115 protein-coding genes, 8 tRNA genes, 3 rRNA genes and 2 pseudogenes (1 of these 128 running past the window's edge) are annotated in these 115343 nt (G+C 46.2%); 93 read left to right on the forward strand and 35 right to left on the reverse strand.

Translation table 11 applies throughout. The annotated features are described in order from the left end of the window. Nucleotides 1-608 precede the first annotated feature (608 nt). The 3 genes from ICN21_RS00005 to ICN21_RS00015 are packed head-to-tail and all read right to left on the reverse strand — an operon-like array spanning nt 609 to nt 3127. A complete protein-coding gene (locus tag ICN21_RS00005; protein WP_216175902.1) occupies nt 609-1868 on the reverse strand; it encodes a hypothetical protein in 1260 nt (419 codons plus the stop codon). A gap of 34 nt (nt 1869-1902) precedes the next feature. After that, nucleotides 1903-2511: an HXXEE domain-containing protein gene (locus ICN21_RS00010; RefSeq protein WP_216175905.1), complete on the reverse strand. Its 609-nt coding sequence runs from the start codon at nt 2509-2511 to the stop codon at nt 1903-1905. Between the two features lie 55 nt (nt 2512-2566). Further along, nucleotides 2567-3127, reverse strand: coding sequence for a hypothetical protein (locus tag ICN21_RS00015; RefSeq protein WP_216175907.1), 561 nt, complete (start codon nt 3125-3127; stop codon nt 2567-2569). A 225-nt stretch (nt 3128-3352) separates the two neighbouring features. Here ICN21_RS00015 and ICN21_RS00020 point away from each other — a divergent pair, with 225 nt between their 5' ends. Then, nucleotides 3353-4048: a TetR/AcrR family transcriptional regulator gene (locus ICN21_RS00020; protein WP_216175909.1), complete on the forward strand. Its 696-nt coding sequence runs from the start codon at nt 3353-3355 to the stop codon at nt 4046-4048. Nucleotides 4049-4274: 226 nt separating this feature from the next. Here ICN21_RS00020 and ICN21_RS00025 read toward each other — a convergent pair. From ICN21_RS00025 to def, 8 genes are all read right to left on the reverse strand, one after another. Beyond that, a tRNA-Phe gene (locus ICN21_RS00025) sits at nt 4275-4350 on the reverse strand. A 57-nt stretch (nt 4351-4407) separates the two neighbouring features. Continuing rightward, nucleotides 4408-6612, reverse strand: coding sequence for an OsmC domain/YcaO domain-containing protein (locus tag ICN21_RS00030; protein WP_216175911.1), 2205 nt, complete (start codon nt 6610-6612; stop codon nt 4408-4410). 109 nt (nt 6613-6721) lie between these two features. Next, nucleotides 6722-7405 (reverse strand): response regulator, encoded by a 684-nt coding sequence (locus tag ICN21_RS00035; RefSeq protein WP_216175913.1) that lies wholly within the window; start codon nt 7403-7405, stop codon nt 6722-6724. A 2-nt stretch (nt 7406-7407) separates the two neighbouring features. Further along, the gene (locus tag ICN21_RS00040) at nt 7408-9720 is read right to left on the reverse strand and encodes an ATP-binding protein (protein WP_216175915.1); all 2313 of its coding nucleotides are present in this window, start codon (nt 9718-9720) and stop codon (nt 7408-7410) included. Beyond that, entirely contained in the window at nt 9717-10298 is a 582-nt protein-coding gene (locus ICN21_RS00045; RefSeq protein ID WP_216175916.1) for a DUF4390 domain-containing protein, read from the reverse strand. Before ICN21_RS00045 ends, ICN21_RS00040 begins: the two co-directional genes overlap by 4 nt. Next, the gene (gene rsmB, locus ICN21_RS00050) at nt 10295-11611 is read right to left on the reverse strand and encodes a 16S rRNA (cytosine(967)-C(5))-methyltransferase RsmB (protein WP_255534136.1); all 1317 of its coding nucleotides are present in this window, start codon (nt 11609-11611) and stop codon (nt 10295-10297) included. Before rsmB ends, ICN21_RS00045 begins: the two co-directional genes overlap by 4 nt. Before the next feature lie 16 nt (nt 11612-11627). Next, entirely contained in the window at nt 11628-12632 is a 1005-nt protein-coding gene (gene fmt, locus ICN21_RS00055) for a methionyl-tRNA formyltransferase (RefSeq protein ID WP_216175918.1), read from the reverse strand. A gap of 9 nt (nt 12633-12641) precedes the next feature. After that, a complete protein-coding gene (gene def, locus ICN21_RS00060; RefSeq protein WP_216175920.1) occupies nt 12642-13157 on the reverse strand; it encodes a peptide deformylase in 516 nt (171 codons plus the stop codon). Nucleotides 13158-13233: 76 nt separating this feature from the next. Here def and dprA point away from each other — a divergent pair, with 76 nt between their 5' ends. Both dprA and ICN21_RS00070 read left to right on the forward strand, forming a co-directional pair. Then, nucleotides 13234-13917: a DNA-processing protein DprA gene (dprA, locus tag ICN21_RS00065; protein ID WP_216175922.1), complete on the forward strand. Its 684-nt coding sequence runs from the start codon at nt 13234-13236 to the stop codon at nt 13915-13917. Nucleotides 13918-14122: 205 nt separating this feature from the next. Further along, nucleotides 14123-16786: a DNA topoisomerase III gene (locus ICN21_RS00070; protein ID WP_370624030.1), complete on the forward strand. Its 2664-nt coding sequence runs from the start codon at nt 14123-14125 to the stop codon at nt 16784-16786. 59 nt (nt 16787-16845) lie between these two features. Here the strand turns inward: ICN21_RS00070 and mnmC are convergent. The 7 genes and pseudogenes from mnmC to rpmH form a co-directional block, all read right to left on the reverse strand. Then, nucleotides 16846-17847: pseudogene (gene mnmC, locus ICN21_RS11045) on the reverse strand (FAD-dependent 5-carboxymethylaminomethyl-2-thiouridine(34) oxidoreductase MnmC); the annotation flags it as partial. Nucleotides 17848-17893: 46 nt separating this feature from the next. Next, nucleotides 17894-19759, reverse strand: coding sequence for a phosphoenolpyruvate carboxykinase (GTP) (locus ICN21_RS00075; protein ID WP_216175924.1), 1866 nt, complete (start codon nt 19757-19759; stop codon nt 17894-17896). Nucleotides 19760-19849: 90 nt separating this feature from the next. Continuing rightward, nucleotides 19850-21211 (reverse strand): tRNA uridine-5-carboxymethylaminomethyl(34) synthesis GTPase MnmE, encoded by a 1362-nt coding sequence (gene mnmE, locus ICN21_RS00080; RefSeq protein WP_216176017.1) that lies wholly within the window; start codon nt 21209-21211, stop codon nt 19850-19852. Nucleotides 21212-21253: 42 nt separating this feature from the next. Next, the gene (yidC, locus tag ICN21_RS00085; protein WP_216175925.1) at nt 21254-22930 is read right to left on the reverse strand and encodes a membrane protein insertase YidC; all 1677 of its coding nucleotides are present in this window, start codon (nt 22928-22930) and stop codon (nt 21254-21256) included. Between the two features lie 6 nt (nt 22931-22936). Next, nucleotides 22937-23179, reverse strand: coding sequence for a membrane protein insertion efficiency factor YidD (gene yidD, locus ICN21_RS00090; RefSeq protein ID WP_215296059.1), 243 nt, complete (start codon nt 23177-23179; stop codon nt 22937-22939). Between the two features lies 1 nt (nt 23180). Next, nucleotides 23181-23426, reverse strand: coding sequence for a ribonuclease P protein component (gene rnpA, locus ICN21_RS00095; RefSeq protein WP_370624031.1), 246 nt, complete (start codon nt 23424-23426; stop codon nt 23181-23183). 80 nt (nt 23427-23506) lie between these two features. Continuing rightward, nucleotides 23507-23641, reverse strand: coding sequence for a 50S ribosomal protein L34 (rpmH, locus tag ICN21_RS00100; RefSeq protein ID WP_011903922.1), 135 nt, complete (start codon nt 23639-23641; stop codon nt 23507-23509). 222 nt (nt 23642-23863) lie between these two features. On the opposite strand from rpmH, the gene dnaA reads away from it, so the two are divergent. The 10 genes from dnaA (at nt 23864) to ICN21_RS00150 (ending at nt 34540) form a co-directional block, all read left to right on the forward strand. Next, nucleotides 23864-25291, forward strand: a complete 1428-nt coding sequence (gene dnaA, locus ICN21_RS00105; RefSeq protein WP_255534137.1) for a chromosomal replication initiator protein DnaA — start codon at nt 23864-23866, stop codon at nt 25289-25291. A 263-nt stretch (nt 25292-25554) separates the two neighbouring features. Further along, nucleotides 25555-26670, forward strand: a complete 1116-nt coding sequence (dnaN, locus tag ICN21_RS00110; protein WP_216175927.1) for a DNA polymerase III subunit beta — start codon at nt 25555-25557, stop codon at nt 26668-26670. Between the two features lie 11 nt (nt 26671-26681). Beyond that, nucleotides 26682-29180 (forward strand): DNA topoisomerase (ATP-hydrolyzing) subunit B, encoded by a 2499-nt coding sequence (gyrB, locus tag ICN21_RS00115; RefSeq protein WP_216175928.1) that lies wholly within the window; start codon nt 26682-26684, stop codon nt 29178-29180. Between the two features lie 2 nt (nt 29181-29182). Beyond that, nucleotides 29183-29677 carry an SET domain-containing protein gene (locus ICN21_RS00120; RefSeq protein ID WP_215319423.1) on the forward strand — a complete coding sequence of 165 codons (495 nt, stop codon included), beginning with the start codon at nt 29183-29185 and terminating at the stop codon, nt 29675-29677. A gap of 14 nt (nt 29678-29691) precedes the next feature. After that, entirely contained in the window at nt 29692-29913 is a 222-nt protein-coding gene (locus tag ICN21_RS00125) for a DUF3717 domain-containing protein (RefSeq protein ID WP_215296065.1), read from the forward strand. Nucleotides 29914-30012: 99 nt separating this feature from the next. Beyond that, nucleotides 30013-30774 carry an ABC transporter ATP-binding protein gene (locus ICN21_RS00130; RefSeq protein WP_216175929.1) on the forward strand — a complete coding sequence of 254 codons (762 nt, stop codon included), beginning with the start codon at nt 30013-30015 and terminating at the stop codon, nt 30772-30774. Beyond that, nucleotides 30771-31475, forward strand: coding sequence for an ABC transporter ATP-binding protein (locus ICN21_RS00135; protein ID WP_216175931.1), 705 nt, complete (start codon nt 30771-30773; stop codon nt 31473-31475). The genes ICN21_RS00130 and ICN21_RS00135 overlap by 4 nt, the downstream gene beginning before the upstream one ends. A 28-nt stretch (nt 31476-31503) precedes the next feature. Next, nucleotides 31504-32700: an ABC transporter substrate-binding protein gene (locus tag ICN21_RS00140; RefSeq protein ID WP_216123415.1), complete on the forward strand. Its 1197-nt coding sequence runs from the start codon at nt 31504-31506 to the stop codon at nt 32698-32700. A gap of 2 nt (nt 32701-32702) precedes the next feature. After that, entirely contained in the window at nt 32703-33587 is an 885-nt protein-coding gene (locus ICN21_RS00145; RefSeq protein ID WP_215296069.1) for a branched-chain amino acid ABC transporter permease, read from the forward strand. Next, nucleotides 33584-34540: a branched-chain amino acid ABC transporter permease gene (locus tag ICN21_RS00150; protein WP_215296070.1), complete on the forward strand. Its 957-nt coding sequence runs from the start codon at nt 33584-33586 to the stop codon at nt 34538-34540. The genes ICN21_RS00145 and ICN21_RS00150 overlap by 4 nt, the downstream gene beginning before the upstream one ends. 5 nt (nt 34541-34545) lie before the next feature. Here the strand turns inward: ICN21_RS00150 and ICN21_RS00155 are convergent, their stop codons facing one another. Genes ICN21_RS00155 through ICN21_RS00165 form a run of 3 tightly spaced genes read right to left on the reverse strand, consistent with a single transcriptional unit; the run spans nt 34546 to nt 37506 of the window. Next, a complete protein-coding gene (locus ICN21_RS00155; protein WP_216175933.1) occupies nt 34546-35553 on the reverse strand; it encodes a phosphotransferase family protein in 1008 nt (335 codons plus the stop codon). Nucleotides 35554-35566: 13 nt separating this feature from the next. Next, nucleotides 35567-36337: an SDR family NAD(P)-dependent oxidoreductase gene (locus tag ICN21_RS00160; RefSeq protein WP_216175935.1), complete on the reverse strand. Its 771-nt coding sequence runs from the start codon at nt 36335-36337 to the stop codon at nt 35567-35569. Beyond that, entirely contained in the window at nt 36337-37506 is a 1170-nt protein-coding gene (locus ICN21_RS00165; protein ID WP_216175936.1) for an acyl-CoA dehydrogenase family protein, read from the reverse strand. Before ICN21_RS00165 ends, ICN21_RS00160 begins: the two co-directional genes overlap by 1 nt. A 159-nt stretch (nt 37507-37665) precedes the next feature. Between ICN21_RS00165 and ICN21_RS00170 the strand changes: the two genes are divergently transcribed. The 16 genes from ICN21_RS00170 (at nt 37666) to priA (ending at nt 53490) form a co-directional block, all read left to right on the forward strand. Then, entirely contained in the window at nt 37666-38403 is a 738-nt protein-coding gene (locus tag ICN21_RS00170; RefSeq protein WP_216123429.1) for a TSUP family transporter, read from the forward strand. A 106-nt stretch (nt 38404-38509) separates the two neighbouring features. Beyond that, nucleotides 38510-40429, forward strand: a complete 1920-nt coding sequence (mnmG, locus tag ICN21_RS00175; protein ID WP_216175939.1) for a tRNA uridine-5-carboxymethylaminomethyl(34) synthesis enzyme MnmG — start codon at nt 38510-38512, stop codon at nt 40427-40429. Continuing rightward, nucleotides 40426-41094, forward strand: coding sequence for a 16S rRNA (guanine(527)-N(7))-methyltransferase RsmG (gene rsmG / locus ICN21_RS00180; protein ID WP_216175941.1), 669 nt, complete (start codon nt 40426-40428; stop codon nt 41092-41094). The genes mnmG and rsmG overlap by 4 nt, the downstream gene beginning before the upstream one ends. Before the next feature lie 18 nt (nt 41095-41112). Then, entirely contained in the window at nt 41113-41883 is a 771-nt protein-coding gene (locus tag ICN21_RS00185; protein WP_216175943.1) for a ParA family protein, read from the forward strand. 22 nt (nt 41884-41905) lie between these two features. Then, entirely contained in the window at nt 41906-42799 is an 894-nt protein-coding gene (locus ICN21_RS00190; RefSeq protein ID WP_216175945.1) for a ParB/RepB/Spo0J family partition protein, read from the forward strand. Between the two features lie 23 nt (nt 42800-42822). Beyond that, nucleotides 42823-43311, forward strand: a complete 489-nt coding sequence (locus ICN21_RS00195) for an ATP synthase subunit I (protein WP_370624032.1) — start codon at nt 42823-42825, stop codon at nt 43309-43311. A 31-nt stretch (nt 43312-43342) separates the two neighbouring features. Then, entirely contained in the window at nt 43343-44233 is an 891-nt protein-coding gene (atpB, locus tag ICN21_RS00200; RefSeq protein WP_215296080.1) for a F0F1 ATP synthase subunit A, read from the forward strand. A gap of 42 nt (nt 44234-44275) precedes the next feature. Further along, complete coding sequence (gene atpE / locus ICN21_RS00205) at nt 44276-44542, forward strand: F0F1 ATP synthase subunit C (protein WP_028818346.1); 267 nt, start codon at nt 44276-44278, stop codon at nt 44540-44542. Nucleotides 44543-44605: 63 nt separating this feature from the next. Further along, nucleotides 44606-45076, forward strand: coding sequence for a F0F1 ATP synthase subunit B (locus ICN21_RS00210; protein WP_215319447.1), 471 nt, complete (start codon nt 44606-44608; stop codon nt 45074-45076). Nucleotide 45077: 1 nt separating this feature from the next. After that, entirely contained in the window at nt 45078-45614 is a 537-nt protein-coding gene (locus ICN21_RS00215) for a F0F1 ATP synthase subunit delta (protein WP_215297218.1), read from the forward strand. 45 nt (nt 45615-45659) lie between these two features. Further along, complete coding sequence (gene atpA / locus ICN21_RS00220) at nt 45660-47201, forward strand: F0F1 ATP synthase subunit alpha (protein WP_215296082.1); 1542 nt, start codon at nt 45660-45662, stop codon at nt 47199-47201. 15 nt (nt 47202-47216) lie between these two features. Further along, entirely contained in the window at nt 47217-48086 is an 870-nt protein-coding gene (gene atpG / locus ICN21_RS00225; RefSeq protein ID WP_215296083.1) for a F0F1 ATP synthase subunit gamma, read from the forward strand. A 53-nt stretch (nt 48087-48139) separates the two neighbouring features. Beyond that, complete coding sequence (atpD, locus tag ICN21_RS00230) at nt 48140-49540, forward strand: F0F1 ATP synthase subunit beta (protein WP_112202554.1); 1401 nt, start codon at nt 48140-48142, stop codon at nt 49538-49540. Nucleotides 49541-49561: 21 nt separating this feature from the next. Further along, the gene (locus ICN21_RS00235; protein ID WP_215296084.1) at nt 49562-49978 is read left to right on the forward strand and encodes a F0F1 ATP synthase subunit epsilon; all 417 of its coding nucleotides are present in this window, start codon (nt 49562-49564) and stop codon (nt 49976-49978) included. 9 nt (nt 49979-49987) lie between these two features. Then, complete coding sequence (hemE, locus tag ICN21_RS00240; RefSeq protein WP_370624034.1) at nt 49988-51106, forward strand: uroporphyrinogen decarboxylase; 1119 nt, start codon at nt 49988-49990, stop codon at nt 51104-51106. Between the two features lie 260 nt (nt 51107-51366). After that, on the forward strand, nt 51367-53490 hold the full coding sequence (gene priA, locus ICN21_RS00245; RefSeq protein ID WP_216175948.1) for a primosomal protein N': 2124 nt from the start codon (nt 51367-51369) through the stop codon (nt 53488-53490). Nucleotides 53491-53493: 3 nt separating this feature from the next. Here the strand turns inward: priA and gcvH are convergent, their stop codons facing one another. Then, nucleotides 53494-53886 (reverse strand): glycine cleavage system protein GcvH, encoded by a 393-nt coding sequence (gene gcvH / locus ICN21_RS00250; RefSeq protein ID WP_215296087.1) that lies wholly within the window; start codon nt 53884-53886, stop codon nt 53494-53496. Nucleotides 53887-53951: 65 nt separating this feature from the next. On the opposite strand from gcvH, the gene ICN21_RS00255 reads away from it, so the two are divergent. Next, nucleotides 53952-54596 carry an MBL fold metallo-hydrolase gene (locus ICN21_RS00255; RefSeq protein ID WP_216861613.1) on the forward strand — a complete coding sequence of 215 codons (645 nt, stop codon included), beginning with the start codon at nt 53952-53954 and terminating at the stop codon, nt 54594-54596. Between the two features lie 18 nt (nt 54597-54614). On the opposite strand, the gene ICN21_RS00260 is transcribed toward ICN21_RS00255, so the two are convergent. From ICN21_RS00260 to ICN21_RS00270, 3 genes are all read right to left on the reverse strand, one after another. Further along, nucleotides 54615-54800: a hypothetical protein gene (locus ICN21_RS00260; protein ID WP_215296088.1), complete on the reverse strand. Its 186-nt coding sequence runs from the start codon at nt 54798-54800 to the stop codon at nt 54615-54617. Nucleotides 54801-54841: 41 nt separating this feature from the next. After that, nucleotides 54842-55984, reverse strand: coding sequence for a fatty acid desaturase (locus tag ICN21_RS00265; RefSeq protein ID WP_370624033.1), 1143 nt, complete (start codon nt 55982-55984; stop codon nt 54842-54844). Between the two features lie 82 nt (nt 55985-56066). Further along, nucleotides 56067-56142: transfer RNA gene (locus ICN21_RS00270), tRNA-Arg, on the reverse strand. 101 nt (nt 56143-56243) lie between these two features. On the opposite strand from ICN21_RS00270, the gene ICN21_RS00275 reads away from it, so the two are divergent. Then, nucleotides 56244-56465, forward strand: a complete 222-nt coding sequence (locus tag ICN21_RS00275) for a hypothetical protein (RefSeq protein ID WP_251370013.1) — start codon at nt 56244-56246, stop codon at nt 56463-56465. A gap of 42 nt (nt 56466-56507) precedes the next feature. Here the strand turns inward: ICN21_RS00275 and rsmI are convergent, their stop codons facing one another. Further along, nucleotides 56508-57413, reverse strand: coding sequence for a 16S rRNA (cytidine(1402)-2'-O)-methyltransferase (gene rsmI / locus ICN21_RS00280; RefSeq protein WP_216175950.1), 906 nt, complete (start codon nt 57411-57413; stop codon nt 56508-56510). A 106-nt stretch (nt 57414-57519) separates the two neighbouring features. Here rsmI and ICN21_RS00285 point away from each other — a divergent pair, with 106 nt between their 5' ends. From ICN21_RS00285 to ICN21_RS00295, 3 genes are read left to right on the forward strand one after another with little or no spacing between them, the layout of a single operon-like run. After that, on the forward strand, nt 57520-58122 hold the full coding sequence (locus ICN21_RS00285) for a phosphoheptose isomerase (RefSeq protein WP_215296090.1): 603 nt from the start codon (nt 57520-57522) through the stop codon (nt 58120-58122). 28 nt (nt 58123-58150) lie between these two features. Next, nucleotides 58151-58801, forward strand: coding sequence for a BON domain-containing protein (locus ICN21_RS00290; RefSeq protein ID WP_216175952.1), 651 nt, complete (start codon nt 58151-58153; stop codon nt 58799-58801). A gap of 16 nt (nt 58802-58817) precedes the next feature. After that, complete coding sequence (locus ICN21_RS00295; protein ID WP_216175954.1) at nt 58818-59171, forward strand: c-type cytochrome; 354 nt, start codon at nt 58818-58820, stop codon at nt 59169-59171. A 33-nt stretch (nt 59172-59204) separates the two neighbouring features. On the opposite strand, the gene ICN21_RS00300 is transcribed toward ICN21_RS00295, so the two are convergent. After that, nucleotides 59205-59864 carry a GNAT family N-acetyltransferase gene (locus ICN21_RS00300; RefSeq protein WP_216175955.1) on the reverse strand — a complete coding sequence of 220 codons (660 nt, stop codon included), beginning with the start codon at nt 59862-59864 and terminating at the stop codon, nt 59205-59207. Nucleotides 59865-60339: 475 nt separating this feature from the next. Here ICN21_RS00300 and ICN21_RS00305 point away from each other — a divergent pair. From ICN21_RS00305 to ICN21_RS00570, 54 genes and pseudogenes are all read left to right on the forward strand, one after another. Then, a 16S ribosomal RNA gene (locus ICN21_RS00305) occupies nt 60340-61872 on the forward strand. A 59-nt stretch (nt 61873-61931) separates the two neighbouring features. Next, nucleotides 61932-62008, forward strand: a tRNA-Ile gene (locus ICN21_RS00310). A gap of 30 nt (nt 62009-62038) precedes the next feature. Then, nucleotides 62039-62114, forward strand: a tRNA-Ala gene (locus ICN21_RS00315). A 268-nt stretch (nt 62115-62382) separates the two neighbouring features. After that, nucleotides 62383-65256: ribosomal RNA gene (locus ICN21_RS00320) — 23S ribosomal RNA — on the forward strand. A 105-nt stretch (nt 65257-65361) separates the two neighbouring features. Further along, a 5S ribosomal RNA gene (gene rrf / locus ICN21_RS00325) occupies nt 65362-65475 on the forward strand. Together the 16S, 23S and 5S rRNA genes with 5 tRNA genes alongside form the textbook arrangement of a ribosomal RNA operon. Nucleotides 65476-65579: 104 nt before the next feature. Next, nucleotides 65580-65664, forward strand: a tRNA-Tyr gene (locus ICN21_RS00330). 5 nt (nt 65665-65669) lie between these two features. Then, nucleotides 65670-65743, forward strand: a tRNA-Gly gene (locus ICN21_RS00335). Nucleotides 65744-65763: 20 nt separating this feature from the next. Next, a tRNA-Thr gene (locus ICN21_RS00340) sits at nt 65764-65838 on the forward strand. A 64-nt stretch (nt 65839-65902) separates the two neighbouring features. Continuing rightward, nucleotides 65903-67093 carry an elongation factor Tu gene (gene tuf, locus ICN21_RS00345; RefSeq protein WP_215296093.1) on the forward strand — a complete coding sequence of 397 codons (1191 nt, stop codon included), beginning with the start codon at nt 65903-65905 and terminating at the stop codon, nt 67091-67093. A 26-nt stretch (nt 67094-67119) separates the two neighbouring features. Further along, nucleotides 67120-67195, forward strand: a tRNA-Trp gene (locus ICN21_RS00350). Nucleotides 67196-67215: 20 nt separating this feature from the next. Continuing rightward, nucleotides 67216-67593 (forward strand): preprotein translocase subunit SecE, encoded by a 378-nt coding sequence (secE, locus tag ICN21_RS00355; RefSeq protein WP_215296094.1) that lies wholly within the window; start codon nt 67216-67218, stop codon nt 67591-67593. Between the two features lie 7 nt (nt 67594-67600). Continuing rightward, nucleotides 67601-68173 carry a transcription termination/antitermination protein NusG gene (gene nusG, locus ICN21_RS00360; protein WP_087908791.1) on the forward strand — a complete coding sequence of 191 codons (573 nt, stop codon included), beginning with the start codon at nt 67601-67603 and terminating at the stop codon, nt 68171-68173. A 163-nt stretch (nt 68174-68336) separates the two neighbouring features. Beyond that, the gene (gene rplK, locus ICN21_RS00365) at nt 68337-68768 is read left to right on the forward strand and encodes a 50S ribosomal protein L11 (protein ID WP_011901890.1); all 432 of its coding nucleotides are present in this window, start codon (nt 68337-68339) and stop codon (nt 68766-68768) included. A 2-nt stretch (nt 68769-68770) separates the two neighbouring features. After that, on the forward strand, nt 68771-69472 hold the full coding sequence (gene rplA / locus ICN21_RS00370) for a 50S ribosomal protein L1 (protein WP_215296095.1): 702 nt from the start codon (nt 68771-68773) through the stop codon (nt 69470-69472). 237 nt (nt 69473-69709) lie between these two features. Further along, nucleotides 69710-70228, forward strand: a pseudogene (rplJ, locus tag ICN21_RS00375) (50S ribosomal protein L10); the annotation flags it as partial. Between the two features lie 165 nt (nt 70229-70393). Then, nucleotides 70394-70771 carry a 50S ribosomal protein L7/L12 gene (rplL, locus tag ICN21_RS00380; RefSeq protein WP_112202584.1) on the forward strand — a complete coding sequence of 126 codons (378 nt, stop codon included), beginning with the start codon at nt 70394-70396 and terminating at the stop codon, nt 70769-70771. Nucleotides 70772-70997: 226 nt separating this feature from the next. Then, nucleotides 70998-75098: a DNA-directed RNA polymerase subunit beta gene (gene rpoB, locus ICN21_RS00385; RefSeq protein WP_216175959.1), complete on the forward strand. Its 4101-nt coding sequence runs from the start codon at nt 70998-71000 to the stop codon at nt 75096-75098. Between the two features lies 1 nt (nt 75099). Further along, nucleotides 75100-79362: a DNA-directed RNA polymerase subunit beta' gene (rpoC, locus tag ICN21_RS00390; protein WP_215296098.1), complete on the forward strand. Its 4263-nt coding sequence runs from the start codon at nt 75100-75102 to the stop codon at nt 79360-79362. Between the two features lie 176 nt (nt 79363-79538). Beyond that, nucleotides 79539-79919 carry a 30S ribosomal protein S12 gene (rpsL, locus tag ICN21_RS00395; RefSeq protein ID WP_068947691.1) on the forward strand — a complete coding sequence of 127 codons (381 nt, stop codon included), beginning with the start codon at nt 79539-79541 and terminating at the stop codon, nt 79917-79919. Between the two features lie 162 nt (nt 79920-80081). Beyond that, nucleotides 80082-80552 (forward strand): 30S ribosomal protein S7, encoded by a 471-nt coding sequence (gene rpsG / locus ICN21_RS00400; protein ID WP_068320103.1) that lies wholly within the window; start codon nt 80082-80084, stop codon nt 80550-80552. 27 nt (nt 80553-80579) lie between these two features. After that, complete coding sequence (fusA, locus tag ICN21_RS00405; RefSeq protein WP_215296099.1) at nt 80580-82682, forward strand: elongation factor G; 2103 nt, start codon at nt 80580-80582, stop codon at nt 82680-82682. Nucleotides 82683-82733: 51 nt separating this feature from the next. Continuing rightward, complete coding sequence (gene tuf / locus ICN21_RS00410; protein ID WP_215296093.1) at nt 82734-83924, forward strand: elongation factor Tu; 1191 nt, start codon at nt 82734-82736, stop codon at nt 83922-83924. Between the two features lie 117 nt (nt 83925-84041). Beyond that, nucleotides 84042-84353 (forward strand): 30S ribosomal protein S10, encoded by a 312-nt coding sequence (gene rpsJ, locus ICN21_RS00415; RefSeq protein WP_011901899.1) that lies wholly within the window; start codon nt 84042-84044, stop codon nt 84351-84353. 197 nt (nt 84354-84550) lie between these two features. Further along, nucleotides 84551-85207, forward strand: a complete 657-nt coding sequence (gene rplC, locus ICN21_RS00420) for a 50S ribosomal protein L3 (protein WP_215297226.1) — start codon at nt 84551-84553, stop codon at nt 85205-85207. 11 nt (nt 85208-85218) lie between these two features. Next, entirely contained in the window at nt 85219-85839 is a 621-nt protein-coding gene (gene rplD / locus ICN21_RS00425) for a 50S ribosomal protein L4 (protein WP_087908798.1), read from the forward strand. Further along, a complete protein-coding gene (gene rplW / locus ICN21_RS00430; RefSeq protein ID WP_068947693.1) occupies nt 85836-86150 on the forward strand; it encodes a 50S ribosomal protein L23 in 315 nt (104 codons plus the stop codon). The genes rplD and rplW overlap by 4 nt, the downstream gene beginning before the upstream one ends. A gap of 2 nt (nt 86151-86152) precedes the next feature. Beyond that, nucleotides 86153-86983 (forward strand): 50S ribosomal protein L2, encoded by an 831-nt coding sequence (rplB, locus tag ICN21_RS00435; RefSeq protein ID WP_087908799.1) that lies wholly within the window; start codon nt 86153-86155, stop codon nt 86981-86983. A gap of 19 nt (nt 86984-87002) precedes the next feature. Further along, on the forward strand, nt 87003-87281 hold the full coding sequence (rpsS, locus tag ICN21_RS00440) for a 30S ribosomal protein S19 (RefSeq protein ID WP_087908800.1): 279 nt from the start codon (nt 87003-87005) through the stop codon (nt 87279-87281). Nucleotides 87282-87288: 7 nt separating this feature from the next. Then, on the forward strand, nt 87289-87621 hold the full coding sequence (gene rplV / locus ICN21_RS00445; RefSeq protein WP_197712017.1) for a 50S ribosomal protein L22: 333 nt from the start codon (nt 87289-87291) through the stop codon (nt 87619-87621). Between the two features lie 8 nt (nt 87622-87629). Continuing rightward, on the forward strand, nt 87630-88457 hold the full coding sequence (gene rpsC, locus ICN21_RS00450; RefSeq protein WP_215296100.1) for a 30S ribosomal protein S3: 828 nt from the start codon (nt 87630-87632) through the stop codon (nt 88455-88457). 2 nt (nt 88458-88459) lie between these two features. Then, a complete protein-coding gene (rplP, locus tag ICN21_RS00455; protein ID WP_071464443.1) occupies nt 88460-88873 on the forward strand; it encodes a 50S ribosomal protein L16 in 414 nt (137 codons plus the stop codon). A 14-nt stretch (nt 88874-88887) separates the two neighbouring features. Continuing rightward, nucleotides 88888-89082 carry a 50S ribosomal protein L29 gene (rpmC, locus tag ICN21_RS00460; protein WP_216175961.1) on the forward strand — a complete coding sequence of 65 codons (195 nt, stop codon included), beginning with the start codon at nt 88888-88890 and terminating at the stop codon, nt 89080-89082. Between the two features lie 12 nt (nt 89083-89094). Beyond that, nucleotides 89095-89364 (forward strand): 30S ribosomal protein S17, encoded by a 270-nt coding sequence (rpsQ, locus tag ICN21_RS00465; protein WP_215296102.1) that lies wholly within the window; start codon nt 89095-89097, stop codon nt 89362-89364. Nucleotides 89365-89548: 184 nt separating this feature from the next. Further along, nucleotides 89549-89917, forward strand: a complete 369-nt coding sequence (rplN, locus tag ICN21_RS00470; protein WP_087908804.1) for a 50S ribosomal protein L14 — start codon at nt 89549-89551, stop codon at nt 89915-89917. Nucleotides 89918-89926: 9 nt separating this feature from the next. Further along, the gene (gene rplX, locus ICN21_RS00475) at nt 89927-90235 is read left to right on the forward strand and encodes a 50S ribosomal protein L24 (protein ID WP_215296103.1); all 309 of its coding nucleotides are present in this window, start codon (nt 89927-89929) and stop codon (nt 90233-90235) included. A gap of 16 nt (nt 90236-90251) precedes the next feature. Beyond that, nucleotides 90252-90794, forward strand: a complete 543-nt coding sequence (rplE, locus tag ICN21_RS00480) for a 50S ribosomal protein L5 (RefSeq protein ID WP_215296104.1) — start codon at nt 90252-90254, stop codon at nt 90792-90794. Between the two features lie 9 nt (nt 90795-90803). Beyond that, nucleotides 90804-91109: a 30S ribosomal protein S14 gene (rpsN, locus tag ICN21_RS00485; RefSeq protein WP_011901913.1), complete on the forward strand. Its 306-nt coding sequence runs from the start codon at nt 90804-90806 to the stop codon at nt 91107-91109. 24 nt (nt 91110-91133) lie between these two features. Beyond that, complete coding sequence (gene rpsH, locus ICN21_RS00490) at nt 91134-91529, forward strand: 30S ribosomal protein S8 (protein ID WP_215296105.1); 396 nt, start codon at nt 91134-91136, stop codon at nt 91527-91529. A 10-nt stretch (nt 91530-91539) separates the two neighbouring features. Beyond that, a complete protein-coding gene (rplF, locus tag ICN21_RS00495; protein WP_215296106.1) occupies nt 91540-92073 on the forward strand; it encodes a 50S ribosomal protein L6 in 534 nt (177 codons plus the stop codon). Between the two features lie 13 nt (nt 92074-92086). Beyond that, nucleotides 92087-92440 carry a 50S ribosomal protein L18 gene (rplR, locus tag ICN21_RS00500; protein ID WP_215296107.1) on the forward strand — a complete coding sequence of 118 codons (354 nt, stop codon included), beginning with the start codon at nt 92087-92089 and terminating at the stop codon, nt 92438-92440. Nucleotides 92441-92458: 18 nt separating this feature from the next. Further along, nucleotides 92459-92977, forward strand: a complete 519-nt coding sequence (gene rpsE / locus ICN21_RS00505) for a 30S ribosomal protein S5 (protein ID WP_068947703.1) — start codon at nt 92459-92461, stop codon at nt 92975-92977. Between the two features lie 24 nt (nt 92978-93001). After that, complete coding sequence (rpmD, locus tag ICN21_RS00510; RefSeq protein ID WP_215296108.1) at nt 93002-93190, forward strand: 50S ribosomal protein L30; 189 nt, start codon at nt 93002-93004, stop codon at nt 93188-93190. 27 nt (nt 93191-93217) lie between these two features. Beyond that, the gene (rplO, locus tag ICN21_RS00515) at nt 93218-93658 is read left to right on the forward strand and encodes a 50S ribosomal protein L15 (RefSeq protein ID WP_215296109.1); all 441 of its coding nucleotides are present in this window, start codon (nt 93218-93220) and stop codon (nt 93656-93658) included. Nucleotides 93659-93676: 18 nt separating this feature from the next. Further along, entirely contained in the window at nt 93677-95014 is a 1338-nt protein-coding gene (gene secY, locus ICN21_RS00520) for a preprotein translocase subunit SecY (protein ID WP_216175963.1), read from the forward strand. 4 nt (nt 95015-95018) lie between these two features. Continuing rightward, entirely contained in the window at nt 95019-95237 is a 219-nt protein-coding gene (gene infA, locus ICN21_RS00525; protein ID WP_015420252.1) for a translation initiation factor IF-1, read from the forward strand. 34 nt (nt 95238-95271) lie between these two features. Further along, nucleotides 95272-95388 (forward strand): 50S ribosomal protein L36, encoded by a 117-nt coding sequence (rpmJ, locus tag ICN21_RS00530; RefSeq protein ID WP_012357167.1) that lies wholly within the window; start codon nt 95272-95274, stop codon nt 95386-95388. A gap of 24 nt (nt 95389-95412) precedes the next feature. Further along, on the forward strand, nt 95413-95778 hold the full coding sequence (gene rpsM, locus ICN21_RS00535) for a 30S ribosomal protein S13 (protein WP_215296111.1): 366 nt from the start codon (nt 95413-95415) through the stop codon (nt 95776-95778). Nucleotides 95779-95796: 18 nt separating this feature from the next. Next, nucleotides 95797-96204 carry a 30S ribosomal protein S11 gene (gene rpsK / locus ICN21_RS00540; RefSeq protein WP_088525623.1) on the forward strand — a complete coding sequence of 136 codons (408 nt, stop codon included), beginning with the start codon at nt 95797-95799 and terminating at the stop codon, nt 96202-96204. Between the two features lie 116 nt (nt 96205-96320). Beyond that, nucleotides 96321-96944: a 30S ribosomal protein S4 gene (gene rpsD, locus ICN21_RS00545; RefSeq protein WP_173954863.1), complete on the forward strand. Its 624-nt coding sequence runs from the start codon at nt 96321-96323 to the stop codon at nt 96942-96944. 23 nt (nt 96945-96967) lie between these two features. After that, nucleotides 96968-97948, forward strand: coding sequence for a DNA-directed RNA polymerase subunit alpha (gene rpoA, locus ICN21_RS00550; RefSeq protein ID WP_215319470.1), 981 nt, complete (start codon nt 96968-96970; stop codon nt 97946-97948). 16 nt (nt 97949-97964) lie between these two features. Beyond that, a complete protein-coding gene (rplQ, locus tag ICN21_RS00555) occupies nt 97965-98360 on the forward strand; it encodes a 50S ribosomal protein L17 (protein WP_087908811.1) in 396 nt (131 codons plus the stop codon). Between the two features lie 68 nt (nt 98361-98428). Further along, the gene (cutA, locus tag ICN21_RS00560) at nt 98429-98791 is read left to right on the forward strand and encodes a divalent-cation tolerance protein CutA (protein WP_216175964.1); all 363 of its coding nucleotides are present in this window, start codon (nt 98429-98431) and stop codon (nt 98789-98791) included. After that, the gene (dsbD, locus tag ICN21_RS00565) at nt 98788-100461 is read left to right on the forward strand and encodes a protein-disulfide reductase DsbD (protein ID WP_216175965.1); all 1674 of its coding nucleotides are present in this window, start codon (nt 98788-98790) and stop codon (nt 100459-100461) included. The genes cutA and dsbD overlap by 4 nt, the downstream gene beginning before the upstream one ends. A 5-nt stretch (nt 100462-100466) precedes the next feature. Then, a complete protein-coding gene (locus ICN21_RS00570) occupies nt 100467-100961 on the forward strand; it encodes an MOSC domain-containing protein (protein WP_216175966.1) in 495 nt (164 codons plus the stop codon). Here ICN21_RS00570 and hemB read toward each other — a convergent pair. Then, nucleotides 100950-101969 (reverse strand): porphobilinogen synthase, encoded by a 1020-nt coding sequence (gene hemB / locus ICN21_RS00575; RefSeq protein ID WP_216176022.1) that lies wholly within the window; start codon nt 101967-101969, stop codon nt 100950-100952. The genes ICN21_RS00570 and hemB overlap by 12 nt on opposite strands. Next, the gene (gene yihA / locus ICN21_RS00580) at nt 101953-102618 is read right to left on the reverse strand and encodes a ribosome biogenesis GTP-binding protein YihA/YsxC (protein WP_216175967.1); all 666 of its coding nucleotides are present in this window, start codon (nt 102616-102618) and stop codon (nt 101953-101955) included. The genes hemB and yihA overlap by 17 nt, the downstream gene beginning before the upstream one ends. A gap of 115 nt (nt 102619-102733) precedes the next feature. Between yihA and ICN21_RS00585 the strand changes: the two genes are divergently transcribed. Next, nucleotides 102734-103459: a cytochrome c gene (locus tag ICN21_RS00585; protein ID WP_215296117.1), complete on the forward strand. Its 726-nt coding sequence runs from the start codon at nt 102734-102736 to the stop codon at nt 103457-103459. 93 nt (nt 103460-103552) lie between these two features. Here ICN21_RS00585 and lysA read toward each other — a convergent pair whose 3' ends face one another. Together lysA and ICN21_RS11140 are read right to left on the reverse strand one after the other, a co-directional pair. Next, entirely contained in the window at nt 103553-104851 is a 1299-nt protein-coding gene (gene lysA / locus ICN21_RS00590; RefSeq protein ID WP_216861614.1) for a diaminopimelate decarboxylase, read from the reverse strand. Continuing rightward, a complete protein-coding gene (locus tag ICN21_RS11140; RefSeq protein ID WP_223146553.1) occupies nt 104848-105027 on the reverse strand; it encodes a lipoprotein in 180 nt (59 codons plus the stop codon). Before ICN21_RS11140 ends, lysA begins: the two co-directional genes overlap by 4 nt. Nucleotides 105028-105074: 47 nt before the next feature. Between ICN21_RS11140 and cyaY the strand changes: the two genes are divergently transcribed. Beyond that, nucleotides 105075-105458, forward strand: coding sequence for an iron donor protein CyaY (gene cyaY / locus ICN21_RS00595; RefSeq protein WP_216175968.1), 384 nt, complete (start codon nt 105075-105077; stop codon nt 105456-105458). Here cyaY and aroB read toward each other — a convergent pair. From aroB to ICN21_RS00615, 4 genes are all read right to left on the reverse strand, one after another. Continuing rightward, complete coding sequence (gene aroB, locus ICN21_RS00600; protein ID WP_255534140.1) at nt 105455-106537, reverse strand: 3-dehydroquinate synthase; 1083 nt, start codon at nt 106535-106537, stop codon at nt 105455-105457. The genes cyaY and aroB overlap by 4 nt on opposite strands. A gap of 8 nt (nt 106538-106545) precedes the next feature. Then, a complete protein-coding gene (locus ICN21_RS00605) occupies nt 106546-107070 on the reverse strand; it encodes a shikimate kinase (protein WP_216175971.1) in 525 nt (174 codons plus the stop codon). A 12-nt stretch (nt 107071-107082) separates the two neighbouring features. Then, nucleotides 107083-108081: a secretin and TonB N-terminal domain-containing protein gene (locus ICN21_RS00610; RefSeq protein ID WP_251370017.1), complete on the reverse strand. Its 999-nt coding sequence runs from the start codon at nt 108079-108081 to the stop codon at nt 107083-107085. 98 nt (nt 108082-108179) lie between these two features. Next, complete coding sequence (locus ICN21_RS00615) at nt 108180-108839, reverse strand: hypothetical protein (protein ID WP_216175974.1); 660 nt, start codon at nt 108837-108839, stop codon at nt 108180-108182. 119 nt (nt 108840-108958) lie between these two features. Between ICN21_RS00615 and ICN21_RS00620 the strand changes: the two genes are divergently transcribed. The 3 genes from ICN21_RS00620 to ICN21_RS00630 form a co-directional block, all read left to right on the forward strand. Further along, nucleotides 108959-111295, forward strand: coding sequence for a penicillin-binding protein 1A (locus ICN21_RS00620; RefSeq protein ID WP_216175976.1), 2337 nt, complete (start codon nt 108959-108961; stop codon nt 111293-111295). A 12-nt stretch (nt 111296-111307) separates the two neighbouring features. Continuing rightward, the gene (locus tag ICN21_RS00625; protein ID WP_216123481.1) at nt 111308-112012 is read left to right on the forward strand and encodes a transposase; all 705 of its coding nucleotides are present in this window, start codon (nt 111308-111310) and stop codon (nt 112010-112012) included. 183 nt (nt 112013-112195) lie between these two features. Beyond that, nucleotides 112196-115343: the 5' portion of a glutamate synthase-related protein gene (locus ICN21_RS00630; RefSeq protein ID WP_216175977.1), read on the forward strand. 1598 nt of this gene lie beyond the right edge of the window; the window shows 3148 of its 4746 coding nt (coding positions 1-3148); it begins with the start codon at nt 112196-112198; the stop codon falls past the right edge of the window.

A 115343-nucleotide genomic window follows, 5' to 3' on the forward strand; every position in this document is an offset into this window, starting at 1 on the left:
TTTGATATGGAATCTCATAAAGTTAGTGCCCTAGAGAATCCATTTGGTCCCAAAGTATTGGGGTGAACGGCAACTGTAAACTATGTGGTCGGTACCGGATGTAAACCATGTGTCCGGTACGGACCTTTTGTACGACTCGACACATAGTAAACACTTTATACCGGACACATACTTTACAGTTTTTGGCATAGGAGGGACCACTCTATGCCGTGGAATGAAAGTACGAAGATGGCTTACTGGAGGTGTAAACCATGTGGTCGGTACCGGATGTAAACCATGTGTCCGGTAAGGACCAGTATTTCTTGGTGGCCCGGGGCGGAATCGAACCACCGACACAAGGATTTTCAACTCTGTCCCCCAGACTAAACTCCCGCTAAATCTCAAAAGGTTCACCCCACCCGAGTCTAACTTTGTGCACAAAACTTTCTTGGGTGTTTGTATAAGACTGATTTGATTGAGTTATTTTGACCCACGCAAGGATAACGAGAAGGTTTGGTGGTGTCGTGGAGATTCGACTGACGCAGGGATGACGACTCCCTGTCGTGACTGGAGTACCCCATGCATGAAGCGTCCTTTAAAAGGACGCTTATATAGCACTCGCAATAGACTTATCGCAGAAGAATACCGGGTGAGCTAGGAATACTGCCTGGTATCTTGTTCAAACTTAATAACTGAGAAATGATCCGAATGACCATAGCTGAATAGCCATTATTCTCTGACGGAATGCTGTATACATCACCGTCAAGATTTTTAATGCTTGCAAAACTTTTATTGCTTGGATCATTTTTTCTCACAACAAGCAAGGCGTATTGATTATTTTCACCAGCTTTTCGGGGATGCGTAGTATCAGATGGGGGTAGAACAACTATATATGGCTTAGCTTGGTTCTGAGCGGCAACTACTTGCCCGAGATATTCAAAAACACTATGTGTAGAACGAATGGTTAATACAAGCTCCGCTTTAGATCCTTGTTTTTTAAATGAGCTTGCGCTGGCTTTACAAAAAATACCTGGACTAAATTCCTGCTTCACAAAGTTTGCAAACTTATTCTCATCTACGCACACTTTATATTGGGCCTGAGGCTGAGATTGGCCATACATACCGCCCATGCCGCCATACGGTGACCCCATTCCGCCATAAGGTGATGCCATCCCAGCAAAAGAAGGATTGGTGCCAGTTGGCATTGGTATGTTTGGCATGCGACCACCCGGTAATCCACCAATAGGTGGTGCAGGGGCTTTGTTCGGCTCATCTTGAATACGATCAATCGTTAGCCCATAACTTAGTAGCTTATATAACTCAGTCTGAAACTCGGGATATTCTGGAAGCAGTGGATTATTAAAGTATTTGATAGCTTTACCGTCAGGTTGCCTAATCTCAATTGAAGCAATCACTAAACTAAACATTACCTCTCTTGGCAAGTTGTCAGAGATAAAGAACTTGGCGGTTTCAATCGGAATTGGAGATAAGAATCCCCTTAAAAAGGTTGCGTTATCCAAAGAGGATTGAGAGAAGTTAAAGCTATTCCCAAATGATAAATTTAATGCTGGGCTAATGGATGTAATTCCAGCTGGTCCTCCAGCTAATCCTCCAATGACTCCATTCAAGGAGGCATTAAGAGAAGGGCTTGTGGTAACTGTGCCAGAACCATTGATGCTTGGAATATCTAAAAAGCTTAGGGGACGCTCGCTTGAGGCGCGAATGATATTGATCAAAATACTATTAAGCTGATACTGCTCCAAAATCCCAGCATAATTTGCAGACATCTGGGTAAAGTCTGGAGTGACGGGAGCTGTACAGCTGGAAAGAATTCCTACAGCAGATAAGGCTAATATAGCTTTTTTCAGGCTACTACCGAATTTTTTCATTGCTAATCTTCTCTCTGTCTAATAAAAAGAAGCTTCACTTTAAGAATGATCGTGGGAATACATAAGGCGTGTTTCGATCGGCAAGCCACACGATCATCTTATAAACGCAAAAATAATTTATTACCGCCCCAAGGACTAACCCAATAATCCAATCTAATGGAGTTGCTAAATGCTCAGTAATCACCATGTCAAAAAATAGATACACAATAGGTGCAAAAAATAGCCATGAAGTTATTAAGCCTGGGTTATATAAAGTCTTGCCCTTGATATTAAAGATAATAGTATGGGCAACAATATTTCCAATAGACATCAAGATAGTTGCAAATGCTAACCAGATTGCTTGATGCCAAAACAAAGCGGCGAGCAAATATCCACCCCAACCAAAAAATACATTTACGATCATCCCACTATTTGCATTTAACGGATAGCGATCTGGCAGATCACTATTAAACATTGCAGAGTTGAGCATGCCCGGGAAATATCCTGGGAAGCGCCATTCCTCTATCTGATGTAAAAATAAAGACCCAAGGCTCAGCCACAAAACCAAAGTCATGCCTGATGGTTGAATAATATAAAGACCAATTGACAAAGCAATTGCCAAGGCAATTGCTAGGTCAAACCAATGGTAGCGAAGATAGCTCAAAAAATATCTTGCACTTTAGGGAAATGATGAAAGTATATTTTTAGCAATGAGCTCTCTAACCACCAAGCAGATTAAAGGAGGGCTTTGTCTCACACCAGTATTCCACAAACCCCTGCCATTGCGCATATGAGTATTCACCAGGCCCATACAGGGTTCCATATGGTGAATACTGTTTTAACCAGTTACTTTGGTTAAAAGCAAGGCATTTATTAACAGCTATTCTTCTTTGCTGTGCTACTGCGTTAGCATCTATATCCGCCATGCATTGCTGTAAAGGCATGTCTGCATTCCTGCAACCCCTATATTTTTCGGGAAGCTTTGCTACCTCTTCACATTGCGCCTTAGTTCTAAAAATCATTTGTCCTGTATAGATATTGAATCCGCATGGAACTCCGCCAACTCCTTGGGGACGCTCTCTTCTAGGGCTCGAAGACGCGCTGGGTCCCGCCCACTGCTGGCAATAGCTCTGCGGGGTAGCATAAGATCGACCATCACCTAAACCCTCCTTCATACACCAGGTGTATCTCTCCGCATCAACTCCAGCTGGTGCGCTAGACTGAGCCATTGTTAATGTGGGAATTAATGCGATAAGTATTAAGAAAAGTTTAAGCTTCATTTGTTGCCTCTTAATTCTGCAAAGTTGATAAAAAATTGATATGTCTAACTTAGACGCATTAAATTTATATCAAGTACAACTAATTTAAAGTACCAAATTTGAATCAAGCGGTCGGTTTTTAAAGCGATGTAGCCATGAAGCCCATGTGAAATCAGGCTTTTAAAGCTAATACTGAGAACAATTACTAAATTTGAATCAAGCGGTCGGTTTTGAGAGAAAGTGACTATGGCAAGTAAGCAAAAAGTATCCAAGCCCCTATATAAATCAAACTCTCCTGTTGCTAGAACAGGTCAAGGCACCACGCTTAAAAAGCGTCTTTTAAAGGCCAAGGAAGAGGATCTTTTCAGCGGCAGGGAAAAGATTTTGATGGCGGCTCGGGCCTGCTTTGCCAAACAAGGCTTTGCTGGCACGTCCATGAAAGATATTCAAGTGGCCGCAGACTGTTCCCGTGGAAACTTGTATCACCACTTCAAAGCCAAAGAAGAAATTGTTCAAATCATTACTGAGCAGAACCTAGGTCGATTTAGTGATCGGATCGAGACTATTCTCAAAGAATCCGATGAACGTGACTTGAGTCTGTTGGAGATTATTGAAGAATTAGCCAGTTTTGCCGAAGAAATTACCAAAGGTCCCGGCAAAGGAACTGCCTTTCATGTATGGTCAATGTCAATGGTTGAGCCTGAAGTACGTAAAACCATGCTGATCTACTTTGAGAGAATTCGTAGCGGCTTAGAGAAAAAAATTATTCTCTTGATGAAAAAAGGCAAGTTGAAAAAAGATAAAAATACTGAGCAGTTATCCGTAGCCCTATTTGGATTGGTCATACCAGGCTTTACTGTACAAAGCGTATTTATGGATGAAAAAGCAATTGATTCTGCCAAGTATGTGCGAGCACTTGAATTGCTTCTTAATAGCGATTAATTGAAATGTCGTTTTAAACGACATCGACTGACGCAGGGATGCCCAATTGGCCTGTCCTTTTAAAGGACACGTCATGAACCAGATATCCCATTCTAGAACCAGAGTGGCGGCATCCTGATTGACGGATTTGAGCTGTGGACTCTGACTAAACACGCTAGGCGTAAGGTCTAAGCACCATTGGGCACTAGATAAGAAAATAGCCCAACAAGTGGGCTATTGTGATTCTTGGTGGCCCGGGGCGGAATCGAACCACCGACACAAGGATTTTCAATCCTCTGCTCTACCGACTGAGCTACCAGGCCAAGACTGGGAATTATAAATGAAAGTGTGTTTTAGCTTGAAAAATGGGCTTGCTGGACTTAACTAGCTGTAGTTAAAGCCTTGGAGCGGGCAGCATGTAATTTCCTATAGCTGTCAATCAAGCGGTGGTGTCGGTCAAGCCCCTCCAGTTTTGTACTGGTTGGGGTCAGGCCGTAAAAACACAGTGCGCCATCTACAGAACCCATTACCGCGTCCATCCGCTCATTGCCAAACATACGGCGAAAGTTGACTTCGTAGTCATCAAGCTGCAAATCATCATCTAGCAGAATCTCTAGAACTGCATTTAAGGCCTGATAGAACAATTTGCGCTCGACTGTGTTGTCGTTGTATTGAAGGAAGGCGCCTACTAACTCATGTGCTTCATCAAATTGCTTTAATGCAAGATGAATTAACAACTTCAACTCCAGAACTGTTAACTGGCCCCAAGGTGTATTTTCATCAAACTCAATGCCAATTAATGTCGCAATGTCACCATACTCATCTAGCTCGTTATTTTCTAGACGCTCAAGCAATGCACCCAGTCTAGCGTTATCTAATGTGTGTAGATTCAAAATATCAGCACGAAATAACAAGGCCTTGTTCGTGTTATCCCAAACCAGATCTTCAATTGGATAAACCTCCGAATAACCTGGGACCAATATTCTGCAGGCTATCGCGCCTAGTTCGTCGTATGCCGCAACGTAAGCTTCTTTATTCATATCCTTGAGGATGCCAAACAAGGCCGCAGCCTCCTCAGCATTAGAGCTCTCACCCCGCCCCGAGAAATCCCATTCAACAAATTCATAATCTGACTTTGCGCTAAAAAAACGCCATGACACTATGCCGCTGGAATCAATAAAGTGTTCAACAAAGTTATTGGGTTCGGTCACCGCTTCGCTTGAAAAAGTGGGTGGTGGCAAATCATTAAGTCCCTCTAAGCTTCGACCCTGGAGTAATTCCGTTAAGCTCCGCTCTAATGCGACCTCTAAACGCGGGTGTGCTCCGAAGGAAGCAAACACGCCCCCTGTTCGTGGATTCATTAAGGTCACGCACATCACTGGATAAGCCCCGCCAAGTGAGGCATCCTTTATTAACACTGGAAAGCCCTGCTCTTCTAATCCTCGAATCCCTTCTAGAATGCCAGGATACTTAGCCAGTACTTCCTGCGGCACATCAGGTAGAGCAATTTCACCTTCTAGAATTTCACGTTTAACTGCCCGCTCGAAAATCTCTGATAGGCACTGCACTTGGGCCTCAGCGAGGGTGTTGCCAGCACTCATGCCATTGCTGACATAAAGATTTTCAATCAGGTTCGATGGAAAATAAATAGTCTTGCCATCAGATTGACGTACATAAGGTAACGAACAAATACCGCGCTCTACATTGCCTGAATTCGTATCAATTAAATGTGAGCCACGCAACTCACCGTCAGGATTAAAAATTTCCAGGCAATATTCATCCAAAATTTCTGTTGGTAATGCATCATCGCCACCCGGTTGAAACCAGCGCTCATTCGGATAATGCACAAATGCTCTCTTGGCGATATCCTCGCCCCAGTATGCGCCAGCATAAAAATGGTTGTTACTTAATCGCTCGAGGTATTCTCCTAAAGCAGACGCCAAAGCGCTTTCTTTTGTTGATCCTTTCCCGTTGGCAAAACACATCGGCGAATGTGCATCGCGTATATGTAAGGACCACACGTTTGGAATAATGTTGCGCCATGAAGCAATTTCAATCTTGATTCCAAGGTTTGCTAACACACCAGACATATTGACAATGGTTTGCTCTAGGGGTAGATCCTTGCCGGCAATAAAAGTTTTTGCATCAGCAGCAGGCTTTAAAGTCAACAAGGTCTGCGCATCGGCATCCAAGTTTTTAACTTCTTCTATGACAAACTCTGGACCGGCTTGCACCACTTTTTTTACAGTACATCTCTCAATGGAGCGTAAAATACCTTGGCGGTCATTGGCAGAAATATCTTCTGGTAACTCAACCTGGATCTTAAAAATTTGCTGATAGCGATTTTCAGGATCGACAATATTATTTTGTGAGAGACGAATATTTTCGGTAGAGATCTTTCGGGTGTCGCAGTACAGCTTCACAAAATAAGCAGCGCATAGGGCCGATGAAGCCAGAAAATAATCGAATGGTCCAGGAGCTGAACCATCACCCTTATACCTTATCGATTGATCGGCAATTACGGTGAAGTCATCGAACTTAGCTTCAAGGCGAAACTTGTCGAGAAAGTTGACTTTAATTTCCATAGGAATGATTCCGAATAAGATATATCACTGGGGTGAGCACGGCCTTAGCTTTAAAACAAACGCACATGCAAAAATATTTACCAAGTGCTTACGGCAAATATTGTCAGGCCTATTGCTCGCCCTTATTGCGTGATGTATCAATTCCTAAAGCTTTGAGCTTACGATATAAGTGCGTTCTTTCTAGTCCAGTGTATTCAGAGATCTTCGTCATGCTGCCACCCATAATTTGCATTTGATGCTCAAAATAGGCCTTTTCAAAAAGATCTCTGGCTTCTCGTAGGGGTAGATCAAAATACGTTTTGGAGATTCCACTGATGAACTCGCCTTCGGCAGGCGCTGGAGCAGGCTCAGCACCAAGCGACTTTGGGAAAGCGCCTGCAGATAGGCTGGACTGAACTAATCTCTCTTCTGCTGGCTCTATATATTTTGGTGAATTCTCTAGGGCTTTGCTGACGGTCTTCAGAAGTTTTTGTAAAGCAATCGGCTTTTCTAAAAAATTCAGTGCGCCAATGCGTGTGGCTTCAACTGCCGTATCTATTGTGGCATGACCAGACATCATGACTACTGGCATGGTTAGCTGCCCGGTCTTCGACCACTCTTTTAATAAAGTGATGCCGTCAGTATCTGGCATCCAAATGTCTAATAGCACAAGATCAGGACGCATTTGTTCACGAATAGTGCGCGCCTGAATAGCGCTCTCTGCAGCATAAACAGTATGGCCTTCATCTGTCAGAATCTCATTGAGAAGCTCACGAATGCCCATCTCATCATCAACGACCAAAATGCTCGCCATGCTTAGGCCGCCTCTTTTGCTAAGTTCATAAACAAAATAGATACTTGTGCACCGACCACTTCTTCTCCTCGCATACGATTTCGTATTTCTATTTTGGCACCGTGATCGTCAATAATTTTTTTAACGACCGCCAAGCCTAATCCCGTGCCTTTGCTCTTAGTTGTTACATAAGGCTCAAATGCTCTTGCCAATATCTTAGCTGTAAATCCAACTCCACAATCATTTATTGTTAATCGCACTGCATTTTGAGTGACGCCATCTTGCTCGCCATAAGCCACCAACTCTGTTTTTACCTCGACCGGTTCAGCATGGTGACTGCCCTCCAGCGTAGCATCTTGAGCGTTTTGGAGTAGATTATGAATAACTTGTCTCAGCTGAGTTGAGTCTCCCAAGATATTTGGGCAGCGTGGATCGAGCTGGGTTCGTAAGGGGCTGCCCTCGTATAGACCGAGTATTTCCGTGGTGAGCGTATTAATGGAGATGGGCTTTAGTTGTGGTGTGGGGGTCTTTGCGAAATCCCTGAAGTCATTCACCATTTCTTTCATGGCTTGGACCTGTCCAATGATGGTCTCGGTGCTGCGATTGATCATGTCCTCTTGCTCGGGACTGAGCTTACCCGCAAGTTTGTGTTGTAAGCGCTCAGCAGAGAGCTGAATTGGGGTCAGTGGATTTTTAATTTCGTGGGCAAGGCGTCTTGCAACTTCACTCCAAGCAATCGATCTTTGTGCACTAATGACATCAGTAATATCATCAAAGACCACCATGCGCAGATCCGTCGTCAGCTGTGTGCCACGTACAAACAGGGTTACACCTAACTCATTATCAAATTCATTAGCAGTATGAAGCTGAACTTGTTTTTGCCAGATAGGCGCCGCCTGTTGGGCTGATTGGGCTGCAGAATCAGCCACATCATTAGAAACGGCGAGCTTCAGGCTTGCGAAGCCTTCTTTAATGGCTTCTTCAAACTCCAAAAGCGCGGGATTACTACTCAGTGGTTTGCCGTCCAAAAGGGTTAAATCTTGTGCAAAGATGCGGTCTGCGCCAGCGTTGCTAGACACTACGTTATAGCTTTTATCAAAGATACACACCCCTGCAGTGAGGCTTCCCAAAACCTTTTCTAAAAAGGCCTTGGATTCTTGCAAAGATGTGCGCGTGTCGGCCAATTGCCTGGTCATCACATTAAATTGCCGTGTCAGCATGCCAAGCTCATCGCCCGTATCGAGCTCTGGCTTGGGCGACAAATCGCCTTGGGCAACTGCCTGAGTTCCTGTGAGCAACATCAGCAATGGTTTGGCAAGTTGACGGCCTAATAGTAAGGCCAAAATCACCGCGACAAATAATGCAAAAAAGAGTGTCAGTGTGAGAGTACCAACAAACATCTTGCGCAAACCGGTGCGGCCCAAAGACTTTTCTTGATAATCAGTATAGGCAGATTCAACCGCATCAATATTCTTAGATAGTGAGCCGGGAATGAAACGTACCAACTGAAGAAAGTATTTATCGTCTAGCTCTTTGTTGGGATCGGGTTTTCCTTGGATAGACTTCTTGCGCACAATTGGCACAATCGCCCTCACTCGATAACCGCGTTGGCCACCATCTATTTCAATTTGATCTATGAAGGTCAGGCCCTTCTTTTTAAATGCTTCCGCAATGACCTCGTCACTAGGCGGGGGGAAGTACTTTTGAGGCATTAGCTCGCTTGTAAAGATCATGTTACGGTGGATACTAAAAAGACTTATTTCTTGAATGCCAAATTGATTACGAATCTTCATTACCATAGCTGCAACCAGCTCAGAGCTTGAGCCCTCAGGAACTAGTACAACTTGTTCAGCAATGAAATTCCCTTCGGCCAAAATTTCATCTTGGGCAACCATTAAAGTAACGCGTCCCAACTCTAGGCCAGAGTTGAGTGCGGACTCGACTTGTACGTCAAACCAAGTTTCAATGCTTCGGGAAACGAACTGAAGAGAAACGCCGTACAAAATTAATCCTGGAACCACTCCCACCAGGGCAAAAATCATTGCCAGTTTGGCGATCAAACGTGTACCGAAGTGACCGCGATGCCAACGCACAGCAATCACGATGGCTAAAGTCAAAATGACAAGCGTTAAGCAAACGCCAATTACCAGGTTTGCTGCATAAAGCCAAATAAAGTAACGGTCAAAGAATTCGGTGTTGGAGGAAGCAATCGATAACAAAGCCAATAGCAATAATGCCAATGCTCCAATCAAGCCTATTGCAGCTGGCAGTATTTTTTTTCTCCAGACCTTGGATTCAAAGAAGCTGGGCTTAGCCGATGTTATAGCTTGTCTCATCGCTTAATTAAATTTGATCCACCGGCAGAGAAAGGCATACGGAACCAATCACTAGAGACATTCCACTCTCGACTGCTTAGGGCATTTACCTGAAATGGTTTGGGTAGCTTGCTTAAATCCAAGGCCATGTGCAAGCTTGCGGTGTATGCTTTACTGGGGTCAAGCTGGCTGTTATCAATCACGCGCCAACCACCAATACTGCCAACCGCTTGCAAGGCTTCAGAAATCGTTTTGGCAGAAAAACTAAAGCCTTCGGAGGCAATACGATATTGCTGAGTCAAGGGCTGATAAGACAAGCGCGCTTGTCTTTGGGCAGAGCTTGGTTTTTCATCAAACCAATACCAGCGCGAGAGCGTCAACTCAAAGTCTGTCTGAAAATAAAGCACAACGCCTTTTTGTACAGCATCTTCCAAGCCCGGCGACAACTCAATTTGGAAGGTGGCATTTAGCAGCCAATCGTTATCGACCTTCTCTAGCTCAAAGGATTTAATTTTGATGCCCTCGGCATTAACAGCCGTTGAAAAAATACTCAAGGCCATTAAACCCACAAAGATGAATTGCTTAATTCTTCGGCTCATGGCCCATTTTTCTTAAACAAAGCATAGTAAAAACCATCGTTCGCTTCGGTTGGCAAAAGCTGTCCCGGAGCATCTAATCGTACCGCATTGCCATGCTGCTGCGCAAACCAAGCTGCCTGCTCTTCACCCTCCTCCGGAAACACCGAACAAGTAACGTACAAAAGTAGTCCTGCGGGCTTGAGCATCTTCCATGCCTGGATCAAGATTTCACGTTGCTTTTTCTGCAAGGACTTGATATCTGCCTCACGCCGTAAAAATGGAATATCTGGATGTCGAGAAACAATGCCCGAGGCCGAGCAAGGGGCATCTAACAAAATTTTGTCAAAGAGAGTGCCATCCCACCAAGCAGCTTTTGATGCGTCACCGCGAATTACCTTTACTTTTTCAGAGTGCAAGCGCAATCGATCTAAGTTGCCGCCAATTTTTCCAAGGCGAGAGCCGTCTAACTCTAGCGCAACCATCTGACAGTCTGCTAGCTCTAATAGATGGGCCGTCTTTCCACCTGGCGCTGCGCAAGCGTCTAGTATTAAATCACCTGGTTGGGGGTTCAATAGAATTGCTGCTAATTGAGCGCCAGCATCTTGTACTGATGCAGCACCACCATAAAAACCCGGCAACTCAGAAACAGGCACAGGATTTGTGATCAATAGCGCACTGGGTAAAGTAATGCCTGCTACCGACTCAATGGGAGAAGATGCAATACCAGCATCATTTAATAAAGCTTGATAATGCTCCCGCGTATATTGTTTTTGATTCACTCGCAAAATGAAGGGTGCGCGCTTCGCTTGAGCAAATAAAATGGACTGCCATAGCTTCGAGTAATTTCGCTTGAGGTTTGCGCGCCACCACGCGGGAACATACATCGAGATAGGGTCTTGCGGGTAACTAGGTTTGCCCTCGGGGGGCTGCAAAATCAAGCTCACTTTGCGAAGCACAGCATTTACTAAGCCCTTGGCATACATGGTTTGGTCGTACTCGCCACACGCCCTGACTGCCTGATCAACAATCGTATGGGTTGCATAGCCTTTGCCCTCGATGCCATCGCGCCTAAACAACGCAATTGCAACGCTCAATAAATGATCAACTTCAGGTGGCGGAGTTTTGGGTACAAATTGTTTTATCAATTCATGAGAGCGAACCCATTTACGCAGCGCATCAAAACTCAAGCTTTGAACTATGGGTCTCTCGTGGGCATCTAGTTGGTCCAACACTTCGGTAAGAGACCTGCCACTCATAACCTCACCAATAGCTTGTGCGGCAATAGTGATTGCTTCTGAAAGTGGCAGGCTTTGGGCTGTTTTTTGATCTAGCAATGGGTTTTACTCGACGTCAAGATTGCTCGACCTTTGTTTTAAAACAAAATGGTTTTTCAGCAACATCAAATGTTTGCAAACAAAGTTTTGCGTTCATTCTTTTTCCGCCGGGCTTTTGCATTTCTATAACCTCAAGCACACCAGAGCCGCACTGCACATAAATACTCTCCTCACCAAACCCCAGAACTTCGCCAGGCAAACCCGACTTACTAGGAGCCTCTTTTGGCATGCATGAATTCCAAAATTTAATCCCATGCCCAGTAAAACTACTGCTGGCACCAGGGAAAGGATTAAGCGCCCGAATACGAGCATCAATTTGCTTTGCGCTCAGGCTCCAGTCAATCTCAGCCTCTGCTTTTAATATTTTCTCTGCATAGGTAATGCCTATATTTGATTGCGGTATGCGAGCCAAAGATTTAACACCCCCCAACTGAGCAAGCGTGTTCACAATTAACTTTGCGCCCAAAGCAGCTAATCTATCGTGCAAGGTCACGCTTGTTTCATTGGGAGCAATTTCAAGCTCCTCAAGCAAAACCGTGTCGCCCGTATCAAGGCCCGCATCCATCTGCATAATGCATACGCCCGTCTTATGATCGCCTGACTCTATAGCGCGCTGAATGGGAGCGGCACCGCGCCAACGAGGCAATAGGGATGCATGAATATTAAAACTTCCATGCCTACCTGGACGTTCGCTAATATCCAAAATCTCTTGGGGCAATATCAAGCCATAAGCAACTACCACCATCGCATCAAAATCAAGCTGGGATAAGCGTTGATATGATTCTTCTGCCTGTAGCTTTTTTTGCGCATCAGGATGATTGCGTTTCAGCGTTTCTGGCTGCATCACTGGTATCTGCTTCTCTAATGCAAACTCTTTGACAGGACTGGCTTGCAAATGCATTCCCCTACCAGCGCGGCGGTCAGGCTGAGTGAGCGCGAGCACGATTTCATGGCCAGCCTCAGCAATTGCGCGCATCGCTTGCGCTGCAAACTCAGGGGTGCCGGCAAAGACAATCTTCATGCAGGGCGACTAGCGCTGACCTACCAATTCTTTGGCGCGCTTTTTCATTTTTTGTGAGATACGAGTTCGCTTGAGCAAGGATAGGTACTCAACAAATACTTTACCTTGCAGATGATCTAATTCGTGTTGCAAACAAACGGCTAATAGTCCATCAGCCGCAATCTCAAACTCCTTGCCATCAAGATCTAAAGCCTTCAAGCGTATTTGGGCTGGGCGTTCAACTTCATCATAAAACTCAGGCACTGAAAGACAGCCTTCGCGCCAAGATTTTGTTTCAGCACTCGCCCAAATAATTTCTGGATTAATAAAAACCATCAACTCATTTTGCTCATCAGAAACATCAATCACAACAATGCGCTCATGAATATCGACCTGTGTTGCAGCTAACCCAACTCCAGGCGCCTCATACATAGTGTCAGCCATATCAGCCACAATTTTTTTAACACGAGCGTCTACCTGCGCCACAGGTTTAGCAACTTTATGCAAGCGTGGGTCGGGGTAACAAAGGACAGTTAACAAAGCCATGTGGGAATTATCTAACAGAGCAATCCGTCTGTCCTGATTGTTCATAATCCCCCGCAGATCAAAATGTTTGCTACCTATGTCATCAATACCAAGAACCATCCGCAAAATTGTGCGCGGGGATCAACATTACCCAGCTCGCCTCAATGATCTCTTCGACCCTCCAAGTTGCCTATATACAAAAGGGAATATTGGGCTGCTGCTGATGCCCATGATCGCCATTGTGGGCTCGCGCAACGCCAGTGCCAAAGGACTCAAAAATGCCAGCCACTTTGCCCAAAGCCTGTCTAAGGCTGGTGGCACCATTATTTCCGGGCTAGCCAAGGGAGTTGACGGGGCAGCACACCGCGCCACACTTGGTCTTGGGGCAAACCATCACACGGTAGGCGTATGCGGGACTGGGCTAGACATTGCCTACCCTCCGGAGCACCAAGGACTGATGACGACGATTGGGCATCATGGTTTATTGGTTTCAGAGTTTCCGCCGGGGGTTGGTCCAAAAGCTTTTCACTTTCCCAGGCGAAATCGCATCATTGCAGCCCTGTCGCTAGGTGTAGTAGTAATCGAAGCTGCTGAAAAATCAGGCTCCTTAATCACTGCCCGTCTTGCCTGTGAGCTGGGAAGAGAGGTTTTTGCTTTACCCGGCCCCATTGATGACCCTCTTTTTGCAGGCTGCCATCAACTCATACAACAGGGGGCCAAGTTGGTTCGAAGCCCCCAAGATGTGCTGGAAGAGCTCATTTTTCTCAAAAACCCCATTTAAAGGGATTTTAAGAGGGTTTTATCCAACAAAAAGTCGCCTAATAGGAATCTCAAATGCTTTAAAAAGGGCTTTTTTGGACTTTTCAGGATTTATCGGTTAATAATAAAAAAGGGATCTGCAATAGGCTAAATCGTAATTTGGTTTAAATTGATCATCCTTTTTCCCTATTAAAAACATTTATTCAGGCTCAAATTTAGGCAAACGCGTGGCTAAAGAATCTACCAAAAGCAGTTCCAAGACCTCATCCGTGGATCACCCAAAGGCGCTGATCATTGCCGAAAAACCCTCGGTTGCCAATGACATCGCTAAAGCCCTGGGCGGCTTTACCAAGCATGAGGACTATTTTGAAAGCGATGACTTTCTAGTCTCGTCTGCTGTTGGCCATCTTTTAGAAATTGCTGCGCCAGAAGAATATGACGTCAAACGTGGCAAGTGGTCTTTTGCCAACCTGCCAGTGGTGCCCCCTTATTTTGATTTGCGCCCGATTGCTAAAACAGAGTCGCGCTTAAAAGTGCTACAAAAATTGATCAAGCGCAAAGACGTCACTTCATTGATTAATGCCTGTGACGCGGGACGCGAGGGTGAGCTTATCTTCAGACTGATTGCCCAGCATGCAAAAGCATCGCAATCGATTAAACGCCTATGGCTTCAGTCGATGACGCCAGCGGCCATTCGTGATGGCTTTATTAACCTGCGTAGCGATGAAGATATGCAGCCGCTTGCTGATGCGGCACGCTGCCGCTCTGAGGCTGATTGGCTCGTGGGTATTAATGGCACCCGCGCCATGACTGCTTTCAATAGCAAGAGTGGTGGCTTCTTCTTAACTACTGTGGGTCGCGTACAAACACCAACTCTCTCTATTGTTGTAGAGCGTGAAGAACTCATCCGCAAATTTATTTCAAAAGATTATTGGGAAGTAAAGGCGGAGTTTATTGCTGCAGCTGGAGTATATGAAGGTCGTTGGTTTGATCCTAAGTTTAAGAAAGATGTCACCGAACCTGATGCTCGCGAGAATCGCCTTTGGAGCGAAGCTGCAGCGCAAAGTATTGTGGCCGCTTGTCGCGGAAAAAAAGCAACCGTCAGTGAAGAAGCAAAACCAGCGACCCAGCTTGCACCACAACTTTTTGATTTGACTAGCTTGCAGCGCGAAGCCAATGCACGTTTTGGTTTCTCTGCAAAAAACACACTAGGCCTTGCGCAAGCTTTGTATGAACGCCATAAAGTATTGACTTATCCCCGTACTGACGCAAAAGCGCTGCCGGAAGATTATTTGGATACCGTGAAGCAAACCATGGAGAACCTTGCAGATCACTCGCAAGAATATCGTCCGTTTGCTAAACAAATTTTGCAGGGCGATCCCAAGGACCCCAAAGCAAAAGCGGGTTACGGTTGGATCAAACCTAATAAGCGAATCTTTGATAACTCCAAGATTTCTGATCACTTTGCGATCATCCCAACCCTAGAGTCGCCGAAGAGTTTGAGCGAGCCAGAAGCAAAGCTTTATGACTTGATAGTGCGTCGCTTCTTGGCTGTCTTCTATCCTGCTGCTGAATTCCGGGTCACGACTCGGATTACCGAAGCATCTGGGCATCACTTCAAAACAGAGGGTCGTGTCCTTGTAAATCCGGGTTGGCTAACTGTTTATGGCAAATCGAATCAGGCAGATGATGAGTTGGTGCCAGTGCAAGAAGGTGAAACGGTTCAAACAGAATCTGTGATTTCTGTACCCTTGAAAACCAAGCCCCCAGCCCGCTATACAGAAGCAACCTTGCTCTCTGCAATGGAAGGTGCAGGCAAATGGGTTGATGATGATGAAATGCGGGAAGCCATGGCCGAAAAAGGTCTTGGGACTCCAGCAACGCGAGCAGCCATCATCGAAGGCTTGCTGGCCGAAAGATACATTGTGCGCGAAGCGCGTGAACTGATTCCTACCGCGAAAGCATTCCAGCTAATGACTTTGCTGCGCGGCTTAGATGTAGAAGAATTAACTCGCCCTGATTTAACGGGCAGCTGGGAAAATAAGTTATCGCTCATCGAGCAAGGGAAGATGAATCGCGACACCTTCATGCAAGAAATTGCACAGATGACTCAACGCATTGTGAAGCGCGCAAAAGAATATGACAGTGACACTATCCCAGGCGACTACGCGACAATGACCACGCCCTGCCCACACTGCAAAGGGCCGGTGAAAGAAAACTATCGTCGCTTTGCTTGTGAAAAATGTGGCTTTACGATTAGCAAAACTCCCGGTGGGCGCGCATTTGAATACCCTGAAGTAGAAGAGTTGTTACGTGAAAAAACGATTGGGCCTTTACAAGGATTTCGCAGCAAAATAGGTCGCCCCTTTGCCGCCATCATTAAGCTAACTGAAATTCCAGAAGATGATGCTGACTATCCAAATGCAGGCTTTAAATTAGAGTTTGATTTTGGCAACACGCAAGATGACGAAACAGAAGCGATAGATTTCACCGGTCGCCAAGCTTTAGGCGTATGTCCAAAATGTTCTGGTGCCGTTTATGAAGATGGCATGCGCTATGTTTGCGAAAACAATACTGGCCCTAGTAAATCTTGCGACTTCAAAACAGGTAAAGTTGTCCTTCAGCAAGAAGTGTCGGCTGAACAAATTCAAAAATTGCTCAAAGAAGGCAAAACGGATCTGCTGACCAACTTCAAATCTAACCGCACTGGGCGAGGCTTTAAGGCCTACTTAGCACTTGGTTCTGATGGAAAAATTGGTTTTGAATTTGAGGCTAAAGCACCTGGTGCAGCCAAAGCGCCCGCTAAGAAACGTGCGGGTGCCAGCGCTGCAACTAAATCCGCAGCAAAACCTAAGCGCGTAAGCAAGGCAAAGTCGTCCTCTAGTAGCTGAGCTGTAACTAGCTTAGCCGCTAAGGCTGACCACAAAATCCCCCTTGACCCCAAGGCAGTAGCCAAGAAAATTCCCGGGCGCTGACGAAGCGCTCCAATGATTGGAAGACGATCGCCAGCAACACAGCGCACGCCAACAAACTCATCGTTTTTAATAAGGCTGCTGGAATCGCCGTCTGGATAGTCAAGCAAGCCTTTAGCCTGTGCCCGATTAAATTCATCGCTCGCCTCTCTTGGAGACAAGTCATCTTCGCCTTCATCAAAACTAGAGCCAACGATCCAGCGATAGCTGCCGTCTTCTAGCTGCTCTGCTGGCAAACAATAGCCATCCCCTGAAATGCCTACCTTGGGCAACTTTGACACCCAAGGGTCATCGGGCCCAATTGAAAAAATACTGAGTTGCCCGCGCACTGGTTTTAGGGGGAGACGCACCCCGAGGCTATTAATTAAATCTTTGCTATCGATTGCTGTAGCAATCACGACCTTCTTCGCACTGATGAGCACATTGTTTGAGCAATCAAATAAGTGCCATATTCCATTGCACTCTTCCAGCCTTGTAATACGAGTACTCCAAAGGCATGTTAGGCGCTCATGCTCCTTCAGTAGTTGCTTGCTTGCCTCCAATAAATTTAAGCAAGCCCCGCGAGAAATCCAAACACCGCTTTGTGAGATGCCACACATTGTTCTGGCTTCTTCAACATCGAGGGCAATCGCAATGTCTTCTTTTAAATCTAGAGAATGAAGGTGGGCCGAGACTTCTACGCGATTAAACTCTCTATCTTTTTTTGTCGGCTGAAAAATGCCATGTGCTCTCCAAGTCTTTCCCCACCGAGCTTCGGCCAACAAAAATGCCAGGCGCGTTAAGCGTAATAAACGAGGGGAGCCTTTTCCAATATGCGGGTGCGCTATCGCATAGGCATGACTGGAGCAAGCGGTAGCAGGGGAGTGAGAGGCATCAATAACGCAGACGGACTTGCCGCGTTCGAGCAACTCATTTGTGATGGTTGCGCCACAAATGCCTGCCCCAATCACCACGATTTCATGGTGTTGGGGTTCGGTCATTAATTTAATCTAGGGGTAGCGTAAAAATTACTAATAGCTTAGCAGCTTACACGTTCAAGCGCTGTTCGATCTTGGCACGAGTCTCTTGCAACTCTTTAGGCAAACGCTCGCCAAGGTGATCAAACAATTCTGTGTGCAGCTTCAGCTCATTTTTCCAGTCATCAACGGCTACATGGATCGCTTTAGCAAACTTCTCAGCAGAGTAGTCCAGGCCGCCCCAATGCATATCGGTGTGTTCTGGGCAAATACCAAATGGGGTTTCTTTACCTCTTGCTTTACCTTCAGCACGATTCAAGATCCATGAAAGAACCCGCATGTTCTCGCCAAAGCCTGGCCATATAAACTTACCATTTTCGTCTTTACGGAACCAGTTCACACAGTAGATCTTCGGCAATACGGCACCGTCCGCCTCAAGCTTCTTACCAATGTTGAGCCAATGCTGGAAGTAGTCGCTCATGTTGTAACCAGCAAACGCAATCATTGCAAATGGGTCTCGACGTACGACACCAATTTGACCAGTAATCGCAGCGGTGGTTTCTGAGCCCAAAGTAGCAGCCATGTAAACACCCTCTACCCAATCGCGCGCTTCACTTACCAATGGCACGGTATTAGAACGGCGGCCACCGAATAAGAATGCATCAATTGGAACGCCTTCTGGGTCATCCCACTTTGGATCTACTGCAGGGTTATTGGTCGCGGCTACTGTAAAGCGTGAGTTTGGATGGGCAGCTTTGCGGCCTGCAGCGCCATCTGCTGGAGTCCAGTCTTTCCCCTGCCAATCAATCAAATGTGCTGGTGGTGTTTCTGTCAAACCCTCCCACCAAACATCACCATCATCAGTTAAGCCAACGTTCGTAAAGATCACATCTTGGTTTAAGGAATCGATACAGTTTTGGTTGGTTTGACGGTTTGTGCCAGGGGCAACACCAAAGTAACCAGACTCTGGGTTGATCGCGAACAAACGTGTTTTGCCGGTAACCGAGTCTTTGCGTGGCTTGATCCATGCAATGTCATCACCAATTGTGGTGACTTTCCAGCCGTCAAATCCTTTTGGCGGAATCATCATAGAGAAGTTGGTTTTTCCGCAGGCGGATGGGAATGCGGCAGCAATGTGATACTTCTTGCCTTCAGGTGAAGTTACGCCAAGAATCAACATATGCTCAGCTAACCAACCTTGATCGCGACCCATATTGGATGCAATACGCAATGCGAAACATTTTTTGCCCAACAAAGCATTGCCACCGTAGCCTGAACCAAAAGACCAAATCTCGCGCGTCTCTGGGTAATGAACAATGTATTTGGTTTTGTTATTCGGCCATGCAACGTCTTTTTCACCGTCTGCCAATGGTTTGCCTACGGTGTGGATACAAGGAACGAACTTGCCATCTGCGCCCAACTGATCAATCACTGCCTTGCCCATACGGGTCATGAGGCGCATATTGATTGCAACATAAGGGCTGTCAGATAACTCAACGCCGATGTGGGCAATTGGCGAGCCGATTGGGCCCATTGAAAATGGCACTACATACATTGTTCTGCCACGCATACAACCATCAAATAATGGATTTAATGTTGCGCGCATTTCATTTGGCTCCACCCAGTTATTGGTAGGTCCAGCATCTTCTTTTTTAGCCGAACAAATGAAAGTGCGGTCTTCAACGCGGGCGACATCTTCCGGGTCAGAAAGCGCTAAAAATGAATTTTTCCGTTTTGCAGGATTGAGTCGCTTGAAAACCCCGGCACTTACCAATAATTCACACAACTCATCGTACTCAGCTTGAGAGCCGTCGCACCAACGAATGGCGTCAGGCTTTGTGAGTGCAGCCACCTCTGAAACCCACTCAATTAAACGCTCGTTTTTTACGTAAGCCGGCGCATTCGCATTCACTTGGCCGCTAATAGTTGAAGTCATATGTTTCCCCATGAAGATTGAATTTTTTAATCCAATGATTTTATCATTTTGGACATATTTGACGGCTCAGCAAGTCACACGACCAAGCTCTTATTTGCCGATACAGAATTGGCTAAAAATTTTGCCCAAAAGGTCATCTGGTAGGAGTTTGCCCGTTATTTGGCCAAGATGATTTTGGGCCAAAGATAGCTCTTCTGCGAACAATTCAAGCGAATTATTACCATTTGCAGCAAATTTTTCTGATTTTTCAATATGTTCGGCGGCGCGCTCTAAACAATCCAAGTGGCGCCTGCGAGCAACAATTGCCCCTTCTTGAGGGCCACTCCAGCCAACGATTTCGAGAATTTTCTGTTTCAGGGCTTCAATACCCTCGCCTGTTTTCGCTGAAATCAACAAGGCGCTATCTTTTATGACGCCGGAATTTTTATCCAATAAATCAGACTTATTCATCAACTCCAAAACGGGGCAATTGGCGGGTGCGGCATCCAAAATTTGAACCCTTAAATCATTAGCTTCTTTTTCGGCATTCGGGGCGGTCAAGAAAATAATCAAATCTGCCAGACGAATCACATCCCAGGTTCTCTCAATCCCCTTTGCCTCAACCTCGTCCGAGGTTTGCCTTAATCCAGCGGTATCAATAATGTGCATTGGCACCCCCTCAATCTGGATGCTTTCTTTCACTCTATCCCGGGTGGTGCCAGCAATAGGAGTCACGATAGCAACTTCCTCACCGGCCAGCCTATTTAAGAGTGAGCTCTTGCCAACATTGGGAGCGCCAGCCAATACCAGCTGTATGCCATCGCGCAAAATTTTTCCTTGCTTGGCGTTGTTGCGCAGCGCTTGAAGTTTTGTTTTCACTGCCGAAAGACGCTCGCGTGCTTGCGCGTTTTCTAGAAACTCGATTTCTTCTTCGGGGAAATCAAGGGTCGATTCCACCAAAACTCTTAGCTGGGTAATTTCTTCAACAAGACTATTGATGTCGTCTGAAAAGGCGCCCTGCAAGGATCTAGCAGCTCCACGGACGGCTGCCTCACTCTGAGCATCAATCAAGTCTGCTATTGCCTCGGCCTGGGCTAAGTCAACTTTGTTGTTGAGATAGGCGCGTAGAGTGAACTCACCGGGCTCAGCGATAACGAGACCAGCTTCTTTGCCAAGCTCGAGGCAGCGCCTCATTACTAGCTCAAGCAGCTGAGGGCCGCCATGGCACTGCAACTCCAAAACATCTTCGCCAGTAAACGAAGCGGGTGCGGCAAAATAAATTGCTACCAATTGGTCGATGAGCTGCCCGCCCGCATCGCGCAAGCTGAGCAGGGTTGCTTGGCGAGGAGGTAGATCCCTTTGAAAAAGGGCTTTGATGATTGGCCTTAGGTATTGTCCACTCAAGCGGACAATACCAACCCCAGCTTTACCTGGGGCGGTTGCTACAGCAATGATGGGAAGCTTACGAGTCATCATTGCTGTTTGTTTTTCATGAAATGCTATGCCATCAACAAATTACTTGGCTTCTTTTTTTCCAAACATTTGGTTGATCTGCCACTGTTGTGCAATGGACAACAAATTATTAACCACCCAGTACAAAACTAAGCCTGCGGGGAAGAAAAAGAACATGATCGAAAACACGATCGGCATATACAACATGACCTTAGCCTGAATTGGATCTGGTGGGGTTGGATTAAGTTTAGTTTGCACAAACATGGATACCGCCATGATCACTGGCAAGATGTAAAAAGGATCCGGCACCGATAAGTCCTGTATCCAAAGAACCCATGGCGCACCTCTCATTTCGACAGATGACAACAATACCCAGTACAAAGAAATAAATACGGGAATCTGAATCACTACAGGCAAACAGCCGCCCAGTGGATTGATTTTTTCTTTGCGATACATCTCCATCATGGCTTGATTAAGCTTTTGTGGATCACCTTTGTATTGCTCTCTCATCGCCATCAAACGCGGCTGAACCTCTTTCATACGAGCCATCGATTTATAGCTAGCAGCGGAGAGCGGGAAGAAGACCAATTTAATTAAGATTGTTAACAGAATGATAGCCCAACCCCAATTGCCAACATAACCGTGGATTTTTTCCAACAACCAGAAAATAGGTTTGGCAAGAATGGTGAGATAGCCATAGTCCTTCAAGAGCTCAAAACCTGGGGCGATGGTTTCTAAAACTTTTTCTTCTTGTGGTCCAACGAAGAGCTGTGCTTTTTCAGTCACCACTGTTCCTGGCGCAACAATGCCCAATGGGGTCTGCATGCCAACGCGATACAGGCCGTTATCAATTTTTCCAGCGTAGATATCACGCACAACCTTATCGCCCGGAATCCAGGCGCTAGCAAAATAGTGTTGCACCATGGCAATCCAAGCTGGATCTCCTGAAGGCACCTGCTTTGGAAGTGTGATTTTATTTTTATCAATCTCCGTGAATTCAAGTTTATTGAACTTTTCTTTGTCGGTATAAGCAGCTGGTCCAGTAAAAGTGCTAGCAGAGAAAGCACCATCAAACGGTCCAATTTTTTGTTCTTGCGAACCATCACGCACAATCTCGGTATAGAGAACCAAAGGGTTTGGATTTGTCACGCTTTGTGTAACCCGGTGACCGACATCCACCACATAACTTCCTGGATTAAGGATGAAGGTTTTTTCGAGCTTTACGCCACCTCGTTCGCTGGCAAGCACAACAAACGGTCTGCCTGAACCATCTTTGCCAGACTGAACCAACTTAAAGGTGCTTGTATGGTTTGGCAAATCATTGTTGTTAAGGGTGATTAACCCAGATCTCGCAAAATATTTATGGTTTGGTGTGTATTGGAATAGCTCAACCGGTTTTTGTTCCGCAGTTAAGGCTTTGAGGAGTTTTGCATCAATAACATTTGCACCGCTTACGCTTATCTCCAAAACTAGCACATCGTTTTGTAATACAAACTTTTCTGCGCCCTCAATTGAGCCAACATTTGCAGTCGGTGCTGCTGTAGCGGTCTTAGTGGCACCAGAAATTTGTGTGGGCACATCTAATTTACTGGCTGTGCCTGTCTTGTCTGCGGCTGCGGGCGCTGCAACTGGGGCAGTAGCGAACATCGATGGTTTGCCCTCATGAACCTGCCAATTGTTGTACAGCATGAGGCCTGATAGTGAAAACACAGCCCAAAGAATTGTTTTTTTAAAGTCCATTTGTATTCACTTAAATGATTGAGACGTTTGTTTTACCGCAGGATCATAACCGCCTTGTGACAAAGGGTTACAACGCAAAATGCGCCATGCCGTTAAACCAAAGCTTTTGAAAAATCCATAATGATGAAAGCAGTCACAGGCATATTGAGAGCAGCTAGGCACATACTTACACCGCATGCCAATGTAAGGGCTAAGTGCAAGTTGATACAAGCGCACCAAGCTCACTGCGACCTTATTTAAAACGCGCACCCTAAATAAGCTCCATCACCTGAGAGCGCAGGAGATCTTTCTCTTTTTTTCTGAGTCTGCCGCGAGTTTGACGACCAATTGGCTTTTTAAGCTTAAGGACAACATCGTTGTTAAATTCCGTTGCCTGTGCAGTCCAAACTATTTCACGAATCATTCGCTTCAAGCGATTTCGGTCTACGGCGCGTTTAACCAATTTTTTGGCTACTGCAATTCCCAGATCGGGCTTGGCGCCATTTTGAGCGCCCACAGAATACAAGCCCCAAGACAGATTTGTTTTGGGGCGCGATTTAAGTAATTCAGAAATCCTTGCGCTATTCAATGGCTAAATTACACAGCCAAACGTTTGCGACCTTTTGCGCGGCGTGCATTTAACACAGCGCGTCCGCTCTTGGTTTTCATGCGAATACGAAAGCCGTGGGTGCGCTTGCGACGTGTTACTGATGGTTGATAAGTTCTTTTCATGATAGATCCCTGGAAAACCCACTATTTTCCTTGTTGCGAAGCAAAAGGTCAATCTATCTCAATAAATATGTAGGTGTTTTTCTCTATTTTTACTTACTTTTTGACTAAAACATTAATTCATAAGGGATTTTTTCTTTTATTCACAAGTTATCCACAGTTTTTCCACGAACTTTTACCTTGTGGATAACTTTGTGAGGTGGCTACAATGGATTCTCCAAAAATATGAGCAACCTACAAAATCCCCCCGCCTTGAATTCAGTCAGCCCCTTGGGTTTTTGGGATAGCGCCCTTGGTGCCCTGTCCCGCGAGCTGTCGCCTCAGCAGTTCAAAACCTGGATACAGCCCTTAAGGTTTATTTCTTTTGAAGAGAGTGAACATTCACTAACATTGGGTGCACCAAACCGATTTAAGTTAGACTGGATTAAGAAAACTTTTGCGGACCGCTTTCAAGAACTTGCCTCCCAATACTTTGGTAACCCAATTAATGTCAGTTTCGTACTTGCCTTAGAGGGCTCAGCAAGCCCCTCAGTAATGATTGCCGCCAAAGAAGCAGAGGCCTCTGAGGCCAGGGTAGCCATTGAGGTTGCCCCTACCATTTCTGTGGAAGAGCAGTCTTTCGAGATTGAGGATCACTCAAAACTAAACCCAAACCTCACCTTTGAAACCTTTGTAACCGGTAAGGCAAACCAACTAGCAAGGGCCGCATCGATTCAGGTTGCCCACAACCCGGGGACATCCTACAACCCCATGTTTTTATACGGTGGGGTTGGTTTAGGAAAAACCCATTTAATCCATGCGATTGGCAACCACCTTTTAAAAGAAAAGCCAAATGCCCGAATTCGCTATATTCATGCGGAGCAATATGTTTCAGATGTGGTTAGGGCTTATCAACAAAAAGCCTTCGACCGCTTTAAGCGCTACTACCACTCGCTAGACCTTCTTTTGATTGATGATATTCAGTTCTTTAGCGGAAAATCGAGGACCCAAGAAGAATTTTTCTATGCTTTTGAAGCCCTGTTGAGCAACAAGTCCCAGGTCATCATTACGAGCGACACCTATCCCAAAGAGATGGCAGGAATTGACGATCGCCTGATTTCTCGTTTTGACTCTGGCCTAACGGTCGCAATCGAGCCCCCTGAGCTAGAGATGCGGGTAGCTATTTTGATGAAGAAGGCTGTGAGCGAGGGCATCCCCATGAGTGAGGATGTTGCTTTCTTTGTAGCAAAACACCTACGCTCAAATGTTCGTGAGTTAGAGGGGGCTTTACGTAAGATTTTGGCTTTTGTTCGCTTCCACGGTCGCGATGTAACCATAGAGGTTGCGAGAACCGCCCTTAAGGACCTTCTCTCAATCCAGAACCGTCAAATTTCTGTCGAAAATATTCAAAAGGCTGTTGCTGATTTTTACAGCATCAAGGTCGCTGATATGTATTCGAAAAAGCGTCCGGCCAACATTGCGCGCCCACGCCAAATCGCCATGTTTATGGCAAAAGAGTTGACCCAAAAAAGCCTCCCTGAGATCGGTGAGCTCTTTGGTGGAAGAGACCACACTACCGTTCTACACGCCGTTCGAAAGATTGGTGACGAACGGGCGCATGATAGCCAGCTGAACCACGAAATTCACGTTATCGAGCAAACCTTGAAAACTTAATTTTTGCCTGTGGACAAGCTTGTGGGTAACCATGGGGATATGTTTGGGGATTGGTTGTGGATAAATTGTGAAGAGTCCACACTTCATGCAAAAATAGGGTGTTGGTAAAAAGTTATCCCATTTTTATGCAGTCTTTATACAGAAGTTTTCCACAGATTTTTAGACGTTTAATGTGTTGTTTTGTTTGAGGTTTTTGACTTATCCACGGAAAAACGAAGCCTTATTACTATTACTACTAAGATATATACAAGGATTTAAAAGCAATGCAACTTGTTAACACCTCTCGCGATAATTTATTGAAACCACTACAAGTGGTTAGTGGGATTGTTGAGCGTAGACATACACTTCCCATTTTGGCTAACCTCTTATTTAAAAAGAGTGGCGAGAAGGTGTCTTTTGTTTCTACTGATATCGAAATTCAAATTACCACTAACGCAAATTTTGGCGTTGGCTCAGAGGATGTAACGACAACCGTGGCAGCAAGAAAGTTGTTGGATATTTTGCGCGCTTTACCAGAAGGGCCGGTATCGCTCAATCTTAAAGACAATCGCATGGTAGTACAGAGTGGCAAAAGCCGCTTTTCACTGCAAACCCTATCTGCTACAGAATTTCCTGTAATGCAAAGTGTTGGTGAGGTGACGGCAGCCTGGAAGATGTCACAAAAGAGTTTCCGCCAACTGATTAGTCAAGTTCATTTCTCAATGGCGCAGCAAGATATCCGTTATTACCTAAATGGTATGTTGTTGGTGATTGAGGGTAAAGAGGTTGTTGCTGTTGCAACTGACGGTCATCGCTTGGCGTTTTCCCAAGTGGAGCTTGCTGAAGCTCCGTCTGGTTCAGGTCAAAGACAAGAAATTATTATTCCTCGCAAAACCATTCTAGAGTGCCAACACCTTCTTGAAGATTCTGATGAGCCTTTAGAAATCAGCTTAACCGCAAACCAGGTGAAGTTCGCCTTTGGGGACATTGAGCTTATTTCTAAACTGGTTGAAGGTAAGTTTCCAGATTTCCAAAGGGTAATTCCCAAGGGACATAAAAACTCTTTAATAGTTGATCGCGATGTACTGCAAGCTGCACTTCAACGCGCTGCGATTTTGACCACAGACAAATTTAAAGGGGTTCGTTTTTCCTTATCACCAAATCGCATTACCGTTCAATCAACCAATGCTGAGCAAGAAGAGGCGCAGGAAGAAATTGAGACCGAATATGGCGGCGATGCAGTAGAGATTGGTTTTAATGTGAGTTATTTACTAGACGTCTTAGCAAATCTAAAGAATGAAAAAATTCAAATTAGTTTGGGAGATGCAAACAGCAGTGCTGTGATTACATTACCTGGATCAGAGAACTTTAAGTACGTTGTAATGCCAATGCGCATTTAATTTAGAAGAACATGACTGAAGAAAAAAAAGCAGTAGAGCAGTACGGCGCCGCATCGATTCAAATTTTAGAGGGTCTAGAAGCTGTTCGTAAACGTCCTGGTATGTACATTGGAGACACCTCTGATGGCACAGGATTGCACCACCTTGTTTTTGAGGTTTTAGATAATTCAATCGACGAAGCATTGGCGGGATACTGCTCTGAAATTACGGTTGTTATACAAACCGATAATTCCATCTCAATTGTGGATAACGGACGGGGTGTACCAACTGGCATCAAGTACGACGACAAGCATGAGCCAAAGAGAAGTGCGGCTGAAATTGTGATGACTGAGTTACATGCTGGTGGTAAGTTTGATCAAAACAGTTATAAGGTTTCTGGTGGTTTGCACGGAGTGGGTGTAAGTTGCGTCAATGCACTCTCAAAGTGGTTAAAGCTCACGATTCGTCGTGACGGCAAAGCACATTACATGGAGTTTGCTCGTGGCGTTATTCAGAATCGGAACATCCAACAGGAAAATGGCGTTGTCACCTCACCCATTACCGTTACAGGCGACACCGAACTTTCAGGTACTGAAGTTCATTTCTTAGCCGACGAAGAGATTTTTGGAAATGTTGAGTTTCATTACGAAATTCTAGTAAAGCGTATTCGTGAACTCTCGTTCTTGAATAACGGGGTACATATTAAATTGATTGACCAGCGTACTGGCCAGGAAGAAGACTTTGCATTTTCTGGCGGCGTCAAAGGTTTTGTTGAGTACATCAACCAAACCAAAAATGTTTTACACCCTAATATTTTTTATGCCGAAGGCGTTCGCCCTTCCGACCTCGGCGGTCAAATTACTGCTGAAGTTTCAATGCAATGGAATGACAGCTTTAGCGAACAAGTGCTTTGTTTTACCAACAACATTCCCCAGCGGGATGGCGGTACCCACTTAACTGGTTTGCGTGCTGCGATGACGCGAGTCATTAACAAATACATTGATGAAAACGAAGTAGCCAAAAAAGCAAAAGTAGAAATTTCCGGCGATGATATGCGCGAAGGCCTTGCCTGCGTCTTGTCGGTGAAAGTGCCGGAGCCAAAGTTTTCTAGCCAAACAAAAGACAAGCTGGTTTCAAGCGAAGTTCGTGGGCCGGTAGAAGAAATTGTTGCTGAGGCCTTAAGCGCTTACCTGCAGGAGCGACCAGCCGACGCAAAAATTCTTTGTGGAAAAATTGTCGACGCTGCTCGTGCCCGTGAAGCTGCGCGTAAAGCACGCGACATGACAAGACGCAAGGGCGCATTAGATGGTTTGGGTTTGCCTGGTAAGTTGGCAGACTGCCAAGAAAAAGACCCAGCAAAGTCCGAGTTATTTATTGTCGAGGGTGACTCCGCGGGTGGCTCTGCCAAGCAGGGGCGAGATCGTCGCTTCCAGGCAATTCTTCCCTTAAAGGGAAAAATTCTGAACGTTGAAAAAGCCCGCTTTGACAAAATGTTGGCAAGCCAAGAGGTTGTAACACTCATTACGGTATTGGGCACCGGTATTGGTGTTGAAGAATATAAAGCTGACAAACTTCGTTATCACCGCATCATCATCATGACCGATGCGGACGTAGATGGAAGCCACATTCGTACACTACTCTTAACGTTCTTCTATAGGCAGATGCCAGAGCTGATTGAGCGTGGCCACATTTATATTGCTCAGCCACCACTCTATAAAGTGAAGTTTGGTAAGAGCGAGCAATACATTAAGGACGATGCAGAGCTCAATCAATTGTTGCTAAAGATCGCCTTAGAAACCGCCTCTCTCCAGACCCCGACGGGAGAGTTGATTGAGGGCGAATCATTGAACGAGTTGGCCAAGCACTACCAAGTCATTCAGTCGATTGTCGATCGCTTGTCTCGTACCATTGATGAAGATGCGTTGCGAGCCATTGCTTCTGGTACCCAGTTGAATTTGGATACCGATAAATCAGCGCATGAATCTGCGGATCGATTAAGGTTGGCTCTTGCTGATTCGCTCAATCCACTGGCTCTGCCACCAGAAATTATTGTGCAAAAAGAAGATCGCACTGAGCGTTTTCGTTTGTTGTTATCACGCCGTATTCATGGCAACCTCAAGCTATCCACAATTAATTCTGACTTTGTTCATGGCGATGACTATCAAAGCCTTGCGAATGCAGCAGCTGTTTTGTCGGGCAGAGTTTTGCCTGGCACACGGGTGCGCCGCGGAGATCCAGATAAGAATCAAAAAGAGCAAACCATTAATGACTTTAGGGGCGCTTTTTCTTGGTTGTTGTCCGAGGCAGAGCGTGTCTTAAGCCGCCAGCGATATAAAGGTCTTGGTGAGATGAATCCATCCCAACTATGGGAAACCACCATGGATGCGAGCTCTCGCACTTTGTTGCAAGTAAAAATCGAAGATGCAATTGCTGCGGATCAAGTCTTTACAACGCTGATGGGCGACGAAGTGGAGCCCCGTCGCGCATTTATTGAAAAGAACGCACTTATTGCTCGCAACCTAGACGTTTAAATATGGCATCTAAAAAATTAAAACCACCAAAGGTGGACCGGTCTTTTATTGTTGTGAAGTCTTCACCGATCCATGGCAAAGGCGTTTTTGTAGTTAAGCCTATTAAAAAGGGTCAGGTAATCATTGAGTACAAAGGGGAGCGCATTAGTTGGAAGCTTGCCGAGAAGCGCCATCCACACGACCCCAAAGACCCAAACCATACATTTTATTTTTCCCTAGATGATGGTCGCGTGATTGATGCCAAGTACGGTGGCAATGCTGCGCGTTGGATTAATCACTCTTGTAAGCCCAGTTGCGAAACGCGCGAAGATATCTACGACGGTAAGCCACGCGTTTTCATTTATGCCAAGCGAGCCCTTAAGGTTGGTGAAGAACTTTTTTATGACTACTCCCTGGACATTGAGGGTCGCGTCACTAAGCAGATGAAAAAAGATTACGAATGTCGTTGTGGGGCTAAAAAGTGCCGCGGCACAATGCTTGCGCAAGATAAAAAATAAACCACGCACTTTTTATGTTGTACATCACCATTCAAGAGCTTGAGGCGGCCATTAATTATTGGCGCAATCAATCTCCAGCGGTGGGGGATGAGTTGCGTTTATGTCCCGAAGCGGCGGCCCTTGCCAAACCATATGCCCTCATGATTGTTCAGGGCTCGCAACGGATGCCGCTGGATGTTTTGGATGAGCTTGCAAGAACTGCCATTCAAACATTTAATAAGCTGACCCAAAGCTAAGCTATAAACCCCTAAAGTTTAGGGTTATCGCTATATAAAGCAAGCCCGTCTTGGGGTATCCTCAATACCTTGCCCCAGCAAAGGGTAGAGGACAATAGATTGCAAGAAACAATATTAGAGACAATTGGCCTGGGGAAATCCTTTAAGGGGTTTTCTGCTGTTACTGATGTTAACTTAAAGGTGTCAAGGGGGAGTATTCATGCCCTCATAGGACCCAATGGGGCGGGCAAAACCACATGCTTCAATTTGCTAACTAAATTCTTAGAACCCAGTAGCGGTCAAATCTTATTTAATGGTTTAGATATTACAAATGAGGCCCCGGCCTTAATTGCGCGACGGGGAATTATTCGCTCCTTTCAAATTTCAGCTGTTTTCCCCCATTTAAGCGTTTTAGAAAACGTTCGTGTTGCGCTGCAGCGAGGGTTGGGTACAGAGTTTCATTTTTGGAAATCCGGCGACTCTCTCAATATTCTGAACGATCGCGCTTTAGAGCTGCTTCATGAGGTTGGTTTGGAGGAGTTTGCCCACGAGCAAACTTTGAACCTGGCTTATGGACGTAAGCGAGCACTAGAAATAGCAACCACTCTAGCCATGGAGCCAGAATTAATGCTCTTAGATGAGCCTACGCAAGGGATGGGGCACGAGGACGTAGAGCGCGTCACAGAGTTGATTGACCGTGTTGCTAAGGGACGCACCATTTTGATGGTTGAGCACAATATGAAAGTTGTTGCTTCGATTGCTGATCGGATTACTGTGCTCCAGCGCGGGGCTGTTTTGGCAGAAGGCCCTTATCAAGAGGTTTCGAAAAACCCGCTAGTGATTGAGGCCTATATGGGCAGCCACGGGGGCGATAATTTATGAGTGGTATGGCGCTAGAGGTTAAAAATTTAGAGTCCTGGTATGGGGAGTCCCATATTTTGCATGGTGTAAATTTTGCGGTGCGCGATGGTGAGGTTGTCACGCTTTTAGGAAGAAACGGTGCGGGTAGAAGCACCATTCTGAAAACCATCTTGGGCATGACCAGTAAGCGTAAGGGCGTTATCAATGTCTTTGGAGTCGAGACCGTTGATCTCCCAACCTATCAAATTGCTCGTCTAGGCATTGGCTATTGTCCAGAAGAGAGAGGTATTTTCGCCAGCCTAGACGCGCAAGAGAACCTACTCCTTCCTCCAAAGGTTTCTTCTGGTGGCATGGAGCTAGAAGAAATTTACGAGATGTTCCCAAATCTTTATGAAAGAAGAAATAGTCCGGGCACCAGACTTTCTGGTGGTGAGCAGCAAATGCTAGCTATGGCTCGAATTTTAAGAACTGGCGCCAAACTTTTGTTGTTAGATGAGATCACCGAAGGTCTCGCGCCTGTGATTGTCGAAAAGCTTGGTGAAGTGGTATCTAAATTAAGAAATAAGGGCTTTACGATTGTGTTGGTAGAGCAAAACTTTAGATTTGCGGCGGAACTTGCAGACAGACATTATGTGGTTGAAAGTGGTTTGATAGTAGAGGTGGTTGAGCGTGCAGACTTGAAGGCCAAGGCCGAAGTCTTAAACGGTTATTTAGGCGTTTAGTCGGGTGTTTACTTTTAAAGGAAAAACAATGAAGCGGACTTTAATTTCTATGGCAGTGGCAGCCCTAGCTGCAGTTTCTAGTGGTGCGAATGCGGCGGATCCATCCGCTGTAAAAATTGGTTTTATTACTGATATCTCTGGTTTGTACTCAGATATTGATGGTCAGGGTGGCTTGGAGGCGATCAAGATGGCTATTGCCGACTTTGGCGGCAGTGTTTTGGGTAAAAAAATTGAAGTGGTTTCAGCGGACCACCAAAACAAAGCCGATATTGCTGCATCTAAAACTAGAGAATGGATTGACCAAGACGGCGTTACCGTTGTCTTTGGTGGAACCAACTCCGGAACTGCATTAGCAACTTCAAAGGTGGCCGCAGAAAAAAAACGGATTTACATCAATAACGGCGCTGGCACTTCCGCATTAACCAATGAACAGTGCACCCCATACACCATTCACTACACCTATGACACGGTTGCTTTGGCAAACGGCTCAGCTAAAGGGATGATGGATAAAGGCTTAAAGACTTGGTATTTTTTGACTGCTGACTACGCCTTTGGTTATGCCCTTGAGAAAGATGCAACGAACGTGATTAATGCCAGCGGTGGAAAGGTTTTGGGAACATCAAAGCACCCATTAAATGCGAGCGATTTTTCATCTTATCTATTGCAGGCACAGGCTTCAAAAGCTCAGGTTTTGGGCTTAGCTAATGCGGGTGGCGACACCATTAATTCCGTCAAGGCTGCCAATGAGTTCGGCATTACCAAAACCATGAAGATTGCTGGTTTATTAGTATTTATTACTGATGTACACGCAATTGGTATCCAAAATGCACAAGGCTTGCTAGCTACCGAGGCCTGGTATTGGGATCAGAACGACCAGACTCGTAAGTTTGCAAAACGTTTCTTTGAAAAAATGAAACGCATGCCAACGATGGTTCAGGCAGGCAACTATTCATCTACGATGACTTATTTGAATGCTGTTAAGGCGGCCGGTACCAGCGACTCAGACAAAGTGATGCAGCAAATGCGCAAGGTCAAAATTAACGATATGTTCACGAAAAATGGTTATATCCGCAAAGACGGAACCATGGTCCACGACATGTATCTTTATGAAGTGAAGGCCCCAAGCGAAGTCAAAAGTCCGTGGGATTACTACAAGTTAGTTGCTACCGTGCCTGGGGAAAAAGCTTTTGCTCCAGAGGCTTATTCTCAGTGCGCTAATAAGTAATCTTGGAAATCTTCGGCCTTTCTATTTCCGCTCTGTTAAGCCAGCTCCTTTTGGGGCTGGTTAACGGCAGCTTCTATGCAATCCTCAGTTTGGGATTGGCGGTAATCTTTGGCCTGTTAAATGTGATTAATTTTTCACATGGCGCCATGTTTATGTTGGGCGCCATCGTGACGTGGATGGCTGGGCAATATTTTGGAATTAACTATTGGGTAATGCTGATACTGGCCCCAATCATTGTTGGTTTGATTGGCATTGTGATTGAGCGTCTATTGCTAAGGCATTTGTATAAGCTCGATCATTTGTACGGATTGCTGTTGACCTTTGGTTTAACGCTTTTTATCGAGGGCGTGCTGCGCTCCATATATGGCGCTTCGGGTTTGTCTTATAGCGCTCCAGATGCCTTGCGCGGAGCCACCGATTTAGGTTTTATGGTTTTACCAAACTATCGCGCATGGGTGGTGCTTGCTTCCCTTACGGTATGTTTTGCCACGTGGTACGTGATAGAAAAAACTAGCATTGGCGCTTATTTACGCGCTGGCACAGAAAACCCAACACTAGTTCAGGCATTTGGGGTGAATTTTCCTCTGATGACAACATTGACTTATGGGTTTGGGGTTGCACTTGCGGCATTTTCAGGCGTGCTCGCTGCACCGATTATTCAGGTTTCTCCGCTGATGGGGTCTAACCTCATCATTGTTGTGTTTGCTGTGGTGGTGATTGGCGGCATGGGTTCTATCATGGGGTCAATTGTTACTGGCCTAGGATTGGGTTTGGTTGAGGGCTTGACCAAGGTGTTTTATCCAGAAGCTTCAAGCACTGTGGTATTTGCAATCATGGTGATTGTTTTGCTCTTTAGGCCGGCAGGCTTGTTTGGGCGTGAAAAATGAAATCACTTAAGCTCTGGCTTTTTCTGGCAATACTTGCTGTCGCAATAGCGGCGCCATTTTTTGCTTACCCTATTTTCCTAATGAAGATTTTATGTTTTGCTCTTTTTGCGGCAGCATTTAATTTATTGTTGGGTTATACAGGCCTTCTATCTTTTGGCCATGCCGCATTTTTCGGTGGCGCCGGATACTGTGCGGGATATTTGATGCGCGAAATGGGCGTTGGCCCGGCAGGCGGAATCTTGCTTGGGGTTTTGTTTGCTGCGGCCTTGGGTGCGCTGATTGGCGGCCTTGCAATTAGAAGACAGGGCATTTACTTTTCTATGATTACTTTGGCCTTGGCGCAAATGTTTTACTTTATTTGCCTGCAAGCCCCAGCTTCTGGGGGTGAGGATGGCTTTCAGGGCATCCCGAGAGGCGAGCTGTTTGGCCTAATCAACTTACAAAATGACTTAAATCTTTATTACTTTGTTTTGGCTACAACACTTGTTGGGTTCTTATTCATTTCAAGAATCATTTCCTCCCCGTTTGGACAGATCCTAAAAGCAATTAAAGAAAACGAGCCGCGTGCAATATCTCTAGGCTATAACGTTAATCGTTTTAAGTTTTTAGTATTTATTTTGTCTGCTGCACTAGCTGGTTTGGCTGGGGCCGTTCAAGCATTGGTATTAGGCTTCGAGACACTGACAGATGTGCACTGGTCAATGTCCGGCTTGGTTATTTTGATGACCTTGGTTGGTGGTGTTGGCACCTTGGTAGGCCCATTTGTTGGGGCGCTGGTAATTGTTCTGCTTGAACATAGAGTGGGTGAGATTGGAAACTTCTTAGCTCAAATTACGGGTGTCGCTTGGTTTAACTCTTTGGGCGAGTCCGTGACCATTGTTACGGGCCTGATATTTGTTTTCTGTGTAATGGCTTTTCGCCGCGGCTTGGTTGGCATCTTTACTAAAAAGTAATAGCTTTACTGTTGTGTACAAGCCCAACCGAGATCAGCAAGTGCCCCCGCTTTTGCCCCGTTTTCAATGGCATCACTTGCATTGGCATTGCCATCCATTGCGCGTTTAGTAATGCCGTGCAAAATTGCCGAAATTCGAAATAAGTTGTAGGCCATCAAAAAAGGCCAGTGTTCTGAAATCGATCTTCCCACTTGTTTTTCATACATAGCGATATATTCAGACTCACTAGGAATTCCTAGTGCAAGTAAGTCGAGACCTTGTATTCCGCGCCATAGGCTTGGCGCGATTCTCCAGGCCATGCATTGGTAAGCAAAGTCAGCCAACGGGTTGCCAAGCGTAGAAAGCTCCCAATCCAAAACGCCAATGATGCGTAAATCCGTTTTGTGAAAGATGAGATTGTCCATGCGAAAGTCGCCGTGGATGAGCGAGGTTTCGTCTCCAGCAGGAATGTGCTTGGGCAACCAGTCCATCAATTTATTAAGAGAATCAGGTATGGCAATACTCGCTTCGCGCACCTGCCGAGACCAGCGCGCAATTTGTCTTGCAAAATAGTTGCCAGGCTTACCAAAAGTTTCTAATCCAAGCGACGCATAATCTAGGCGATGTATAGCAGAGATGGTGCGATTCATTTCTTCATAAATCTTACGACGATCATTTGCTGATATGTCTGGCAAAGACTGATCAACGAATACCCTTCCATCAAGATATTCCATGATGAAAAAGGCGGTTCCAATAATGCTCTCATCTTCACAATAAGCTAGCATTTGGGGAACCGGTACGTCTGTACCTGCCAGCGCTTTCATCACGCGATGCTCTCGATCAACCGCATGCGCTGATGGTAATAAAACCCCATTCGGTTTTTTTCTGAGCACGTAATGAGAACTGCCGTTAGTAATTTTGAATGTCGGGTTCGATTGGCCACCAGTTAGCTGGCTAAGCTCAATGCGGCCTCTAATAAACCCTAATGAATTTAAGTAATGCTCAAGCGATTCTTGAAAAGAGGGGGTTTGCATAAGCAATTTGTATTTATAAGCCGTTAATCAGGTGGCCGCCATCTACCGCAATAGTTGCACCGGTCATTGCAGTGCTAGCGTCAGAGGCTAAGAGCAATAATGGCCCATTTAAGTCTTCTAAATTATTAAAGCGCCGTGAAGGGATGCGCGCCAGAATTTTTTGTCCAGCTTCACTTAGTAGAAATTCGCGATTGAGGTCAGTAATCACATAGCCTGGTAACAAGGCATTGACGCGGATTTGATGACGCGCTAATTCAAGAGCCATTACTTTTGTGAGTTGCACCACGCCCGCTTTTGAGATGGCATAAGGGGCTACCCCGCCGATGACTCGCTCCCCCAAGATAGAGGCAATATTGACAATATTTCCAGGCTTATTGGCTTCCGCTAGTCGCCGCGCCGCTTCGGTAGCAACCAACCAACAGCCCTTCAGATTCGTATCGATTACCCGATCCCAGTCTTCCTCAGTTTGGTCAAGTAATTTGCGATTGATACTCATGCCAGCGTTGTTGATAACGATCGTTGGCAATGACCACTGCGCAAGCTCATCAAAACACTGCGTCACACTTTTGTTGTTCGTGACATCAAGCTCAAATGCTTTTGCTTGGCCGCCCAATTGAGTAATTTCATCGACTACAGCTTGAAGTTGGTCTATGCGTCGAGATGCGATTGCTACCTTTGCGCCAGCCTTGGCAAGCAGTAGCGCGCAATGCTTGCCGATACCACTCGACGCGCCCGTTACAAGCGCTGTTTTATTATCCAATCGAAACAGCTGATTGATATCCATCACTTAGTTTCTTTATTTCCAATAATTTTGCGAGCCATGCTCCAACGATGAACTTCACTTGGGCCATCATAGATTCGGAAGCCACGCATATCTTTAAAAATTTTCATCAGCGCGGTTTCACCGGTGACACCTTGGCCACCCAACATTTGTACGCAACGATCTACCACTCGCCACTCGGCCTCAGAGCAAATGACTTTTGCGCGACTAGACTCAAAATTGCAGCGTTGCCCTTGATCCAAAAGCCAGGCAGTATGCCAAATATTTAGTCGAGAGGTTTGCAGATCCATATCGTTATCTGCCAACATAAATCCAACGCCCTCATGCTCGCCTAAAATTTTCCCAAAGGCTTCTCTTTTCTTTGCGTAGGCAATTGCAATGTCTTGCGCACGTTGCGCTTGACCAAGCCAACGCATGCAATGGGTTAGTCGCGCAGGTGCTAAACGTACTTGAGCATTTTTAAAGCCCTTACCAAGCTCACCCAATATTTGTTTGGAAGAGACGCGTAAATTTGTGAACCGAAGAACGCTATGTCCGCCAGCAAAGCAGCTATCCATCGCATCCATATTTCGAACAAGCTCAATACCTGGCACATTCATGTCTGATAAAAACATGGTGGCAGAGCCATCTTCCCCGCGGGCCATGGTGATGACAAAGTCTGCTCCATCGGCTCCAGTAATAAACCACTTTAAACCGTTAATAAGATAATCTTCACCATCTTTAGTGGCTGTGGTCATGAGCATTGAAGGATCTGAGCCAGCCCCGGGAGCAGGTTCTGTCATGGCAAAACATGAGCGAATTTTTCCTGCAACTAAAGGGCGAAGCCAACGCTCTTTTTGTTCTGGACTAGCAATTTCTTCTAGTAAATGAATGTTGCCTTCATCGGGCGCGTGGATATTCATCGCAGTCGGCCCTAATGAAGAGTAGCCCGCCTCTTCAAAAACGATGGCTTTTTCTATATGACTTAATCCTAAGCCACCCATTTCAATCGAAGCGTGTGGCGTTAATAAACCCGCTTTTCGAGCAAGCTCGATTAATTCCTTACGTAACTCTTCGGAGGGACCATGTTCATTTTGGCGCGGATCTTTTTCGAACGGAACCACTTGATCGCGAATAAATGAGCGCGTCCGATCCCGCAACCCTTCTAGTTTGGGCGTTAAAGAGAAGTCCATTGTTAGATTGTAATAGCAGGCAAAACTGAAATTACACTTAAAACTTCCTATGACTAAAATACATTTTGAATAAGGCTGCCACGTAAGACCTTATGATTATTTTTTTTTATTGAGCCCTTTATCGAATTTTCAATTTTCATTTGGCCCTTGCTATTGGCGATGGCTTTTTTTGCTGGCTTAGTTGATGCAGTGGCTGGCGGCGGAGGCTTAATTCAGGTTCCCGCTTTATTTGCTGCTTACCCTAACGAACATCCTGCAACATTACTTTCTACTAATAAAGTTTCTGCTGTTGGCGGCACTTTAAATGCTGCACGAAAATATTTGCGCCATGTTTCCCTGCCCTGGGCGGTTGTATTGCCTGCAATCGTGGCGGGTTTTTTGGGCTCACTTTTGGGTGCCAGCGCAGTTAGCAGCTTTCCAGCAGAGCCTTTGCGTAAAGCGCTGCCCTTCGTTTTGCTATTTCTTTTGCTCTACACTTGGTTTCAGCCATCACTTGGTGAGGCCCATGCTCCCAAAGGCGAAAGTCGTTTTCAGCAATTTAAAGCAGCTGCGCTTGGACTAACGATTGGGTTTTACGATGGCTTCTTCGGCCCTGGCACTGGCAGCTTTTTGCTTTTTGGTTTTGTGCGATTCTTTGCTTTTGACTTTTTGCATGCCTCAGCTGCAACAAAACTGGTGAATGTCGCCACTAATTTAGCTGCTATCTTAATGCTAGCCAGTCTTGGGCAAATTAACTGGCCTCTTGGTTTGGCCATGATGATTGCCAACATTGCAGGCAGTCAATTTGGAAGCCGCCTGGCAATTCAACACGGCAGCTCATTTGTTAGAAAGGCTTTTTTGGTCATTGTGACGGCTTTGATTTTGAAGTCAGCCTGGAATGCATATTTTATCAATTAAATCAACGACTTATAAATTACCCCATTGATTTTCCAAGATTTTATGATCTTTTGTTTCACGTGAAACAAACAAAATGCTATGATCATCGCCCTATCTGAGGCAAATCATGCGTTATTCCAAAAGTTTCGATGTCATTGTTGTAGGCGGTGGGCACGCTGGGACTGAGGCTGCCCTTGCATCGGCGCGCATGGGCTGCGACACCCTATTAATTACCCACAGCATTGAAAATCTGGGGGCAATGAGTTGCAATCCTTCGATTGGAGGGATTGGTAAGGGTCACCTAGTTAAAGAAATTGATGCCATGGGTGGTGCCATGGCTGCCGCAACTGACGAGGCAGGAATCCAGTTCCGGATTCTCAATTCAAGTAAGGGCCCCGCGGTTCGTGCAACTCGTGCTCAAGGCGATCGAATCCTCTATAAAGCTGCTGTCCGACGTAGGCTCGAAAACCAACCCAACTTAAGCCTATTTCAGGCTGCGGTAGATGATCTTATAGTTCAGGGCGACGAGGTTCAAGGTGTGTTGACCCAAATGGGTCTCGAGTTTATGGCCAAAAAAGTAGTTCTTACCGCAGGAACCTTTTTGGATGGCAAGATCCATGTTGGCTTGAATAACTATGCCGGTGGTCGTGCAGGTGATCCTGCGGCCGTTTCCCTCTCTGCCCGCCTGAAAGAGCTAAAGCTTCCCCAGGGTAGACTAAAGACTGGCACTCCACCACGCATTGATGGCAGAACTATTGACTTCTCAGTCATGCTTGAGCAGCCTGGCGACTTGGATCCGCTCCCCGTTTTTTCCTATTTAGGGCGCCCAGAACAGCATCCTAGGCAGGTTCCCTGCTGGATTTCTCATACAAATGAGAAAACGCATGACATTATTCGGGGTGGTTTGGATCGCTCGCCAATGTATACGGGCGTGATTGAGGGCGTTGGTCCACGCTACTGCCCTTCGATTGAGGACAAAATTCATCGTTTTGCCTCTAAAAATAGCCATCAGATCTTTTTGGAGCCTGAGGGACTAACAACCAATGAGTTTTATCCCAATGGGATTTCAACTAGCCTCCCCTTTGATATTCAATGGGATTTGGTCCGCAGCATTCGCGGCTTAGAGTCTGCAGTCATTGTGCGCCCGGGGTATGCCATTGAGTATGACTTCTTTGATCCACGCCAATTGCGCCATAGCCTAGAGACTAGGGTTATTGGGGGTTTATATTTTGCTGGGCAGATCAATGGCACGACGGGTTATGAAGAGGCTGCCGCCCAAGGCATGTTGGCAGGTATTAATGCTGGATTGGCCTCCCAAGGCAAAGAACCTTGGCTTCCAAAGCGGAGCGAATCCTATATTGGTGTCCTCGTAGATGACTTAATCACCCGCGGGGTCCAAGAGCCCTACCGTATGTTTACTAGTCGTGCCGAGTACCGCTTGAGCTTGCGCGAAGACAATGCAGATATGCGTTTAACTGGGATTGGTCGTGAACTTGGCTTGGTTGATGACTATCGTTGGGAAGTATTTTGCAGAAAACAAGAGGCTGTTTCACGTGAAACATCTCGTTTGCAAGATATTTGGGTGGGGCCAAAACATGAAGCCGCCCCCCTGATTTCTCAGTTGCTGGGTCAAGACTTATCCCATGAATGTAATTTAACCGAGCTTTTAAGGCGTCCCGGCATTACTTATCAAGCCATTGCTAGCTTGGGTAACGGCATGTGGTCGCCAGGTGTTTTGGATGAAGATCTCGGTTTAGCTGCTCAAATTAGTGACCAGGTCGAGATTTCCATTAAATACCAGGGCTACATTGATCGTCAGGCACTTGAAATTACCCGTCAGGAGCACAACGAGACCTTCCCCCTCCCAGAGTCGCTTGATTATTCGCAAGTTCTGGGCCTGTCTAAAGAGGTTCAGCAAAAGCTGAATTTGCATAAACCAGCAACACTGGGTCAAGCAGGAAGAATCTCAGGAGTAACTCCAGCAGCACTTTCTTTGCTTTTGGTACACCTTAAAAAAGGTTTGGGCCGAACCCAAGAGGCTGCATGACCGAAGATTTGCTTGCGCTGGGTATTGAAGAATTGGGCCTCAATTTAAGTGATGCCAACATTGCAGACTTAGAGGTTTTTTTGCAAGAAATGAGCCGCTGGAATCAGGTGCATAACCTCACGGCAATTGAAGATCAAAAAGATTCAGTGCGCCTCCATCTGATTGATTCTATTTCTGTTTTACCTCTATTGAGGCAATTTCTAAAGACATCCACGCCTAAAATTGCCGACCTCGGCTCGGGCGGCGGCTTGCCAGCCATTCCCATTGCCATTCTCCAGCCTGAGTGGCGCTTGAGTCTGATTGAGGCAATCCGTAAAAAGACGGCTTTTTTGCAACATATACGAGGAAAGCTAAAGCTCAAAAACATCGAAGTATTAAGCGAAAGAGTTGAAAATGTTGCGATGCAACAACCTGGTCAATTTGATGCCGTTATTTCACGTGCGTTTACCAATCTAGCACGCTTTTTGGACCTCTCTTTGCCACTTCTCAAGCCGGATGGTCTCGTATTTGCCATGAAAGCCAAGCGGGCGGACGAGGAAATGGCTGAGGTAAGTAAAGACGATTGGCGTTTATTGGCCGATCAAGCCCTGTTTATTCCTAATCTGCCGGTAGAGCGCCGCTTGTTGGTGTTCACCCCCGTGAGAAAATCGAATTCTTCCCTTTAAGCAAACCCTAAAGCACCCATGGCAAAAATATTCTGTATTGCAAATCAAAAAGGCGGCGTTGGTAAGACCACTACCGCGGTTAATTTAGCTGCGGGATTGGTTGGGCTTGGACAGCGAGTATTGCTGGTGGACTTAGATCCGCAAGGGAATGCCACGATGGGCTCTGGGGTTGAAAAAGCAGATTTGAACAACAGTGTTTATCAAGTTTTAATTGGCTTGGCTGCAGTAAAAGATTGCGCACAACCTTGCGAAAGTTCTGGCTACGATGTGTTACCCGCAAATCGTGATTTAGCAGGAGCGGAAATTGAATTGGTAGATATGGATGCGCGCGAATCACGTTTAAAAGATGCGCTTGCGCAAGTAGCTACTGACTACGACTTCATCTTGGTTGATTGCCCGCCTGCTTTGTCATTGTTAACGCTCAATGGGTTGTGTGCTGCGAATGGCGTCATCGTACCAATGCAGTGTGAGTACTTTGCGCTAGAAGGCTTGTCGGATTTGGTGAACACCATTAAACAAGTGCATGCCAAGTTAAATCCTGACCTGGTGATTATTGGTTTATTGCGAGTCATGTTTGATGCGCGCATGACCTTGCAGCAGCAAGTATCCGATCAGTTAATAGAACACTTTGGAGATAAGGTCTTTAAGGCGATTATTCCTCGTAATGTCAGGCTTGCTGAGGCGCCATCTTATGGCCTTCCGGGCGTTGCGTTTGACAAGACATCGCGCGGTGCAAAAGCATATTTAGAGTTTGGCGCCGAGATGGTTGAGCGCATCAAACACATGTAATTTTTTAAGAAGATAGAACATCATGGTTGCCATTAAGAAAAAAGGTTTGGGCAGGGGTCTAGAGGCCTTGCTCGGTGAGAAAGCTGCGCAAGCGAACTCTTCCGCAGAAATAAACCGTTTGCCCTTAACTGCATTGCAAGCGGGTAAATACCAGCCACGTCAAAAAATAGAAACGGGCGCACTTCAAGAATTGGCGGAGAGCATTCGAGAACAAGGCGTGATGCAACCGCTCTTGGTGAGAATGGTAAGCGCTGGTAAGTACGAAATTATTGCTGGTGAAAGACGCTTTCGTGCCGCCACCCTTGCCGGCTTAAAAGAAGTTCCTGTTTTGGTTTCTGATGCTGATGATCAAGCCGCAGCCGCAATGGCTTTGGTAGAGAATATGCAACGTGAGGACTTAAACCCTCTAGAGGAGTCACAGGGTTTGGCGCGTTTGATCGAAGAATTTGGTTTTACGCATGAACAGGCTGCAAAAGCAGTGGGCAAGTCCCGTAGCGCCATTAGTAATTTATTGCGCTTAGCGCAGCTGGCTAAGCCTGTACAAGCAATGCTGTTGGCGGGTGATATTGATATGGGCCATGCCCGTGCCCTGTTGCCGCTTCCAGGTGCTAGCCAGGTTGCACTGGCGCAGAAGATTGCCGCTCAAGGCCTTTCTGTGCGCGAAGCGGAAAGAATGGCTGCAGCGCTGGTAATTGCAGGCGGACAAATTGGGGACAAAAAAACAAAGACTAAGGCTGGTGAAGTTGTGCCGAGTCGTGATCCTGACATGCGCCGCTTAACCCAAGAAATCGCTGATTTAATTGGGTTAAATGCTGAATTTAAGTTCAAAGGCAAAGGCGGAGAGCTCAGAATTCGCTTTAGCCAGTTTGATGAGCTTGATTCCCTATTAAAAAAGCTGGGTATAGCGGCTGACTAGCTGCGCATCGGCAAAAGACTTTTGTGAATAACAAACCGCTCAATACCAAACGTGAATGGGATGAAATTGAGGAAGATTCCTTTAAAACCCTTAGCAAAGAAGAAATGGATGCCTTGCGTGCATCAAAGCCACGTAATTTTTCTTCAATCAATTCATGGTGGGTTGTTTTAAGTCAGGTAGCGGTTACTCTGCTGATTGCTGGAACGTGCTTTGTTTTTTCCAGTCAAGCTGATAAAAGCGTTTATACTTATTCGGCTTTAGTAGGCGGTTTGATTGGATTTTTGCCTTCCGCGCTGTTTTTGATGCGAATAGAGGCGGCAAAGAAGAGTGTCAAACGCAGCCCCGGCGGCTTTTTGGCGGCAGTGGTTTCTGGCGAATTTATCAAAATCCTAGCAACTATCGTTTTGTTCATAGGCTTTGCCCTAAAGCAGCCTGATTTGAAATGGATCCCGTTGCTTGTTACTTATTTGGCTACCCTCAAGTGTTACTTGTTGGCGTGGTTTTGGAAGTAACAAGAAGCAAATAAACAAGGACAAGTAAGAGATGTCTAGTGAAGTTAACGCAGCAGCAGAAGTAGGCCACCACGCGGCTACAGAAGCGCTTACACCAACTGCCTACATTGCGGAACATCTGCAAAATCTCAACAATATTGGGGGGCCACAGGCATCCATTATTGACTTCAGCGTTATTCATTTCGATACCATGTTTTGGACCACCCTCATGGGCTTGGTCGCAGTCCTACTGCTGGTGATCGCTGCTCGCAAAGCTTCGCCAGGTGTCCCGGGCCGCTTTCAATGTTTGGTTGAAATGCTGGTTGAAATGGTCGAGACTCAATCCAAAGGGATTGTTCACGGTGACAGATCTTATATTGCCCCATTAGCCCTGTTTGTTTTTTGCTGGATCATTCTCTTAAATACTTTGGATTTAGTTCCGGTAGATTGGGTTGTTGGCGTCAATCACTTTATTGAAGGTTTTGGTGTGCACGTGCCGCACCATAAGATTGTTCCAACCACGGATCTAAATGCCACCCTCGGAATGTCTTTCTCAGTGTTGCTATTGGTTTTCTTTTACAGCTTCAAGGTAAAAGGCGTTGGCGGATTTCTGCATGAGCTCATTTCTGCCCCTTTTGGCGCTAAGTGGTATTTGGCCCCATTTAATCTCATCCTCAACATCATTGAATATATTGCTAAAGGTGTTTCTTTAGGAATGCGACTTTTTGGCAATATGTATGCTGGCGAGTTGATATTTTTGTTGATCGCCCTTTTGGGAAGTATGTGGACCTTCAATTTAGATCTCTATATGCTCGGCTTTGTTGGCAACGTACTTGCTGGCTCTGCTTGGGCAATTTTCCATATTTTGGTGATTTTGTTGCAAGCCTTTATTTTCATGATGTTGACCTTGGTTTACATCGGCCAAGCACATAGTCACCATTAACCTTTTTATTTTTAACCTCAACTTCAATACTTAGGAGTAAACATGCAAGCATTCTTAGCCAACATTCAAGGACTAACCGCTATCGGTATTGGCCTCATCATCGGCCTCGGCGCTTTAGGAGCCTGTTTGGGCATTGGCCTAATGGGTGGTAAGTTCATTGAGGGCGCTGCCCGTCAACCAGAACTCATCAACGAATTGCAAACCAAAATGTTCCTTTTGGCTGGTTTGATCGACGCTGCGTTCTTGATCGGCGTTGGTGTTGCAATGTTGTTTGCTTTCGCAAACCCACTGCTCGCAGTTATTAAGTAATTGTTTTGGCGTGGATGACCAACGGGTCATCCAACCGTTCTCAACAATACTGAAAGGAATATCGTGAATCTGAACGCGACCCTATTCGCGCAAATGATCGTCTTTTTTGTCTTATGGTGGGTGGTTGCACGTTTTGTGTGGCCTCCATTGGTTAAGGCATTAGACGAGCGTTCGACCAAAATTGCAGATGGCTTGGCTGCGGCCGAGCGCGGCAAAGAAGAATTAGCACTCGCAAATAATGCGGCCGAGCAAGAGCTTTCTAAAGCACGTCAAGAAGGTATTCAGCGTGTGGCTGAAGCAGAAAAACGTGCTCAAATGTCAGCCGAAGAAATTCGTGCGAACGCACAAGCTGAAGCTGCGCGCATCATTTCGCAAGCAAAAGAAGATGCTGATCAACAAGTAACTCGTGCTCGTGAAGTATTGCGTGCGGAGGTGGCTTTGTTAGCCGTTAAAGGCGCTGAGCAGATTTTGCGTCGCGAAGTGGATGCAAAAGCCCACGGCGCATTGCTTGATCAACTTAAGGCAGAGCTTTGATATGGCTGAGTTAGCCACCATTGCACGTCCTTATGCTGAGGCACTTTTTCAAAGTGCTCAGTCTGCTGAACTTGCTTCGATGCTCGAGCAGTTGAATGAATTGGCTCAGCTCGCTGTGCTGCCGGAAGTCGCTGGTTTGTCTAATAATCCAAAAGTTTCTGCTGATGATTTGACTAAGCTTCTTTCCGGTATGGTCAAGACAAAGTTAGATGGCAAAGTTTCTAGCTTTTTAAGCCTTGTGAATCAAAGCCATCGTCTCGCAGCCATCCCTGAAATTGCAAGCCAATTTGAGTCGATGAAAAATAAAAGCGAAGGTGCAGCAGAAGTAATGATTACCAGCGCATTCCCTCTAGAGGGAAGTGCACTAAATGATTTGTTGTCAAGTTTGAAGAAGCGCTTTGGGGGTAAAGATTTGCGCCCAACTATTCAGGTTGATCCAGCATTGATTGGCGGTGTTCGCATTCAAGTTGGCGATGAAGTAATGGATAGTTCTGTAAAGGCACGGTTAGCTCAAATGCAAGCAAGTCTTGGCGCATAAGTTATCCCGATTAAGAACATACGAAATAAGACCCAGGAGTAAGTAATGCAACTCAACCCTTCCGAGATCAGCGAGCTGATCAAAAGCCGAATTAGCGAAATGGGCGTTGACACCCAGTCTCGCAATGAAGGTACCGTCATTTCAGTGACCGACGGTATTTGCCGCGTTCATGGCTTGTCAGGTGTTATGCAAGGCGAAATGTTGGAGTTCCCTAACAACACTATCGGCCTCGCTTTGAACCTTGAGCGTGATTCTGTTGGTGCTGTAGTGTTGGGTGAATACACCCACATTAAAGAAGGCGACCCCGTTAAATGTACGGGCCGCATTTTAGAAGTTCCCGTTGGCCCAGAGTTGCTCGGGCGCGTTGTTAACGCACTTGGTCAACCCATTGATGGTAAAGGCCCAATTAATACCAAGTTAACTGACTTTATTGAAAAAGTTGCTCCTGGCGTGATCGCACGTCAATCTGTTAGCCAGCCAGTACAAACGGGTTTGAAAGCGATTGACGCGATGGTTCCTATTGGCCGTGGTCAACGTGAGTTGATCATTGGCGACCGTCAAACTGGTAAGACAGCGGTTGCAGTTGACGCGATCATTAATCAAAAGGGTAAAGGCGTTTATTGCGTTTACGTTGCGATTGGTCAAAAGGCTTCTACTATTGCTAACGTGGTTCGCAAGCTCACAGAATTGGGCGCGATGGATTACACCGTAGTGGTTGCAGCGAGTGCTTCTGAGTCTGCAGCGATGCAATACCTCTCTGCATACGCAGGTTGCACCATGGGTGAATATTTCCGCGATCGTGGCGAAGATGCTTTGATTGTTTACGATGACTTGACCAAGCAAGCGGTTGCTTATCGTCAAATCTCCTTGTTGCTACGTCGCCCACCAGGTCGCGAAGCCTATCCTGGTGACGTGTTCTACCTCCACTCACGCTTGCTCGAGCGCGCTGCTCGTGTAAACGCTGAGTATGTTGAGAAGTTCACCAACGGCGCAGTAAAAGGTAAAACCGGTTCTTTGACTGCATTGCCAATTATTGAAACTCAAGCTGGTGACGTTTCTGCATTCGTTCCAACCAACGTGATTTCCATTACTGACGGTCAGATCTTCTTGGAAACTGATTTGTTCAACGCTGGTGTGCGTCCTGCGATTAACGCCGGTATTTCTGTTTCCCGCGTTGGTGGTGCAGCACAAACTAAAGTCATTAAGAAATTGTCTGGTGGTATTCGTACCGACTTAGCGCAATACCGTGAATTGGCAGCGTTTGCTCAGTTCGCCTCAGATCTTGACGAAGCAACCCGCAAGCAGCTTGAGCGCGGTCGTCGTGTTACTGAATTGTGTAAGCAGGCTCAATATAAGCCGCTTCAAGTTTGGGAAATGGCTGCTTCACTCTATGCCGTGAACAATGGTTTTTTTGACGATATCGAAGTGAAGAATGTATTGCCGTTTGAAAAGGGCTTACAAGATCATTTGAAATCTAAATATGCAGATTTAGTTGGCCGCATCGAAGAAACTAAAGATTTGAGCAAAGAAGACGAAGCCGCTTTGCGTGCTGCGATTGAGGACTACAAGCGTTCAGCAGCCTTCTAAGGACGCATAGAGATCATGGCCGGCACAAAAGAGATACGATCAAAGATCAAGAGCGTGCAAAACACGCGCAAGATCACGAAGGCAATGGAAATGGTCGCCGCATCCAAGATGCGTCGCGCCCAGGAGCGCATGCGTAATGCGCGCCCATATGCTGAAAAAATTCGTGAAATTGTGGCCAATCTTTCTAAAGCAAATCCTGAGTACCGCCCTGCTTACATGGCGACTCGTGAAGTAAAGAAAGTTGGCACGATCTTGGTTACAACAGACAAAGGCTTATGCGGCGGTTTGAATACCAACGTACTGCGTTTGATTGCTAACCAAGTGCGTGAGTTGCAAGACAAAAATGTTGGTATTGAGTACACCGCGATTGGTTCAAAAGGCCTGCAATTTCTGAATCGTTCAAAAGCGAAACTCATTTCTCAAACAATCCAAATTGGTGACACACCGCATTTAGATGTTTTGATTGGCGCAATTACTGCCCAGTTAGAGGCGTTTGAGAGAGGTGAGATTGATGCGGTCTATTTGGCATATACCCGTTTTGTAAATGCAATGAAACAAGAGCCTGTTTTAGAGAAGCTTTTGCCTTTAGAGCCAGCTGCTTTGACTCCTGAAGATAAAGCAGGCCCCTCTTGGGATTACATCTATGAGCCTGACGCTGAGTCCATCTTAAATGGCCTGTTGAAGCGTTACGTTGAAGCAATGATTTACCAAGCCGTTGCTGAAAACATGGCTTCTGAGCAATCTGCACGCATGGTCTCAATGAAGGCCGCTTCAGATAATGCGAAGAACGTGATTGGCGAATTGCAATTGGATTACAACAAAACACGACAAGCTGCCATTACCAAAGAGTTGTCAGAAATTGTTGGTGGAGCGGCTGCTGTTTAAGCGGTCAGCGTTTAGGAATACAAAGAATTTAGGAATTAAGAGCGGAGAAAGCGATGAGTAACGGAAATATCGTGCAATGTATCGGTCCAGTGGTGGACATTCAGTTCCCACGCGACAAAATGCCAAACATTTATGATGCGTTGACATTAGTTGAAAGCGGTGAAAAATCATTTGCTGAAAAAGGTTTGACCTTTGAAGTTCAGCAACAAATCGGTGACGGCGTAGTTCGCGCGATTGCAATGGGTGCAAGCGATGGCTTGCGTCGTGGCATGGAAGTGAAATCTACTGGTAAGCCAATTTCTGTTCCAGTTGGCCCAGCAACACTTGGCCGCATTATGGATGTATTGGGTCGCCCAATTGATGATGCAGGCCCAATTGCTACTGAAGAGCGTCGCGCCATTCACCAGCCAGCACCAAAGTTTGATGAACTATCCCCTTCTGTTGATCTGCTCGAAACCGGCATTAAGGTGATCGACTTGGTTTGCCCATTCGCTAAAGGCGGTAAGGTTGGCTTGTTCGGTGGTGCGGGTGTTGGTAAGACCGTCAACATGATGGAATTGATTAACAACATTGCTAAACAACACTCAGGCTTGTCAGTGTTTGCTGGTGTTGGTGAGCGTACTCGTGAAGGTAATGACTTCTATCACGAGATGAAAGAATCTAACGTTATCGATAAAGTAGCGATGGTGTTTGGTCAGATGAATGAGCCTCCAGGTAACCGTTTGCGCGTTGCGTTGACAGGTTTGACCATGGCTGAAGCATTCCGTGACGAAGGCCGTGATATTTTGTTCTTCGTTGACAACATCTACCGTTACACATTGGCTGGTACTGAAGTTTCTGCTTTGCTTGGTCGTATGCCTTCTGCTGTGGGTTACCAGCCTACATTGGCTGAAGAGATGGGTAAATTGCAAGAGCGTATTACCTCTACGAAGACAGGTTCTGTTACTTCCATTCAGGCTGTTTACGTTCCTGCTGATGACTTGACTGATCCGTCACCAGCGACAACCTTCTTGCACTTAGACTCTACTGTTGTGTTGTCACGTGATATTGCGGCTTTGGGTATTTATCCAGCGGTTGACCCACTTGACTCCACCAGCCGTCAGCTCGACCCACAAGTGGTTGGTCAAGAGCACTATGAAGTAGCTCGCTCGGTTCAGATGACATTGCAACGCTACAAAGAGTTGCGTGACATTATTGCGATTTTGGGTATGGACGAATTGTCTCCTGAAGACAAGTTGGCCGTGGCTCGTGCTCGTAAGATTCAACGTTTCTTGTCCCAGCCTTTCCACGTTGCTGAGGTGTTCACTGGTTCACCAGGTAAATACGTTCCATTGAAAGAAACCATCCGTGGCTTCAAGATGATCGTCAGTGGTGAGTTGGATCACTTGCCAGAGCAAGCGTTCTACATGGTGGGTTCAATTGATGAAGCCATCGAGAAAGCCAAGAAGCTTTAATCGATTTCATCTAGGGAAATTATGTCAACCATACGCGTCGATGTAGTAAGTGCTGAGCACTCTATTTTTAGCGGGGAAGCCAAATTTGTCGCGCTTCCTGGCGAAACTGGTGAGCTCGGCATTTTGCACGGCCACACTCCTTTGATCACACGTATTCGTCCAGGTTCAGTTCGTATTGAAAAAGCCGATGGTGACGAAGAGTTCGTTTTCGTGGCGGGTGGCTATTTAGAGGTTCAGCCAGACCACGTGACCGTATTAGCAGATACTGCTATTCGAGGTCATGATCTTGATGAAGCCAAAGCGCTCGAAGCTAAGAAGCGTGCTGAAGAAGCCATGCAAAACCGTGGCACCGATTTTGATTTGGCTTTGGCTCAGTCCGAGTTCGCTATGGCCGCTGCACAGTTGGCTGCTATCGCCCGCTTCCGTCGCAAAAAGTAAGCGCTGGTTATCCCCTTGCTGTTAAACGACCGTTTTTTAAAAGCCTGCTTGGGTGAAGCGGTTGATCAAACACCGCTTTGGCTCATGCGCCAAGCTGGGCGATACCTTCCTGAATACAACGCTACACGGGCTAAGGCGGGAAGTTTTTTAGGGCTTGCAAAAAATCCTGCATACGCGACTGAAGTAACACTTCAGCCCTTAGATCGCTATCCATTAGATGCAGCCATTTTATTCTCTGATATTTTGACTGTCCCAGATGCTATGGGATTGGGATTGAAATTTACTGCTGGTGAAGGCCCTAGCTTTGATCATCCGCTTCGTACTGAAGAAGCGGTTAAGAAATTACGCGTAGCAGATATGAGTGAGCTCAAGTACGTATTTGATGCTGTCTCTGAGATCCGTAAAGCTTTGATCCAGAATGGCAAACAACGCGTTCCTTTGATTGGCTTCTCAGGAAGCCCATGGACATTAGCTTGCTACATGATTGATGGTTCAAGTTCAGATGATTTCCGTCATGCCAAGACGATGATGTTTAGTCGCCCTGATTTGTTGCAGCATGTTCTAGATATCAATGCACAATCGGTTGCCGCTTATCTTACTGAGCAATTAAAAGCGGGTGCACAGGCGTTGATGATTTTTGATACTTGGGGTGGAATGCTGCCAGATGGTTGGTATCAAAAAATGTCTTTGGCCTCGATGCAAAAAGTGATTGCATTGTTACCGCGTGAGCATGAAGGTAGAAAAATTCCAGTGATCATGTTTACAAAAGGCGGCGGTATCTGGTTAAACGATATGGCACAAGTTGGCGCCGATGTTATTGCCATTGACTGGACCATGTCTCTCAGTCGCGCACGTAAACAGTTGCTGTCTTTAAATAAGCCTTTGGCATTACAAGGTAATCTGGATCCTCTGATTTTGTTCTCAGAGCCTGAGCAGATCGCTCAGCAGGCAAGTGCTTTACTAGATGATTTGGCGAGTGCTCCTACTCTCAAGCCAGGCCTCCATCCATTGGATGGACATGTATTTAATCTGGGTCACGGGATCTCTCAATTTACCCCGCCAGAAAGCGTAACTGCTTTAACAGAAACCGTTATTCAGCACTCCAGGGCTCTTAGATCAAAGCAATAATCCATAGTATTTGCTAACTTTCAGTATTTTTAGACAAAAGTTATGCACAATTTTGGTCATAATTAAAATTCAGTGAGATTCCGATTAAAGATGAACTTTAACTTTCGTAAGTTCTTATAAGTTATTGATTTATATGGTTATCTGGCTATTGGGCTCAAAATGAGTGCTAGCACAGATTGCTGGTAAATTAGCTTATAAATCATCATTCTTGGATGATATCCACAGACTTATCCACAAGCAAAATAGAAAAAAAGAAGTAAATGTCCTTACCCATTGTGGTTCAAGTAGTTGTCGATAAGCCCTTGGCCCAGGGTTTTGATTATTTGTGGAATAAAGAGGTGCTGGGGGCCTACCCAGAGATTGGCCATATTGTTGAAGTGCCTTTTGGGCGCTCAACTTTGGTTGGCGTGGTGATAAAAGTTAGCACTCACTCTGATTTTGAGAAATTAAAGGGTGTAACTAAGCTTTCCCCATTGCCGATGCTAGATCCAGCGGCACTCAGACTAATGAATTTTGCTAGTCAGTATTACATTCATGGGCTTGGGGAAACCATCATTCCAGCAATTCCACAGATGTGGAAAAAGCCAGCAGATTGGGAAAAAATACCTGCAAAGTTAATGCTAGGCGAAACAAAGAAAAAGAAAAAAGAAGAGCCCAAACTAAGCGAGGGTTATATCAGCGAAGCGCAGTTAAATGAAGCTCAAGAGTTAGCCTTAAAAGATTTGCGAGCCAATGTCATTGCGCAAGAATTTAAAGTGGCCCTACTTCAAGGTCAAACCGGTAGCGGAAAGACGGCTGTGTTTTTAAATTGGCTAAAAACCATTCTTCAGAATGACAATTCTCAAGCATTAATTTTGGTGCCGGAGATTAACTTAACGCCACAGTTAGAGCGCAGGGTGCGCGCTTATTTTCCGGATAAGAAAATGGTAGTGCTCCATAGTGGCGTGAGCAAAAAAAAACGTGGCATTGCTTGGTATGAAGCGCTTACCGGAAAAGCGCAAATCATTTTGGGTACAAGATTGGCGGTATTAACTCCATTACCGAATCTACGTGCAATTGTGGTTGATGAAGAGCATGACCCATCTTATAAGCAACAAGATGGAATTCGTTACTCGGCTAGAGATTTGGCCGTTTGGCGTGCACACGATTTAAAGATTCCGATATTGCTTTCTTCAGCTACGCCCTCACTTGAAACTTGGATGGCAGCTAAATCAGGACGCTATCAGTATCTGCGCTTAGACCAACGAGCACAGGGCGCGAGCCTACCAAAAGTGCATTTAATTAATACGCGAGATCCACAGAATCAGTTTAGCCCTGGAGATATTGATAGGCCCACAGCAAAAATTTCATTGAGTAAGCCCTTGGTAAATGCAATGAATAAAAATTTGCAAGATAAAAAGCAAAGCCTAGTATTGATTAATCGAAGAGGCTATGCACCGGTGTTGAGCTGTAGTGCGTGCTCATGGTTATCGAAGTGTCAGCAGTGCAGTTCATATATGGTGATGCATAAGGCAGGTGCTTTAGGACGTAAGCCAGTGTTAAGTTGCCACCACTGTGGCTTGGTTAAGCCCATTCCTAGTCATTGTCCTGATTGTGGTAATGCCGATTTAAAAACGTTGGGCCAAGGCACCCAAAAGTTAGAGGATGCTATTGAAGAGGTCTGGCCTAAGGCAAGAGTTCTCCGGGTGGATACAGACTCTAGTCGTAAGAGCAAAGGTGCGGAGGAGCTGTTTCAAGAAATTCATGATGGGAATGTAGACATCGTAGTTGGCACTCAAATGATTGCTAAAGGACATGACTACCAAAACATTGGCATGGTTGCAGTGCTAGATGCGGATAGCCGTTTGTTCTCCCAAGATTTTCGAGCAGCAGAAAGATTATTTGCACAGCTCGTTCAGGTAGCGGGCAGAGCTGGAAGGGCTAACAAAGATGGTGAGCAGAGTGGTGATATTTATATCGAAACCCAATTTCCGGAAGCGGCAGTATTTCAGTATTTGTTAAGGCATGATGTTGATGGATTTCTATCTCACATTGCTAGCGAGCGAGATGAGGCTAAATTACCGCCCTTCTCTTATCAGGGCTTGGTCCACGCTGAAGCCAAGAGTTTGGATAAGGCAATTGGGTTTTTGAGTTCTATAAAAGCACGCTTAAGAGATCAGGGCCTGATTACACAGGGTCTCCGGGTCTACGACCCCGTTCCCAAAAGCATTATGCGGGTCGCTGGAAATGAGCGTGCTCAGCTGGTCATCGAGTCCGATGATCGTAGGCAACTGCAGGATGTTCTAGAGGCAATCGATCGCGATTTGCGAGATAGCTCTCAAGGACGCATTAGCAAACTTGAGCGCATTCGTTGGTTGATTGAGCGTGACCCAATCTCAATCTAATGTTTACGCTCCAGGGCCTGAGCTGTATTTTTCTAAACTCATGAGTTGATTGAATTCTGAAATAAGACTGTCATCTGAGCTCGCTTTGATTTTGAATAACCAAACTGCATACGGTTTTTCATTGACAAGCTCGGGAGAGGCTTCGACTTCCGCATTGAGCTCAACAATTTCACCGCTCACTGGCGCATGAATATCGCTCGCTGCTTTGACAGACTCGATTACCGCAATGGCTTCGCCCTGCTTGACTAGTTGACCAATCTTAGGCGCTTGAAAGAACATTACATCTCCCAAGGCTTCTTGAGCATGATTGCTAATCCCAACCCACACTAGGCCATCACTTTCCATATCGGCCCACTCATGAGTTTCTGCAAATTTAAATGTATCTTGGCTGTTCATGTTTTATCCTTTGAGAACATTTTATGCGTAGTCCCATAAACTAGCTTTGATTGAAAAATTCACATATGCCAATTAAATTAGGAATTGTCCCAGTTACTCCGTTTGAGCAAAACTGCTCGATTCTGGTCTGTCAGGAGACTGGGGATGCTGCCGTGGTTGATCCAGGTGGTGATATTGAAAAGATTCTTGATGGTGTTCAACAAATGGGCGGCAATGTAAAAAAGATTTTGTTGACCCATGGACATTTAGATCACTGCGCCTGTGCTAAAGATTTGGCCGATCAGTTGGGCGTTCCCATTGAAGGCCCCCAGGAGGATGAACGTTTTTGGATTGAGCAGTTGCCTGAGCAGACTGTGCGTTTTGGTTTTGGTCATGCAAAAGTATTTGAGCCAAATCGTTGGCTCAATGATGGCGATCATGTTCAAGTTGGCAATGTTGATTTAGAAGTATTGCATTGCCCTGGACATACGCCGGGGCACGTTGTCTTTTTTGATAAAGAAGATCGTCTAGCCATCGTGGGCGATGTTCTGTTTGCAGGTTCAATTGGCAGAACAGATTTTCCGCGCGGCAATCATGCCGACTTGATCAGCGCAATTAAAACAAAACTTTTGCCGCTTGGGGATGATGTGCAGTTTGTACCCGGACATGGGCCCATGTCTACATTTGGACAAGAACGCAAAATTAACCCCTATGTTGGGGATGGCACTTAAAACAGTAAAACGAAAAAATTAGGCTTTTGCTGAACCGGTACGGTGGGTACGGTTATAGAGGCAGCTAGCGCAAATCCAGCGTTGCTTACGATTGCTAGTCGGAATCCATGTGCCACCCTCAAGTCGTTTTTCGCGACTGCAAGAAGAGCAAAACTTGAGGCTCTGGGAAGAATCTTGGGTAACTGCTGGAGTCGAGGTAGTCATGGGCAATCCGGGTAAGGCAAATCTTTATAAAGAGATCTATTTTACCCGTTTTGTCCTGCTGGTATTGGGGTTAAGACAACCCGGACAGAATCGGCTGTCTTGTTACCGTCAAAATCCAGCCAAGCCTTGTTTTCAAAGTCGTAGAGCTTGCACTTGCGGGCGGTATCAAAATACCAGCCCCAAGAGAACTTTTGAACAAAAATACGCTCTGGAAGGATGGTTTCAAGGGTTTTTTGGGCCTCTGTGAGGCGATAGAGGGGCACGCTCATGTCTACGTGATGCGCAGTGTGCTCCATGATATGGTGCATTAAAGCACCCCAAATCCAGTTAAAAGTCAGGTGAACTGTAGTTGACACAAAAGGCTGGGCGCGGAGCCATTCAGATTTTTTGTCATACCAAGAGACTGAAGGGTGGGTGTGGTGAACATAGACCACAAATCCAATCATGCCATTCCAGAATAAGAATGGCACTGCAAAACCAGTCACTAAACCCACCAAAATGGATTGATCGGTAGCGATTGCGCCGGCAATCAGACAGCCAATCCAGACTATTCCGAAGGCGCTTACGAGCAAATTATCTTTAAGGAAAATGGGGCGATCGCCAGGTTTGTTCTGTGCATTGGGGAAGTATTCACGTCTCCACCAAATTTCAATAAGGTAGTAGAAAACAGGACCCCAACCACTGCGATACAGGCGCTCTAGAGCCTTTCGGCCAGGGGACAGTGCGTCATATTCTGCTTTTGATAACGGCGCCCAAACAAAGTCAAAACCTTTTAAATTGGTTTGGCCGTGGTGCACTACGTTATGGCCAACATCCCAAAGGCTATATGGAGTCAGGGATGGCAAGAATGCAATGCGACCCAACACCTTATTGAGCTCACGACTCGGTGTGAAGCTTTGATGGCATGCATCGTGACCCAAAATAAAAATGCGACCGGTTACAAAACCAGCAACCACCCCAAAAATGATTTTGAGCAGAATGTTTTCAACGAAAATCGTCCCCGCGATACAGCTGAGCCACAAAAAAGCATCGATCATGAGCAACATGATCGCGCGCCCAGTTTCACCTTGTGCCATTGGAATTAACCAACTCCGAATAATCTTTCGGTGTGGCAAGGGCGCCTCAGGAGGCAAAGGATTTGTCAGAGAGGGCTCTGAAAGGGCTGAATTTAGATGTGTAGACACGATAAGAATCAATAATTTAGACCCAAATGATAGCGGTTTTCATAGTTTTGCGCATGATGTAGGTCAAATACCCCTTCTGTTTTGGCGCGCCCGGCAGGAATCGAACCTGCGACCCTTGGCTTCGGAGGCCAATACTCTATCCACTGAGCTACGGGCGCCAGGAAAACTGGCTACCCCGCTATTGTAAGTGCCTCTATCCTTGCTCTCTAGTTATAATCACCGCAAATCAACCCTACAACGCATTAAAAGATAAATTCTTATGAGCAACGAGCACGGAAACCTTATTAAGTCCCCAAAACAACTCATCATCGTGGTGTTTGCAAGCTTTTTTGTGCCCTTGATTATTATTTTGTTGTTGATGGTGTTTGTGAACAACGGTAAGCGCGGCGATTCTTCTAGCACCTCCGAAGCGCTTATTAAGCCGGTGGCCCAGTTGAATGTGCAAGAGGCCAGCAGCACACCGGCCCCTAATGCCAAATAAAATTTTTTAGTATTCGAAAAAGCTGGCTATATGCCAGCTTTTTTATTGCTCTGAATTGCTATCTTTCGCGTCAAGTGCAATTTGATAGGCATCTTTTTTTGTTAAGCCCAACACTTGTGAAAGTACTGCCGCGATCTCTTTGCTGCCTAGATATGGGTTTAATGCGTTTGCCCAACGCATTAGAGAGGCATGCTCTGGAGCCTCGTCAGCATTGGCGTGGCGCCCTGCAATCAGTATGATGAATTCTCCCTTAAGGCTCTCAGCATTTTCAATCCAAGATTCAATTTCTTGGGCCTGAATGGAAACAAGTTGCTCAAATTTTTTAGTGAGCTCACGGCAAATAAAAACTTGGCGCTCTTTTTCTAATGACCCCGCAAGAAACAGAAGTGTTTCACGAATATTGTGTGGTGACTCAAAGAAGATGCTCGTTTTTTTACTGCTACAAATATCGTGCAAAAGCGCATCGCGGTCTTTAGTTTTATGTGGCCAAAAACCCAAGAATTGAAATTGACCATCGGAGTTGAGCATGACAGACCCCGATACAGATATGGCGCAGGATACCGAGCTGGCACCAGGAATCGGAATGACACGAAAGCCGGCTTTTTGCACTTCGTCTACAAGTCGGGCGCCAGGATCTGAAACCCCGGGAGTCCCAGCATCCGAAATATAGGCCCAGCGCTCATGGTTGGCTAGGTGTTGGATCACTGTTTGGGCGCCGCCAAGCTCATTGTGCGCATGCAAGGCCAAACATTTTTTATGAATGCCAAATTGCTGCAGTAGTGCGGCACTATGTCTAGTGTCTTCACAAGCGATGCCGTCTACTGCATTTAAGACGTGAAGTGCGCGTAAGGTAATGTCACCTAAATTGCCAATCGGCGTAGCAATCATATACAAGGCCCCAGCAGGTAAATCCTGTTGCTTTAAAAAATCCAATGAGCCTAGTTCCATAGGGATATTGTCTGCTGAAGGTTAATCAATAAGCAAGAGAATACGTTGCTTTTGAGTTAAGCTGATTGCATCAGAATTTAGGCTTGCTTTGGCGCATAATATTGCTATGGATAAAGACACTATTGAACGTTTGCGCAAGCGCGCCTCTCAACATTTTTTAGACAGTATTGCGGTAAAGCAAGAGGCTGAAAAAATTCTTCCAGAGTCTGTGGCACATGGTGTGCAGGCGATGGTCGATTGTTTGAAGGCTGGCGGTAAAGTGATGGCTTGTGGCAATGGTGGCTCGGCAGCAGATGCACAACACTTTGCCGCTGAGTTGATGGGTCGATTTGAAAGAGAGCGCCAAGAGTTGGCTGCAGTTGCACTGACAACGGATACCTCGATCCTGACTGCGATTGGCAATGATTACAGCTATGACGAAGTCTTCAGCAAGCAAGTGCGTGGCCTTGGAAAAAAAGGCGACATTCTCTTGGGAATTTCGACGTCTGGCAACTCTAAGAACGTAATTAAAGCAATTGAAGCTGCAAAAAAAATTGGGATCAAAATTATTGCGCTTACTGGCAATGGTGGTGGAAAGATTGCGGCACTACTGGATAAGGATGATATTCATTTATGTGCGCCCTCAACTCGTACTGCGAGAATTCAAGAAACTCACTTAGTTTTACTGCATAGCCTGTGTGATGGCGTTGATCATATTTTGCTCGATTAATTTTTTTAAACACGCTAAAGAAATGCATATGCAAATTCAATCTTTCAGAAAATTAGTCATTGCTGTAGTAATGACAACTCAATTATCTGCATGCGGAGTTTTGGCTGTAGGTGGCGTTGCTGCGGGTGCAAGCGTCATGGCTGATCGTCGTACTCCAGGAGTGCAAGCAATTGATAATGGTATTGAGTTGGAGGCGAATGCTGCGCTTGGCAAAAAGTTTGGTGATAACGCACACATTAACGTGGCCTCATTCAATCAAAAAGTATTGCTGACAGGCGAAGTAAAAGATGCTGGTATCAAAAGCGAAGCAGGCGCATATGTAAAGGCGATGAAGAACGCGCGCACCGTTTTTAATGAATTGATCATTGGCTCTAACAGCACATATACAGCACGTGCTAACGATTCTTATCTTGAGTCGAAAATAAAAACCCAGATGATCTTTACAGATCAATTGCCATCAAACTCTATGTCGATTATTGCCGAGGGATCAAGCGTCTATCTGATGGGCATCTTGACAAAGAACGAAGCTGACTTAGCAAAAAAAGTAGCTAGCAATACAAATGGTGTGAAAGATGTTTATGTTTACTTTGACTTAATTTCTGTAGAAGAAAAAAATCGTCTAGAAAAGCAAGGCAAGGCCGATCAAACAACGCCAAACAGCCCACCAAAATTCCAGTAATTTTTTTGGGTTAGTGATGTCCGCAATGCGAGCAATTGTAAAAATAGTTTTTATATTTACAGCGCTTGCTTATTTCATTCCCCATGCGCATGCAGACAGCGAGGATCAAAAAGCATTTACGCTTGCAAAGCAAAATGCTTGCTTAGGTTGTCATGCTCTTGACAGAAAAATAGTGGGACCAAGCTTCCAATCCGTTGCGCAAAAATATAAAAGCAATCCAAATGCGCAAGCATTTTTGAAAAATAAAATCGCTAAAGGTGGTGCAGGTTCTTGGGGGGTTGTGCCCATGCCCGCGAATTCAAAGTTAAATGAAGCGGATTTATCTTTACTGGTTAGCTGGATATTGCGGGGTACACCGAGTCAAAATTGATGTGAGAATTCAGCGCGCATCAATCTCTTTAGCTTAGCGTGCGTGACGAGGTCTGCCTAAGAACCACCACCAAGCTTGATTCGCCAACTTCAAGTTTTCTTTTAGGGCGTAATCAAAGTCTGCCCACTGCTCATTAGCGGCCTCCTCAACATTCGTCCCAGAGTTTGCCGGCGGCAATTTGAGATACGCATCAGCATCACCGTAGGCATATTCAACTGTCATGCCAGCTTTTTGAGCTAGATGCATCATTGCTTTGTTGTTAGCTAGGCAGTGAACATAAAGCGTTTGAATATTGCTATTACGTGAGTGCACTGCAGAGCGTTGCAGCAGAGCGGTTCCAAGCCCCTGCGCCCTTCCCTCTGGCAATACTGATACGCCAAATTCAGCGGCGTGAGCTTGCCCTTTGATTTCAGGCAAATACGCTAGATGCGCCATGCCAATGAGCCTTAAATCATGGTCAAAGACGCCAAAAACAGCATCTCGCTTGAAATTAAGGCTCTCAACATAGTGATGAATAACTTCATCAGGGGTCTGGGTGCCAAAACGTAAGCGACGATCTTCAGCGCCCAACTGCAATAGATGGTTCAGAATTTCTGACCTGTGGCCTGCATGAAGCTCTCGAACTGGCACGGCCTTCCCTGCCATATAAGTCTGGATAAATAAGTGATCGTTTGCTAAGTTATTATTGTGCATAGCAACATTTTAGCAGAAAAGCAGGAAAAATTAAGGGTTTTCCCTAGGGTGTGGACTATCTGCAAATAAGCATCAAAAATCTAGGTTTAGCGCCCTTCCTTTTTACGCAAAAGCTCTAAAAAGAGCAAATATCTAAAAAAAGTTGAAAAATTTTTCAAAATTTATCCCATTGATTTCATTGGTTTTATTTGAAAAGTCAGAAAAATCTCCGTCTTTTATAGGTAAAAGAGTGGGAAAGGTGTTGACAACCCTATTCGGGTATGTCATAGTCTCGCTTCTTCGCTGAATGTTTTTGAAAAACGATTCAGCCCTCTTTAAAAATTAGTCAACCGATAATTGTGGGTACTAGGCGAAAGCATCCAGTCCTTCGGGACAGATGTAAACAAATAGTACTCATAGACAGTAAAAAGATTTGGTTTTATTACCAAGTCAATTTCTTGAATGAGTGCGACGATCCGCAAGGATCACAGGAATTGAACTGAAGAGTTTGATCCTGGCTCAGATTGAACGCTGGCGGCATGCCTTACACATGCAAGTCGAACGGCAGCACGGGTGCTTGCACCTGGTGGCGAGTGGCGAACGGGTGAGTAATACATCGGAACGTACCTTATCGTGGGGGATAACGCAGCGAAAGCTGTGCTAATACCGCATACGCCCTGAGGGGGAAAGCGGGGGATCGAAAGACCTCGCGCGATTAGAGCGGCCGATGCCTGATTAGCTTGTTGGTGGGGTAAAAGCCCACCAAGGCGACGATCAGTAGCTGGTCTGAGAGGACGATCAGCCACACTGGGACTGAGACACGGCCCAGACTCCTACGGGAGGCAGCAGTGGGGAATTTTGGACAATGGGGGCAACCCTGATCCAGCAATGCCGCGTGAGTGAAGAAGGCCTTCGGGTTGTAAAGCTCTTTTGTCAGGGAAGAAACACCGGCTCTAACACAGTCCGGGAATGACGGTACCTGAAGAATAAGCACCGGCTAACTACGTGCCAGCAGCCGCGGTAATACGTAGGGTGCGAGCGTTAATCGGAATTACTGGGCGTAAAGCGTGCGCAGGCGGTTATACAAGACAGGCGTGAAATCCCCGGGCTTAACCTGGGAATGGCGCCTGTGACTGTATAGCTAGAGTGTGTCAGAGGGGGGTAGAATTCCACGTGTAGCAGTGAAATGCGTAGATATGTGGAGGAATACCAATGGCGAAGGCAGCCCCCTGGGATAACACTGACGCTCATGCACGAAAGCGTGGGGAGCAAACAGGATTAGATACCCTGGTAGTCCACGCCCTAAACGATGCTGACTAGTTGTTCGGGATTTACATCCTGAGTAACGTAGCTAACGCGTGAAGTCAGCCGCCTGGGGAGTACGGTCGCAAGATTAAAACTCAAAGGAATTGACGGGGACCCGCACAAGCGGTGGATGATGTGGATTAATTCGATGCAACGCGAAAAACCTTACCTACCCTTGACATGTCACTAACGAAGTAGAGATACATTAGGTGCTCGTAAGAGAAAGTGAACACAGGTGCTGCATGGCTGTCGTCAGCTCGTGTCGTGAGATGTTGGGTTAAGTCCCGCAACGAGCGCAACCCTTGTCTTTAGTTGCTACGCAAGAGCACTCTAAAGAGACTGCCGGTGACAAACCGGAGGAAGGTGGGGATGACGTCAAGTCCTCATGGCCCTTATGGGTAGGGCTTCACACGTCATACAATGGTGCATACAGAGGGTTGCCAACCCGCGAGGGGGAGCTAATCTCAGAAAATGCATCGTAGTCCGGATCGTAGTCTGCAACTCGACTACGTGAAGCTGGAATCGCTAGTAATCGCGGATCAGAATGTCGCGGTGAATACGTTCCCGGGTCTTGTACACACCGCCCGTCATACCATGGGAGTGGGTTTTGCCAGAAGCCGTTAGCCTAACCGCAAGGGGGGCGACTGCCACGGCAGGGTTCATGACTGGGGTAAAGTCGTAACAAGGTAGCCGTATCGGAAGGTGCGGCTGGATCACCTCCTTTCTAGAGAAAAGATGCTGGAGCTATAGTGCCCACACTTATCGGTTGACAATAAAAGCCACGGGTCTGTAGCTCAGCTGGTTAGAGCACTGTGTTGATAACGCAGGGGTCGTAGGTTCAAGTCCTACCAGACCCACCAATCAGCGTTGATATGGACTTAGTGGACGTTGGGGGATTAGCTCAGCTGGGAGAGCACCTGCTTTGCAAGCAGGGGGTCGTCGGTTCGATCCCGTCATCCTCCACCAACATCTAAATGTCAAAACTAAGCGAATACTGAATCGTTTAGTTTTGCCATTTATGGCTGTTCTTTAAAAATTTGAGTAAGCAAAGTGTCAAATGTTTCTTTGAGAGGACATTTGACAATGTAATAAGGGTAAAGATTGAATCATCAATCAGTAATATCAAACGAGTTTTACAAAGTTCTTAACAAGTACTTACAGTTTGGATTACGGCAAACATGTCAGAAGTAGAAGTAAAACCTGTAACAGGTGCTAGCAATGGTGCTCGTTATAGGATCAAGTGAATAAGTGCACATGATGGATGCCTTGGCGATTACAGGCGACGAAAGACGTTATAACCTGCGATAAGCCCCGGGGAGCTGGTAAATAAGCTTTGATCCGGGGATTTCTGAATGGGGAAACCCACCACTTTTGTGGTATCCATACCTGAATACATAGGGTATGAGAAGCGAACCTTGTGAACTGAAACATCTAAGTAGCAAGAGGAAAAGACATCAACCGAGATTCCCAAAGTAGTGGCGAGCGAAATGGGAAGAGCCTTCTAGTGATAGCTCAGTAATTAACAGAATGGAATGGAAAGTCCAACAATAAAGGGTGATAGTCCCGTATGTGAAAATTATTGAGTGGTACTAGGCTAGAGACAAGTAGGGCGGGACACGAGAAATCCTGTCTGAATATGGGGGGACCATCCTCCAAGGCTAAATACTCGTAATCGACCGATAGTGAACAAGTACCGTGAGGGAAAGGCGAAAAGAACCCCGGGAGGGGAGTGAAATAGATCCTGAAATTGTGTGCATACAAACAGTAGGAGCCTCGTAAGGGGTGACTGCGTACCTTTTGTATAATGGGTCAGCGACTTACATTCAGTAGCAAGCTTAACCGAATAGGGAAGGCGTAGCGAAAGCGAGTCCGAATAGGGCGCTAGTTGCTGGGTGTAGACCCGAAACCAGTTGATCTATCCATGGCCAGGTTGAAGGTGCGGTAACACGTACTGGAGGACCGAACCCACTAACGTTGAAAAGTTAGGGGATGAGCTGTGGATAGGGGTGAAAGGCTAAACAAAACTGGAAATAGCTGGTTCTCTCCGAAAACTATTTAGGTAGTGCCTCGTGTATCACTGTAGGGGGTAGAGCACTGTCATGGTAGTGGGGTCCATTGCGGATTACTGCGCCATAGCAAACTCCGAATACCTACAAGTGCAAGCACGGGAGACAGACATCGGGTGCTAACGTCCGGTGTCAAGAGGGAAACAACCCAGACCGCCAGCTAAGGTCCCTAATATATGCTAAGTGGGAAACGAAGTGGGAAGGCTAAAACAGTCAGGAGGTTGGCTTAGAAGCAGCCATCCTTTAAAGAAAGCGTAATAGCTCACTGATCGAGTCGTCCTGCGCGGAAGATGTAACGGGGCTAAGCATATAACCGAAGCTGCGGATCACAGCAATGTGATGGTAGGAGAGCGTTCTGTAAGCCTGTGAAGGTGTCTTGTAAAGGATGCTGGAGGTATCAGAAGTGCGAATGCTGACATGAGTAGCGATAAAGGGGGTGAAAAGCCCCCTCGCCGTAAGCCCAAGGTTTCCTGTTCAACGTTCATCGGAACAGGGTGAGTCGGCCCCTAAGGCGAGGCAGAGATGCGTAGCTGATGGGAACAAGGTTAATATTCCTTGACCATTGTTAGATGCGATGGGGGGACGGATCGCGGAAAGTTGTCCGGGTGTTGGATGTCCCGGTTCTTGCGTTGGAGATGGCTATTAGGTAAATCCGGTAGCGTAATTCAAGGGCGTGAGACGAGCGAATTTATTCGCGAAGCAATTGGAAGTGGTTCCAAGAAAAGCCTCTAAGCTTCAGTCTAACAAGACCGTACCGCAAACCGACACAGGTGGGCGAGATGAGTATTCTAAGGCGCTTGAGAGAACTCAGGAGAAGGAACTCGGCAAATTTGCACCGTAACTTCGGGATAAGGTGCGCCCTTGTAGTTTGACCGTGAACAACGGAAGGACGAAAGGGTTGCAATAAAAAGGTGGCTGCGACTGTTTAATAAAAACACAGCACTCTGCAAACACGAAAGTGGACGTATAGGGTGTGACGCCTGCCCGGTGCTGGAAGATTAAATGATGGGGTGCAAGCTCTTGATTGAAGTCCCAGTAAACGGCGGCCGTAACTATAACGGTCCTAAGGTAGCGAAATTCCTTGTCGGGTAAGTTCCGACCTGCACGAATGGCGTAACGATGGCCACACTGTCTCCTCCTGAGACTCAGCGAAGTTGAAATGTTTGTGATGATGCAATCTACCCGTGGCTAGACGGAAAGACCCCATGAACCTTTACTGTAGCTTTGCATTGGACTTTGAATCGGTCTGTGTAGGATAGGTGGGAGGCGTTGAAAGCGGAATGCTAGTTTCGCTGGAGCCAACCTTGAAATACCACCCTGATTTATTTGAGGTTCTAACCTTGGCCCGTTATCCGGGTCGGGAACAGTGCATGGTAGGCAGTTTGACTGGGGCGGTCTCCTCCCAAAGTGTAACGGAGGAGTACGAAGGTACGCTTGGTACGGTCGGACATCGTACCTAAAGTGCAATGGCAAAAGCGTGCTTAACTGCGAGACCGACAAGTCGAGCAGGTGCGAAAGCAGGTCATAGTGATCCGGTGGTTCTGTATGGAAGGGCCATCGCTCAACGGATAAAAGGTACTCTGGGGATAACAGGCTGATACCGCCCAAGAGTTCATATCGACGGCGGTGTTTGGCACCTCGATGTCGGCTCATCTCATCCTGGGGCTGTAGCCGGTCCCAAGGGTATGGCTGTTCGCCATTTAAAGAGGTACGTGAGCTGGGTTTAAAACGTCGTGAGACAGTTTGGTCCCTATCTGCCATGGGCGTTGGAGATTTGACGGGGGCTGCTCCTAGTACGAGAGGACCGGAGTGGACATTCCGCTGGTGTACCTGTTGTTTCGCCAGAAGCATCGCAGGGTAGCTATGAATGGAAGAGATAACCGCTGAAAGCATCTAAGCGGGAAACTTGCCTGAAGATGAGATCTCCCGTAGGTTTAACCTACATAAAGGGTCGTTGAAGACCACAACGTTGATAGGTCGGGTGTGGAAGTGCAGTAATGCATTAAGCTAACCGATACTAATTGCCCGTTAGGCTTGATCCTATAACCAGCACTATTGTGTTGGATGTTTGCCAGATTTAATCTGCATCCTTATTACATGCTTACTCAAATAGAGTTGTTGATTAATCAGCAACTCAACCCTCTACGCCCGGTGACCATAGCGAATTGGAACCACTCCTTCCCATCCCGAACAGGACAGTGAAACGATTCTACGCCGATGATAGTGCGGATTACCCGTGTGAAAGTAGGTAACTGCCGGGCACCAATGCGACGCCCAGACCCCTTTAGGTCTGGGCGTTTTTACTTGTGCAAAGCGTTTGAGAGATTGACAGATACTCCGTTTGGAGTCAGAATGTTGGGTTCGCGGAGGGGTGTCCGAGCGGCTAAAGGAGGCAGACTGTAAATCTGTTGGCTATGCCTACGTAGGTTCGAATCCTACCCCCTCCACCAGATGTGCGGGATTAGTTTAATGGTAAAACAGCAGATTTCCAATCTTCGGTCAAGAGTTCGATTCTCTTATCCCGCTCCAGATTTGTTGTATTAGATTTCGCCCATGTGGCTCAGTGGTAGAGCACTCCCTTGGTAAGGGAGAGGTCGGCAGTTCGATCCTGCCCATGGGCACCATGTTTGATTTTATTAATTGTGTATTTCGTGTTTGGTTTAAGAGTTAACTAAAGGCAGAACAAAAATGGCAAAAGAAAAATTCGAGCGGACAAAACCGCACGTAAACGTAGGCACTATCGGTCACGTTGACCACGGTAAAACGACCTTGACAGCAGCAATTGCAACTGTGCTCTCAAAAGCATTCGGTGGCGAAGCAAAAGCTTACGATCAGATCGATGCTGCTCCTGAAGAAAAAGCCCGTGGTATTACGATTAATACTGCGCACGTTGAGTATGAGACTGCAAACCGTCACTACGCTCACGTTGACTGCCCAGGACATGCTGACTACGTTAAGAACATGATTACAGGCGCTGCTCAGATGGACGGCGCGATTTTGGTTTGCTCTGCAGCTGATGGCCCAATGCCACAAACGCGTGAGCACATCCTCTTGGCACGCCAAGTCGGTGTTCCGTACATCGTGGTGTTCTTAAACAAGTGCGACATGGTTGATGATGCTGAATTGCTCGAGTTAGTTGAAATGGAAGTGCGTGAACTTCTGTCTAAATATGACTTCCCAGGCGATGACACACCGATCATCCAAGGTTCTGCTAAGTTAGCCTTAGAAGGCGACGAAGGCCCATTGGGTAAAGAAGCCATCATGAAATTGGCTGAAGCCCTTGATACTTACATCCCAACTCCAGAGCGTGCCATTGATGGTGCGTTCTTGATGCCAGTAGAAGACGTGTTCTCTATCTCCGGTCGCGGTACTGTAGTGACTGGTCGTATTGAGCGCGGTATCGTTAAGGTTGGCGAAGAGATTGAAATCGTTGGTATCAAACCAACATTGAAGACTACTTGTACTGGTGTTGAAATGTTCCGCAAATTGCTCGACCAAGGTCAAGCAGGCGATAACGTGGGTATCTTGTTGCGCGGTACAAAACGTGAAGAAGTTGAGCGTGGCCAAGTATTGGCTAAGCCAGGTTCAATCACCCCCCATACTCACTTTACAGCCGAGGTTTACATCTTGGGTAAAGATGAAGGTGGCCGTCATACACCATTCTTTAACAACTATCGTCCTCAGTTTTACTTCCGTACTACGGACGTAACTGGCTCTATTGAGTTGCCAAAAGACAAAGAAATGGTCATGCCTGGTGATAACGTCACGATTACCGTCAAACTCATCGCCCCTATCGCGATGGAAGAAGGTTTACGTTTTGCGATCCGTGAAGGTGGCCGTACTGTTGGCGCCGGTGTGGTTGCAAAGATTTTGGCTTAAGTAGTTTTGGTAATGAGTTTTTATAAAGGGGTGTAGCTCAATTGGCAGAGCGTTGGTCTCCAAAACCAAAGGTTGGGGGTTCGATGCCCTCCGCCCCTGCCACGATTTGAACTGAAAGTAATATGTCTCAACAAACTGCAAGTCATTCTGAAGAAAAGAGCAGCTGGGTCTCTGGACTCGCTGCTTTAATCGTCGTTGCTGCGTTAGTGCTTTACTACACGCTCATCGATCAATCTTTATTGGTGCGCTTGGGTGTATTGTTCGGTGGCATTGCAGCTGCGGTTTTGATTGTGGCGATTTCACCCGATGGGCGTCGTTTTATCGCCTATGCAAAAGATTCTTGGTACGAAGTAAAAAAGGTTGTTTGGCCGACTCGTAAAGAGACTACCCAAATGACTCTAGTCGTATTTGGCTTTGTTCTGATCATGTCCTTGTTTTTATGGATTGCAGACAAATTGATTGAATGGCTAGTTTTTTCAGTCCTTTTAGGCTGGAAGTGAGTAAAACATGATTGATTCTGAAGTAGCTGCAAATCCACAAGCTACCGGCAATATGCGCTGGTACGTAATCCACGCTTACTCTGGAATGGAAAAGAGCGTTAAAAAAGGCCTTGAGGAGCGTATTGCACGTTCTGGCATGCCTGAGAAATTTGGCCGTATTTTGGTCCCATCCGAAGAGGTGGTAGAGATCAAATCTGGCACAAAATCAGTCACTGAGCGCCGTTTCTTCCCTGGTTATGTCCTGATTGAGATGGAAATGACCGATGAAAGCTGGCATTTGGTGAAAAATACGCCAAAAGTGACCGGTTTCGTGGGAGGTGTTCGTAACCGTCCAAGCCCGATTTCTACTGCTGAAGTCACCAAAATCATGGATCAGATGCAGGCTGGCGTGGATAAACCGAAGCCCAAGACCCTGTTTGAGGTGGGTGAGATGGTTCGCGTGAAAGAAGGCCCATTTACAGACTTCAACGGAAACGTTGAGGAAGTGAACTATGAGAAGTCAAGATTACGCGTTTCTGTTACAATCTTTGGTCGCGGTACCCCAGTTGAGTTGGAGTTTGGCCAAGTAGAAAAGATGTAAAAACAAGGACTTAGTCCGGTTTTGTAAGTGAAGTAGTTGTTTTAAGTGGTTATTTGGTTTTAGTAATTAACCGAGGAGCGGAGCTAGAAAGCCAAAAACTAGCAAAGCGTTTACTCAACGGCGGTCTTTCCTAATGAGGTTAGGCGCGCTTTAAGGAGCACACATGGCAAAGAAGATTATTGGCTTTATCAAACTGCAGATCCCTGCAGGTAAAGCAAATCCATCACCACCCGTAGGTCCAGCATTGGGTCAACGCGGCCTGAATATTATGGAATTCTGTAAGGCGTTTAATGCTCAAACTCAGAGCATGGAACCTGGCCTGCCAATTCCAGTCGTGATTACAGCGTTCGCTGATAAGAGCTTCACATTCATCATGAAGACTCCTCCAGCAACCATCATGATCAAGAAGGCTGCGAAGATCGAAAAAGGATCGCCACGTCCGCATACCGACAAGGTAGGAAAAATTACCCGTGCTCAAGCGGAAGAAATCGCTAAAGCAAAAATGCCAGATTTGACAGCAGCCGATATGGACGCAGCTGTTAGAACAATTGCTGGTAGCGCCCGTTCCATGGGCATCACTGTGGAAGGTCTCTAATCATGACTAAATTATCTAAACGCGTAAAAGCAATTCAATCTAAGGTTGATCGCAACAAGTTCTATTCATTGGAGGATGCATTGAGCCTCGTTAAAGAGTGTGCAACTGCTAAGTTCGATGAGTCTATCGACGTTGCTGTTCAGTTGGGTATTGATGCTAAGAAATCTGACCAAGTTGTGCGTGGCGCAGTAGTGCTCCCAGCTGGTACAGGTAAGCACGTTCGTGTTGCTGTTTTTGCACAAGGCGAGAAGGCTGAACAAGCTAAAGCTGCTGGTGCAGAAATCGTCGGCATGGAAGAACTTGCTGAACAAATTAAAGGCGGCAAAATTGATTTTGACGTTTTGATCGCATCACCAGACACAATGAAAATTGTTGGTACCTTGGGTCAAGTATTAGGCCCACGTGGTTTGATGCCAAATCCAAAAGTGGGAACTGTGACTCCTGACGTAGCTACTGCAGTGAAGAATGCAAAAGCGGGTCAAGTGCAATTCCGTGTGGACAAAGCCGGTATCGTGCACGCAAGCATTGGTCGTCGTTCATTCGAGCCAACTGCACTGAAGTCTAATTTGCTTGCATTGCTTGAGGCTTTGAATAAAGCAAAGCCGCCTGCATCTAAGGGAATTTATTTAAAGAAGGTTGCAGTAAGCAGCACCATGGGTGCAGGCGTACGTGTTGACCAAGCATCGTTACAAGCGGCTCAATAAGTAGCTTGTAACAAAAAAGAACTTTGGGTCGGCTCCTGCTCTTTGAGTGAGAGTCGAACATCAAAGACCGTTGGTGAATTAGTTGCTAATACAGAGTTAATTCTTAATCGTTACGAAAGTAATAGCCAGCGCAGATGGCGACCCTGAAAAGATTTTCACAAGAGTCTTTGTGAACAAATGATCAGACGCTGGTGTGTAACCCCAACTGGAAACAGTTGGTTTTTATGGAGTTAAACCGTGCCTTTGAATGTACAAGACAAAAAAGCGATTGTTGCTGATGTCGGCGCTCAATTGGCTGGAGCCCAAACTGTCGTGCTCGCTGAATACCGTGGTATTCCAGTAGAGCAGTTGACAAAGCTACGTGCTAGCGCACGTGACCAAGGTGTCTATCTTCGCGTTTTGAAGAACACATTGGCACGCCGTGCTGCACAAGGCACACAGTTTGAGCCTCTTGCTGATTCGATGGTTGGCCCCTTGATTTACGGCATCTCTGCTGATCCGATTGCTTCGGCAAAAGTATTGCAGGGCTTTGCTAAGACTCAAGATTTGCTAGTCATTAAAGCTGGCTTATACAACGGCAAGTTGTTAGATGTTGCGGGTGTAAAAGCTCTCGCAACAATTCCAAGCCGCGACGAGTTGTTATCTCAGTTGTTAGGTGTGATGTTGGCACCTGTTTCTGCGATGGCTCGCGTATTGGGCGCAGTAGCAGCACAAAAGGCAGCTGGAGCACCTGCTCCTGTAGCCGAAGCTCCAGCACCTGTAGCAGAAGCAGCAGCCCCAGCAGCAGTCGTTGCTGAAGCCGCAGCCCCTGAAGCAGCCGCTGAGCCTGCAGCCGCAGCCCCAGAAGCTGGAACAGAAGCAAAAGAAACCCCTGCCGCTGAATAAGCGACAGATTAACTATTTAAGTATTAGGAGCTAAAAATGGCGATTACTAAAGAAGAAATCATTGATGCAGTAGGTAGCATGTCCGTTATGGATTTGAACGATTTGGTTAAAGCGTTCGAAGAGAAGTTTGGTGTTTCAGCCGCAGCGATGGCTGTTGCTGGTCCTGCTGGTGCAGGCGGTGGCGGTGCTGCTGCTGAAGAGCAAACAGAATTCACTGTGAACTTGCTCGAAGCTGGCGCAAACAAAGTTTCAGTAATTAAGGCAGTTCGCGAAATTACTGGCCTTGGCTTAAAAGAAGCTAAGGACTTGGTTGACGGTGCACCGAAGCCAATCAAAGAAGGCGTTGACAAGAAAACTGCTGAAGAAGCTAAGAAGAAGCTTGAAGAAGCTGGCGCTAAAGCAGAACTCAAGTAATACAAACTTCGCTAGCGCTTCTCAAAAAGGAGCGTTAGCTATGTTGGGTTTGACCATTAGTGGTCAAACCCGATTTCATTTTTGATTGAAATCGGGTTTGCCTTCTGATACGACTGCAGAATGCAAGTTTGGTCGGACACTAAATCGAACGGTTTAGTGTTGTCCGCCAGTGATTGGTAGTGGCCAATCGCCAAATCTTTGTACAGTCGCTGAATTCGGAGATGAAATGAACTATAGCTTCACCGAACGCAAGCGAGTCCGTAAAAGCTTTGCTAAGCGAGTAAATAACCACCAGGTTCCGTACCTGATCGCAACGCAGCTGGAATCCTACGCTAAATTTTTACAGGCTGAAAAGCCAGCCATGTCTCGTCTTACAGAGGGACTTCAAGCTGCCTTTACTTCAGCATTCCCAATTGTGTCTAACAACGGCTACGCACGTATGGAATACGTGTCTTACCAGTTATCACAGCCTCCATTTGACGTTAAAGAATGTCAACAGCGTGGTTACACATACCACTCTGCCTTACGCGCAAAAGTTCGCTTGATTATTTATGATCGCGAAGCGCCTACTAAGGTGAAAGAGGTAAAAGAGAGCGAAGTCTACATGGGTGAAATTCCACTCATGACAGAAAACGGCTCTTTTGTAATCAACGGTACTGAGCGTGTGATCGTTTCTCAGTTGCACCGTTCCCCAGGCGTGTTCTTTGAGCACGATAAGGGCAAAACCCATAGTTCCGGTAAGTTGCTGTTTTCAGCACGCATCATTCCTTACCGTGGTTCATGGCTCGATTTCGAGTTTGATCCAAAAGATATTCTCTATTTCCGCGTTGACCGTCGTCGTAAGATGCCTGTCACTATTTTGCTCAAAGCAATTGGTTTAAACAACGAACAGATTCTTGCAAACTTCTTCAACTTTGATCATTTTGCATTGACCGCCAATGGCGCTTCGATGGAATTTGTTCCAGAGCGTTTGCGTGGCCAGTTGGCTAACTTTGATGTGCTCGATAAGAATGGCGTTGTTGTCATTCAAAAAGACAAGCGCATCAATGCAAAGCATATTCGCGAACTTGAAGCTGCTAAGACAAAAACGATTGCTGTACCAGATGACTATTTAGTTGGTCGCGTAGTTGCACGTAATATCGTTGATCCAGATTCTGGTGAAATCTTGTCGTACGCTAATGATGAAATCACTGAAGAGTTATTGGCTACATTGCGCGATGCTGGCATCAAGCAATTGGAAACCATTTACACCAATGATTTAGATTCTGGTGCGTATATTTCTCAGACACTGCGTACCGATGAAATTGCTGATCAAACAGCAGCACGTATTGCCATCTACCGCATGATGCGTCCTGGTGAGCCTCCAACAGAAGATGCTGTTGAAGCTTTGTTCCAGCGCTTGTTCTATAGCGAAGATACTTACGACTTATCTCGTGTTGGCCGTATGAAGGTCAATAGCCGTTTGAACCGCCCAGAAATGGAAGGTCCAATGGTTCTGTCGAATGAAGATATTCTCGACACGATTAAGTCCCTCGTAGATTTGCGTAACGGCAAAGGCGAAGTAGACGATATCGATCACTTAGGTAATCGTCGTGTACGTTGCGTTGGTGAATTGGCAGAAAACCAATTCCGTGCTGGTTTGTCACGTGTTGAGCGTGCGGTTAAAGAACGTCTCGGCCAAGCCGAAACAGAAAATCTCATGCCGCATGACTTGATTAATAGCAAGCCAATTTCTTCTGCGATTCGTGAGTTCTTCGGTTCTTCACAGTTATCCCAGTTTATGGATCAAACCAACCCACTTTCAGAGATCACGCACAAGCGTCGTATTTCTGCATTGGGACCTGGTGGTTTGACACGCGAGCGCGCAGGTTTCGAAGTGCGCGACGTGCATCCAACCCACTACGGACGTGTTTGCCCAATTGAAACTCCAGAAGGACCAAACATTGGTCTGATCAACTCACTCGCGCTATTTGCACGTTTGAATGAACATGGCTTCCTCGAGACTCCATACCGTAAGGTTTCCAATAGCAAGGTAAGCGATGAAGTGGTTTACCTCTCTGCAATTGAAGAAGCCAAGTATGTTATTGCTCAGGCCAATGCCACGATCGATAAAAACGGCAAGTTAGCTGACGAATTGGTTTCTGCCCGTCAAGCTGGTGAGACCATGATGGTTAGCCCAGAGCGTATCGATTTCATCGACGTTGCTCCTAGCCAGATCGTTTCTGCTGCAGCCTCACTCGTTCCATTCTTAGAGCACGATGATGCAAACCGTGCGTTGATGGGTGCGAACATGCAGCGTCAAGCAGTTCCTTGCTTGCGTCCAGATAAGCCATTGGTCGGTACCGGTTTAGAGCGTATTGTTGCGGTTGACTCCGGCACTGTTGTACTGGCCAACCGCGGCGGTATCGTGGATTACGTTGATGCAAACCGTGTGGTGATTCGTGTAAACGACGATGAAACTGCAGCTGGTGAAGTAGGTGTGGATATTTATAACCTCATCAAGTACACCCGTTCAAACCAAAATACCAACATCAATCAACGTCCAATCGTAAAAGTTGGCGATCGTGTAGCCCGTGGCGACGTCGTTGCTGACGGTGCATCTACCGATTTAGGTGAATTGGCTTTGGGTCAAAACATGACTGTGGCATTTATGCCATGGAACGGTTACAACTTCGAAGATTCAATCTTGATCTCTGAGAAGGTTGTTGCTGACGACCGCTACACCTCTATTCATATTGAAGAGTTGTCAGTGGTTGCGCGTGATACTAAGTTGGGTTCAGAAGAAATTACACGCGATATTTCCAACTTGGCTGAGTCACAACTCTCCCGTTTGGATGAGAGCGGTATTGTGTACATCGGTGCTGAAGTTGAAGCTGGCGACGTATTGGTTGGTAAGGTAACTCCAAAGGGCGAGACAACTCTCACTCCTGAAGAGAAGCTCCTCCGTGCGATCTTCGGTGAAAAAGCATCTGACGTGAAAGATACTTCTTTGCGCGTTCCATCAGGAGTGATTGGTACCGTCATTGACGTTCAAGTCTTCACCCGTGAAGGTATTGAGCGCGATGCCCGTGCTCAGTCCATCATTCAAGAAGAACTACAACGCTATCGTTTGGACTTAAACGACCAGTTGCGTATTGTTGAAGGCGATGCCTTCATGCGTTTAGAAAAGCTGTTGGTTGGAAAAGTTGCTAATGGCGGCCCTAAGAAATTAGCTAAAGGCACCAAGATCGACAAGGATTACCTTGCTGATTTGGACAAATACCATTGGTTTGATGTTCGCCCAGCGGATGATGAAGTTGCCTCACAAGTCGAAGCAATCAAATCTTCTATCGAAGCGAAGCGTAAACAGTTTGATGAAGCTTTTGAAGAGAAGCGCACCAAGCTTACCCAGGGTGATGATTTACAGCCTGGCGTAACCAAGATGGTTAAGGTGTACTTAGCTGTTAAGCGTCGCTTGCAGCCTGGTGACAAGATGGCCGGTCGTCACGGTAACAAGGGTGTGGTTTCTAAAATCGCTCCAGCAGAAGACATGCCATTTATGGCTGACGGACGTCCTGTAGACATCGTCTTGAACCCATTGGGTGTTCCTTCCCGTATGAACGTTGGTCAGATCTTGGAAACCCACTTAGGTTGGGCAGCTCAAGGTATTGGTAAGCGTATCGACGAGATGGTTCGTGAGCACGCTAAGCAAACTGAATTACGCAAGTTCTTCAAGCAGCTTTATAACGAAACCGGTCGTATTGAAGACATCGACAATTTCACTGATGAGCAGATCACTGTTTTGGCTGAGAATCTTCGCCAAGGCTTGCCATTTGCAACACCAGTGTTTGACGGTGCCACTGAGACAGAAATCGGACGTATGCTCGAGTTGGCCTATCCAGAAGAGGTTGCTAAATCTTTGAAGATGACGCCTTCACGTCAGCAAATGATTTTGTGCGACGGCCGTACTGGCGATCAGTTTGAGCGTCCAGTGACTGTTGGTGTCATGCATGTCTTGAAACTACACCATTTGGTCGACGACAAGATGCACGCACGTTCAACTGGACCTTACTCATTAGTAACGCAACAGCCATTGGGCGGTAAAGCCCAGTTTGGTGGTCAGCGCTTTGGTGAGATGGAAGTTTGGGCCCTCGAAGCATACGGTGCTTCATATGTCTTGCAGGAAATGCTGACAGTGAAGTCTGATGACGTCGCAGGCCGTACCAAGGTTTACGAAAACATCGTCAAGGGCGAGCACACAATTGATGCTGGCATGCCCGAATCCTTCAACGTACTGGTAAAAGAAATCCGTTCGTTGGGTATTGACATTGACATGGAGCGCAACTGATATGAAAGCATTGCTCGATTTATTTAAGCAAACGCAGGGCGAAGAGCAGTTTGATGTCATCAAAATTGGTCTCGCATCTCCTGAAAAAATTCGCTCATGGTCTTTTGGTGAAGTACGCAAACCAGAAACCATCAACTACCGGACTTTTAAGCCCGAGCGTGATGGTTTGTTCTGCGCCAAGATTTTTGGACCAACCAAAGACTACGAGTGCTTATGCGGTAAGTACAAGCGCTTAAAGTTCCGTGGCGTCATCTGCGAGAAGTGCGGTGTTGAAGTTACTCTCGCTAAGGTACGTCGTGAGCGCATGGGCCACATTGAGTTGGCAGCCCCTGTAGCGCACATTTGGTTCTTGAAGTCCCTACCATCTCGTTTGGGTATGGTTCTCGATATGACCTTGCGTGATATCGAGCGCGTTCTCTACTTTGAAGCATATGTAGTGGTCGATCCTGGCATGACTCCTGAAGGCGCAATGAAGCGTGGTCAGATCATGTCTGAAGATGAATACATTGCGAAAACTGAAGAGTATGGTGACGGTGCATTTACCGCCATCATGGGCGCTGAAGGTATTCGCGATCTCTTGCGTTCGATTGATATCGATCGTGAAGTAGAGACCATTCGCGCTGATTTGAAAGCTACAGGTAGCGATGCCAAGATCAAGAAATACGCTAAGCGCTTAAAAGTGCTTGAGGCGTTCCAGACTTCAGGTATCAAGCCTGACTGGATGATCATGGAAGTATTGCCAGTGTTGCCACCTGAATTGCGCCCATTGGTGCCATTGGATGGCGGTCGCTTTGCTACTTCTGATTTGAACGACCTCTATCGTCGTGTAATCAACCGTAACAACCGTTTGAAGCGTTTGTTAGAGTTGCGCGCACCAGAGATCATCGTTCGTAACGAAAAACGCATGTTGCAAGAAGCGGTTGACTCATTGCTCGACAACGGTCGTCGCGGTAAGGCTATGACAGGCGCTAACAAGCGTCCTCTCAAGTCCTTGGCTGAGATGATTAAAGGTAAGAGCGGTCGTTTCCGTCAAAACTTGTTGGGTAAACGTGTTGACTACTCTGGTCGTTCAGTCATCGTAGTTGGCCCTACATTGAAATTGCATCAGTGCGGTTTACCAAAATTGATGGCCTTGGAATTGTTCAAGCCATTCATTTTCAACAAGCTTGAGACTTTAGGAATTGCAACCACCATTAAGGCTGCGAAGAAAGAAGTTGAGAGCCAGACACCAATCGTTTGGGACATTCTCGAAGAAGTCATTCGTGAACATCCAATCATGTTGAACCGTGCGCCTACATTGCACCGTCTCGGTATTCAGGCTTTCGAGCCAATGCTGATTGAAGGTAAAGCGATCCAATTGCACCCATTGGTCTGCGCGGCATTTAACGCGGACTTTGACGGTGACCAAATGGCGGTTCACGTTCCTTTGTCGCTCGAAGCGCAAATGGAAGCGCGTACATTGATGTTGGCTTCGAACAACGTATTATTCCCAGCAAACGGCGAACCATCCATCGTTCCTTCACAGGACGTGGTGTTGGGTCTGTACTACGCTACCCGTGACAAGATCAACGGTAAGGGAGAAGGCATGGTTTTCGCCAACATTACTGAAGTAGTGCGCGCATACGAAGCCGGCCAGGTTGAATTGGCATCTCGTGTTGCTGTGCGTATTACTGAGTTTGAGATTGTGGATAAAAAGGCAGAGGGCGATGCCCGTTTTGCTGAAAAAACCAAGATCTATCAAACTTCAGTTGGCCGTGCAATCTTGTCTGAGATTTTGCCTAAAGGGATGTCCTTCGAGGAAATCAACAAGCCTTTGAAGAAAAAAGAAATCTCACGTTTGATCAACACTTCATTCCGTAAGTGCGGCTTGCGTGAAACTGTGATTTTTGCTGACCGTCTCTTGCAGTCTGGTTTCCGCTTGGCCACCAATGCTGGTATCTCGGTTGCGATCGACGATATGCTGATCCCAACCTCCAAAGAGCGCATCATCACTGAAGCTTCTGCCAAGGTTAAGGAATATGACAAGCAGTTCATGTCAGGTCTCGTAACCAATCAAGAGCGTTATAACAACGTGGTTGATATTTGGGGCGCTGCAGGCGACCAAGTTGGCAAGGCGATGATGGATGAGTTGTCACACGTTGACGTTGTCGACCGTAACGGCAAAACTGTGCGTCAAGAATCCTTTAACTCTATCTATATGATGGCGGATTCTGGTGCGCGTGGATCTGCAGCGCAAATTCGTCAGTTAGCTGGTATGCGTGGTTTGATGGCGAAGCCTGATGGCTCCATTATTGAAACCCCAATTACTGCAAACTTCCGCGAAGGTTTGAACGTATTGCAGTACTTCATTTCAACCCACGGTGCTCGTAAAGGTTTGGCTGATACTGCGTTGAAGACAGCGAACTCTGGTTACTTGACCCGTCGTTTGTGCGACGTTACTCAAGACCTCGTAGTGATCGAGGATGATTGCGGCGCAACTTCTGGCGTTACTATGAAGGCCCTTGTTGAAGGTGGCGAAATTATCGAAGCATTGCGTGACCGTATTTTGGGTCGTGTCTGCATCGGTGACATTGTTCATCCTGATACACAAGAAGTCATCGTTCCTAACGACACCTTGCTCGATGAAGATCATGTTGATCAGATCGTGGCATTGGGCATCGACGAAGTTAAAGTTCGTACAGTATTGTCTTGCTTAACCCGCTTTGGCTTGTGCGCCAAGTGCTACGGACGTGATCTCGGTCGCGGTGGTTTGGTGAACGTTGGTGAAGCAGTTGGTGTGATCGCTGCTCAGTCTATCGGTGAGCCAGGCACACAGTTGACTATGCGTACCTTCCACATTGGTGGTGCAGCGTCACGTGCCTTGGTTGCAAGCAATATTGAAGCCAAATCAAATGGTGCTTTGAAGTTCTCAGGCACGATGCGTGTTGTGAAGAACGCGAAGGGTGAGCAGATCGTGATTTCACGTTCTGGCGAAGCCTTGATCGTTGATGAGAATGGTCGTGAGCGCGAACGTCATAAAGTACCTTACGGTGCAACTCTCTTGTTAAAAGAAGATGCAGCAGTGAAGGCTGGCGCAAGCTTAGCAACCTGGGATCCCTTAACACGCCCGATTATTTCTGAGTACGCTGGTATCGCTCGCTTCGACAACGTCGAAGAGGGTGTCACTGTTGCTAAGCAGGTTGACGAAGTGACTGGTCTTTCCACTTTGGTGGTGATTGACGGTAAGCGTCGTTCAGCTGCAAGCAAAGGTGTTCGCCCAATGATCAACTTAGTTGATGAGAAGGGTAACGAAGTCATGATCGCCGGCACTGATCACCCAGTAAACATTGGTCTCCAAGTGGGCGCTTTGATTACTGTTAAGGACGGTCAAAAAGTCGAAGTTGGTGAAGTATTGGCGCGTATTCCAATCGAATCACAGAAGACTCGCGACATTACCGGTGGTTTGCCACGCGTTGCAGAATTGTTCGAAGCACGTTCACCAAAAGATGCAGCAGTATTGGCGAAAGTGACTGGAACAGTCTCCTTCGGTAAAGAAACCAAAGGTAAACAGCGTTTGGTGATTACCGATATGGATGGCGAAGCCAATGAGTTCTTGATTCCTAAAGAGAAACAAGTTCTCGTTCACGACGGTCAAGTTGTGAACAAGGGCGAGATGATTGTGGAAGGCCCTGCTGATCCGCATGACATCTTGACTCTCAAAGGTATCGAAGAGTTGGCAATCTACATCGTTGACGAAGTTCAAGACGTTTATCGTCTCCAGGGCGTGAAGATCAATGACAAGCACATTGAAGTGATCGTGCGTCAGATGTTGCGTCGTGTTCAGGTAACTGATCCAGGCGATACATCCTTCATTACTGGTGAGCAAGTTGAGCGTTCTAAGTTATATGACGCAAACGATGCTGTGATTGCACAAGGCAAGCACCCAGCTCAGTTCGACAACGTATTGCTTGGTATTACTAAGGCATCCTTGTCGACCGATAGCTTTATTTCAGCGGCTTCTTTCCAAGAAACCACCCGTGTATTGACCGAAGCTGCCATTATGGGCAAGACCGATACACTCCGTGGCCTCAAGGAAAACGTCATTATTGGTCGCCTGATCCCTGCTGGTACCGGCTTGTCTTATCGTCGTGCACGCAAGGTCAGAGAGCAATTCGAGCGCGATCGCGCTCAAATGATTGCCGCCGAAGAGGAGGCATTGGCTAACGCCCCTGTTGAAATCGAGGCTGAAGTCATTGCTCCTGCTGGGGAGGCTGATCCGAGCTAATTTGGTAATTCTGGCCAGAAATGGCCAGTTTTTTCCCTTTAGGTTGACGGAAAAGGCTGGCCAAGCTAGAATGCTGAGTTCTACTGATTCAGAAGAAGGTCTTTTTGACCTAGAAATTCTCTAAGTCATTGATTTTCTTGAAGAAAGCAACAAAGAAGTACTAACCGAGCTATTTTATGCCAACAATTAATCAATTATTACGCAAGCCAAGAACAAGGCTTACCGTTAAAAGCAAGAGCCCTGCGCTGCAAAACAGCCCGCAGCGCCGTGGTGTTTGTACACGTGTGTACACCACTACTCCTAAAAAGCCTAACTCTGCGCTCCGTAAAGTAGCTAAAGTTCGCTTAACCAATGGTTTTGAAGTGATTTCATACATTGGCGGTGAAGGCCATAACCTCCAGGAACACTCAGTAGTGTTGATTCGTGGCGGTCGTGTAAAGGACTTGCCAGGTGTGCGTTACCACATCGTTCGCGGTTCTTTGGACCTACAAGGTGTTAAAGATCGTAAACAAGCCCGCTCTAAATACGGTGCTAAGCGTGCTAAGAAAGCTGCTTAATTTTTAAGAATTAAGCAGTAGCGGTTTTTGTAGTAAGTCGTTGTTTGTCAGACTCAAAAGACAAGTAAGTGGTTGTTCCGTCTAGGAATTTTTCTTAGATAGTAGGACAACCGGAGCGGGTGATCCAGGTGGGCCACCCCTAACTGAACTGAAGGAGTAGTTATGCCACGTCGTCGTGAAGTTCCCAAACGGGAAATTTTGCCGGATCCAAAATTCGGTAATGTAGAAGTAGCTAAATTCATGAACGTCCTGATGTTGGACGGCAAGAAATCGGTTGCAGAGCGTATCGTTTACGGTGCCTTTGATCACATCGAGAAAAAAGCAAATAAAGAACCACTCGAAATTTTTTCAACAGCCATGGGTAACGTTAAGCCAATGGTTGAGGTTAAGAGCCGTCGTGTTGGTGGTGCTAACTATCAAGTTCCTGTTGAAGTTCGTCCATCACGCCGTTCCGCTTTGGCAATGCGCTGGTTGCGCGAAGCCGCTAAAAAGCGCGGTGAAAAATCCATGGCTCAACGTTTGGCCAACGAATTATTAGAAGCTGCTGAAGGTCGTGGCGGCGCAATGAAGAAGCGTGAAGAAGTTCACCGTATGGCAGAAGCTAATAAAGCTTTCTCACATTTCCGCTTCTAATCCAATAGTTAAGAAAAGGCACCAACAGTGGCACGTAAAACTCCCATCGACAAATACCGCAATATTGGTATTTCTGCGCATATTGACGCAGGCAAGACAACAACCACAGAACGCGTTTTGTTCTACACCGGTGTTAACCACAAAATCGGTGAAGTGCATGATGGCGCAGCTACCATGGACTGGATGGAGCAAGAGCAAGAGCGTGGTATCACGATTACTTCTGCTGCTACCACCACTTTCTGGAAGGGTATGGCAGGAACAATGCCTGAGCACCGTATCAACATTATCGATACTCCAGGGCACGTAGATTTCACGATTGAAGTTGAGCGCTCAATGCGTGTTTTGGATGGTGCTTGCATGGTTTACTGTGCGGTAGGTGGAGTACAGCCACAATCAGAAACAGTTTGGCGTCAAGCAAACAAGTATCAAGTTCCACGCTTGGCATTTGTAAACAAGATGGACCGCACTGGTGCGAACTTCTTCAAGGTCTATGACCAAATGAAGACTCGTCTCAAGGCAAACCCAATCTTGATCCAGATTCCAATCGGCGCAGAAGAAAACTTTAAAGGCGTTGTGGACTTAGTAAAGATGAAGGCCATCTATTGGGATGAGGCTTCACAAGGTACCAAATTCACCTACGAAGAAATCCCTGCTGAATTGCAAGCTTCTGCTGAAGAGTGGCGCGAGAAGATGCTCGAAGCTGCTGCTGAAAGCTCAGAAGAGTTGATGGAAAAGTATCTCGGTGGCGAAGGCTTGACCGAAGAAGAAATTAAAGGCGCATTGCGTCAACGCACTATTGCCAATGAAATCGTTCCAATGTTGTGTGGAACTGCTTTCAAAAACAAAGGTGTTCAGGCGATGTTGGACGCAGTAGTTGAGTTGTTGCCATCCCCATTAGATGTGCCACCAGTTCCTTGCGAATTGGAAGACGGTACACCTGCAACTCGTGAAGCCTCTGATAGCGCCAAGTTTTCTGCATTGGCATTTAAGATCATGACTGACCCATTTGTTGGCCAGCTCATTTTCTTCCGCGTTTACTCAGGCGTCATGAAGTCTGGTGACACGATCTACAACCCAATCAAGGGCAAGAAAGAGCGTGTTGGCCGTTTGTTGCAGATGCATGCAAACCAACGTGAAGAAATTAAAGAAGTGTACGCAGGCGATATTGCTGCAGCAGTTGGTCTAAAAGACGCGACAACTGGCGAAACATTGTGTGATCCAGATAGCATCGTGATTTTGGAGCGCATGGTATTCCCAGAGCCAGTGATCTCACAAGCGGTTGAGCCAAAGACAAAAGCTGACCAAGAAAAAATGGGTCTTGCTTTGAATCGCTTGGCACAAGAAGATCCTTCTTTCCGCGTGAAGACTGATGAAGAGTCAGGCCAAACCATTATTTCCGGTATGGGCGAGCTCCACTTGGAAATTTTGGTTGATCGTATGAAGCGTGAATTCAGCGTTGAAGCCACTGTTGGTAAGCCACAAGTTGCATACCGCGAAACCATTCGTAAGGTTTGCGAAGAGATCGAAGGTAAATTTGTTAAGCAGTCTGGTGGTCGTGGTCAATACGGTCACGTGGTTTTGAAGTTAGAGCCACAAGCCCCAGGCAAAGGTTTTGAATTCGTTGATGCTATTAAGGGCGGCGTAGTTCCACGTGAATACATTCCTGCAGTAGAAAAAGGCATTATCGAGACATTGAACTCCGGTATTTTGGCTGGCTATCCAGTAGTAGATATCAAAGCGACATTGTTCTTTGGTTCATACCACGACGTTGACTCCAACGAAAACGCATTTAAGATGGCAGGCTCAATGGCGTTCAAAGATGGAATGCGTAAAGCATCTCCAGTATTGCTTGAACCAATGATGGCTGTTGAAGTTGAAACACCAGAAGATTTCATGGGTAACGTAATGGGTGACCTCTCATCCCGTCGCGGTATTTTGCAAGGTATGGATGACATTCCAGGCGGCGGCAAGATCGTTCGTGCTGAAGTGCCGTTGGCAGAGATGTTTGGTTACTCAACTGGCTTGCGCTCGTTGACCCAAGGTCGCGCTACCTACACCATGGAATTTAAGCATTATTCCGAAGCACCGAAGAACGTTGCTGAAGCAGTTATGGCTGCTAAAGCGAAGTAATTTATCCACATTAATTTTGAATATTGATTAGCTAAAGAAGGCAGAACAAAAATGGCAAAAGAAAAATTCGAGCGGACAAAACCGCACGTAAACGTAGGCACTATCGGTCACGTTGACCACGGTAAAACGACCTTGACAGCAGCAATTGCAACTGTGCTCTCAAAAGCATTCGGTGGCGAAGCAAAAGCTTACGATCAGATCGATGCTGCTCCTGAAGAAAAAGCCCGTGGTATTACGATTAATACTGCGCACGTTGAGTATGAGACTGCAAACCGTCACTACGCTCACGTTGACTGCCCAGGACATGCTGACTACGTTAAGAACATGATTACAGGCGCTGCTCAGATGGACGGCGCGATTTTGGTTTGCTCTGCAGCTGATGGCCCAATGCCACAAACGCGTGAGCACATCCTCTTGGCACGCCAAGTCGGTGTTCCGTACATCGTGGTGTTCTTAAACAAGTGCGACATGGTTGATGATGCTGAATTGCTCGAGTTAGTTGAAATGGAAGTGCGTGAACTTCTGTCTAAATATGACTTCCCAGGCGATGACACACCGATCATCCAAGGTTCTGCTAAGTTAGCCTTAGAAGGCGACGAAGGCCCATTGGGTAAAGAAGCCATCATGAAATTGGCTGAAGCCCTTGATACTTACATCCCAACTCCAGAGCGTGCCATTGATGGTGCGTTCTTGATGCCAGTAGAAGACGTGTTCTCTATCTCCGGTCGCGGTACTGTAGTGACTGGTCGTATTGAGCGCGGTATCGTTAAAGTTGGCGAAGAGATTGAAATCGTTGGTATCAAACCAACTCTCAAAACTACTTGTACTGGTGTTGAAATGTTCCGCAAATTGCTCGACCAAGGTCAAGCAGGCGATAACGTGGGTATCTTGTTACGCGGTACAAAACGTGAAGAAGTTGAGCGCGGCCAAGTATTGGCTAAACCTGGTTCAATCACCCCCCATACTCACTTTACAGCCGAGGTTTACATCTTGGGTAAAGATGAAGGTGGCCGTCATACACCATTCTTTAACAACTATCGTCCTCAGTTTTACTTCCGCACAACGGACGTAACTGGCTCTATTGAGTTGCCAAAAGACAAAGAAATGGTCATGCCTGGTGATAACGTCACGATTACCGTCAAACTCATCGCCCCTATCGCGATGGAAGAAGGTTTACGTTTTGCGATCCGTGAAGGTGGCCGTACTGTTGGCGCCGGTGTGGTTGCAAAGATTTTGGCTTAAGGAAGTGGTAGTAAATAATATTTAGCGGTTTGCTAACCGGTGACATCAGTGCTGCTGATGTCACCGTGCTCTTTAGATGTATAACGTGGCAGCACCACACCGCTCTTTGGAATTAATATGCAAAACCAAAAAATTCGTATTCGCCTTAAAGCATTTGATTACCGTTTGATCGACCAGTCTGCAGCTGAAATCGTTGACACAGCTAAGCGTACTGGTGCAGTTGTTAAGGGTCCAGTTCCTTTGCCAACTCGTATTGAGCGTTTTGATATCTTGCGTTCACCACACGTGAACAAGACATCTCGTGATCAATTGGAGATCCGTACCCATCTCCGTTTAATGGATATCGTTGATCCTACAGAGAAAACGGTAGATGCTTTGATGAAATTAGACCTTCCAGCAGGTGTGGACGTCGAAATTAAGTTGCAGTAATTTGTAGTTTCCGGTCTTTTTGCTTGTCAAGATCGGCATTTCAGGATAGAATCTAAGGCTACGCTGATTTATTTGGGCGATATTTTAGGCTGTATCAGCATTAAAAATGTTGTAAGTTATTGATTTAGAAGTACTTTTACTTGTAAATCACTTAAATTAATTTTGCCGACCAATCGTAGTCGGCGTGGAGCATGAATATGAGCTTAGGCTTAATCGGCCGCAAGGTCGGCATGACCCGTCTATTTACGGACGAAGGGGATTCAATTCCTGTGACCGTAATCGACGTGAGCGACAACAGAATCGCTCAAATCAAGACCCAGGCAACTGATGGCTATGATGCTATCCAGTTGGCACATGGCACACGTAGAGCTACTCGCGTTACCAAAGCAATGGCTGGTCACTTCGCTAAAGCAGGGGTGTTGGCTGGTAATGGTCTCAACGAATTCCAATTAGACGCAGCAAAAATTGCAGAAATGACACCAGGACAAGTAATTCCTGCTGACGCTGCATTTACGGCTGGTCAAAAAGTGGACGTGCAAGGCGTATCGATCGGTAAAGGTTACGCTGGTACCATTAAGCGTTATCACTTTGCTTCTGGTCGCGCATCCCACGGTAACTCACGTTCACATAACGTACCAGGTTCAATCGGTATGGCGCAAGATCCTGGTCGTGTTTTCCCAGGTAAGCGCATGACTGGCCACCTTGGTGACGTTACCCGTACCGTACAAAATTTAGTCATCGCACGCATTGATGCAGAACGTAATCTCATCATGGTTAAAGGCGCTATTCCAGGTGCCCCAGGCGGTAAAGTGATTGTTACTCCAGCGGTGAAGACACCGTTGAAGAAGAAATAAGGAGAGCGAATATGGAACTTAAGCTTCTCCAAGACAACGGTACTTTAGGTGCAGGCGTGCAAGCTTCACCAGAAGTATTCGAACGCGAATATAACGAAGCATTGGTACACCAAGTTGTAGTGGCTTATCAAGCAAATGCACGTAGTGGTAACCGTGCACAAAAAGACCGTGAGCAAGTTAAGCACACCACCAAGAAACCTTGGCGTCAAAAAGGTACTGGTCGTGCACGTGCTGGTATGAGCTCTTCCCCGCTGTGGCGTGGAGGTGGTCGTATATTCCCGAATTCTCCAGAAGAGAATTTCAGCCAAAAAGTAAATAAGAAAATGTACCGCGCTGGTATGAGATCTATCTTGTCTCAGTTAGCTCGCGAAGGTCGTTTGAATGTCGTTGATCAATTTAATCTTGATGCTCCAAAGACTAAAGTTTTGGCTGACAAAGTTAAGGCAATGGGCTTGGATTCAGTCTTGATTATTGTTGATCAGGTTAGCGAGAATTTGTACTTGGCATCACGTAACTTGCATAAAGTTGCCGTGGTTGAGCCACAGCACGCTGATCCATTAGCTTTGGTTCAATACAAAAAAGTATTGGTCAGCAAAGCAGCGATCGCAAAAATTGAGGAGTTGCTGAAATGAGCCAAGTCCGTAAAAACGATCACAACCTGATGAAGGTTCTGCTTGGTCCTGTTATCTCTGAGAAAGCCACTATGGTTGCAGAGAAAAACGAACAAGTAGTTTTCCAAGTAGCTCGCGATGCAAACAAGAGCGATGTAAAACAAGCAGTTGAATTGCTCTTCAAAGTGCAAGTTGACTCAGTTCAAATCGTGAATCAAAAGGGTAAGCCTAAGCGCTATGGCCGTTTTGAAGGTCGTCGTGACCACACCAAGAAGGCCTATGTGAATTTGAAGCCAGGTCAAGAAATTAACTTTGAAGCGGAGGCGAATTAATCATGCCTTTGATGAAGACAAAACCGACCTCACCAGGTCGTCGTTCAATGGTCAAGGTGGTCAATCCTGACCTGCATAAAGGTAAGCCTTTTGCAGCGTTGGTAGAGCCACAATTCCAAAAAGCGGGTCGTAACAATAATGGCCATATCACTACCCGTCATAAAGGTGGTGGTCATAAGCATCACTATCGTGTTGTTGATTTCAAACGCAACGACAAAGATGGCATTCCAGCAAAAGTTGAACGCTTGGAATACGATCCAAACCGCAGTGCAAATATTGCATTGATCGTGTTTGCTGATGGTGAGCGTCGCTACATTCCTGCTGCTAAAGGCATGACTGTTGGTCAAGCAATCATGAATGGTTCTGAGGCACCAATCAAATCTGGTAATAATTTGCCAATTCGCAACATTCCAGTTGGTAGCACTATTCACTGCGTTGAAATCCTCCCAGGCAAAGGTGCTCAAGTAGCGCGCTCTGCTGGTGGTTCTGCAGTATTGCTGGCTCGTGAAGGCGTATACGCTCAAGTGCGTTTGCGCTCCGGTGAAGTTCGCCGTGTTCTGATTGAGTGCCGTGCCACTATTGGTGAAGTTGGTAACGAAGAGCACAGCTTGCGTCAAATTGGTAAAGCAGGTGCAAATCGCTGGCGTGGTATTCGCCCAACCGTTCGCGGTGTGGCAATGAACCCAGTAGATCACCCACACGGTGGTGGCGAAGGTAGAACTGGCGAAGGCCGTGTACCTGTATCTCCATGGGGTACCCCAACCAAAGGTTATCGCACACGTCGCAATAAGCGCACAACTTCGATGATCGTTCAACGTCGTCAAAAACGTTAAGCGATAAGGATAAATAGATATGACACGTTCAGCTAAAAAAGGCCCATTCTGCGACGCCAGCTTAGTAAAAAAAGTTGAAGTTGCACAAGCCAACAAAGACAAAAAGCCGATCAAAACTTGGTCACGCCGTTCAACAATTCTTCCAGACTTTATCGGTCTGACAATTGCTGTTCATAACGGTCGTCAACACGTTCCGGTTTATGTATCAGAAAACATGGTGGGTCATAAGTTAGGCGAATTTGCCTTGACCCGTACTTTCAAAGGTCACGCTGCTGACAAGAAAGTTGTGAAGAAGTAAGGGGATGATGATGGAAGTTAAAGCTATTCATAAGGGCGCCCGCATTTCTGCGCAAAAGACACGTTTGGTCGCAGACCAAATTCGTGGTTTGCCAATTGCACGCGCATTGAACATTTTGAATTTCAGCCCCAAAAAAGCTGCCTTCATTGTGAAAAAAGTAGTTGAATCAGCGATTGCAAATGCTGAACACAATAAAGGTGCCGACATTGATGAGCTCAAGGTATCAGCGGTAATCGTTGATAAAGGAACTTCCTTAAAGCGCTTCACTGCACGTGCTAAGGGTCGTGGCAATCAAATCGAAAAACAAACTTGTCACATTAGCGTGACCTTGAGTAACTAAGGAAAGATATGGGCCAAAAGATTAATCCCACCGGATTCCGACTCGCGGTAACGAAGAATTGGACATCACGTTGGTATGCAAATAACACTGACTTCGCAAAGATGCTGAAAGAGGACGTAGATGTCCGCAGCTATTTGAAGAAGAAGTTGAAGAATGCTTCCGTTAGTAAAGTGGTAATCGAGCGTCCTGCTAAGAACGCTCGCATCACTATCTATAGCTCACGTCCAGGTGTTGTGATTGGTAAAAAAGGCGAAGATATTGAAGTTCTCCGTCGTGAATTACAAAAACGCATGGGTGTTCCAGTTCACGTGAACATTGAAGAAATTCGTAAGCCTGAAGTAGATGCCCAATTAATTGCTGACTCTATTACTCAGCAGCTAGAAAAACGCATCATGTTCCGTCGTGCTATGAAGCGTGCAATGCAAAGCGCAATGCGTCTTGGCGCACAAGGTATCAAGATTATGTCATCTGGTCGTTTGAACGGTGCAGAAATTGCTCGTCGCGAATGGTACCGTGAAGGTCGTGTTCCACTTCATACATTGAAGGCTGACATTGACTACGCAACATCAGAAGCTGAAACAACCTACGGCATCATCGGCGTCAAAGTTTGGGTTTACAAAGGTGACACATTGGGTCGTGGTGCAGAAGCTCAAGTAGCCGCTCCATCCGCTGAACCAGCCGCCGAAGAAAAGAAAACTCGTCGTGCTCCAAGCAAAACAGCTGCTCGTAAACCAGCTGCTGGTGCTGACAAGCCATTAGTTGCTGCTAAACCAGCAGTAAAGCGTGTGCGTAAGGTTGAAGCACCTGCCGCAGATACGCAGAAGTCAGGAGAGTAAGCATGCTACAACCAAAGCGTCGTAAGTATCGTAAGGAACAAAAAGGCCGTAACACTGGCGTGGCAACACGCGGTAGTTCTGTAGCCTTTGGTGACTTTGGCTTGAAGGCCGTTGGCCGTGGCCGTCTGACTGCTCGTCAAATCGAGTCAGCACGTCGCGCAATGACCCGCCACATTAAACGTGGTGGTCGTATCTGGATTCGTATTTTCCCAGATAAGCCAATTTCACAAAAACCTGCTGAAGTACGTATGGGTAACGGTAAAGGTAATCCAGAGTACTACGTAGCTGAAATTCAACCAGGCAAAGTGCTTTACGAAATGGATGGTGTGGATGAGACTTTGGCGCGCGAAGCTTTCAAGCTTGCTGCTGCTAAGTTGCCTTTGCAGACCACTTTCGTGATTCGCCACTTAGGTTGATCGGGATAGAGATTATGAAAAATAAAGAATTAGCAGCCAAAGATCTGACTGGCTTGAACGCAGAATTAACAGAGCTCTTAAAGACTAACTTTAAGCTCCGTATGCAAAAAGGCACTCAGCAACTCACCAATACCAGCCAATTGGGTAAAACGAAGCGCGACATTGCTCGTGTGAAGACTTTTATTGCCCAAAAGACTGCGCAGAAATAAGGAAAAAGGGATATGACAGAATTATCTAAACCCTTACGCCGCACCCTCGTGGGCCGCGTTGTTAGCGACAAAATGCAAAAAACTGTGACCGTGTTGGTTGAGCGTCAAGTAAAGCATCCCGTGATTGGTAAGTATGTTGGCCAGTCCAAAAAGTACCACGCTCATGACGAAACTAGCACCTACAAGATGGGTGATACGGTTGAAATTGCTGAATCTAAGCCAATTTCACGCACCAAATCTTGGGTTGTAACCCGTTTGGTTGAGGCTTCAAAGGGTATTTAAGGTATTTTTAAGGGATTTTGGCGAAGTTTCTTACCAAATCCCTGTTTTACGTAGTAGAATAGAAGGCTTCTCTGGTTTTATTGGAGAAGCAGTGTTTTTCATTAATTCCGGGTTTTAATTTTCGTTAAAGCCCATAGACGGAACCAAGACTGTTTGCCTTTGGCCAATAAGTTGGGGATTAGAAATGATACAAACCGAAAGTAGATTGCAGGTCGCCGATAACACTGGCGCCAGTGAAGTTTTGTGCATCAAGGTATTGGGCGGCTCTAAGCGTCGTTACGCCAGTATTGGTGATGTCATTAAGGTGACTGTTAAGTCAGCCGCTCCACGTGGCCGTGTAAAAAAAGGTGATATTTATAACGCTGTTGTAGTGAGAACAGCTAAGGGTGTTCGCCGTCCAGACGGTTCATTGATTAAGTTCGATGCAAACGCTGCGGTATTGCTCAACGCTAAGCTAGAGCCAATTGGCACACGTATCTTTGGACCAGTTACACGCGAATTGCGTACTGAAAAGTTCATGAAGATCGTTTCTCTCGCCCCCGAAGTGATTTAAGAGGCTGATATGAAAAAGATTCGTAAAGGTGATTCCGTAGTTCTGTTGACTGGCCGTGATAAAGGCAAGCAAGGAACTGTTACAGCCATTCTCGATGAGAAGTTAGTCATCGAAGGCGTGAATATTTATAAAAAGAGCGTTAAGCCAAACCCAGCTGCTGGTGTAACCGGCGGCATGATTGACAAGACTATGCCTGTTCACATTTCTAATGTGGCCTTGGTTGACGGTAACGGCAAACCATCACGTGTTGGTATCAAACTCGTTGACGGTAAAAAACAGCGTTTCCTCAAAACCACTGGCGCGACATTAAGCGCATAAGGGGCACGGAGAAATTATGAGCACACGTTTTCAAGAACACTATCAACAAAAAGTTGTTGCTGATTTGATTACCAAGTTTGGTTACAAGTCTGTAATGGAAGTTCCACGTATCACCAAAGTGACCCTGAATATGGGCTTGGGCGATGCAGTGAACGACAAGAAAATTATCGAAAATGCAGTTGGCGATTTAACTAAAGTTGCAGGCCAAAAGCCAGTGGTAACTAAAGCTAAAAAAGCGATTGCTGGTTTCAAAATTCGTCAAGGCTACCCAATTGGTGCCATGGTGACATTGCGTGGTCAACGCATGTACGAATTCTTGGATCGTTTCGTGACTGTTGCATTACCACGCGTACGTGACTTCCGCGGTATCTCCGGCAAAGCATTTGACGGTCGTGGCAACTACAACATCGGCGTTAAAGAACAAATCATTTTCCCTGAAATCGAATACGACAAGATTGATGCCCTGCGTGGTCTCAATATCAGTATTACGACGACTGCTAAAACCGACGAAGAAGCAAAAGCTTTGTTGGCAGCATTCAAATTCCCTTTCCGCAATTAAGAGGCTAACGTGGCAAAACTATCCCTGATTGAGCGCGAGAATAAGCGCGCAAAAACTGTAGAGAAGTACGCTGTTAAGCGTGCTGAACTCAAAGCGATCATTGCTGATCAATCGCGCAGCGATGAAGAGCGCTATGAAGCTCGCTTGAAGCTACAGGCACTTCCACGTAACGCAAGCCCGATTCGTCAAAGAAATCGTTGTTCATTAACCGGTCGCCCACGCGGCACATTCCGTAAGTTCGGTTTGGCTCGTAGCAAGATTCGTGAAATCGCCTTCCGTGGCGAAATCCCCGGTTTAACCAAGGCCAGCTGGTAAGCGGCGAAAGAATTAGGAGAACTCATGAGTATCAGCGATCCAATCGCCGACATGTTGACCCGGATCCGCAATGCGCAAGCAGTGCAGAAGCCTTTGGTCGCAATGCCGTCGTCAAAAGTTAAAGTAGCTATTGCAAAAGTTTTGCAAGATGAAGGCTATATCGAAAGTTTCGAAATCAAAGGTGAAGCAGCTAAACCAGTGCTCCACATTGATCTCAAATACTATGCAGGCCGTCCTGTTATCGAGCGTATTGACCGTGTATCTACACCAAGTCTACGTATCTATAAAGGACGTCATGACATTCCAGAAGTAATGAATGGCTTGGGCATTGCAATTATTTCAACCCCTCAAGGCGTAATGACAGACCGTAAAGCACGTGCAACAGGCGTGGGCGGCGAAGTTATTTGCTACGTAGCTTAAGGAGCGAAATATGTCCCGCGTAGGTAAATCACCAATTACAGTTCCTAAGGGCGCTGAAATCAGCATCAACGGTGCAAACATTACTGTTAAAGGTCCTTTGGGCACATTGACACACAACTTGCATCCTGCTGTTGGTTTGAAACAAGCAGATGGCGTATTGACAGTAGTTGTCAACAACGACTCACCAGAAGCTGGTGCACAGTCAGGTACGGCACGTGCTTTGGTCAATAACATGGTTGTTGGCGTTACTGCTGGCTTTGAGCGCAAGCTCAGCTTGGTAGGTGTTGGTTATCGTGCCCAAGCCCAAGGCGAAACATTGAAGTTGCAGTTGGGTTTTTCACACGACATTATTTACAACCTGCCAAAGGGTGTAAAAGCTGAGACTCCATCGCAAACTGAAATCATTATTAAAGGCTCCAACAAGCAACAAGTTGGCCAGGTTGCAGCGGAAGTTCGCGCATACCGTTCACCAGAGCCATACAAAGGCAAAGGTGTTCGCTACGTGGATGAGGTTGTGCATCTGAAAGAAACTAAGAAGAAGTAAGCGAGATTAGAAAATGAATAAAGACGAATCCAGACAAAGACGCGCTCGGCAGACTCGTATTCGCATTGCCGAAGCAATGGCAAATCGCTTAACAGTCATCCGTAGCAATACTCATATTTCTGCTCAGGTATATAGCCCATGCGGAACCAAAGTTGTGGCAGCTGCTTCAACAATGGAAAAAGAATTGCGCCAAGCGATCAAAAACGGCGGCAACGCTGATGCAGCGAAACAAATCGGCAAGTTAGTTGCTGAGCGTGCTGTTAAGGCAGGCATTGTTGATGTTGCTTTTGATCGTTCCGGTCATCGTTACCACGGCCGTATTAAGGCCTTAGCTGAAGCTGCGCGTGAAGCCGGCCTGAAGTTCTAATAGGGTTTAGGAAAAAACATGGCAAAAATGCAAACTAAGATGCAAAACGAAGAGCGTGATGATGGTCTTCGCGAGAAGATGATCGCTGTTAATCGTGTAACTAAAGTGGTTAAGGGCGGTCGTATTCTTGGCTTTGCCGCACTCACTGTAGTTGGCGATGGCGATGGCCGCATCGGCATGGGTAAAGGCAAATCAAAAGAAGTTCCAGTGGCTGTTCAAAAAGCAATGGATGAAGCTCGTCGCAAGATGATCAAAGTTTCCTTACGTAAAGGTACTTTGCAGCATACCGTTACTGGTCAACATGGCGCCTCACGCGTTTTGATTTCTCCAGCTAAAGACGGTACTGGAATTATTGCTGGCGGCCCAATGCGCGCAATTTTCGACGTAATGGGTGTAACCAACGTAGTTGCTAAGTCCCTGGGCTCTACAAACCCGTACAACTTGGTTCGCGCAACGATTGATGGTTTGAGCAAGATGAGTACTCCTGCTGAGATTGCTGCTAAGCGCGGTAAGTCAGTTGAAGAGATTCTCGGCTAAGACCAAAAGATTAGGACTCTACAAATGACAAAATCAAACTCCAAAGTCAAACTGCAATTAGTGCGCAGCTTGATCGGTACTCGTGAAAGCCACCGTGCAACTGTGCGTGGCTTAGGCCTTGGTCGTATTAATTCAGTTTCTGAATTGGAAGATACGCCAGCTGTTCGCGGCATGATTAATAAAGTTTCTTATCTAGTTAAGGTCGTTGGCTGATAACTAGCAAGTAAATAGGCGAAGAATATGGAACTCAATACACTCAAGCCCGCAGAGGGCTCCAAGAAAAACCGTCGTCGCGTAGGTCGCGGCATTGGTTCTGGCCTTGGTAAAACTGCTGGCCGTGGTCACAAAGGTCAAAAATCTCGTTCCGGCGGATTCCACAAGGTTGGATTCGAAGGTGGCCAGATGCCTATGTATCGTCGTTTGCCTAAACGCGGTTTCGTGTCTTTGACACGTCGTCATGTTGGCCAAATTACTTTGAACGACTTAGCAAAAATCAACTTGCCAGAAGTGGACTTGTTGACATTGAAGGCTCATGGCTTTGCTGGCGAACAAATTAATGCAGTGAAGGTAATTAAGACTGGTGAAATCAAGATTGCTGTAACCCTTAAGGGCATTACAGCAACTGCTGGCGCAAAAGCAGCTATTGAAGCGGCTGGCGGCAAATTGGTTGAAGCAGCGTAATAGGTCTTTTTACTCAAAATGGCATTAGCACCTACCAATAACTCAGGCACTGCAACAGCAGGAGGCAAGTTTGGCGAATTACGTCAACGCTTGATTTTCTTGGTGTTGGCTTTGCTCGTCTTCCGTTTAGGTGCCCATATTCCAGTTCCGGGTATTGATCCAGACCAGCTAGCACAGTTATTTGCTGGCCAAAAAGACGGTATCTTGGGAATGTTTAACTTGTTCTCAGGCGGTGCGTTATCTCGCTTTACTGTATTTGCCCTGGGAATCATGCCTTATATTTCTGCATCGATCATCATGCAGTTAATGACTATTGTGGTGCCTTCATTAGAGTCCTTGAAAAAAGAAGGCCAGGCTGGTCAGCGCAAGATTACTCAGTACACCCGTTATGGCACTGTGCTTTTAGCAACCTTCCAGGCATTAGGAATCTCTGTTGCTTTGCAAGCTCAGCCAGGGCTAGTAGTTAATCCAGGTTTGATGTTTGAAATCAATACTGTAGTGACTCTGGTAACTGGCACGATGTTCTTGATGTGGCTTGGCGAGCAAATCACTGAGCGTGGTTTGGGTAACGGTATTTCCATCATTATTTTTGGCGGCATCGTCTCTGGTTTGCCAAACGCTTTAGCTAGCTTATTAGAGCTAGTACGTACTGGCTCGATGAATATCATTTCTGCATTACTCATCGTTGTCATTTGCGTAGCAGTGACTTATTTTGTGGTATTTGTAGAGCGCGGTCAGCGTCGTATCTTAGTGAACTACGCTAAGCGCCAGGTTGGCAATAAGGTTTACGGTGGCCAATCTTCTTACTTCCCATTGAAGTTAAACATGGCAGGCGTTATTCCTCCAATTTTTGCGTCTTCAATTATTTTGTTCCCTGCAACGATTGCTGGCTGGTTTACTTCAGGTGAGCCAACCAACATGTTTAGCAGAATCATTAAAGACTTGGCAGCAACATTAGCTCCTGGCCAGCCTGTGTACACAATTTTGTATGCTGCAGCGATCATCTTCTTCTGTTTCTTCTACACCGCATTGGTATTTAACAGTCGTGAGACAGCAGATAACTTGAAGAAGAGCGGTGCATTTGTGCCGGGTATTCGTCCAGGCGATCAAACAGCACGATATATCGATAAGATCCTGGTGCGCTTAACTTTGGCTGGTGCAATTTACATGGTTTTGGTTTGTTTATTACCAGAATTTTTAGTGTTGAAGTACAACGTGCCGTTCTATTTTGGCGGTACTTCATTGTTGATTATTGTGGTTGTTGCAATGGATTTCATGGCTCAAGTTCAGTCATACGTGATGCAACAGCAGTACGGCTCTTTGATGAAAAAAGCCAACTTTAAGATGGGCGCTTAACTGAATGTCTAAAGACGATGTTATTCAGATGGCGGGAGAGATTATTGAGAATTTGCCGAACGCGATGTTTCGCGTGAAGCTAGAAAACGGACATGTGGTTCTAGGGCACATTTCTGGAAAGATGCGGATGCACTACATTCGTATTTTGCCGGGAGATAAGGTAACGGTGGAGATGACTCCTTACGACCTGACGCGCGCCAGAATCATTTTCCGAGCGAAGTAAAGATTAAGTAGTACCTATTTTTAAGAGGTGAGTTATGAAAGTTTTAGCATCCGTTAAGTGTATTTGCAGAAATTGCAAGATCATTAAGCGCAAACGCGTTGTGCGCGTGATCTGTTCTTCAGACGCACGTCATAAGCAGCGTCAAGGCTGATCTGGTTAATTAAGAGGAAATCTCATGGCACGTATCGCTGGGGTAAACATCCCAAATCATCAACATACTGTTATCGGTTTAACAGCAATTTTTGGCATTGGCACAACTCGTGCTCACAAAATTTGCCAAACCACAGGTGTTGCAATCGATAAAAAAGTTAAAGATCTTACTGACGCTGACTTGGAAAAGTTGCGTGATGAAGTAGGTAAGTTCATTACCGAAGGTGACCTTCGTCGAGAAGTAACTATGAGCATCAAGCGTTTGATGGACTTAGGTTGCTACCGTGGTGTGCGTCATCGTAAAGGCTTGCCTGTTCGTGGTCAACGTACCAAGACCAATGCGCGTACCCGTAAGGGCCCACGTAAGTCCGGCATCGCACTGAAGAAATAATCAAGAAAGTTTATTGACATGGCAAAACAACAATCCGCTTCCGCCGCTTCACAGCGCACTCGTAAGAAGGTTAAAAAGAACGTTGCTGACGGTATTGCACACGTTCATGCTTCTTTTAACAACACCATTATTACGATCACTGATCGTCAAGGAAATGCGCTTTCATGGGCAACTTCTGGCGGCCAAGGCTTCAAAGGCTCACGTAAGTCAACACCTTTTGCTGCTCAAGTAGCGGCTGAAGTTGCTGGTAAAGCTGCCGTTGAATGCGGTATCAAGAACTTGGAAGTTCAGATCAAAGGCCCAGGCCCAGGTCGTGAATCAGCAGTTCGTGCATTGAACTCATTGGGGATCAAGATCACTGAGATTCAAGACGTCACTCCAGTTCCTCACAACGGTTGCCGTCCTCCTAAGCGTCGTCGTATCTAAGCTAGGAAGTTGGCAGTACAAGTTTTAGTAGTTTTTTATTAAAGCCCACCGTTCATCTGATTTAAAGGGTGAACTCACCGCCGGTCGCAAGACTGCGGCAAAGAAAGGAAAGCATCGTGGCACGTTACTTAGGGCCTAAGGCCAAATTAGCACGTCGGGAAGGTACCGACTTATTTTTAAAGAGCGCACGTCGCGCCCTGTCAGACAAGTGCAAGTTAGATACTAAGCCTGGTCAACATGGTCGTACATCTGGCTCAAGAACATCAGACTACGGTAATCAGTTGCGTGAAAAGCAAAAGGTTAAGCGTATCTATGGCGTATTAGAGCGTCAATTTCGTCGTTACTTCGCAGAAGCTGAGCGTCGTAAGGGCAATACTGGCGAAACATTGCTCCAATTGCTAGAGTCACGTCTCGACAACGTGGTGTATCGCATGGGCTTTGGTTCAACACGTGCTGAAGCACGTCAGTTAGTTTCTCATGGCGCCATCATGCTCAATGGCAGCGCAGTGAATATTCCATCCATCCAAGTTAAGCCTGGTGATGTGGTTGCAATTCGTGAAAAAGCGAAGAAGCAAGCGCGTATTACAGAATCACTCAATTTGGTTCAGCAAATGTCTGCAGTTACCTGGGTTTCAGTTGATGCAGCTAAGCTGGAAGGAACATTTAAGCAAGTGCCCGACCGCGAAGATATTAGCGGTGAAATTAATGAAAGTTTGATCGTCGAATTGTATTCACGCTAATTAGGCACTATCAAGGAAAAAATATGCAAACAAATTTGCTCAAGCCAAAAATTATTTCTGTTGAAGCGCTTTCCGCCAACCAAGCTAAGGTTGTTATGGAGCCGTTCGAGCGTGGCTATGGCCACACACTCGGAAATGCATTACGTCGCGTACTCTTGTCCTCGATGGTTGGTTATGCACCAACTGAAGTAGCTATTGCAGGTGTAGTTCATGAATATTCCACATTGGATGGCGTGCAAGAGGACGTTGTAAACCTCTTGCTCAACCTCAAGGGAATCGTATTTAAGTTGCAATCCCGTGACGAAGTCACTATCAATTTGCGTAAAGAAGGCCCAGGCGTTGTTACTGCAAAAGATATCGATTTGCCACATGATGTAGAAATCATCAATCCTGATCACGTGATCGCTCACTTGTCTGCTGGTGGCAAGTTAGATATGCAGATTAAGGTTGAAAAAGGTCGTGGTTATGTTCCTGGTAATGTGCGTCAATACAACGACGAGACTACTAAGATCATTGGCCGTATCGTATTGGATGCCTCATTTAGTCCAGTAAGCCGCGTTAGCTATGCTGTTGAATCTGCTCGTGTTGAGCAACGTACCGACCTCGATCGTCTCGTAATGACCATCGAAACAAACGGTGTATTGTCTCCTGAAGAAGCAATTCGTCAAGCGGCTAGCATCTTGGTGGATCAGTTGGTTGTATTCGCAGCTCTTGAGAGCAGTGAAGTGTCTGGTGATCTTGCACCAAGTCGCTCTTCAATGGTTGATCCAATGTTGATGCGTCCAGTTGATGATCTCGAACTCACAGTTCGCTCTGCAAACTGCTTGAAGGCTGAGAACATTTACTACATCGGTGACTTGATTCAACGTACAGAGAATGAATTGTTGAAGACGCCTAATTTGGGTCGTAAGTCTTTGAATGAAATCAAAGATGTATTGGCTGCTCGTGGCTTAAGTCTTGGCATGAAACTCGAAAGCTGGCCTCCAGCTAACCTCGAGAAATAATTAGAAAGGAAGCATCATGCGTCACGGAAACGGCTTACGCAAACTAAATAGAACATCTTCACATCGTCTGGCGATGTTGCGCAATATGTCCAATTCTCTTTTGGAGCATGAAGTGATTAAAACCACTTTGCCAAAAGCAAAAGAATTGCGCATGGTTGTTGAGCCTTTGATTACCTTGGGTAAAAAAGACAACTTAGCAAACCGTCGCTTGGCATTTAATCGCACTCGTGATCGCGATATCGTGGCTAAACTCTTCACAGAGCTCGGCCCACGTTACGCAACACGTCCAGGTGGCTATCTTCGTATTTTGAAGTTTGGCTTCCGTCATGGCGACAATGCGCCTATGGCATTGGTTGAGTTGGTTGACCGTCCAGAAGTTGAAGAAACAGCAGTTGTAGCTGAAGAGGCTTAAGTCTCTTAGATACGCAAAAAGCCAGGCTTCGGTCTGGCTTTTTTCATTGATAGGTTTATAAATACGGTATGCCTCAAAACCCCTCAGTTACCGCCCCTGTTAATCCCAATCAGCTTCTGGTGGTGGTCACAAGCCTGCCTAATATGGAGATTGCCAAAAGCTTAGCTCGCGCTTTAGTGGAGCAAAAGATTGCTGCGTGCGTGCAACTGATTGATGGCGTCCATTCTATTTATCGCTGGGAAGGGAAGATTTGTGAAGAACAAGAAATTCTTCTATCAGCGAAAACTATCAGTAGTAAATGGCCAGAGATTTCGAGCTTTATTGAAGCTCGAAATCCTTATGACCTTCCCGAAATTCTGGCTTTTTCACCAGCACAATATGCACAGCAATACGGTGAGTGGGTAGAAGCTGAGGTAAATTCGAAGATATGAGAATGCAATCCTTTCTGAGAATGGTTATCACAGCACTTTCGCTGTTAATGACACCAGTTTTTGCTGCAACTGATTTTTTGCCACCAGAAAAAGCATTTCGGGTCGAGGCTAATTGGTTGGAAAACTCCAAGCAAGTTGAGATTGAGTTTATGCCTGCTAAGGGCTATTACCTCTATCAAGAATCACTCCAATTTCAAGTGGGAACTGAGCTCGGAAAGCTATATATAACAAGGCCTGCATTGCCAAAGGGTATAGAAAAGTTTGATGAAACTTTTCAGAAAAAACTGCAAGTGTATAAGCAGCCTTTTGTGGTTCTATTGGATGTTAATCCGGCCTCTGGTAGGCCTATTCATATTGAGCTAGGTTTGCAGGGTTGTGCAGAGGCTGGTATTTGCTATCCACCCATGACTCTAAAATTTCTATTAGCGGGCCCTGGTGTTAGAGCAGCGCCAATACCTGAAGTGCTTGATGGGGCCCAGGCTGCTGTTAACACCCAAGCTGATTTGAGCTTGACTGATTTATGGCGCGAACGAGACGACGTTAATGCGATTACCCGTTTTTTAGAGGGCACATCAACTGGCTATTTATTTCTTGCTTTCTTTGTTTTAGGGCTCGCTTTAGCTTTTACGCCCTGTGTTTTACCAATGCTGCCAATTCTCTCAAGTGTCATCTTCGGAACGCAGGGCGGTAAGGCGATCTCTAAGGGCCGCGCAAGCCTGCTTGCACTTGCATATGTCTTGGGTATGGCCTTGGTGTATTCCTTGGCTGGGGTCCTCATGGCGGCCCTTGGCGGTAGTGTACAAAGGGCACTACAAAGTCCACTTGCACTAGCCGCCTTCGCAATCTTGCTACTAGCTTTGTCGGGTAGCCTGTTCGGCCTCTATGATCTACGATTGCCTCAGTCATGGCATCGCCATATTGATCGTTTAGCTGGGCGCCAAAAGGGAGGTAGCGTTTTAGGCGCTTTTATCTTAGGCGGCATTTCTACTTTGGTTGCCAGCCCATGTATTACAGCCCCATTAGCAGGTGTTTTAGCGTTTATCGCCCAGACAGGTTCTATGAGTCTAGGCGCAGGATTGCTATTTGTGATGGCCTTAGGCATGGGCTTGCCACTCCTCTTTATTGCAATTGAGGCGCGTATTTTGATTCCCTCAACTGGTATCTGGATGGTCTGGTTACAGCGTACCTTGGGTGTCTTGTTGGTAGCTACCGCAGCGTGGATTGCCTCTCCTTTAATTCAGAAAAATGAACCTATTGGATCTGTCAAAACAATCAATGGCCAACGCATCCATCAGGTAGGAGAGCTATCTTTTGTGGTGATTCATTCACCAGCAGAATTAGATGCGCAACTTACGAAAGCGCAGCAAGAGCAAAAATGGGTCTTGTTAGATTTCTATGCAGACTGGTGTATTAGTTGCAAAGAAATGGAAGTGAACACCTTTACAAATCCAGAGGTCAGTAAAGAATTGAAGCAGTTGGTGTTATTGCAAGCCGATGTCACTGCTAACAGCCCAGAAAATCAGGCGCTACTAAAACGTTTTGGATTATTTGGTCCGCCGGGGATTTTGATCTTTAACCCAAACTCAGAAGAACAAAAAAAGCAACGTGTGATTGGCTATATGCCGCCTCAGCGTTTCATTGAGCGTTTGCAAAAGTTGCTGCGGAACTAATCACTATGATCAAAATACACTCGATTTATATTGCCTCTCAGGCCGGTGAGCCCATGATTAAAAGGGATGCTGCGAGACTTAGTCCTGGCGTAGGAATTGAGGGCGATAGATACGCGCTTGGTATCGGCGCATTCTCTGACTCTGTTCCAGCAAAAATCAGGGATGTTTCTCTGATTGCGCTTTCAGGAATTGAAGTTGCTAACGAAGAGTTGGCGGCGGGCGGATTAAAGGCCTATCTTCCGAGTGAAACAAGAAGAAATATCGTGATTGAGAGTGTGAGCGCAGAAGATCTCAATCAGTTAGTTGGAAAAGAATTTTTTCTGGGCTCAATTCGACTAAAAGCTACAGAATTATGTATCCCTTGTGAGCGCCCGGCGAGTTTAAGCAAGAAGTCTGATTTTATTTCTGCATTTAAAAACAGGGGTGGTATTAGAGCCCAAATTTTAGACTCTGGCCAAATCAGAATTGGCGATCAATTCAAAGAAGCTTCACCTACCTGAGTTCATGATTCTTGCTGCTTCCAGCGCAAAGTAAGTCAGCACACCATCGGCACCAGCACGTTTAAATGCAAGTAAAGATTCCATCATGACAGCATCGTGATCGAGCCAACCATTTTGTGCAGCAGCTTTGAGCATCGCATATTCACCGCTCACTTGATAGGCATAAGTGGGGTAATCGAACTCTTCTCTCACACGACGCACGATATCTAAATAAGGCATCCCAGGCTTGACCATGACCATATCTGCACCTTCGCTAATATCTAGTGCAACCTCCCGCAAAGCCTCGTCACCATTGGCGCAATCCATTTGATAGGTTTTCTTATCAGCCTTACCGAGATTCTTGGCGGAACCTACTGCATCTCTAAATGGGCCATAAAAGGCCGATGCATATTTGGCGGAGTACGCCATGATGCGCGTATGAATTAAATTCTTTTGCTCAAGTGCTTCCCGAATTTTTCCAATACGACCATCCATCATGTCTGATGGTGCAACGATATCGACACCAGCTTCTGCTTGTGCAACTGCCTGCTTTACTAAGATCGCTGCAGTCTCATCATTCAGAATACGGCCTTGCTCATCGAGAACGCCATCTTGACCATGGCTTGTATACGGATCAAGCGCAACGTCCGTCATGATGCCTAAATTCGGGAAACGTTTTTTGAGTTCACGAACTGCATTAGGGATGAGGCCATTTGGATTGAATGCTTCTTTACCATCAGGTGTTTTTAACGAAGCATCTATTACTGGAAAAAGTGCTAGCACTGGAATACCTAGATCAACACACTCTTGCGCAACAGGCAATAACAAATCTAATGAAACACGATTGACGCCGGGCATGGAAGCAACAGCCTCAGATTTGCCTTGGCCTTCTAGTAAGAAGACTGGATAGATCAAGTCGTTCGCAGACACGCTATTTTCTTGCATGAGTCGACGTGACCAATCATCGCGACGCATACGACGAGGGCGATGTTCTGGAAAGTTAAGTAAAGAGCTAGCTTGTGATTTCATCTTCATGGGTTTCTGCTTCAAATAGCCATTTAATAATTAAATTATCTGCCTCTTCAAGGCCAATACGCTTGGTGCTTGAGAACAATTGTGCCGTAAGTTGCTTGGAGTCACCAGTGCCCTCTAGAAGCGCAGGGTCGTATTGTTGGAGTTGTTTGCGGACGGCCTCCAGAGCATGTTTGCATTCGCTTTTATTGAGTTTGTCGCACTTACTGAGCAAGATATGAATCGGTTTGCCTGTTGGAACAAACCATTGAATCATTTGCTCATCAAGATCGGTAATGCCGCGCCGCGCATCGACAATCAGGACCATACCAACTAATTGCTCGCGCTCTCGTAAATAGTCGCTGAGAAGGGCGTTCCAGTGGTATTTGGTCTCATGATTCACGGCGGCATAGCCATAGCCTGGTAAGTCCACTAAATAGGCTAAAAGGTCGTCTTTTGAGAAAAGACCAAAATAGTTGATGTGTTGGGTCCGACCAGGGGTCTTACTGGCAAAAGCAAGCCTTTTTTGGTTACAAAGGACGTTAATTGCGCTCGATTTACCCGCATTTGAGCGACCAGCAAAGGCTACCTCACGCAGGGGTGTGGCAGGCAGGCAATGGGTGTCATTGACTGTGGTGGCGAATCGGGCTTGAAAGAGTTTAGACATGTCCTGAAGCTATTGTAAAATCACGCCAAATCATGAAATATCTCATGGTGTTGGGTAAAAAGGTTGTAAATGTAGGGCCCAAACACTTTTAGGAATTTTTGCCAAGGTAAACATAATGCGTCAAACCTCCCAAATCTCCAAATTCACTAGCTTGCGTGCTGGTTTTGTAGCCCTTTCCATTTTCGCCCTAGTTGGCGCTTCTGGCGTGGCAATTGCAGCTGATGCTGCACCTATGGCTCCAGCTGCTGAAGCTAAGGCTGCGGTTCCAGGCAAGCCAAAAACTGATCCAGCTGTTGGTGAGACTTTATATTCAAACGGCGATGCAACGCGTGGCGTTACTGCCTGTATCACTTGCCATGGCCCTAAAGGCCAAAGCGCAGTCGGTGCATGGCCAAAACTCTCTGCTCAGCATGCGGCCTATACAGCCAAGCAGTTGAAGAACTTTAAAGAAGGTAGTCGTGCTAACCCAATCATGATGGGTATGGCTGCCACTTTGACCGAACAAGATATGCAAAATATTGCTGCCTATTTAGCTAAGCAATCGATTTCACAAGGTGTTGCACAAAACAAAGACACGATTGAGTTAGGTCAAAGTATTTATCGTGGTGGTATTGCAGCAAAAGGCGTTCCTGCTTGTGCAGCATGCCACAGCCCAACGGGTGCTGGTATTCCTGCGCAGTATCCGCTCTTGGGTGGCCAGTGGGCTGAATACACCAATGCACAGTTGCTAGCTTTCCGCGAAGGTGTTCGTAAAAACAGCAGCCAAATGACGACGATTGCTACTAAGCTGTCTGATCAAGAAATGAAAGCGGTTGCTGACTACATGGCTGGTTTGCACTAAGCTATTTTCCAAGCTTTAAATAAAAACCCCGCTCATGTAGCGGGGTTTTTATTTGTCCAACACTTTTAAAGCAGTAGTAATTTTTCTCGTAAATTATTTTGGTAAAACACTTTCACTTGTAAACAAGTCCGTCGTTTTTTCACGAGCACGAATTACATAAGCATTCTTTCCATCAACCATAATCTCTGCTGGTTTGGGGCGCGTGTTGTAGTTCGAGGCCATCACAAATCCATAAGCACCAGCAGAAAGAATAGCCAGAAGATCACCCTCTTCAACGGCAAGATAGCGATCTCTTCCAAGCCAATCACCTGATTCGCATACAGGACCCACGATGTCATAAGTGAGTCCCTTGGCTTCTTTAGCTTGTACTGGAACGATGCCATGGTGAGCCTCATACAGGGCAGGGCGCATGAGTTCAGTCATGGCTGCGTCAACGATACAAAAGTTTTTCTCAGCACCGGGCTTGAGGTATTCAACGGTGGTCAAAAGCACGCCAGCATTGCCTACTAGGGACCTGCCAGGCTCAAGGACAACATCTAAATGCCCAAACCCGCGTTCTGCCACTCGATTTAATAAGGTATTAGTGAAGTCGGTGATATCAGGAGGTGTTTCATCACTATAGGAAATTCCGAGGCCACCACCGAGATCAAGATGATGAATAACGATGCCTTCTTTTTTCAGTTGCGCTACCAGATCCAATACTTTATCAAGCGCATCTAGGTAAGGCGCAGTCGTGGTGATTTGAGAGCCAATATGACAATCAATTCCAACGACATCAATTTGAGAGAGCTGTGCCGCTTCACGATAAGTTTTTAATACTTCGTGATACGCGATGCCAAACTTATTTCCTTTTAAACCGGTAGAGATATAGGGATGTGTTTGCGCATCGACATCAGGATTGACGCGTAAGGAAATCGGGGCACGTAGCTTAAGTTCGGTTGCAACGTGATTAATTTTGTGAAGCTCAGCAATCGATTCCACATTGATGCATTTGACACCAGCTTTGAGTGCAGTTGCAATTTCAGAAGCGGATTTACCAACGCCAGCAAATACCAAGCTCTTAGGATCTGCGCCAATCGCTAATGCACGAGCTAATTCGCCTCCACTGACCAAATCAAAACCGGCACCAAGTTGTTTAAAGCAATCAATGACGGCTAAGTTACTGTTGGCCTTCATGGCATAGTGAACGCGTGCACGACGATTACCTTTGTTATCCATGCAAGCTTTGTCGTACGCTTGGTATGCCTCAGTCAGTGCTTTTTTACTGTAAACGTAAAGTGGGGTACCAAATTCTTTTGCTAAATCTGCCAGCGCAATGTCTTCGGCATACCAATTACCACTACGTTCAGTAAATCCAGATAATTTAGGAAGAGGAATTACTTTGCTTGTCATTGCTGGACCGATGATGAAGTGGCGGGTGGCGGGTATAGTTTGCCCTTAGGCTCAGGCTCAGAAGGGGCTGTAGGAGCAGGCGGCACATTTGGTATGAACAGGGGACCTCTAACCCCACATCCCACAAGGGATATTAGGAGGCTAATACCAAGGGCTCTGTTAAGAATCGCTATCATGAATGTCTCTAAAACGAATGATTGAATATAGCATGCAGGACTCTGTTATGAATCCAAATAATTCAGGTGTGGAAACCATTGATGACAAGCAGTTTTACCAGTTGGGCAGCAATCTATTGCAATCGATCGAAGTGGCATTAGAGTCTGCCGATGATGAGTTGGATCTCGATCTGGATGTGGAGCGCCAAGGAGGCAATGTCATCAATATTCGGTTTCGGGATAAAAGCGTGATTGTGGTCAATACCCAAGCCCCGCTCCATGAAATTTGGGTAGCTGCGAAATCAGGCGGTTATCACTATCGCTGGGCAGGAACCATATCGCAGCCCCTCTGGCTGGACACTAAGACTGGCAAAGAGCTTTTGAGCGATCTTTCAGAATTTGCTAGCACCCAAGCGGGGCAGCCAGTCAAGATTCAACTAATTAAGGTTTAAGCAGCCCCAGTTGCTATTAAGGTATCAATAACCTGTGCATCTGGCACGCTTTTAATTTGCGCCTTACCAATTTTTTCTAGAACTACGTAGCGGATTTGCCCTCCCTCCGTTTTTTTATCAACTTGCATGAGTTCCATATAACGCTCAGCACCAAATTTTGGCGGAGCGATTGGAAGATTCATTGACTGAATAATGTTGGTTAGACGCTCAGCCTCTGCCTTGGTAATGAAATTGAGTCGGCAAGATAAGTCTGCACCAAGCACCATGCCGCATCCAACCGCTTCACCATGTAACCATTCACCGTAACCCATGCCTGCCTCAATCGCATGACCAAAGGTATGCCCAAAGTTCAAGGTAGCACGAATGCCACCTTCTCTCTCGTCAGCAGAAACCACTGCGGATTTAATTTCACAAGAACGCAGGACCGCATGACCCATTGCAGCGGTATCACAATTTAGTAATGATTTTGCATTTGCTTCAATCCAATCTAAAAATTGAGAATCCGCAATCGCACCATGTTTCACTACTTCAGCAAGTCCTGCAGATAGTTCTCGTGGTGGCAGTGTCTTCAAAGTATTCAGGTCAGCAATGACGGCAACCGGCTGATGAAAGGCGCCAATCATGTTTTTACCTAAAGGATGATTGATGCCCGTTTTGCCGCCAACGGAAGAATCTACTTGAGCTAAAAGAGTGGTGGGTACTTGAATAAAGCGAATACCACGCATGAAGCTAGCAGCTGCGAAGCCAGTCATATCTCCAATCACGCCACCACCCAAAGCTACTAACATGGTTTGACGATCGGCGCCGAATTTTAGAAGGTCATCAAAAATCAATTGGAGATTTTTCCAATCTTTATATGACTCACCATCTGGCAGGGTGATAGTTCTTACCGGCTTGCCAAAAGTTTCTAGAGTTTTGGTAAGGCGCTGGGCATATAGGGGGGCCACTGTTGTATTGGTGACGATGTAAATCGAGCTTGATTTTTCGCAGGCGCTAAATAACTGAGGCTGATCAATTAAGTCAGTGCCAATGTAAATTGGATAGCTGCGATTACCAAGATCAACTTCAAGTGTTTTCATCATAAATTTCAAGTGGAAAGTTCAAGTTGCATGATTAAGGTGTTCACCAGCTGATTGACGCTGGGCTTACCAGTTTCAATGACATGATCAGCAATCTCGCGATATAAAGGATCACGAATGACGTATAAATTTTCTAGAATTTTTTTTGCATCCCCGTTGAGAAGCAGGGGGCGACCTTCCCCACTCTTAGTACGATGCCATAATTCAATCGGATTAGCATGTAGATAAATGACAGTGCCTTTTTCGCTCAGAGCTTTGCGATTCTCTGGCAGCAATACAGCGCCACCACCAGTAGCAAGCACGATATTTTTTTCATTCGTGACCTCACGAATGGCTTGAGCTTCGCGCTTGCGAAAGCCTTCTTCACCTTCCATCTCAAAGATGACGGGAATTTTTACACCACAACGCTCTTCAATAACGTGATCAGCATCTAAAAATCGACGCCCTAATTTTTTTGCTAGAACTTTACCAACGGTCGACTTTCCGGCGCCCATGAGGCCGATTAGAAAGATATTGTTCGTTATAGAGTTCACCCTTTGATTTTATTAGGGTTTATCTAGAACGGTGGGGGTTAGGAAGACTAGGAGTTCAGTTTTATCTTTTAATTTGGATTTATGGCGAAATAAATGGCCAATCAGGGGGATATCTCCCAATACAGGCACCTTGACCTCATCCTCTCTTTCGGTGGTTTGGAAGATTCCACCAATAATGGCAGTGCCACCGTTTTCTACGGTGACTTCGGAGCTGAGGCTTTTGGTATCGATGGCGTAACCCTGCTCTGTTTTCATACCAATAGTGTCTTTATTAATCCCGACCAACATAGAAATTTTTCCATCAGGATGGATTTTGGGTAAAACCTCTAAACGCAAGTTGGCTTTTCTGAACTGCAGCTTGCTACCATTTTGTGAGGTGGTTTGGTATGGCAGTTCGGTTCCTTGCTCAATTGTGGCCTTCACCTGATCTCCGGTCATGATGCGCGGATTAGAGAGAATCTTGCCCTGACCTTCTGACTCGAGTGCTGAGAGCTCTATCTGTAAAAGGCGGCTAGCGTTCTTAGAAACTAAGGTTGCCGCCACTGCTGCGGGGTTAAAGCCATTTAAGCCGGTGCCAGCCAAATCAAAGCTACTACTAATTTTGTTATCTGGAATTCCGCCCAGAGAATTTACTTGGTAACCCAGTTTGGCGCCAAGCTCACGGGCAAAGCGCTCATCCGCTTCTACAATGCGAGCCTCAATCAAGATCTGTTGTGGACTATTGATGTGATCCCCGCCAAAAGGAAGTGCAGCATCTTCGCGGCGATATTTCTGAAATGCAGCAATTTCCGCATGTGGACCAATCCAGTAGATGTCACCATTTCTGACTAAGCGCAAACCTCGGCTAGCCAAAATGGAGTGGAGGGCAGTTTGCCAAGGCGTGTTGTGAAGATCGACCGTGATCTTGCCTTTAATGGATTCGCTTAATAAAAAATTGGTGCTGCCAAGTTTGGCAAGAATTTGTAAAAGCTCAACCACATCAATATCAGTAAATTGCAAACTGATAGGCACTTTTAGCTCCTTATTTTGCGCAAGCGTTCCAGCTGCGGGGGTACTTAAAACAATCGTCAATAGGACTAGGCATAGGATGTGGTTTTTGAGTGGAAAGATCATTCAGTTTTGGCGGGTTTGAGAGTAAAAGATTTGCCTTGAGAATGGGTAAGGATGGCAAGCTCTTTATCGAGCTGGCTAAGCCTCCAATCACCCAGTGCGAGAGATCCTTTTTCAAGCATGACCGTTCCTTTCCCATTGTGGAAAAAGGCTCGCTGGGATGAGCCAATTTGGCTAAGCCCCAAGTAACGCCAACGACGAAGTTCAGCCTCGAAAGGAATTGTTTGAGGTTTAGGTTTTGTGGTTATTGAAGGCTTATTGTAGTTTAATGAGTAAGCACTAACTTCTAATAAATCAATTGCATCATATAGCTCATCCTCAATTTCTAGAATTTCTTCACGTACATTAGTCAATTCTTTTTTGAGTTCTGAAATCTGGTTTTGTGCCATTGCTAGATTCGATTCCTCGAAGGCTTGCGGAGAATCGTAGACGGTAAATAAGACAATCCCTAGACCAATTAAGCCGACAACCACTGCAATTAATATGCCAATTTTCTTGAGATCAGCTACAGATGGAATCTGACTTGGGACCTGTACTTTTGGCTGGGTTTTGGGGCTACCAGATTTACGGATTCCATGGGGGTCTGGGATTGCAGGATCATCCCCAAGTTCAGTCAAAATTTCATCAAAGGACTGCGGGGATATTTGGCGTGAAGGCATGCCCATATTCTGAGAATGTGGGAGACAAAAAACTATCAGCCTTTATTGAACTAGTGGTCGGAAAACGAGGGTTTTGGAGCTTTCGGTGGAATTGCCTAGGCACCCTATAATTTAAGCTTATGGCGCTTCCCCCAAAAGACAAGCCGACGTTTAATCAACGTCCTATTCGTCAGCCCGACAGACGTCCACGTCAGCCTCGAGTCGATCCAGGCGCGCCACGAAAATCTTCTGGCAGCCCCCTTGTTAAAGCATTACTCATTATTGGCGTAGCCGCGGCATTCGTGGTGACGCTGATATTGGGATACGCCTTTCTGATAGCCAAACCCAATTTGCCAAAAATTTCTGCATTAACGGATTACAACCCCAAAACACCTTTGCGTATATATACGGCTGATAAGGTATTAATCGGTGAGTTTGGTGAAGAACGCCGCAAAGTCATTCCGCTGAGTGAAATTCCAGCGAGCATGAAAAACGCTGTATTGGCCATTGAGGATGATCGCTTCTACTCTCATGGTGGCGTAGATTATGTGGGAATCATTCGGGCAGCAGCAACCAATTTACGAGGAAACCTTTCACAGGGTGCCTCGACTATTACGATGCAGGTTGCTCGCAATTTCTTCTTGAGTAATGAGAAAACTTTTAGCAGGAAAATTTATGAAGTCTTGTTAGCCTGGGAAATTGAATCTCAGTTAACCAAGGATAAGATCCTTGAAATCTATATGAACCAAATTTTCTTGGGCCAGCGGGCATATGGATTTTCTAGTGCAGCACAGATTTATTTCGGCAAGGACTTAAAAGATATCTCGATTGCAGAATCGGCGATGTTGGCCGGATTACCTAAAGCCCCTTCGGCATACAACCCAGTGACTAATTACAGGCGCGCAAAGATTCGTCAAGAATATATTTTGCAGCGCATGCGCGATCTTGGCTACATCAGTACTGAGCAATACCAAAAAGCAATGGCTGAGGAGTTGCGCATCCGTGGACTAGGTAATGAGTTTGCAGTGCGCGCAGATTTCCCTGCCGAGATGGTCCGCCAATTACTGTTTAGTCAATACGGCGAAGCAATCTATTCTCAAGGGATCGATGTATACACCACCATCTTGAAGGCCGACCAAGACGCCGCTTATAAAGCAGTGCGTCGTGGAATATTCGAGTATGACCTGCGCCACGCATACCGTGGTCCAGAAGGCTTTATTGATTTACCTCAAGAGCAGGTGAAACGTCAGCGCGCTATCGACGAAGCCTTGTTAGCCTATCCTCAGTTGGATGACTTGCAGTCTGGTGTTGTGTTGGATGTAAAGCCAAAGGAAATGCAGGTGATGATTTCTACTGGCGACACTATCACGCTCAAGGGCGATGGCATGAAGTTAGCCACAGCTTCTTTGACTGACAGTACTCAGCCCAAAAAGCGTCTACGTCCAGGCGCAGTGGTGAGATTGCTATCGGACGGTGGTGTATGGAAACTGGCGCAATTGCCACAGGTTGAAGCTGCCTTTGTATCCATGAATGCAAATACGGGCGCGATTCTCTCCTTGGTAGGAGGGTTTGATTTCCGTCGCAATCAATTTAATCACGTGACCCAGGCCTTACGTCAGCCAGGCTCTTCATTCAAGCCGTTTATTTATGCTGCAGCAATTGAAAAAGGTTTTACGCCAAGCACGATGGTCAATGACGCGCCTTTATCCATAGGCAGCTTAGAGACTGGCAGCCAAGCGTGGGAGCCAAAAAACTACGATGGTAAATATGACGGCATGATGCGTTTGCGGAATGCTTTGGCCAAATCGAAGAACTTAGTATCCGTCCGTATTATTCGAGCTATTGGTCCCTCATATGCTCAGGAATTTATTCAACGATTTGGTTTTGAGCCGGAGAAGCATCCACCTTATCTGACCATGGCTTTGGGTGCGGGATCAGTAACGCCTTTGCAAATGGCTTCCGCATATAGTGTGTTTGCAAATGGCGGTTATCGGGTAGATCCATTCTTGATCGATAAGATGGTTGATGCGAAAGGCACTATTTTGTTTGAAGCTAAACCAACACGCGTAGGCGATGGTGCTCCTCGTGTTTTAGATGCTCGTACTGCCTTTGTGATGGATAGCATGCTGCAAGAAGTGACCAAGACAGGCACTGCTGCATCGGCCCGCGTCAAGCTTGGGCGTAACGATATTGCTGGTAAGACGGGCACTACTAATGAATCCCATGATGCCTGGTTTGCAGGTTACAACCCTCAAGTTGTTGCCATTGCTTGGATTGGTTTTGATAAGCCAGCGAGTTTGGGTGATCGTGAAACAGGTGGCGGCCTTGCTTTACCAATGTGGATTGCTTATATGACGACCGCTTTGAGAGATTCTCCACAAGAATCACGTCCTGTTCCAGAGGGTGTAACGCAAGCGGATGGCGATTGGTTTATTCCTGAGTTCTCTCGCAGTGGTGGAGTACGCGAACTACAGTAGTTCGTCATCACCATGGCTCGGCAAGCACGCACTGTCATACCTGGCCAAGCAATGCATGTGATGGTGCGTGGCAATAATCGCGAAACACTATTCTTTAGCGATGATGATCGAAGGATTTATTTGGAATGGTTGCGTCAAGCAGCAAAACAGTTTGCTTGTGCTGTTCATGCGTTTGCATTAATGCCAAATCATGTGCATTTATTAATGACCCCCCAAAATGACGATTCATTGGCAAAGACAATGCAGTCTTTAGGTCGTCGCTATGCCCAGTACTTTAATCAACAGCATCATCGCTCTGGAACAATTTGGGAGGGGAGGTATCGTTCATCTCTCATTGACCCCAATTATTTTTTGCGTTGCCAGCGCTATATTGAGTTGAATCCAGTAAGGGCTGGATATGAATCTAATCCTCAGGATTCAGTCTGGACTAGCTTTACCACTCATATTGGGGGAAATGCAGAACCGTGGCTGGTCGACCATCAGCATTTTTGGAAGTTGGGCAATACCCCCTTTGAGAGACAAATGAAGTGGGCCGAGTTTGTCAAAGAGGGCGCCCCTCACTGGGAAGACCAACAAATCACCGAGTCTTTGGTCCGTTCAAAGCCTTGGATAAGCGATATTTATGCCAAAAAGCTATTTAAAGATGCTCCTGAGTTAGTTCAGATCCGAACTCGAGGACGCCCAAAGAAAATAAACCCTTTAAATACAAAAGGATAGGGTTTATTGAGTAGTATTTGAAGTGCTGCTTACCTCGAGTCTGTCCCTAATTAAAAAACGGATTATGGTTTCGCCTGAAAATAAATGGGACAGAGTCATTTTATTTCTATTGCATCGGTATGGGTATTCCCCTATATTTGATCCTCCAAAAGTTATTAGGCCTTTGTCGCCCTCGGAAATACTATGACCACACAACTCAATTCAGTTCTTCGTCCTATTGCTCAAGGTTTATATGACCCATGCAATGAGCATGACGCTTGCGGCGTAGGTTTTGTTGCCCACATCAAGGGTAAAAAATCACACGAGATTGTTTCTCAGGGCCTGCAGATTTTGGAGAACTTAGATCACCGGGGCGCTGTTGGTGCTGACCCACTGATGGGTGATGGTGCAGGAATTTTGATTCAGATCCCAGATACTTTGTATCGCGAGGAGATGGCCAAGCAAGGAGTCGCATTACCTCCATACGGCGAGTATGGCGTTGGCATGATTTTCTTGCCAAAAGAAAATGCATCACGTTTAGCTTGCGAGCAAGAGTTAGAGCGCACTGTGCGTTTAGAAGGTCAGGTTGTTTTAGGTTGGAGAGATGTGCCGGTAGATGTGAAGTTGCCGATGTCTCCAACGGTGCAAATGACAGAGCCATTCATTCGTCAAATTTTTATCGGTCGCGGGCGCGACATCATGACAACGGATGCACTGGAGCGCAAGTTATATGTGATTCGTAAAACAGCAAGTCATGCTATTCAAGATTTGCATTTGAAGCATGGCAAAGAATATTTCGTAGCATCGATGTCTGCACGGACGATTGTGTACAAAGGTTTGTTATTAGCAAATCAAGTAGGTGCGTACTATCAAGATTTACAGGATCAGCGGACTGTATCTGCTTTAGCCCTAGTACATCAACGCTTCTCTACCAACACCTTCCCTGCTTGGGAGTTGGCTCACCCATACCGCATGATTGCGCACAATGGTGAGATCAACACAGTTAAGGGTAACGTGAATTGGGTTAATGCACGTGAAGGTGCAATCAGCTCCCCAGTGCTCGGTGATGACTTAAAAAAACTCTGGCCACTCATTTATCCAGGTCAGTCTGATACTGCCTGCTTTGATAACTGCTTAGAGTTATTGGTAATGTCTGGCTATCCATTGGCACAAGCCATGATGATGATGATTCCTGAGGCATGGGAACAACATACCTTGATGGATGACAACCGCCGCGCATTTTATGAATACCACGCAGCCATGATGGAGCCATGGGATGGCCCTGCTGCAATGGCATTTACTGATGGTCGTCAAATTGGTGCAACTTTGGATCGCAATGGTTTGCGCCCAGCACGTTATTACGTAACGGATGATGACTTGGTCATCATGGCTTCTGAGGCTGGCGTGTTAGCAATTCCTGAAAGCAAGATTGTTCAAAAATGGCGTCTGCAACCAGGCAAGATGTTCATGATCGATATGGAACAAGGTCGCATCATTGATGACATTGAACTTAAGAATGCTGTCTCTAAAGCCAAGCCCTACAAGAGCTGGATTGATGCAGTGCGCGTGAAGTTGGATGAAGTGGATGCCAGCAAAGCAGACTTAATCGATGAGAAGACAACCATTCGTCCGGCAGCAAAATTACTCGATCGCCAACAAGCGTTTGGTTATACCCAAGAAGATATCAAATACCTGATGGCTCCAATGGCCATGAATGGTGAAGAGGCGATTGGTTCAATGGGTAATGACAGTCCGTTGGCTGTTCTCTCAAACAAGAACAAGCCTCTCTATAACTACTTCAAACAATTGTTTGCGCAGGTCACCAATCCGCCGATTGATCCAATCCGCGAAAACATGGTGATGTCTTTGGTTTCTTTCATTGGGCCTAAGCCTAATTTGTTAGATACCAACAATATCAACCCTCCAATGCGTTTAGAGGTGAGTCAGCCGATTTTAGATTTTGATGACATCACCAAGATTCGTCATATTGGTCACTACACCAATGGTAAGTTCCGTTCCTATGAGTTAGACATTTGCTATCCAGCACTATGGGGTAAAGCCGGTATTGAAGCGCGCTTAGCATCTTTGTGTGCGGAAGCTGCTGACGCTGTTCGTTCTGGCTACAACATCTTGATCGTCAGCGATCGTCAAGTGGATGAGAAGCACGTTGCTATTCCTGCATTGTTGGCGACTTCAGCAATTCACCAGCACTTGGTTCAAAAAGGTTTACGTACCAGCGTTGGCCTCGTAGTAGAGACTGGCAGTGCGCGTGAGACCCACCACTTTGCGCTCTTGGCGGGTTATGGTGCGGAAGCTATTCATCCATACCTCGCGCTGGAAACTTTGGCTGAGATGGCTAAAGGCTTGTCAGGAGATTTATCTGCTGAAAAAGCCGTGAAGAACTTCGTGAAAGCAGTTGGTAAGGGCTTGCAAAAAGTCATGTCCAAAATGGGCATCTCTACCTACATGTCTTATACCGGCTCACAGATTTTTGAAGCAATCGGCCTAAACCACGACATCATTGATCAGTACTTTAAAGGCACTCCATCTAATGTTGGTGGTATCGGCGTATTTGAAGTGGCTGAGGAAGCTTTGCGCATGCACGGTGCTGCATTCGGTAATGATCCAGTATTGACCAATATGTTGGATGCTGGTGGTGAATATGCATTCCGTATTCGTGGTGAGGACCATATGTGGACGCCTGACACGATTGCGAAGCTGCAACACTCTACTCGCACTGGTGCGGAGAAGGGCTACCAGACTTATAAAGAGTACGCCAACATTATTAATGATCAAACTAAGCGTCAGATGACTTTGCGTGGTTTGTTTGAGTTCAAGCTTGATCCAAGTAAAGCTATTCCATTGGATGAAGTTGAGTCTGCAAAAGAAATCGTTAAACGTTTTGCAACAGGTGCGATGTCTTTGGGTTCGATCTCTACTGAAGCACACGCTACTTTAGCGATTGCGATGAATCGTATTGGCGGTAAATCCAATACGGGAGAAGGTGGCGAAGATCCTAATCGTTATGTAAATGAACTCAAAGGTATCCCAATCAAGAAGGGCGAAACCCTCTCTAGCATCCTAGGCAGTGATGTCGTTGAAGCTAATATTCCATTGCTTGATGGCGACTCATTACGCTCTAAGATTAAACAAGTAGCTTCTGGTCGTTTTGGCGTCACTACTGAGTATCTCCGTTCGGCTGATCAAATTCAGATCAAGATGGCGCAAGGTGCAAAGCCAGGTGAGGGCGGTCAATTACCAGGCGGAAAAGTATCTGACTACATTGGTAAGTTGCGTTTCTCTGTACCGGGCGTTGGCTTGATTTCTCCTCCTCCACACCATGACATTTATT

The sequence above is a fragment of the Polynucleobacter sp. AP-Feld-500C-C5 genome, assembly GCF_018882265.1.
Taxonomy (GTDB): Bacteria; Pseudomonadota; Gammaproteobacteria; order Burkholderiales; family Burkholderiaceae; genus Polynucleobacter.

Bases quoted from the DNA above. Each gene is read 5' to 3' on its own strand.
- rplO (WP_215296109.1), top strand. From the start codon at position 93,218: ATGGAACTCAATACACTCAAGCCCGCAGAGGGCTCCAAGAAAAACCGT.
- rplD (WP_087908798.1), top strand. From the start codon at position 85,219: ATGGAACTTAAGCTTCTCCAAGACAACGGTACTTTAGGTGCAGGCGTG.
- secY (WP_216175963.1), top strand. From the start codon at position 93,677: ATGGCATTAGCACCTACCAATAACTCAGGCACTGCAACAGCAGGAGGC.
- rpsQ (WP_215296102.1), top strand. From the start codon at position 89,095: ATGACAGAATTATCTAAACCCTTACGCCGCACCCTCGTGGGCCGCGTT.
- rpsS (WP_087908800.1), top strand. From the start codon at position 87,003: ATGACACGTTCAGCTAAAAAAGGCCCATTCTGCGACGCCAGCTTAGTA.
- rsmI (WP_216175950.1), bottom strand. From the start codon at position 57,413: ATGGAACTAGGCTCATTGGATTTTTTAAAGCAACAGGATTTACCTGCT.
- atpA (WP_215296082.1), top strand. From the start codon at position 45,660: ATGCAACTCAACCCTTCCGAGATCAGCGAGCTGATCAAAAGCCGAATT.
- dnaN (WP_216175927.1), top strand. From the start codon at position 25,555: ATGCAACTTGTTAACACCTCTCGCGATAATTTATTGAAACCACTACAA.
- ICN21_RS00040 (WP_216175915.1), bottom strand. From the start codon at position 9,720: ATGAGACAAGCTATAACATCGGCTAAGCCCAGCTTCTTTGAATCCAAG.
- ICN21_RS00620 (WP_216175976.1), top strand. From the start codon at position 108,959: ATGGCGCTTCCCCCAAAAGACAAGCCGACGTTTAATCAACGTCCTATT.
- ICN21_RS00155 (WP_216175933.1), bottom strand. From the start codon at position 35,553: ATGCAAACCCCCTCTTTTCAAGAATCGCTTGAGCATTACTTAAATTCA.
- ICN21_RS11140 (WP_223146553.1), bottom strand. From the start codon at position 105,027: ATGATAGCGATTCTTAACAGAGCCCTTGGTATTAGCCTCCTAATATCC.
- tuf (WP_215296093.1), top strand. From the start codon at position 65,903: ATGGCAAAAGAAAAATTCGAGCGGACAAAACCGCACGTAAACGTAGGC.
- ICN21_RS00615 (WP_216175974.1), bottom strand. From the start codon at position 108,839: ATGCCTTCACGCCAAATATCCCCGCAGTCCTTTGATGAAATTTTGACT.
- rplR (WP_215296107.1), top strand. From the start codon at position 92,087: ATGAATAAAGACGAATCCAGACAAAGACGCGCTCGGCAGACTCGTATT.
- aroB (WP_255534140.1), bottom strand. From the start codon at position 106,537: ATGAAAACACTTGAAGTTGATCTTGGTAATCGCAGCTATCCAATTTAC.
- rsmG (WP_216175941.1), top strand. From the start codon at position 40,426: ATGACCGAAGATTTGCTTGCGCTGGGTATTGAAGAATTGGGCCTCAAT.
- rpsM (WP_215296111.1), top strand. From the start codon at position 95,413: ATGGCACGTATCGCTGGGGTAAACATCCCAAATCATCAACATACTGTT.
- rplV (WP_197712017.1), top strand. From the start codon at position 87,289: ATGATGGAAGTTAAAGCTATTCATAAGGGCGCCCGCATTTCTGCGCAA.
- ICN21_RS00300 (WP_216175955.1), bottom strand. From the start codon at position 59,864: ATGCACAATAATAACTTAGCAAACGATCACTTATTTATCCAGACTTAT.
- rplL (WP_112202584.1), top strand. From the start codon at position 70,394: ATGGCGATTACTAAAGAAGAAATCATTGATGCAGTAGGTAGCATGTCC.
- ICN21_RS00235 (WP_215296084.1), top strand. From the start codon at position 49,562: ATGTCAACCATACGCGTCGATGTAGTAAGTGCTGAGCACTCTATTTTT.
- ICN21_RS00275 (WP_251370013.1), top strand. From the start codon at position 56,244: ATGAGCAACGAGCACGGAAACCTTATTAAGTCCCCAAAACAACTCATC.
- ICN21_RS00285 (WP_215296090.1), top strand. From the start codon at position 57,520: ATGGATAAAGACACTATTGAACGTTTGCGCAAGCGCGCCTCTCAACAT.
- rpmC (WP_216175961.1), top strand. From the start codon at position 88,888: ATGAAAAATAAAGAATTAGCAGCCAAAGATCTGACTGGCTTGAACGCA.
- yidC (WP_216175925.1), bottom strand. From the start codon at position 22,930: ATGGACTTTAAAAAAACAATTCTTTGGGCTGTGTTTTCACTATCAGGC.
- ICN21_RS00570 (WP_216175966.1), top strand. From the start codon at position 100,467: ATGATCAAAATACACTCGATTTATATTGCCTCTCAGGCCGGTGAGCCC.
- rplK (WP_011901890.1), top strand. From the start codon at position 68,337: ATGGCAAAGAAGATTATTGGCTTTATCAAACTGCAGATCCCTGCAGGT.
- ICN21_RS00185 (WP_216175943.1), top strand. From the start codon at position 41,113: ATGGCAAAAATATTCTGTATTGCAAATCAAAAAGGCGGCGTTGGTAAG.
- ICN21_RS00030 (WP_216175911.1), bottom strand. From the start codon at position 6,612: ATGGAAATTAAAGTCAACTTTCTCGACAAGTTTCGCCTTGAAGCTAAG.
- ICN21_RS00035 (WP_216175913.1), bottom strand. From the start codon at position 7,405: ATGGCGAGCATTTTGGTCGTTGATGATGAGATGGGCATTCGTGAGCTT.
- ICN21_RS00625 (WP_216123481.1), top strand. From the start codon at position 111,308: ATGGCTCGGCAAGCACGCACTGTCATACCTGGCCAAGCAATGCATGTG.
- cutA (WP_216175964.1), top strand. From the start codon at position 98,429: ATGCCTCAAAACCCCTCAGTTACCGCCCCTGTTAATCCCAATCAGCTT.
- ICN21_RS00125 (WP_215296065.1), top strand. From the start codon at position 29,692: ATGTTGTACATCACCATTCAAGAGCTTGAGGCGGCCATTAATTATTGG.
- rpmH (WP_011903922.1), bottom strand. From the start codon at position 23,641: ATGAAAAGAACTTATCAACCATCAGTAACACGTCGCAAGCGCACCCAC.
- rplQ (WP_087908811.1), top strand. From the start codon at position 97,965: ATGCGTCACGGAAACGGCTTACGCAAACTAAATAGAACATCTTCACAT.
- ICN21_RS00005 (WP_216175902.1), bottom strand. From the start codon at position 1,868: ATGAAAAAATTCGGTAGTAGCCTGAAAAAAGCTATATTAGCCTTATCT.
- rpsL (WP_068947691.1), top strand. From the start codon at position 79,539: ATGCCAACAATTAATCAATTATTACGCAAGCCAAGAACAAGGCTTACC.
- ICN21_RS00075 (WP_216175924.1), bottom strand. From the start codon at position 19,759: ATGACTTCAACTATTAGCGGCCAAGTGAATGCGAATGCGCCGGCTTAC.
- nusG (WP_087908791.1), top strand. From the start codon at position 67,601: ATGATTGATTCTGAAGTAGCTGCAAATCCACAAGCTACCGGCAATATG.
- ICN21_RS00585 (WP_215296117.1), top strand. From the start codon at position 102,734: ATGCGTCAAACCTCCCAAATCTCCAAATTCACTAGCTTGCGTGCTGGT.
- rplP (WP_071464443.1), top strand. From the start codon at position 88,460: ATGCTACAACCAAAGCGTCGTAAGTATCGTAAGGAACAAAAAGGCCGT.
- ICN21_RS00045 (WP_216175916.1), bottom strand. From the start codon at position 10,298: ATGAGCCGAAGAATTAAGCAATTCATCTTTGTGGGTTTAATGGCCTTG.
- ICN21_RS00015 (WP_216175907.1), bottom strand. From the start codon at position 3,127: ATGAAGCTTAAACTTTTCTTAATACTTATCGCATTAATTCCCACATTA.
- rpsE (WP_068947703.1), top strand. From the start codon at position 92,459: ATGGCAAAAATGCAAACTAAGATGCAAAACGAAGAGCGTGATGATGGT.
- rpmJ (WP_012357167.1), top strand. From the start codon at position 95,272: ATGAAAGTTTTAGCATCCGTTAAGTGTATTTGCAGAAATTGCAAGATC.
- rplF (WP_215296106.1), top strand. From the start codon at position 91,540: ATGTCCCGCGTAGGTAAATCACCAATTACAGTTCCTAAGGGCGCTGAA.
- rpmD (WP_215296108.1), top strand. From the start codon at position 93,002: ATGACAAAATCAAACTCCAAAGTCAAACTGCAATTAGTGCGCAGCTTG.
- rpsC (WP_215296100.1), top strand. From the start codon at position 87,630: ATGGGCCAAAAGATTAATCCCACCGGATTCCGACTCGCGGTAACGAAG.
- rplE (WP_215296104.1), top strand. From the start codon at position 90,252: ATGAGCACACGTTTTCAAGAACACTATCAACAAAAAGTTGTTGCTGAT.
- rpsH (WP_215296105.1), top strand. From the start codon at position 91,134: ATGAGTATCAGCGATCCAATCGCCGACATGTTGACCCGGATCCGCAAT.
- ICN21_RS00020 (WP_216175909.1), top strand. From the start codon at position 3,353: ATGGCAAGTAAGCAAAAAGTATCCAAGCCCCTATATAAATCAAACTCT.
- rplN (WP_087908804.1), top strand. From the start codon at position 89,549: ATGATACAAACCGAAAGTAGATTGCAGGTCGCCGATAACACTGGCGCC.
- gcvH (WP_215296087.1), bottom strand. From the start codon at position 53,886: ATGAACAGCCAAGATACATTTAAATTTGCAGAAACTCATGAGTGGGCC.
- ICN21_RS00135 (WP_216175931.1), top strand. From the start codon at position 30,771: ATGAGTGGTATGGCGCTAGAGGTTAAAAATTTAGAGTCCTGGTATGGG.
- rpsJ (WP_011901899.1), top strand. From the start codon at position 84,042: ATGCAAAACCAAAAAATTCGTATTCGCCTTAAAGCATTTGATTACCGT.
- ICN21_RS00255 (WP_216861613.1), top strand. From the start codon at position 53,952: ATGCCAATTAAATTAGGAATTGTCCCAGTTACTCCGTTTGAGCAAAAC.
- priA (WP_216175948.1), top strand. From the start codon at position 51,367: ATGTCCTTACCCATTGTGGTTCAAGTAGTTGTCGATAAGCCCTTGGCC.
- ICN21_RS00120 (WP_215319423.1), top strand. From the start codon at position 29,183: ATGGCATCTAAAAAATTAAAACCACCAAAGGTGGACCGGTCTTTTATT.
- atpG (WP_215296083.1), top strand. From the start codon at position 47,217: ATGGCCGGCACAAAAGAGATACGATCAAAGATCAAGAGCGTGCAAAAC.
- rplW (WP_068947693.1), top strand. From the start codon at position 85,836: ATGAGCCAAGTCCGTAAAAACGATCACAACCTGATGAAGGTTCTGCTT.
- tuf (WP_215296093.1), top strand. From the start codon at position 82,734: ATGGCAAAAGAAAAATTCGAGCGGACAAAACCGCACGTAAACGTAGGC.
- ICN21_RS00150 (WP_215296070.1), top strand. From the start codon at position 33,584: ATGAAATCACTTAAGCTCTGGCTTTTTCTGGCAATACTTGCTGTCGCA.
- yihA (WP_216175967.1), bottom strand. From the start codon at position 102,618: ATGTCTAAACTCTTTCAAGCCCGATTCGCCACCACAGTCAATGACACC.
- def (WP_216175920.1), bottom strand. From the start codon at position 13,157: ATGGCTTTGTTAACTGTCCTTTGTTACCCCGACCCACGCTTGCATAAA.
- rpoA (WP_215319470.1), top strand. From the start codon at position 96,968: ATGCAAACAAATTTGCTCAAGCCAAAAATTATTTCTGTTGAAGCGCTT.
- secE (WP_215296094.1), top strand. From the start codon at position 67,216: ATGTCTCAACAAACTGCAAGTCATTCTGAAGAAAAGAGCAGCTGGGTC.
- ICN21_RS00170 (WP_216123429.1), top strand. From the start codon at position 37,666: ATGGCTTTTTTTGCTGGCTTAGTTGATGCAGTGGCTGGCGGCGGAGGC.
- infA (WP_015420252.1), top strand. From the start codon at position 95,019: ATGTCTAAAGACGATGTTATTCAGATGGCGGGAGAGATTATTGAGAAT.
- rplX (WP_215296103.1), top strand. From the start codon at position 89,927: ATGAAAAAGATTCGTAAAGGTGATTCCGTAGTTCTGTTGACTGGCCGT.
- ICN21_RS00165 (WP_216175936.1), bottom strand. From the start codon at position 37,506: ATGGACTTCTCTTTAACGCCCAAACTAGAAGGGTTGCGGGATCGGACG.
- dprA (WP_216175922.1), top strand. From the start codon at position 13,234: ATGTCATCAATACCAAGAACCATCCGCAAAATTGTGCGCGGGGATCAA.
- ICN21_RS00160 (WP_216175935.1), bottom strand. From the start codon at position 36,337: ATGGATATCAATCAGCTGTTTCGATTGGATAATAAAACAGCGCTTGTA.
- ICN21_RS00190 (WP_216175945.1), top strand. From the start codon at position 41,906: ATGGTTGCCATTAAGAAAAAAGGTTTGGGCAGGGGTCTAGAGGCCTTG.
- atpE (WP_028818346.1), top strand. From the start codon at position 44,276: ATGCAAGCATTCTTAGCCAACATTCAAGGACTAACCGCTATCGGTATT.
- rpsK (WP_088525623.1), top strand. From the start codon at position 95,797: ATGGCAAAACAACAATCCGCTTCCGCCGCTTCACAGCGCACTCGTAAG.
- hemB (WP_216176022.1), bottom strand. From the start codon at position 101,969: ATGAAATCACAAGCTAGCTCTTTACTTAACTTTCCAGAACATCGCCCT.
- rpoB (WP_216175959.1), top strand. From the start codon at position 70,998: ATGAACTATAGCTTCACCGAACGCAAGCGAGTCCGTAAAAGCTTTGCT.
- gyrB (WP_216175928.1), top strand. From the start codon at position 26,682: ATGACTGAAGAAAAAAAAGCAGTAGAGCAGTACGGCGCCGCATCGATT.
- ICN21_RS00260 (WP_215296088.1), bottom strand. From the start codon at position 54,800: ATGACTACCTCGACTCCAGCAGTTACCCAAGATTCTTCCCAGAGCCTC.
- mnmG (WP_216175939.1), top strand. From the start codon at position 38,510: ATGCGTTATTCCAAAAGTTTCGATGTCATTGTTGTAGGCGGTGGGCAC.
- mnmE (WP_216176017.1), bottom strand. From the start codon at position 21,211: ATGACTCGTAAGCTTCCCATCATTGCTGTAGCAACCGCCCCAGGTAAA.
- fmt (WP_216175918.1), bottom strand. From the start codon at position 12,632: ATGAAGATTGTCTTTGCCGGCACCCCTGAGTTTGCAGCGCAAGCGATG.
- atpD (WP_112202554.1), top strand. From the start codon at position 48,140: ATGAGTAACGGAAATATCGTGCAATGTATCGGTCCAGTGGTGGACATT.
- dnaA (WP_255534137.1), top strand. From the start codon at position 23,864: ATGAGCAACCTACAAAATCCCCCCGCCTTGAATTCAGTCAGCCCCTTG.
- atpB (WP_215296080.1), top strand. From the start codon at position 43,343: ATGTCTAGTGAAGTTAACGCAGCAGCAGAAGTAGGCCACCACGCGGCT.
- rplB (WP_087908799.1), top strand. From the start codon at position 86,153: ATGCCTTTGATGAAGACAAAACCGACCTCACCAGGTCGTCGTTCAATG.
- rplC (WP_215297226.1), top strand. From the start codon at position 84,551: ATGAGCTTAGGCTTAATCGGCCGCAAGGTCGGCATGACCCGTCTATTT.
- dsbD (WP_216175965.1), top strand. From the start codon at position 98,788: ATGAGAATGCAATCCTTTCTGAGAATGGTTATCACAGCACTTTCGCTG.
- cyaY (WP_216175968.1), top strand. From the start codon at position 105,075: ATGAATCCAAATAATTCAGGTGTGGAAACCATTGATGACAAGCAGTTT.
- rpsG (WP_068320103.1), top strand. From the start codon at position 80,082: ATGCCACGTCGTCGTGAAGTTCCCAAACGGGAAATTTTGCCGGATCCA.
- rpoC (WP_215296098.1), top strand. From the start codon at position 75,100: ATGAAAGCATTGCTCGATTTATTTAAGCAAACGCAGGGCGAAGAGCAG.
- ICN21_RS00290 (WP_216175952.1), top strand. From the start codon at position 58,151: ATGCAAATTCAATCTTTCAGAAAATTAGTCATTGCTGTAGTAATGACA.
- ICN21_RS00295 (WP_216175954.1), top strand. From the start codon at position 58,818: ATGTCCGCAATGCGAGCAATTGTAAAAATAGTTTTTATATTTACAGCG.
- lysA (WP_216861614.1), bottom strand. From the start codon at position 104,851: ATGACAAGCAAAGTAATTCCTCTTCCTAAATTATCTGGATTTACTGAA.
- ICN21_RS00140 (WP_216123415.1), top strand. From the start codon at position 31,504: ATGAAGCGGACTTTAATTTCTATGGCAGTGGCAGCCCTAGCTGCAGTT.
- rplA (WP_215296095.1), top strand. From the start codon at position 68,771: ATGACTAAATTATCTAAACGCGTAAAAGCAATTCAATCTAAGGTTGAT.
- ICN21_RS00215 (WP_215297218.1), top strand. From the start codon at position 45,078: ATGGCTGAGTTAGCCACCATTGCACGTCCTTATGCTGAGGCACTTTTT.